The organism is Mesorhizobium sp. M0276, from assembly GCF_040321755.1.
In the GTDB taxonomy this organism is placed as follows: Bacteria; Pseudomonadota; Alphaproteobacteria; order Rhizobiales; family Rhizobiaceae; genus Mesorhizobium.
This window is the reverse complement of record NZ_JAMYSC010000023.1, coordinates 1-110293: the sequence shown is the minus strand read 5'-3', so window position 1 is coordinate 110293 and position 110293 is coordinate 1. Positions and strand designations below refer to the sequence as shown.

Below are 110293 nucleotides of genomic sequence, written 5' to 3'. Positions count from 1 at the left end.
GGGCGGTCCCCGCTGCTTCGCAGCATTCGTTGGCCTTTCATCGTGCCGCTGGCACGATGAATTCGCCGAACCGGCTACTCACCCGTCTTCACCAGCACCGCGCTCTCGAACGCCAGCACCATGTCGCCAGTCGGCTCAAAAGCCTCGCATCGCAGGGCCAGCAGCCGCCAGCCGGGGCGTGAGGCGATCGGGCGGTGCGACAGCGCCGTGCGCGTGAAGGTGATGGTTTGCCCGGCATAGACCGGCTTCAGCCATTTCAGGTTCTTGAAACCGGGCGAGGGGCCGAATTCCGGCACCGGACCGGGGCCGCTCCACGCAGCGATCTCGGCATCCATGCGGTTTTCGAGATTGAGTTTCATCCAGGTTGCCGCCGTGTGCCAGCCGGATGCGCAGAGCCCGCCGAGCACGCTCTTCTTCGCTGCGTCCTCGTCGACATGGAAGATTTGCGGGTCGTATTTGCGTGCGAACGCCTTGATCGCCTCGGGCTCGAATGTGTGCGAGCCGAGCGTCACGGTGGTGCCGATGCGGAAGAAATCGTCCAGTGTCATGCTTGGCTCCCCGCGGCATCGCGCGTGAGGAACATGGCGGAATTCTCAAGCTCGAAGACGCTTTCGCCACGCTGGTTGAACAGCTCGCTGCGCATTGTCACGAAGCCGAGTTGCGGCTTCGATTTCGACAGGCGCTTGGCAACAACCACTAGGGTGCCGGTGAGCTGGTCGCCGGCCAGGACCGGCTTCTTCCATTTGACATGGTCGACACCGGGTGCACCCTGGCAGGTGGAGTCCAGCAGGAACGCATCGCACAGCATGCGCATGAACATGGCGCAGGTGTGCCAGCCCGAAGCGGCCAGCCCGCGCAGAATGCTGGCCTTGCCGGCTTCCTCGTCGAGATGCATCGGCTGCGGGTCGAATTCTCCGGCGAATTCGACGATCTCGGCGGCGCTCACCAGCTTCGAGCCAAGATCGAGCGACGCGCCCTCGACGAAATCCTCAAAGGCCCAGGTTTTTGGTTTTGCAGTCATGGTCTGAAATCCGGCTGACGAAGGGTTTCCGGATGCAGGCCGCAGCACATTTGGTCAAGAGATTTCTATAGCGCCAAGTCGTGGCTGCATGGCCTTTGGCGGGCGGATCAGAGCCAACCGCGGCGCCGGAAATACCAGAACGGCAGGATCGCCGACAACACCATCATGGCAATCGCGAAGGGATAGCCCAGTTCCCATTTGAGCTCGGGGATGACGTCGAAGTTCATGCCGTAGATCGAGGCGACCAGCGTCGGCGGCAGGAAGATGACGGCGGCAACCGAGAAGATCTTGATGATGGCGTTCTGCTCGATCGAGATCATGCCAAGCGTCGCGTCGAGCAGGAAGGAAATCTTCTGCGACAGGAAGGTGGCGTGGTCGGCGAGCGACAGCACGTCGCGGGACAGCGTCTTGATGCGCGCCTTGGTGTCCTTGCTCATCTTGGTGCGGGTCGAGGCATGGGCGAAAAAGCCGGCCAGGCGCTGCAGCGAGATCAGGCTGTCGCGGATCGAGGAGGCGATGTCCTCCTTGCGGCCGATCGCTTTCAAAAGCTCCTGGAAGTCGCGGTTGCGCTTGGAGACCTTGGTCGACCGCGCCTCGAAGATGTCGCGCGAGATTACTTCGATGTCGCGGCCGGCGCGTTCCAGAATATCGGCGAGACGGTCGACGATCGCCTCCAGCAGCCCGATCAGGATGGTGTCGCCGCTGGTGCAGCCGGTCGCCACCTTCTCGGCGCGCTGCGGAAAGGTCTTGAAGGCCTTCGGTTCGTGGTAGCGCACGGTGATCAGCCTGGTGCCGGCCAGCACGAAGGTGACAGGCGACATCAGGGGATCGTCGATTTCGGTCTGGGCGGGCAGGGTGGCGGTCATGAAGTAGGCGCCATCCTCGACATAGAGGCGGCTCGAAATCTCGATCTCCTCCATCTCCTCGCGCGTCGGAATGGCGACGCCGAGCCACGCCTCGATCGCCGCTTCCTCTTCCTTGGTCGGGTTAAGCAGATCGGCCCAGACGACATTGTCGCTGTTTGCCAAGAGTTCATCGACGGCGCGCAGGCGGTCATTGTCCACGACGAAGGCCTTGATCATCGCCGGGTCTCCCTTGCTGGATTAAAGGGTGCGTTCGGATTGACGCGTCGTGTCGGATTGCACGGTTCTCGGCGCCAGCGCCGACCTCGCGCCTGCCGCTTAGACCTGTGGCATGACAAAATCAAGACAAGCGGCTGCCCGGCGGATGGGCGTCGGCCGCTCGGAAGAACTCGTCGAGAAAAAAGCTCGCCGGGATGTTTTGGATACCCGGCCGCTTGAGGCGTCAGGTGTTGAACTTGAACAGCAGGATGTCGCCGTCCTGGACCACGTATTCCTTGCCTTCGTCACGCGCCTTGCCGGCTTCCTTGGCCGCCACTTCGCCGCCAAGCGTGATGAAATCATTGTAGGCGATGGTCTGGGCGCGGATGAAGCCGCGCTCGAAATCGGTGTGGATGACACCGGCCGCCTGAGGGGCCTTGTCGCCCTTGTGGATGGTCCAGGCGCGCGTCTCCTTCGGCCCGACGGTGAAATAGGTGATCAGATGCAACAGATCGTAGCCGGCGCGGATGACCTTGTTCAGGCCGGGTTCGTCGAGGCCCAGCGAGGACAGAAATTCCATCTCTTCCTCGTCGGAGAGTTGGGCGACTTCGGCCTCGATTGCGGCCGAGATGACGACGGTGCCGGCGCCTTGCGCGGCGGCCATCTTCTCGACGGCCTTGGTGTGTTCGTTGCCGGTGGCGGCGTCGGCCTCCGCGACGTTGCAGACATATAGTACGGGATGCGAGGTCAGAAGGTTCAGCCCCTGCAGGATGCGCAGGTCTTCCGCCGAGATGCCCTTAAGCAGGATGCGGGTCGGCTTGCCGGCTTGCAGCAGTTCGAGCGCTGCCTCCATCATCGGCAGCACGGTGGTCGCTTCCTTGTCTTTGCTGCCGGCGCGCTTGCGGAATTGCACGATGCGGCGCTCGAGGCTGTCGAGGTCGGCGAGCATCAGCTCGGTTTCGACCGTCTCGGCGTCGGCAACAGGGTCGATGCGGCCTTCGACATGGGTGATGTCGTCATCCTCGAAGCAGCGCAGCACATGCACGATGGCGTCGACCTCGCGGATGTTGGCGAGGAACTGGTTGCCCAGCCCTTCGCCCTTCGAGGCGCCGCGCACCAGGCCGGCAATGTCGACGAAGGAGATGCGGGTCGGGATGATCTCTTTCGACTTGCCGATCGCCGCGATCTTCTGCAGGCGCGGATCGGGCACCGCTACCTCGCCGGTGTTCGGTTCGATGGTGCAGAACGGATAGTTGGCGGCCTGCGCCGCCGCCGTCCTGGTCAACGCGTTGAAAAGCGTCGACTTGCCGACGTTGGGCAAGCCAACGATGCCGCATTTGAAACCCATTTTTTGTCCGGTCCTATAGGGAAATAGAAATTTGATCAGGGCTATGGGCGATAGGGGTGATCAACGTCAAGCCCTGTGGCGCCGATCCCGCTCAGTCCTTGCCGCCGAACAGCTTCTTCAGCATGGCGGCCATCGGGCCGGTCTCAGGCGGTTTGGCGGGGGCCTGCTGCGGGCGTGCCTGGCGGATGTGGCTTTGGTGTTTGGGGCCCTGCTGCTTCTGCGCCGGCTTTTCTGGTTCCGTGCCGGCCTTGCCCTGGACGGCGAGGCTGACCTTGTTCATGAAGCCGGAGTCGTCGCCCTTGGCGATCATGGCGGCGTTCTCGGCGATTGCGTCGAGCAGCGGTTCGAGCCATTCGCGGTCGACCTTGTCGAAATCGCCGAGCACATGGTGCTGGACCATTTCCTTGACGCCGGGGTGACCGACGCCGATGCGCACGCGGCGGTAGGCGTTGCCGACATGGCCATCGATCGAGCGGATGCCGTTATGGCCGCCGGCGCCGCCGCCGGTCTTGATGCGCAGTTTGCCTTCGGCAAGGTCGATCTCGTCATAGAATACGGTGAGTGCGGACAGCTCGAGCTTGTAGAAGCGCAGCGCTTCGCCGATCGACTGGCCGGACAAGTTCATGAAGGTCTGCGGCTTGATCAGGACGATCTTTTCGCCGCCGAGCGTGCCTTCTGAAATCAGGCCCTGGAATTTCTTCGACCAGGGCGAAAAGGAATGGCGGCGGGCGATTGCGTCCGCCGCCATGAAACCGACATTGTGGCGGTTGTTGGCATATTTCGCGCCCGGATTGCCGAGGCCTGCAAAGACAAGCATCGTCTGCTCCGAGCGGGAAAGAGTTACTTCTCTTCGGCGGCGGGAGCCGCTTCGGGTGCAGCCACTTCAGTCGTCTCTTCCGCCTCCGGCTTCATCGCCGACGAACCGGCAATGGTCGCGATGGTGAAGTCGCGGTCGGAGATCACGGGCTTCACACCAGCCGGCAGCTTGACCGACGAGATGTGGATCGAGTCGCCAATGTTGGCGCCGGTGAGATCGATGGTGATGAATTCCGGGATCGCATTGGCCGGGCAGTGGAACTCGACTTCGTGACGCACGATGTTGAGCACGCCGCCGCGCTTGATGCCGGGCGACCTGTCCTCATTGATGAAATGGACAGGCACGTCGACATTGACCTGGGTGTCCTTGCCGATGCGCAGGAAGTCGACATGGACAGGGAAATCCTTGACCGGGTCGAGCTGGAAGTCCTTCGGCAGGACCTGGATCTTCTTGCCGTCGACATCGATCGTGGCGATCGTGGTCAAAAACCCGCCGCCATGGATCTTGTAGTAGATGTCCTTGTAGGTGAGTGCGATCGCCAGGGGAGGCTGCTTGTCACCATAGATTACTGCAGGCACTTTACCGTTGCGGCGAACTGCACGGGCGGACCCCTTACCGACCTGTTCGCGTGCTTCGGCCTTGAGCTCGTAAGTGTCGTGGCTCATGGCATTTCCTTTCGGTTTGTTCTGGAGCGCTTACGGTTGGCAACCTGCCTGGCCGTAAACGTCGAAAGCCGACATACCCATGCATGATCTGGTCCGAAAACCGGAATCCACTTTTCGGGATCGTGCGGGAAGGCGGCCTTCCGCCGCGTTGCCTCCAAGGGTGTCTACGCGGGTGGCGGCTCTATAGCGGAAGGCGGCCGGAGGTGCAAGCCAAAGGCACGTCAGCCAAAGGCACGTCCGCCGGCGCGCAGTTCGGGGCGGTGATTATCCCCGCTTTTCGATGACGGCATAGAGCACGTTGCGGTTCTCGCCAAAGAACACCTGCGCGTTGACGGCGTTGCGGTCGACGCTGGCATTGACGATGTTCCACATGTCGACCTCCGATCGCAGCAGCAACACCCAGTCCATGAAGGTCTCCCGGTAGCCGGCGTCAGGATTGTCCTCGGCGTAGTTCGCGAAGAGAAATGTCCCGTTCGGCTTCAACATCTGCAGGCAGGTCTTCGTGAGTTTTACGGCGACGTTGTGCTGGAGGTAGTCGTAAAGGCCGGAGGCGTAGATGAAGTCGAACTTGCCCAGCCTGTGGCCCCTCGTGAGCACGGTCCGCACCGACCCGTCGACGGCCTCGATCGCGGTGCCCTGGAAGTCACGTGCGATCAACCCAACGCTCTGTGGATCCTGGTCGAGCGCAACCCAACGCTTGAGACGTCCTTCCGCCAGGGCGACCGAGCGATTGGCCTCCCGCAAATGCCCGGCCGCGATCGCCAGGATCTCGGTTTCCGGTCCGTTCTTGGCCGCGATCTCATCGACATAGCGGGTCAATAGGTCACGTCGTTCCCGTGCAGCGACGCAAGACGGGACGTCCTGGGTATGGGTATAGAGCGCCTTGCCGATCTCCGAGGCGTTTGCCACGCTCTCGGCCACGTGCGGATCACAATAGATGTAGTCGAGCAACTCCGCATCACCAGCATAACCTCTGGGCTTGCTGAAAGACCACCGCGTAAGCGGATCCTCGAGAAAATACTCCAGGACCGGATGGTTCTGCACCACCGGTATCAATGCTTGCCAAACGTCGGGATGAACTTTGGCACGTGTCGCGTTGAGGTGCGACATCAGACTACGAATGACCTCGGCGGGGTCCTTTCCTTGTTCGATTTGCTGATGGGTCGCATGGAGAATGAGTGCAAGCTCTGCACGAGCGGTTTCGAAGACTTCGCCGTGATCCTCGGGTCTTCCCCGAGGCAGACTTCCGGCGAGCATCTCGGCAGTAATCAGGCTTTTTCCATCAAGAACGGTTTGCACACCAACGCTCCATAGTTAACAGTCAGTTAACTTATTGCGTAGAATGCTCCATTTGCCAATGATGGGCCGGGCGCATTTTAGCGTTATGATTAATTTCCCGCTAACCATCTTTAATCATTGCACTTCTTCCGGGCCGGATTCGGGTTTCGAGTTAACGGAAACTTGTCCTGCGCGATTGCATTTGTACGCGTGGCGTCGCAATCGCTGTCGCGTCCAGGGAGTCGGCCTGCGTGAGGGCAGAAACTAGAAATGAGTTCGGAGCCGAAAATCCCCTTCAAACGGGGTTTGCTGTGATGAACGATCACGCGTCATCCGCATTGGCCGATACTGTTCATGCGGAGCCGTACGAACCGCGCTATGAACTGGGGACTGACGAGCTCCGCGCCCTCTACCGTACGGAAGCTCATGCGACGCGAAGAGGGGAAGCCCGGCCAGGGCTTTGGATGGCCGTTGTCATCTATCTCTTGTTTTCTGCAACGGATCTGCTGCTGATCCCCGATGTGGCTGCATACACGATCACTGCGCGCTTCGCGGTCGGATTGACTGCGCTTTTGATCCTGGAAGCGCAGCTTCGCCGGGAGGTAGCAACGGAATGGCTTGACGTCACTTGCGCCGGAGCCATCATCTTTGGCTATGTCGGTTGGCTGTGCCCTGCAGTTTTTGGTGCGGACAAAGAAAGCGTCTCTTACTATATGGTCTTCGGCACCATCTTCATGATGAGCGCCAATCTTTTCTTCACGTTCAATTTCAAACTTTCGATAGTAACTTCCACAATAATATTGTGTATACTGTACGTGGTAAATTATTTCGTGCCTTCGACGCTAATATACAAGATGGTATTCGGAACTTTCTATATCTCTTGCTTCACGTTTACCTCATATGTCAACTGGAAACTGAATGAAGAGCGCTACAACGTCTTCCTGAACGCCCTGGAAGCGAAGATCCAGCACAACGAGGCGACCGAACGCGGTAAGGCCCTGCTGAGACTGTCGCGGACCGATCCGCTTACAGGCCTGGAGAACCGGCGGGCGATCGACGAGAAGCTAAGGGACTACTGGAACGACTGGCAAAAGGTTGGCACCAGTTTTGGGGCGATCCTCATCGACGTGGACTTCTTCAAGAAGTTCAATGATTGTTACGGCCATCAGGAAGGCGACCGCTGCCTGATCCATGTCGCCAATGCTCTTAGCGAAATGATCAGGCAGTACAATGGCTCCATCGGCCGCTACGGCGGTGAAGAGTTCATTATCCTGGCTCGCGTGGAGAACAAAGAGCAGATCCTGGAGATCGCGGAAGCCATTTGCAGCACGGTGGAGAACCTGGCGCTCATCCATGAGCTGCGGCGAGACGGCGTCTCGATCGTGACCGTGAGCGTTGGCGCTGCGTTCACCAGAACGCAGACTGGCGCCAAGCTGGAGAAGATCATCCACGAGGCTGATCGCGCACTCTATCTGGCAAAAGCCGGTGGCCGAAACTGTGCTCGCCTGTTCGACCCCTCCGATCCCCAGAGCAGCGACGAGAGCGAGAACATTGCGGCTTTGCTGAAGATCGCTATCGGCCAGAACCTCGTGTCACTCGTTTACCAGCCTATCCAGGATGTCAAAACGGACCGAGTTGAAGCCGTAGAGGCTCTGATGCGCCTCAAAATGCTGGACGGCACGTCGGTTCCGCCGAGCCTGTTCATTCCCGTCGCGGAACGAACCGGCGCAATCCTGGAACTCGGGCGCTGGGCAATAAGAACGGTGTGCGCCGAGCTCCTGGCGGACGATTACGTCCGCGTCGTTAGTGTCAACGTCTCTCCGATCCAGCTCAAGACACCTGGCTTTGCAACGTCGGTAGCGACCATTCTGGGCGAGACCGGCGTCTCCGGAAGCAGGCTGGCCTTCGAGATCACCGAAGGGCTGGAGATGGAGATGCATTCGGACATTCTTCGGTGCATCAGCGACCTGAAGCTGCTGGGGATCAAGATATGGCTTGACGACTTCGGGACGGGCTTCGCGGGCCTTTCGTGGCTCCGCCTGATCGATTTCGATACGGTAAAGATCGATCGCTCGTTCCTGCACGATTGCAGCGCCCCGAACGGCAAGGCAATGCTCCAGGACATTATCACCCTGGTGCGGAATCGCGGCCACAAAATCCTGGTCGAAGGGGTGGAAACCGACGAACAGATGGCCCTCATGCGCGAATTCGGCATAGACAAGGTCCAAGGCTTTCATGTCGGCCGTCCCGCTCCCGCCGTCAGTTACCAGCCAAAGCGGACCATCCGCAAACGCCCATTCACCGTGCTTAAATCGGCATGATTGCGCCTGCTCTCCGAGGTTAGGCTTAGCTGCCTTTGGCCGCCATGGCTCACGGGCCTCGCCGATTGCTATCGACCAACGGCAGAGCCAGGCGGGCACGCAAGGGGTGTGGCTTAGTGGTCGCCACTCAACGCGGCGCGCAGTGCCCTGATCTGTCGATTCAGAGCATCAAGCTGTGCCAGAGTCATGCCTGAGCGCTCGATCAAGGTCTCGTTGAGGCAGTTGCACTGGACAAGCAGTGCGCGACCGGCGGCGGTCAGATCGACCTGCACCTGGCGCTCGTCGGTCTGGCTGCGCTGGCGGGTCACCAGTCCAGCCTGCTCCATCCGCTTCACCAGTGGCGTGACGGTGCTCGATTCCAGAGCGAGCCGACGGGCGACCGTGCCAACGGACATACCATCGGTCTCTCCAAGCGCGTTCAGAACCAGATATTGCGGATAAGTGATGCCCATCTTGTCCAGCATCGGCTTGTAGGTGCGATTGATCGCCATGCTGGTGGCATAGAGCGTGAAGCAAAGTTGATTGTCCAACGGGAGAGGCACGGCGCATTTCCTTCTGCCGGTATGGCAGTTGGTTCAATACCACGAAAAACGATATCGCGATATATATTTTTATGGACAAGGTTTTCGAACCGCGATAGAGATAGTTATCGCGATATCGTTTATCGCGAAGTCAACACAACGGAGATTGAGATGACCTCGCAACCCAAGCCCAGCTCCGGCAGCGGCACGATCACCACCAAGGACGGAACGCAAATTTACTACAAGGACTGGGGGACCGGGCAGCCGATCGTCTTCCATCATGGCTGGCCATTGAGCAGCGATGACTGGGACGCCCAGATGCTGTTCTTCCTGTCACAAGGCTACAGGGTCGTTGCCCATGATCGGCGCGGGCACGGCCGCTCGACCCAGACGGACATTGGCAACGAGATGGATACGTACGCCGCCGATGTCGCGGATCTCGCCGCCCGTCTGGATCTCAAGGACGCCATCCATGTCGGCCATTCGACCGGTGGCGGTGAGGTGGCGCGCTATGTCGCTCAATACGGCTCGGGCGGCCGTGTCGCCAAGGCGGTGCTGATCGGCGCGGTGCCGCCGATCATGCTCAAGACCGCGGCCAATCCCGGCGGCCTGCCGATCGAGGTCTTCGACGGCTTCCGCTCCGCCCAGGCGGCCAACCGCGCCCAGTTCTTCCGCGATGTCCCGGCAGGTCCGTTCTACGGCTTCAACCGTCCGGGCGCGGAAATCTCGCAGGGGATCATCGACAATTGGTGGCGCCAGGGCATGATGGGCGGTACCAAGGCGCATTATGATTGCATCAAGGCCTTCTCGGAGACCGACTTCACCGAAGACCTGAAGAAGATCGACGTGCCGGTTCTGGTCATGCACGGTGACGACGACCAGATCGTCCCAATAGCCGATTCGGCGCTGTTGACGATCAAGCTGCTCAAGAAAGGCGAGCTCAAGGTCTACAAGGGCTTCCCACACGGCATGGCCACGACCCATGCCGACGTCATCAACGCCGACCTGCTGGCCTTCTTCAAGGCCTAGCTAGGATATTTTCCAGCAGGCACCCGCCATTGGGCGGGTGCCTATATCGCCCGGCCTTACCGGCTTGCAGCGACCGCCTGAGCCTTCCTAGCTTCCTTCATATTCGGAAGGAACACGGTCAGCAGCCCAAGCAGCGGCAGGTACGAGCAGACCTGGAAGACATAATCGATGCCCTTCATGTCGGCGACCACGCCGAGCACGGCAGCCGCGATGCCGCCCATGCCAAAGGCGAAGCCGAAGAAGATGCCGGCGATCATGCCGACACGTCCCGGCACCAGTTCCTGGGCGAAAACGACGATGTTGGAGAAGGCCGATGACAGGATCAGGCCGATCAGCACCGTCAGCACCATCGTCCATTCCAGGTTGGCGTAGGGCAGGGCGAGCGTGAAGGGCAGCACGCCGACGATGGAGAACCAGATCATGGCCTTTTGTCCATAGCGGTCGCCGAACGGGCCGCCAAGCAGGATGCCTAGCGCCGAGGCGCCGAGGAACAGGAACAGCATGACCTGCGACATCTGCACCGAAACGCCGAACTTATGGATTGAATAGAAGGTGTAGTAGCTGGCGAGGCTGGCGATGTAGGCGTTCTTGGTCAGCACCAGCAGCGTCAGCACCGCCAGTGCCCACATCACCTTGCGGCGCGGGAAGGGCGAGGCGAAGCTTGCCGTCTTGCGATTGCCCTGTGCGGCGCGCAGCCGGCTGTACCAGCCGCCGACCCGCCACAAAACGATGATCCCGATCAGCGAGCCGACAGCGAACCAGGAGATGCTGGTCTGGCCGAACGGCACGACGATGAAGGCAGCCAGCAGCGGGCCCATGGATTGACCGAAATTGCCGCCTACCTGGAATAGCGACTGCGCCAGACCGAAGCGGCCTCCGGAGGCGAAGCGGGCGATGCGCGAGGATTCCGGATGGAAGATCGCCGAGCCGATGCCGATCAGCGAGGCGCCGACCAGGAGCAGCGAATAGTGCCCGGCATAGGCGAGCACGACCAGGCCGATCAGCGAAGATGCCATGCCGTAGGGCAGCGAATAGGGCATCGGCCGCTTGTCGGTGATCATGCCGATCACCGGCTGCAGCAGCGATGCGGTCACCTGGAAGGTGAAGGTCAGAAGGCCGATTTGCCAGAAATCGAGGCCGTAATTCTCTTTCAGCAAGGGATAGATGGCCGATAGCAGCGATTGCATGATGTCGTTGATGCAATGGCAGAAGCTCACCGCCAGGATGACGGTGAAGGCCGTCGCCTGGGCTGAAGCGTGACTGGCGGTCGGTGAGGCGACGCTGGCGGCTGTCGTATCGGTCAAGGTAGGCTCCGTGATCTTTTTGGCGGCACGCCCGCAGGGCAAACTGGCGGACGCTGCTGAAGGCCGCCTAAGGAACGGTTGCCTTATAAGCTGCTTGCAGGGTGACTTCTTTCGTGGTTTGGTCCAATAGTTTCGCAAGTGGGCCAATACAAGATGCCGCACGGCAAAGAAGTCTTCCACGCCGGCAGTGCCGATCTCGAGCAGTTGCACGAGCGCCGATGGCAGTGGCTGGAGCAAGTGGCCGGGCCGGCGGTGGCGCTGCCGACCGAATATCCTGACGGCTATCGTGTGCCGCTGCACCGCCACAGTCGCAGTCAGTTGCTTCATGCGCTGGTAGGCGTCGTGCTGGTGACCACGCGCTACGGTCGCTGGATGGTGCCGCCCGACCATGCGATGTGGATTCCAGCCGGCACCGAGCATTCCGTCGAGATGCTGGGCGATGTGTCGATGCGTTCGGTCTATGTCATGCCGCAGGCGATCCCCGGGCTGCCGGAAGGCTTGCGCGTCGTCGGCGTCACTGACCTGATGCATAGCCTGATCGTGGAATCGGAAAAGCTGCCGCAAGGCGGCGAGCTGGAAGGGCGCGGCGGGCTGATCATGAATCTGCTGCTGCACGAAATCCCGACCCTGCCGGAACGGCCGCTCGGTCTGCCGTTCCCGTCCGATCCCAGGCTCTCGGCACTCTGTCGGCGCTTCGTCGCCGCACCTTCGCCGCACGCGACGATCGACGAGTGGGCCGATGCCGCCGGCATGAGCCGCCGCTCCTTCACCCGCGCCTTCCAGCGCCAGACCGGCCTGTCGCTGTCGACATGGCGCCAGCAAGCCTGCCTGTTCGCGGCGCTGCCGCGGCTGGCCGACGGCGAGCCGATCACCAGGGTGGCGCTCGATCTCGGCTATGACAGCGTGCCGGCCTTCATCACCATGTTCAAGCGCATGCTGGGCGCCTCGCCGCGCGGCTACATGCGCGGCGCACGCGAAAGCTCGAAGTCGCTCGTCGCCTGATCGGTCCGGTCCGGCTGGAGGGCCCCGCGCCGTAAGGTCAGATATCGGTCTTAGTCGAACAGGCTGGACACCGATTCCTCGGTCGCCGTGCGCGAAATGGCTTCGCCCATCAGGTCGGCGATCGAGATGACGCGGATGTTGGGAGCATCGAGCACGCCTTGGGTCGGCTGGATGGAATCGGTGATCACCAGTTCCTGCAGTTTCGAGCTGCTGATACGGGCAACCGCGCCGCCCGACAGCACGCCGTGGGTGATATAGGCGGTGACGCTGGTGGCGCCGTTGGCCAGCAGCGCATCGGCGGCGTTGCACAGCGTGCCGCCGGAATCGACGATGTCGTCGATCAGCAGGCAATCCTTGCCGGCAACCGCGCCGATGATGTTCATCACTTCCGATTCACCGGGTCGCTCGCGGCGCTTGTCGACGATGGCGAGTTGCGCGTCGAAGCGCTTGGCAAGCGCGCGCGCCCGCACCACGCCGCCGATGTCGGGCGACACCACCACGACGTTGCCGAGCTGCTTGTATTTGGCCTTCACGTCGCGGGCCATCACCGGCACCGAGAACAGATTGTCGGTCGGGATGTCGAAGAAGCCCTGGATCTGGCCGGCGTGCAGGTCGAGCGTCAGAACTCGGTCGACGCCGGCGCGGGTGATCATATTGGCGACCAGCTTGGCCGAGATCGGCGTGCGGCCGGAGGCGCGGCGATCCTGCCTGGCGTAGCCGAAATAGGGGATGACCGCCGTGATGCGCTTGGCCGATGAGCGCATGAAGGCATCGATCATGATGAGCAGTTCCATCAGGTGATCGTTGGTCGGGAACGAGGTTGACTGCAGGATGAAGACATCCTCGCCGCGCACATTTTCCTGGATTTCGACGAAGATTTCCTGGTCGGCGAAGCGCCTGACGGTGGCCTTGCCCAGCGGGACGTTGAGGTACCGGGCGACCGCTTCGGCCAGCACCCTGTTGGAATTGCCCGCGAAGAGTTTCATGCACCGTTCCTGGTGGAGGATGGAAAGCCCTGACGGACTCGCCTGCGCCCTTTAACCGGGCTTTTAGCGGCCCGCGCCGGTATTGCAAGCACCGAGATCGGGAATCCGCCGGATAATCCTAGGAAAGCCTTGCACCATCGCCGGTAGAAATCATTTCAGCCCGCCTTGCCGCCAAGCCAGGCCGCGAACTGGTCGATGGTCTGGTCGGCGATCGCCTGCATGGTGGCTGGCGAGACCCCCTTCCAGCTGTCACCGGCCCCGCTGGCGCCGCCACTAACCGAAGGCGCCTTCTGCTGGCCGTTGATGCGGTGCAGGCGGTTGCCTGCCGGGTCATAGACGTCCCAGACATAGATGACGGTGGTATCGGTGCCTTCAGACATCGTCGAGAAATAGCCTTTGAGCACATGCGTCGCGGTCTGGTCGGCGCTGCCGGCGAGCGTGATGCCGCGCTGCCGGGCGCGCGTCTGCAGTTCCGCCGTCAGTGGTGTCGCGGCCTCGACCGACGCGCCGACAATCGGCGCGATCTGCAGCCGGGTCCTCGCCAGGGCGGCGGCGCTTTGGGCTGATGTGACCGGTGTGGTGGTTGCAGGAGCGCCCGCCGCGGTGGTGGCAGGGCCGCCCGGGGCCGGAACTGCGGCTGCAGTGTTGCCTGATGTGGCGGGCAGTGTCTGGGTCGACGTTGCCGGCGGGGTGATGGCAGAGGGTTCGAGCACGTCCTTTGCGTTGGTGCAGGCGCCAAGAGCCAATGCCACAAGCAATGACACGGTCGTCACATGCGATCGTCTCATTTGCCTTCTAACTCCTTGGCGAAGAACGCCTCCCATTATGGATTCACTGTACGATCAAGTCGAGATCATGGCGGGACAGCGGCTTCGGCTGGGATTCGGTGGTCAGGTAGGTGCGGCCAAGCGTCATTGCCGTCTCGGTGTCGGAATCCATGATGATCATGTGGGCGAACAGCGTCATGTTGGGCGCGATCGGCTCGGGATTGCCTTGGTAAAACATCGGCATGTCCATCCAGGAGGGCGTGAAGCGGGCTCCGACCGAATAGCCGCAGGCGTTCAACCGGTGCTTGGTCAGGCCGTGCGCCTCCATGGTGCGGGCGTGGGCGTCGAACACGTCACCGAAGCTGTTGCCCGGCGTCATCGCCTTCTCGACGGCCAGAAGGGCGGCGCGGGCGGCGTCGAACAGCTCCTGATGGCGCTTGGAGACCTTGCCGGTCAGCACCGTGCGCATCATCGGCGCATGGTAGTGGTTGAAGACGCCAGCCCATTCAAGCGTCAGTTGGTCGTTCTTTGTGAGCTTGCGGCGGCCGGCCTTGTAGCGGCACAACAGGGCGTCGACACCGGAGCCGATGATGAACTCGTTGGCTGGATAGTCGCCGCCGCCGGCGAAGATCGCACCTTGCATGGCAGCCAGGATCAAGGCTTCGTCGCCACCCTGCTTGATCAGCGGCAAGGCCGCGTCGAGCGCGTCGTCCGAGAGATTGGCGGCCTTCTCGGCCTTCGCGATTTCGGCTGGGCTCTTGAACAGGCGCAGCCGGCCGACGATGCCGGATGCATCGGCGATCTGGCCGAAGGTCTGCAACTGTTCGTCGAGCCGGCGGCCGTTGAAGGCGGTCAGGCCGTGAGTGTCGTATTCGACGCCAATGCGAGCGCCGAGCAGGTCGAGTTCGTTGAGCAGATTGCGCAGGTCGACCGCCGGATTGGCGCCATCGCGGTCGGTCCACAGAACGATGTTGTCGATGATCGAGGTCTGGCGCGCCTGACGCAGATCGGCCGAGCGGGTCAGAAGCACCATCGAACCGTCGGCCTTCACCACCAGGCACTGGAAGAAGCAGAAGCCGAACGTATCATAGCCGGTCAGCCAGTACATGCTCTCCTGCGCGAACAGGAGGATGGCGTCGAGCTTCTTCTCGGCCATCTCGATCATCAGCCGGTCGCGCCGCGCGTCGAATTCGGATCGTTCAAAATGCAGCGCCATTATTCCCTCTCCAAAACGATTGCCGAAATCTGCCGGCCGTAATCGGGCTCCTTGCGGTGCGTGGCGCGCCGGTAGGAGTAGAACAGATCTTCCTCGGCATAGGTGCAGCGTCCGAGGCCGTCGGCTGTCACACCGGCCTTGGCCAGCCGGTCGACCGTGTAGCGGTTGAGGTCGAACATCGCATGGCCGACGTTGGCGGAAGGCGCGAAATAGCCGATGTTTTCGCCGTCGGCCTCAACGAAGCGGGCAACGAATTCCGGTCCGACTTCATAATTTCGCGGGCCAATCGAAGGGCCGAGCACGGCGACGATGTTTTGGCGATGGGCACCGAGACTTTCCATGGCGAGGACGGTGTTTTCAAGCACGCCTGTGAAAGCGCCTTTCCAGCCGGCGTGTGCGGCGCCGATGATGCGCGCCTGCGGATCGGCGAAGAGCACTGGACCGCAATCGGCGGTCGAGGCGCCGATGGCGACGCCCGGCCGGTCGGTGACGATGGCGTCTGCCTTGGGGCGCTCGCCGGCAAAGGGTTCCCGGGCGACGATGACATCGGGTGAGTGGATCTGCCAGGCGGTCAACAGATGGCGCGCCGGCACGCCCATCCACGCAGCGACCCGGGCGCGGTTCTCGGCCACCAGGGCCTGATCGTCGTTCGATCCGGTGCCGATGTTGAGGCCATGATAGATACCGCTGGAGACACCGCCAATGCGGGTAAAATAGCCGTGGCGGATGCCTTGTGCCTGCGCCTTGTCCAGCAGCGGCGACCGAACGGGATCCGGTTTGGTCTGATTCAGCATGCGGGCGTTGTTGTCCGTGTGGGCGGTTTCGTCAAGAAGAAGGTGCTTCGTCGAGAAGGAGGCGGGGCTGGGCGGTGTGACCGTCTCTTTTCGCCGGACGGGAGATTGGGAGGGGCGGCGGTGAAAAGTCAATCCGCCGCGAAGGTCGTTGTTGCAGAGAGTGGGACGGCCACGCCGCGCGGCAGCACCGCAAGCACCTTGAACAGTGCGCCCATGTTTTGCGGAGCGGCGAGGCGCTCGACGGCCTCAGTAATGTTGTCGCGTGTCGCCTGGCCGGCATCGGCGCCGAGGCGGCCGGCGCGTTCGAGAATCCCCATGCCGAGCAGGAAATCGCCCTGCGTCGACAGATGGGCGTCGAGGCCGTGCCCGCGAACGGCTGCGGCAAGGGCGGCGAAATCGACATGGGTAGTGAGGTCGGCCTCGCCGGGATTTGCCAGCACATCTTCGCGATTGTGGCCGCGCAATGCCTGCAGCGTGTCGCCGACGCCCGGCTGGAGATGGCCATAGTCGAGGAACAGGCCGGCACCGCCATGCCTTGATATGCGCTCTGCGATGGCCGCCATCAGTGCCGTGCGGGCAGGCGCCACTTCGACGATAGCGCCTTGCGGTGCACCGTCGGCATCGGCGGGCAGCAGCGTCGGGTCGACCGAGCCGGCACCGGCGAAGAAGCGCAGTTCGTTGGTGTCATCCAGACCAATCATGCGCTCGCGCCAGCCGGCGCCGGCGCGGACGAACTGGCGGACGGGCACGGCGTCGAACAGTTCGTTGCCGACGATGAACAGCGGCTGCCGCGGCAGCGTCTCGATGGTTTCGTGCCAACGAACCGCGAAAGGTGTGACGCCAAGCGTCCGTTGCTGGACTTCTGTCAGGCGTGGGCTGGTCTCGATCATGGCGAAGGTGGCGCCGTTGGCGAGTTCTGGATCTAGCCGCGACAGCGTTCGCAGCATGTCCTTCATCAGCGTACCGCGGCCGGGGCCGATCTCGGCGATGGTGGCCGGCAGCGGCCGGCCGCTCGCCAGCCAGGCCTGGTACACCCACACAGCGACCAGTTCGCCGAACATCTGGCTGATCTCGGGCGCGGTGATGAAGTCGCCGGCCGCACCGAAGGGCTCGCGCGTCATGTAATAACCGTCCTGCGGGTCGAAGAGGCAAAGCGCCATGTATTCGTTGATGGGAAGCGGCCCCAATGCCTCGATCAGGTCGACGATGCGGGTCTTCAGCCGGGTCATATCGGCTGCGGCTGTGCCACCGGCTTGGCGGTCAGCATCGCCCAGATGCCGGCCAGCACCATCGGCGTCGACAGGATCATGCCCATGGTCAGCCAGTTGGTGCCGAGGAGATAGCCGAGCTGCTGGTCGGGCTCGCGGAAGAACTCGACGAAGATGCGCGACAGGCCGTAGCCGCAGATGAAGGCGCCGCCGACGAAGCGCGGCGTCTTCAGCTTGAGGCGCCAATGGGTGAGGATGCGCAGCACGAGGAACAGCACCACACCCTCGAGCAGCGCCTCGTAGAGCTGGCTGGGGTGACGGGCAAACGGCCCGCCATTGGGGAATTCGAACGCCCAGGGCACGTCCGTCGGCCGGCCCCACAGCTCGGAATTGATGAAGTTGGCTACGCGCACCAGGCCAAGGCCAACCGGCACGCCGGCGGCCACGACATCGAACAATGACCATGTGCGGATGCCGCGCTTGATCGAAAACAGCGTCATGGCGAGGATAACGCCAAGCAGGCCGCCATGGAACGACATGCCGCCTTGCCAGACCGCGAAGATATCGAGCGGGTGCGCAATGTAGCGCGGCAGATCATAGAACAGCACATAGCCCGTGCGGCCGCCCAGCACGACGCCGATGGCCGCCCAGACGATGAAATCGTCGAGGTCCACCGGCTTCATCGGCAGGACGCCGTTCGGCCACAGCTTGGCACTGGCGGCAAGCCGCTTGGCATACCACCAGGCAAACAGGATGCCGACGATGTAACCGACGCCGTACCAATGCACCGCCAGCGGCCCGATCTGGATGAGGATCGGGTTGATGTTGGGGAAGGGCAGGGAGGCCAGCGGCAGCAGGAAATATTCGTTCAACGGGGAACTCTCGGTTGCAAAACGCGTTTGTGCGCGGACCATGCGGCAGGCTTTTGGCACGGTCAAGGCAAGGTGGGCGCTCTCGACTTGATGCCGCAACGCGGCGCAACATGCTTGCATTCGACGCGCAGCGCCACTACGTCAATTTGTGCAAGCGCGAGGATTTGCCATGTCTACCGGACCGAACCGCATTCTCGATGAATTCGCCAAGCTGATGACCGATGCCGCCGGCGCCGCCCAGGGCGTGCGCCGTGAGGTGGAGACCGCCTTCAAGGGCCAGGCCGAGCGCATTCTCAACACAATGGACGTGGTGCAGCGCGAAGAGTTCGAAGCCGCGCGCGAGATGGCTGCCAAGGCCCGGGAAGAAAACACCCGGCTTTCCGCCCGCATCGAGGCGCTCGAGACCAAGCTTGCCGAACTGGCCGGTGACGCCTCACCGGCGGCGGCGGCCAAGCCCCGCGCAAAAAAATAATCGTTAAACTTTTCCACATAGCCCGATCCTGAAAAGCGCTTTGCCGTGAATCGCTTAACGGCATTGCATGAATCTTTGTGACAGCGGCTTTCCACATGCGAATGACGCAGTGCGAAAAATTGGGCTGTTCACGCGACTCCCGATCAATAGACTGAATTTGTTGCATGATTCGGAGCAGGGTCATGTGGCCGGGCGGTGGGGTCCGGTCCGGGGTCTTTGTGTCGAGAAGTGGTCTTTGCGCGAAGAAAGTCCTGGCCGTCCGAGTTCTAGACAAGATTGTTCGTTGTGTGTGCCCTCCCGCTGAGCGTGTGGCGGCGCTCGTACAGAACGACAGGAAGCATTCCATGGAACTTCTCGAACTCGAATTCTCCCGCGAAATCCATCCGGTGGATGTTATCGAGCAGGTGGCCCACAACAACGACTGGTCCTTTGAGCGGGCCGGCGACGACGAAATTTCGATTTCGGTTGCCGGAAGCTGGACCGACTATCACGTTTCCTTCTCATGGATGGAGGATTTCGAGGCGCTGCACCTGGCCTGCGCCTTCGACATCAAGGTGCCGGAGACCCGCGCGCTGGAAGTGATGCGGCTCTTGTCGCTCATCAACGAACAGATGCTGTTTGGCCATTTCGACCTCTGGGAGCAGGAGGGCGCGATCATGTTCCGCCAGTCGCTGCTGTTGGCCGGCGGGGTCGAGCCGTCGAGCCAGCAGGTCGAGGTCTTGCTGTCGTCCGCGCTGGAAGCCTGCGAGTGCTATTTCCAGGCGTTCCAGTTCGTCGTCTGGTCGGGAACCTCGGCCAAGGACGCGCTGGCTGGCGTGCTGTTCGAGACCTACGGCAACGCCTGAACCAGCAGAAACGGAAGATGAGTTCGAGCAGCGCGCTTAAGCCCGAGATCAGTTTTGCCGATTTCGATCGTGTCGACATCCGCGCCGGCACCATCGTCGAGGTCGAACCGTTCCCCGAGGCGCGCAAGCCGGCATTCAAGCTGAAGATCGATTTCGGCCCCGGCATTGGCGTCAAGAAGTCGTCGGCGCAGATCACCAAATACTATACGCCGGAGACATTGGTCGGCCGGCAGGTGTTCGCGGTGGTCAATTTCCCGCCGCGCCAGATCGGGCCGTTCATGTCGGAAGTGCTGACGCTCGGCTTTCCCGACGAGGAGGGCGCGGTGGTGCTCGGCGCCATCGAGCGCAAGGTGCCGGATGGCGGCAGATTGTTTTAGACTAGACCGTTGCGTTCCTTCGCGCCGGTTCCGAGCATTCATTGCGGTTGCGCCTCCGTCAGGCCGCCAGCTTCCGCGACGTGCCGAGCGCCTCTTCGACCGTATTGAGAAACATTTCGGCGCAGGCTTTCCAGCTGTAGCGCATGGCGCGTTCGCGTGCTTGCGCGCGGTCTACATTGAGGGCGGCAAGTGCTGCCTCGCGCAGGTCGTTCGACACCGCGCCGCCAAAACCGTCGCCGACGATATCGATCGGCCCGGTCACCGGATAGGCGGCGACCGGAGTGCCGCTGGCCAGTGCCTCGATGATGACGTTGCCGAACGTGTCGGTGCGGCTGGGGAAGACGAAGACGTCGGCCGAGGCATAGATCTCCGCCAGTTCGTCATTGGGGCGGTGGCCCAGGAAATGCGCTTGTGGGAATTTCGCCTTCAGCCTGGCAAGCTCCGGACCCTCGCCGACGACCACCTTGCTGCCGGGCAGATCGAGTTCGAGGAATGCACCCAGGTTCTTTTCGATGGCGACGCGGCCGACGCAGAGGAAGACCGGCCCGGGGAAGCCGAGGTCCTTCTTCTTGTCCGGCCGGAAATGGTCGGTGTCGACGCCGCGCGTCCACGGCCGCAGCTTGCTGAAGCCGCGCGCCGAGAGGTCGTCGGCGAGCGACTGGGTGGCGACGAGCGTGCCCTGCCCGGAATTGTGGAAATCGCGCAGCCAACGATAGGTCCAGCTCTCCGGCACCGGCAGGCGGGCGCTGAGATATTCGGGAAAGCGCGTGTGATAGCTGGTGGTGAACGGCCGGCCGGCATTGCGGCAATAGCGCCGCGCCATGATGCCCAGCGGACCCTCGGTGACGATGTGGATGTGGTCGGCCTTGCCGGCGTCGATCAGGCGCGCGACATGGCCGGGGGTGGTCAGTGCCAGCCTTATGTCGGGGTAGGTCGGCAAGGGCAGCGTGCGAAAGATGTTGGGCGTCAGGAAATCCACCGCGACATCGAAGGATTTCAGCGTCTCGGTGAGCCGTTCCAGCGTGTGGACGACGCCATTGACCTGCGGGCGCCAGGCGTCGGTGACCATCAATATGCGCATGGCGGCCCTTTGCAGGAAAGGTCGACGGTTGCTTTGAGACGATGCTTGAACGGCGACCAGCCGGCTGCCCTCGCTTCGCTCCAGCGCACCCGGGCGGGCACGGGGTCGAAGTGAGGCGGCAGGGCCGAATCGACTGAGGTCGCGCGCTTCATGGGCGTCCTTGACCACGGTTTCATGACGGGCGGATGAAGCCCGTGTTCCGCCGACTATGCAGGAACCTTGATGACGGCGCGCAGGCCGCCGAGCGGGCTGTCGTCCAGGGTGATATCGCCGCCATGGCTGCGAGCGATGTCGCGGGCAATCGACAGGCCGAGCCCGGTGCCGCTGGCGTCGAGGTTGCGCGCCTCGTCGAGCCGCACGAAGGGCTTGAACACCTCTTCGCGCCTGTCGGCCGGAATGCCTGGGCCGTCATCGTCGATGGTGACCAGCAGCGAGCCGCGGCCATGGGTGGCGTTGACCTCCACCGTCTTGGCATAGCGGAAGGCGTTGCCGATGACATTGGACATCAGTCGGGCGAAGGCGTTCGGCCGCACATGCACATCGGGGTCGCCGGCAAGCGTCGTCGACAGCTTGCGCTTGCGCAGCCTGGCTTCCTCGCCGAGCTTCTCGAAATAGGCTTCGAGATCGAACCGCCCGGCGTCTTCCGAAGCTTCGCCACGGGCAAAGGCGAGATAGCCTTCCAGCATCGACTGCATGTCGTCGATGTCCTGGTCGAGCGCCGCCTTGGTCTCGGCCTTGCCGCCGGCCAGCGCAAGCTGCAGCTTGAAACGGGTGAGGATGGTTCGCAGATCATGGCTGACGCCGGTCAGCATGGCGGTGCGTTGCTCGATCTGGCGTTCGATGCGCTCGCGCATCTGCATGAAGGCAAAGCCGGCGCGGCGAACCTCCTCGGCGCCGCGCGGCCGGAAGTCGCGCGGCATCGGCCGGCCCTTGCCGAAGCTTTCGGCAGCTTCGGCAAGCATCAGGATCGGCCGGATCTGGTTGCGCAGGAAGGGGATGGCGATCATCAGGAGCACGAGCGAGGTGCCGACCATCCAGATCAGGAAGATGTGGGTGTTCGAGGCGTAGGCCTGGCTGCGGCGCACGAAGACGCGCAGCACCTTGTTCTCGAGCTGGACGCGCACCTCGACGATGTTGGAATTGCCGACCGTGTCGATCCAGAATGGACGGTTGATCTGGCGGGTGATTTCGGACGAGAGAACATCGTCGAGGATAGAGAAGAAAGGTTTGGGTCCAGGCGGCGGCAAGGGGTCGGGCGGCAGCAGGTCGACCTTCAACTGCATGCGATCCTGGGCGATGCGGATGATGTTGGTGTAGTCGGCGTCGTGCGGATAGGTCTCGATCAGGTCGATGATGGCGGCGATGTCGCGTACGGTGGCCTGCGACAGGCGCTGCGTCACGGTTGCCCAATGGCGCTCCATGAAGACGAAGGCAACGACCGATTGCAGCAGGATCATCGGCGCGATGACGATAATCAGCGAGCGGGCGTAAAGCCGCTTTGGCATATAGAGCGACACGAGGCGCCAGAAGCGGTTCCAGGCGCGCGGCACGGCCTTCAGCGTCCGCGTGGCGCGTGCGCTCAAGCCGCCATTGCCCGGCTGTTCCAGTTCCGTGGTTGCCATTCGCTCTTTTCGCTCACCCGCGGCCGTTCAGCCGGCCGCAGGCGGCATTCTATTCCACGCTGAGCCGATACCCAATACCGCGCACGGTCTGCAGCCAGACCGGATTGGATGGATCGCGCTCGATCTTGCGACGCAGCCGGTTGATCTGGACGTCGATGGTGCGCTCGCCGACTTCCGAATCGTCGCCGACAAGCTCGTGGCGGGGTATGGTCTCACCTGCCCGCGCGGCAAAGATCGCCAGGATCTCCTGCTCGCGATCGGTCAGCTTCAGCGCCTCGCCGCCACGCTTCAATTCGCGCCTGGCGATCTGGAAGGTGTAGGGGCCGAAGACCAGCTGCTCGACCTTCGGCGTGCTCGTCGGGCCGCCGCGGCGCAGGATATTGTTGATGCGCAGGATCAGCTCGCGCGGATCGAAAGGTTTTGGCAGATAGTCGTCGGCGCCGGCCTCCAACCCGCTGATGCGGCTATCGGTCTCCGACAGCGCCGTCAGCATCAGGATCGGTACGTTCTTTTCGGCGCGCAGCGACTTGGTCAGGTCGACGCCCGTCTCGCCGGGCATCATGACGTCTAGCACCAGAAGGTCGAAGTCGAGGCCGGCAAGTTTGCGCCTGGCTTCGCCGGCATTGCCGGCGACAGTAACGCGAAAGCCGTTTTCGGTCAGATACTGCTTGAGAAGATTTCGGATGCGGGTGTCGTCGTCGACCACAAGCAAATGCGGTGCGTCGTCGTCCGGTGCGGCCGCGTGATCTACCCGTTCAGTGCTCTCCATGGTTTTTCCCTGACATTTTTGCGGACCCCAGGTCGATCTGCGCCCTCAGTTCCGGATCGACCATCGCTTCGAGGAACCGTTCCACCAAGGTCCGTTCGGTTATTCCGGAATCTTCCAATGCAGCATGGATGCGGCGCGACTGTGGCCGCGCCAGCGCCAACGCCAACGCACGGCCCCTGGCCGTCGGATAAAGCTCGCGCTGGCGGCGGTCGCGTGGACCTTGCAACTGCACGACATGGTCGGTGTCGATCAATTGCTTGAGCACGCGAGCCAGGCTCTGCTTGGTGATCTTCAGCACGTCGAGCAATTCGGCGACCGTCAGGCCCGGCCTGCGGTTGACGAAATGCAGCACCCGGTGGTGGGCACGGCCGAAGCCGTAGTCGGCCAGGATCTGATCCGGATCGGAGGTGAAGTCACGATAGGCAAAGAAGAGCAATTCGATGATGGCGAAGTCGATGCCGTCCTCGTCTGACATCGCGGTCCTGATCGGTTTCCCGGCTGCGTGGCTACGATCCGTCATCATTTCTCCGTGGGAAAGAGAGATTATGTCAGTACTATTGACGTAATTTCCCTGCAATGATAATTTTTGACAAGCTTTTGGGCGAATTGCGAACGAAAAGGCAAGCCAAGCCGGCTTTTCCGGAACTTCCTTAGTTTGCCAGAGCGCAATTATCCGCCTACGCTCCTGAAAAAGCCGCCTTCCATAGGCGACAAGAACACACAACGACACAACGCTATGCGGGCTGCCGCCCGCGGGAGGTTACCATGGCATCCGTTCCCTTCGATCAATTGGAAGGCTTCATCTGGATGAACGGCGAATTCGTCCAATGGGGTGACGCCAAGATCCATGTGCTGACCCATGGTCTGCATTACGCCAGCGCCGTCTTCGAGGGCGAGCGCGCCTATGGCGGCGAGATATTCAAGCTCAACGAACACACCGAGCGCCTACATGAATCGGCGCGCATGCTCGGCTTCAAGATTCCCTATTCGGTGGCCGAGCTCAACGACGCCTCCACCACGCTTTTGAAGAAGCAGGGTTTCCAGGACGCCTATGTCCGGCCGATCGCCTGGCGCGGCAGCGAACAGATGGGCGTTTCGGCGCAGAACAACCGCATCAACTGCGCAATCGCCATCTGGCAGTGGCCGAGCTATTTCGATCCGGCGCAGAAGCTGAAAGGCATCCGCCTCGACGTGGCGGAATGGCGCCGGCCCGACCCGCGCACCGCACCGTCCAAATCGAAGGCCGCCGGCCTCTACATGATCTGCACCATGTCCAAGCACGCCGCCGAGGCCAAGGGCTATGCCGACGCCATGATGCTCGACTGGCGCGGCCAGGTCGCTGAAGCGACCGGCGCCAACATCTTCTTCGTCGAGGACGGCAAGATCCACACGCCCATGCCCGACTGCTTCCTTGACGGCATCACCCGCCGCACGGTCATTGGGTTGGCCAAGGATCGCGGTCTGGAGGTGATCGAGCGTGCAATCCTGCCGGAAGAGTTGGAAGGCTTCCAGCAGTGCTTCCTGACCGGCACCGCAGCGGAAGTAACGCCGGTGTCGGAGATCGGACCTTACCGATTCGAGGTTGGTGAAATCGCCAAGAACCTTATGGATGACTATTCTGCCGCCGTTCAACCCAAGCACGCGATCGCTGCAGAATAACGATAGTCACAGCTTTTTTAGCAAGCAGGGGCAGTTTTAGCGCCGCCCCTTCTATTTAAGCATTCTTGCATTTGACTTTCGTCCAATTCGGCGTCTCATGATGCTGTCGGCCCGGGAGGCTGGCAGTTATGGAGGGACTAATCATATGGACATGAACACGCTTCTTCCGATCATTGTGCAGGTGATTACAGGCATCATCGGTGGTCAGGCGGTCGGTGCGGCGCTCAAGACGGCGGCGATGGGTCAGCTTCCCAAAATCCTGGGTGGAGCCATTGGCGGCGTCGGCGGCGCGGCGATCCTCGGCAGCCTGCTTGGCGGCGGCGCGGTTGATACGGCGGCTGCGGCAGCAGCAACGAGCGGTCTCGGCAGCGCGCTGAACCTGCAGAATATCATCGGCGGCGCCGGCGGCGGCGCGATCCTGACCGGCATTCTCGGCGCGGTCATGGGCGCGATGAAGAAGTAAGCAGCGGCCATTCGGTCTTTCAAATGGGCGGCTTCGGTCGCCCATTTCCGTTTTGGAGCTACTGACTGTTCGTCTTTCGAGGGGTGGACGCCCTTCGCCAGCGTCTCTAAATCACGGCTGGCATAGCGAAAGGACGATCATGGGTCAGCTCAATGCCGGCATCGTGCCGGTCACACCGTTCCAGCAGAATTGCACCATCCTGTTCGACATGGACGGCAAGCACGGTGTCGTCGTCGATCCAGGCGGTGACATCGACAAGGTGCTGGCGGCGCTGAAGGACAATGCGATATCAGCCGGTGCGATCTGGATAACGCACGGCCATATCGACCATGCCGGCGGCGCCATGGAGTTGAAGGAAGCGCTCGGCGTCGAGATCGTCGGACCGCATGAGGCCGACAAGCCGCTGCTCGACAATCTGGAAAACCAGGGCAGGCGCTACGGCATTGCCGGTGCGCGCAACTGCGTGCCCGACCGGTTCCTGACCGAAGGCGAGACCGTCTCGTTCGGCGGCCATGTGTTCGAGGTGTTGCACTGCCCCGGCCACGCGCCCGGCCATGTCGTGTACTACAACCGCGCGGCCAAATTCGCTCATGTCGGCGACGTGCTGTTTCGCGGTTCTGTCGGCCGCACCGACCTGCCGGGCGGCGACCATGCGGCGCTCATCGCCTCGATCAAGGACAAGCTGCTGCCTCTCGGCGACGACATCGGCTTCATCTGCGGCCATGGTCCTGGCGGCCGGTTTGGCGAGGAGCGGCGCAGCAATCCCTTTCTGGTTTAAGGTGGAGCGATATTCAGCGCCGGCCTGCGATGCCGGACAGCTGCAAGCGTGATCCTGAAAAACAAAAAGCGCCGACCTCGCGGCCGGCGCTTTTTGTTTGGGGCAGGGAAGCCCTATAGTTTAGTTTGCCGTGCAGAAATGCTGTTCGCCGTCACTGCCGGTGAACGTGCCGGTGCGGGCGTTGAACGTGCGGTAGCGGTCCGAGCAATACTCGTACCAACCGCGGGTCCACGGCTCGGCGTAGCCTTCATTGTAAACGACCCTCGGCTCCGCATAGTAGCGGCGGACCGGGGCCGGGCGCACCACTACGTCACGATCGTAGTAACTGTCGTCGTAGTAGCGGTCAGCGTAGGGCGGGGGCTGGTCGTTGGCCAACGCGCCACCGATCAGGGCGCCCGCCGCGAGGCCGAGGACGCCGGCGGCAATGGCATCGCCGTTGCCGTGATGGCCATGATGGTGGCGCCAGTCACCTGCATTAGCCGCGGGCAAGGTCACGAGCGTGGTGGCGACCACGGCTGCGGACAGGGCGGCGATCTTGAAAACTCGGTTCATCTTGGTCTCCTTCGTACCGGCCCGTGCAGTTTCGGGGGATGCGGTCCGGCTTTACCAAAGACTAATATGCGACCGTGGCTGAACAGGGGCTGAACGGATTTCGATGTGTTGATTCAAAAAAAGCGTCAATGATCACACGCTCTCAACGGGGCGAAACTGCTTGCCGTCGACGGTCTGAGGCGGCTCAGCCGACCGACAGGTTGACGGCCTTCGGACCCTTGCCACGCTTGTCCGGCTCGGTGTCGAATGTCACTTTCTGCCCATCCTCGAGACCGGGAAGACCTGACGCCTGCACGGCTGAAATATGGACGAAAACATCCTTCGCGCCATCGTCGGGCGTGATGAAGCCGAAGCCTTTGGCATGGTTGAAGAATTTCACGGTGCCGGTCTGCGGCATGGGAAGCTCCTTTGTCCCATAAATTCCAGTCTCGGGCCGGCAAATGCCCGAATGGAAATTTGTCCTTTATTTTAGCGTCATCGGCAAGAGAAAGTTTTGCGGGCAGCCAAAGGGCGTCGCGGCGCGCCTCAGGTCCTTGCTTTCATGCATATCGGTCCCCCGAACCAGCCATTTTTGGGCGACAAGCATTGGTCTGCACCTTCGGCACGAAAAAGGCGCGACGAAGATCGCCGCGCCTTTCAAAAATCCAGATCCCTCTCCAAGCCAGGTTCAGGCGTTGGAGCCTCCGTCGCGCGTCCGAGAGACGCCCGAATGGCTCAGGCAGCGCGGAGGTTGACGGCCTTGGGTCCCTTGCCCATGCGGTCCGGCTCGACGTCGAAGGTGACCTTCTGGCCGTCGACGAGCGTGCGCAGGCCTGAGGCCTCGATCGCGGAAATATGGACGAACACATCCTTGGCGCCGCCGTCGGGCGTGATGAAACCGAAGCCTTTGGTCGCGTTGAAGAATTTAACGGTGCCGGTCTGGGCCATTGGGGAAACTCCTTCACCCGTTCAGTCTTTGGTGGTCCTGCCCGCCGCCTGGCGCAAAGGGCAGTTCCCGGTGGTTGCTTCGGCAGTCATGCATTGGCGCATGGTCAAACCCCCCGCCGAAAACGGGGCTGTCAGAGATTCACAGTATCGGGGAAAGGTCGTCCAAAACGTTCCGCTCTCCGGGTCGCAAATGCCCGAACACGGAATTTATCGCACGGAAACGTGATGGTTGCAAGATAGCGCCGCGGGCCGCCGCATTGGCGCATCCCGACGCATGGATCGACTGACCTGAACATCGATCGGCTCGGCATAGGCTGGCTTACCGGTTGGGTCATCGGCCAGAGCCGGGGCACGAATAGGCCAGACGTCGAGGTGGCTGGGCAAGCCGACGCCGGCCATGGTCGAGACGCCGTTTCCGTCTGAGGGGACTGCAAACAGGGGTTGCATTTGGCAAGGTAATGGCGAGGATCGGCAACCGGGGACGCGATCGTGGGAGATCAACATGCCATTTCTGGCGGCAATCTTTTCGCGACAGGGTTTTGCCATCCTGTTGCTGTCGACAATTCTTGCCGCTTGCACCGTCGTCGTCGATGACGGACCGGGGGCGCGTCCGCCACGTCCCGAACCGCAATATTGCAGCCGGCAGTACGAGCCAGTCTGCGCCCGCCGCGGCGGCGACCGCCAGACCTTCGCCAACGCCTGCCTTGCCGACCGCGCCGGCTATCGCATCGTGCGCGACGGTCCGTGTCGCGACGGAGGCGGCGGCGGCGAAGAACAGACGTTCTGCACCCGCGAATATGCGCCGGTGTGCGCTCGCCGGCACGGCGAGATGCGTACCTTCCCCAACGCTTGCGAGGCTCGGGCTGCGGACTACCGCGTCGTTGACGACGGGCCGTGCTGAGAAGCCAAGGCGTGTCTTGCCTTCTCACCTTTTTGTTGGAGAAAGTGGCCGAGCGAAGCTCGGTCCTATGAGTTGGGCCGGCCTCAACCGTCTCGGTGCCGCGCGCCAATTCACCGCTTGGGCGGGGCGGGAGCCTCGCCGGCCCTTCGGGCCCCCCAAGGGGAGAATGAAAAACCGAGGCGTTCGGTCAAATTCCCGTCGGATAGGCTCCATCAGCCGGGCCGGCGTAAAGCTCGCTGCCATTGTCGTCGGAAATGCGCAGGCGATCGGGGATTTGCGGCATGGCCAGTGTGTGGAACAGCGCGGTGGCGCCCTGCAGGGCGGCACGCAGGTTCGGAGCTTCTAGTGACACCTTGTCGAGTGTGGCTTCGTCCGCGTTGCGCGACCGGTAGAACTCGATGAAGAAGTTCAAGGAAGCCTCCGTGGCAGAGCGTTGCGCGGGCCTGTTCAGTCAATTCGCCGCCTCGCACAGGGACGACGGTGAAGGCGCTTGAGGCGCCCTCCAGTTGTGTCAGCCCTTCGACTTTGGCTTCAGGCTGCTCTCGGCCTGCTTGACCGACGAGCCGAACGGGGAGGCGGGCTTGGCCACGACCTTGTCCTTCTTCGGCTTGCGCGTTTCGCGGTTGCTTCGCTGTTGACCCTTGGACATATCGTGCTCCTGTTGCGTGCTGACTTGGCTTTGCTGGGGTCTCAGACAACCGGGTCGTTGGCAACGACCGGGTTGTCGGCCGGTTCGAGATTGTCTTCGGTGGTGACCCGCTCATGGGTCTCCTGCTCGCTGCGGATGCGGTATTGCGGCGAGCCGTCCTTGACCGGCAGCCTGCTCTTGATCTGGAACAGTTCGGCGGTCTTCTGGACGAGGCCGATACGGCTCTTCATGCGCACTGTCTGACCGATCGCAAACTGGTGCGCGGGCGTGTCGGTGCGCGGGCGCGCATTCTGCTGGAAACGGATCATGCTGCATTCTCCCTGTCGCGCTTCAGCGCTGTTTCGAGTTCGAGGTAATCGATGGCGACAAGCTGGCGGGTGGGCGGGTTTTTCACTGCCCTTGCCGGCAGATGGATGAAAGTGGCGACGCGGCGCCAGGCAAGCCGCGACATGCCCTCGAACAGCTCTTCGTCGTGATCGATGTCGTAGTCGCCGGCCGGCAGTATCCCTTCCAGCCCGCCGAGCACAAAGGGCGTCGCGAAATGCGCGATGGAGTGGGTGGTGCGGTCCGGCATTGTCTTACCTATGCAAAGCAGCGGTCCTGAAAGCAAAAAAGCGGGGACGAACCCCGCTTTCCTATTTCCGGCAGTCGCTGGAAATAAGCCGCTTTCGAGAGCTGCCAGTACATCCGTGGTCAGCGTTCATCGAATTCGGCCGGATCAGATCGATTGCAAATTGGCGGGCGACTCGCGGCCCTTGGTGTCGCGCTCCAACTCGAACCGCAGCTTCTGGCCTTCGGCGAGGCCGGGGAAGCCGGCGCGCTCCAGCGCGCTGACATGGACGAAAACGTCCTTCCCGCCTTCGGTCGGCTGAATGAAGCCAAAGCCCTTCTGGCCATTGTAGAACTTTACGGTTCCGGTGTTCATATGGATCTTTCGAAAGAATGAGACATGGCCGCGGAGCAAAACGGACCGCGCGCCCGATATCGATGATTGGAATAAGAATGGCGGGTCGAGAACCTCCGACGCCGCGAGATGCCAATTCTGGCCCAAAACGATATCGCTAACATAGGCCGATAGGGCCCGTTATTCAAGAAGATTTATGAAAAACACCGACGATGGCAAAAAAATAGATCGCTGTAACTATTTGAAAAAGTCTGATATGGGTCGGCGACTTTCAAAAATTGCTTAAATTCACGCTGGGCCGATTGTCCAGGAACTTGCATTTTATTTATTTCTGGAAGGATGAAAACCATGATTTCCGTCAGAACCCCTAGAGGCATGACCGTAGCGATCAACCCGATCATCAAGCCAGCCGTCATGCACACCATCGCCGCTGACCCGGCCGGCAAGCCGATGATCGTCAAGTCGGCACGACTGACCATCAGGAGCGACGAGGCTGCAAGGCGAAGGATCGCCGACACCGATGGAACAGTTCGGCGTGCCAGGCAGGTCGCCGAGACCAACCGGCTAATTTGATCCCTTCCACGCCGTTGCAACGAGCGAGACACCAAGCGAAGCCTTGAACCTGCCGCGCCGATGGCCTAGATCGCCACAGGCGTACAAAACACGGCAGGTTTCCCATCAACAGAGATCAGAGACGAGCGGCGGGCGCGGCAGCCAGATCTGGCGCTGGAGGACAACCGCCATTGGGGCTCGACCAGCGTGTCCAGCAGGCGCTGCAGCTGCATCAGGCCGGGCGTCGGCAAGAGGCCGAAGCGATCTACCGGCAGGTGCTGGCGCAGAAGGCCAATCACGCCGCCGCGGCGCATTTCCTGGGGCTGCTGCTGCACCAGACCGGGCGCAGCGCCGAAGGGCTGGACCTGATCGAACAGTCGGTGCGCTTGCAGCCCGGCAATCCGGATTTTCAAAACAATCTAGGCACGGTGCTGCGCGACCTCGGCCGGGTCGCCGCTGCCGTCGACTGCTTCCGCAAGGCGGTGGCGCTGCGGCCCGATCAACTGGCGGCGCGCGACAATCTCGGTTCATCACTGAAGCAGCTCGGCCAGTTCGAGGGCGCCGAAGAGATCTATCGCGGCACGGTCGGGCGCAACCCCTTCCATGTCCGCGCGCGCATCGGTCTTGCCGAAACGCTGCAGGAAGCGGGACGCCTGGACGAGGCGCTTGCCGTCTTCCGCGAAGCGCTGGCGATCCGGCCCAAGGATGGCGACCTGCTGCATGGGCTCGGCGTCGGGCTGATGGAAAAGGGCAAGCTCGATGAAGCAGCCGAGCTGTTCCGGCAGGCGCTGGCGGTCGACCCCGGCATGGCGAGAGCCTGGCTGATGTTGACGCAGGTCAAGCGCCAGAAAGAACGTGATAGCGAATTGACCTGTATGGAAGCTCAGCATGCCAAGGCGCCGCAGGACAGCCTGGCGCGCATGCAGTTGTCCTTCGGTCTCGGCAAGGCCAATGACGATCTGAAGGATTATGGCCGAGCCTTCGACTATTTCGCCGAAGGCAATGCGATCCGCCGCAAGGGCATCGACTACGATGCGGCCAAGACGCGAGCCGAATTCGAGGCGATGAAGGCAACCTTCACCGCCGGCTTCTTCGAGAAGCACAAGCCGAGCACGATCGAGGACGACACGCCGATCTTCGTCGTCGGCATGCCGCGCTCGGGCACGACGCTGGTCGAGCAGATCATCGCCAGCCATCCCCATGTCCACGGTGCCGGCGAGCTCAGCATCCTGAAGACGGCGGTCGGCAAGCAGTTTCCCCTGACCATGAAGGGCGGCTTCCCGGCAGGGATTGCCGACATGCCCGACAAGGCTTTCGCCGAGGCCGGCGAGGCCTATCTCGACATGCTGCACGCCCGCTATCCCGGCTTCAAGCATGTCACCGACAAGATGCCGGGCAATTTCCTGCTGATCGGGTTCCTGCATCTGATGCTGCCGAAGGCCAAAATCGTCCATTGCGCGCGCGATGCGGCGGCCACCTGCCTGTCGATCTACAAGGTGCATTTCCGCAGCGACAGTCACCGCTATGGCTACGATCTCGGCGAACTGGCCGATTTCCACAATCTGTACACCGACATCATGGCGCATTGGCACACGGTGCTGCCAGGCGTCGTGCATGATGTGCGCTACGAGGATTTCGTCGCCGACCAGGAAGGCCAGACGCGGGCGCTGATCGCCCATCTCGGCCTGCCTTGGGACGATGCGGCGCTATCCTTCCACAAGACCGACCGGCCGGTGCGCACGGCTTCCGCCGCACAGGTGCGCCAGCCGATGTACCAGGGCTCGGTCGATCTGTGGAAACGCTATGGCGACAGGCTGAAGCCGCTGCTGGATAAACTGGATTAGCGGCCTGGCTACAGTTTATCCGAAGCCCCACGGGCGGAGCAGCCGCGAAGCGGCGTCGCAGAGACCCGAGGATCCATTCCGTGACCTCGATCGAAGGATGCAAACGGGGCAGAATTGTTCACCGTTTTCAACGTTTTAACGTCACCGCATGGATCCTATGGTCTGCGCCGCGTCGCCTCGCTCCTTGCTCCGCCATAGGATAACGAAGCGATGGGCACTCGGGCCAGTCTCCAACACCTACGATCAGTCAGACAGGCGCCAGCTACTTACTTAAAGCTCCATGAACGTTTCGAAGCCGCCGAAGATCATACGATTGCCGTCGAACGGCATGGTCGACCAGTCCGGCTTCATGCGCGGATCGGCCATCACCTTGGCCATGATTTCGTCGCGGCTCCTACGCGATCCATAGACGACCCAGGAGAAGACGACGATCTCGTCGTCCTTCGCCTGCACGGCACGCGGGAAGGACGTGACCTCGCCGTAGGGCACGTCGTCGCCGACGCATTCGACATAGGCGAGCGCGCCATGCTCCTTCCAGACAACGCCGGCGGTGTTGGCCAGCTTCTTGTAGTCGTCGAGTCTTGCCTTTGGCACGGCAAGCACGAAGCCATCGACATAGGACATTGTTGGTCTCCTGTTGCTGGAATCGGGCGCCAGGCCGGCAGCCCGGCGCAGATGAGCGCATCACCCCGTGGGTAGGGCGTTGCTGCTCGCTAAATCTTACTTGACCGGTGCGTTCATCGCCCAGGCCACGCCGAACGGGTCCCTAACCTGACCCCAACGGTCGCCCCAGAACATGACCTGCAGCGGCACCACTTCCTCGCAGCCTGCATCGATCGCGCGTTGCCACCAGGTTTCAATGGTGTCGTCCTGGAGGTGCAGCTGCAGCGTGTAGCCCTGCGCATCCTTGTGCGGATGGCCGTGTTCAGGATAGGCATCGCCCAGCATCAACGTCGAACCGTTGACGTATAGATGGATGTGCATCGTGCGGCCTTTTTCGTCCGGCGGATAAGCAAACACCTGCTCGGCTCCAAAGGCCTTCTTATAGAATTCAGCGGCCTTGAAGGCGCCGTCAAGTTGCAGATAAGGGGTCAATCCGCCGAGCACTTTAGCGGCGGGCTGAACGGGGGTCTGATCAGTCATGTCTTGCTCCTTTTGCGTTTGGCCTTGCGAGCCATAGGACGGATGAGGCGGCGGCAATGCTACATGGCCGCCAAATTTTTTGGCGGACCGGCCCTGGATAGGCCAGGCTTTCGAAATGCGCCTGTCGATGCAGGCGACACCGCTTTCGGGCGATAGGTATGACTGGTCAGCGGTCGCTTCGGTCAGGATTCTCTGCGGATATGAGGGGCATTTTGCGCATCGATCCCGATTTCCGGCCAGCCAATGTCCTTGCGCAATTCGATCGGCAGTGAAAGAAGAGCGCGCTCGCTGCGATAGCGGGCGCGAGCTTTCATGTAACGGGTGGTGATGCGGCCTATGGATGACAGGGTGAACATGATGCTTTGTCCTCGGTTGAAGCCGGCATCATCGTGTCGGCATTCCAAGGACGTGGCGCGTGGTGGTCATCCGACAGACGGTCGATTTTTTTAGCTGCCTCCGTAGTCGGCTCAAGGCAGGTGTTACCAACGCGGTTTACTTCAGGCAGCCGTTTCCAAACGTTCGATCGTTTCTAGATCGGCCTTCTTGGCCTCTCCCTCGATAGCCAGGTCGTAGCTCGCCTGCATGTTCATCCAGAACTGCGGCGTGGTTCCGAAGAATTTCGCAAGGCGTAGCGCTGTGTCGGGCGTCACCGGTGTTGTCTCGCTGGCGAGGCGCTCGATGCGTGTGCGCGGCACATGCAGCTTCTTGGCCAGCGTGTAAGGTTTCAGGCCAAGCGGCATGAGATATTCCTCGCGGAGGATTTCTCCCGGATGAATAGGTGGGTTGATGTTCAGCATTTGAAAACCTCAATGGTAGTCGGTTATTTCGACATCCTCGGCTTGTCCATCCACCCAGCGAAAGCAAATGCGAAACTGATCGTTGATGCGGATCGAATGCTGACCGGCACGGTTGCCTTTCAGCGGCTCAAGCCGGTTGCCGGGAGGCGTCTTCAGGTCCGATAGTTCGGCGGCATTGTCGATCATGAACAGCTTTCGCTGGGCTGACCGGACAAGGTCCGACGGGAACCCCTTCGGAGCCTTGCCGTTCGAAACGGCCTCGCTGATCTTGTCCTTGAACGAGCGTATCATCTGCCGTATCCGAGCAGCGTACCTTCACATGATACGCTTCGTAAGTCAAGAAAACGTCTCATATCGTGATACGAAATTTTGAACTGATGTCGATCGGCCGAAATTTCACAGGCATGGATACCGTCACGCCGCCAAAATCGTTACCCTTCCGCCTCAGCCACCGAGCGGAAGAAATCCTCCGGGTCCTCGACTTCTATCAGCCGCCGCTTCTCGATCAGCCAGAAGCGGTTGCCGATGGCGCGGATGAAGGAGCGATCGTGCGAGGCGAGCAGGCAGCTTGCCTGATGCGCCAGCAGCTCCGCTTCCAGCGCTTCCTGGCCGTCGATGTCGAGATGGTTGGTTGGCTCGTCAAGCAGATAGAAGTTGGGGTTGGCGAGCCTGAGCGCCAGCATCATCAGCCGCGCCTTCTGGCCGCCGGACAGCACGCCGATCTTTTTCTCCTGCATCTCGATGACCACGCCGGCGCCGGCCAGCAACGAGCGGGCGCGCTGCTCGCCGACATCGTAGCGGCGCGAGACCAGCCCCAGCGGCGTGTCGTCGCCGCTGATGCCGGACAGCGCCTGATCGCTGTAGCCGAGCACCGTCGACGGCGTCACCTTCACATTCCGCGCCGTGTCCGGTTCGACAATGGCGTTGCGGATCAGGGTGACGAAGCGCGACTTGCCGACGCCATTGCGGCCGAGCAGGACGATGCGGTCGCCCTGGCAGATGTGGCGCTTGCCAGTCCTGAACAGCAGCGTGCCGTCGGGTGTTTCGACAGCTGCGTCGTCGAGCGTGATCAGCACCTTGGCGTGCGTGCCGCGATTGGCCAGTTTTATGGCACCGGCCGACTTTTCGCGGTGCGCCGGAGCTGCCGCCTCTTCCAGTCTTTCCGCGCGCTGGTTGAGCTGCTTGGTCTTGACCGTCAGCAGGTCGCTACCCGAATTGATGCCGATGTTGTTGAGCTTGGCCGCCTGCCGGCGCAATTGCTGCGCCACCTTCATGTCGCGCTGGAACTTGCGCTCTGTCGAGGCGTCGACGTCGTCGAGCGCCTGCCTGGCGCGGGAATAGGGCAAGGCAAACACCGACGACCGTTCAGGGCGCAGGAACAGCGTCCGGTTGGTGGTGGCGTCGAGAAAGGCCCGGTCGTGGCTGGCGATAACGACGGGCACCTCGCGCGGCAGCGTGTTCAGCCAGGTCTCGAGCTGGCTGATGCGGGCAAGGTCGAGATGGTTGGTCGGCTCGTCGAGCAGCAGCACATCCGGATCGGTGACCCAGACGCGAGCGATCAGTGCCACCCGCTGCCAGCCGCCGCTCAGCGCCTGCATCGGCCGTTCGCGCATCGGCTCCGGCACATCGAGCGAATCCAAAACCACATCGACGCGCCACGTCTCGCTGTCGGCCTGCTCCGGCGGCAGGGCGTCGGCCACCACCTGATGGAAGGTATGGCTGAGAAGGGCTGGAGCGACGGACTGCTCGACATGGCCGACGCGCAGGCCGCGCGTGCGGGTGATGTCGCCCGAGGTCGGCTCCATCGCGCCGGTCAGACATTTCAGCAAGGTCGACTTGCCGCGGCCGTTGGCTGCGACGATGGCGAGCCGGTCGCCGCCGCCAATGGTGAGGTCGAGCTTGGAGAACAGCGGCGCACTCATGGTGACGCCGAGCGATTTGAGGCTGATCAGGGCCATTTTGATTTCTCTGGTCTTGGCCGCCTCTTTGTCGGAGCATGATCTTTTCCGAAAACCGGTTCCCACTTTTCGGGATCATGCTCTAGCGGCTCAATGCACTTTGACGGTGCGCCCACCGGCCATCAGGCTCGGCGTTGCGGCACCACGAAGGGCAGACCAAAAAATCGAAGCGGGAAAAACCCGGACCGTCCCTGGTCAGCCCTGCAAGCAAGCTCGCAGGGCAGAAATCGGGCCACGCTGACGATGGTGACGAGAAAAATCGAACACGCAGCCCTCCTTTCCAGACGTTCGAGTGTGCGGACTGACTACACCAAAGGCGGGGCGGAAGGCAAGGCTACCGCTTTCACCCGGCGCGGGAACGGATCGAGCACCAGTATGCAGCCGCCGATGATCGCGACAGCGCCGAAGCCCTGGATTACGGTCAGCGATTCCCCAAGCATGCTGGTGCCGACCAACACCGCGATCACGGTCACGGCGAATTCGACGCTGATCGTCCTGGTCGCGCCGATACTGGCAACCAGCCGAAAATAGACGATGTAGGTCAACGCGCTCATCATGCAGGCGAGGACGGCGAGATAGAGGAAGTCGATGGCGCGCGGCATCGCCGGCACCGGTACAGCGAGAAGCAGTGGCAGCGTCATCAGCCCGCCCAACAGGAAGGCGGCACTGGTGAGTTCCCACGAGCCGGCCGAGCGCAGATGTCGGTTTGCATAATTGCTACCGAAAGCGGCCGAGAAGGAACTGAACAGCGAGGCGGCGCAGCCGAAGGCGAAGGATGCCGTGATCGGCACCGCGGGAAAGCCGACAAGGACGATGATGCCGAAGGCGCCGAGCAGCAGGCCGGCCAGCCCGCGAACGGTGATGCGCTCAAGCCCCCATAGCTGGCCGAGGATCATCGAGAACAGTGGGATCGCGGCAACAAGGATGGCCGCCACCGCCGTGCCGATGCGCGGGGTGGCATAGGATAGGCCGATAAGCTGCGCGGCAACCGTCGTCGCGCCGACAACGGCGAAGCGCCGCCAGCCGGCGCTGAAATCGAGCCGGCGCCGGGTCGCGGCGGCAAGCAGCAGGAGCGTGATGCCGGCGATCAGCGAGCGCAAGGTGACCGCGCCGACCCAGCCGAAGGCGTGCACCACCTTGAGCAGAACAAGGAACGACAAGCCCCAGGTGATGGCCAGGAAGATATAGGCGGCGATGTCCTTGGGTTTCATTCTGCGGGCGGCCGTGGGAGTTTCTTGCGTTGGGAGCGGAGAAGCTGCCGTGGCCCGTATCGCTTCGACTGGCAACTGACAAGGCTGGGGGCGTGGTCCAGCCAGTCGACAGTGTGACTCCAGGCCCTACCGTCCCGGTCTGCCTGTCTTCCCCGGCCGGCGCTTTTCCCGGCGGGCGTCGCCAGGATCTTCATACGAGCCGATGCCGGCGCGCTCACGCTTGACCGGCTTGTCACCCTCGATCGGCGTCTCGGTTCGCCGCACGGTCATCTCATCGAGTGAGTTCTTCTTGAACAGCGGTTTGACCGGCTCGCCGGGAATGCCGAAATCGCTGCCATGTGCCTCTTCGGCCGACTGTTTCTTGAATAGCGAGCGCGATACCGCACCGGCCGGGGTCGGCATGTCCGTGCCTGGACCCATGTCGTCAATCGAAGGTTTGGCGAATAGCGGCTTCTTCGCCGGCACGGCGCCATCGGCGCCCATCTCGCCAAGCGCCGGCTTGCGGAAGAGGTTGGGGCGGGCAGCCTTGGCCGCCTCTTCGGCGGCACGCACTTCGTCGAGCCTGCGAAAACGCTCCTGTTCCTCGGCCGTGCGATGCTTGGCTACGCCCTTGTTGTGCTTGCCCTTTTCGCGGCCAGAGACCGGGCTTTCCATGTCGGCGTATTTGGCCAGCGGGTCATCGGAGATGGACAGTTCCATCTCACGCAAGCGCTTGATCTCGTCGCGGATGCGGGCCGCCTTCTCGAAATCGAGATTGGCGGCGGCGTCGCGCATCTGTTTCTCCATCGCGTCGAGATGGGCCTTGAGGTTGTTGCCCATCATGGCGCCGGCGCTGTCGGTGAACTGCGAGATGTCGGCGCGGACGTGATCCTTCTCATAGACCGAGTCCAAAATGTCGGAGATGCGCGACTTGACCGATTCCGGAGTGATGCCGTTGGCGGCGTTCCACTCCATCTGCTTCTCGCGGCGGCGGTTGGTCTCGGCCATCGCCCGTTCCATCGAGCCGGTGACCTGGTCGGCATAGAGAATGACCTTGCCGTCGACGTTGCGGGCGGCGCGGCCGATGGTCTGAATGAGCGAGGTCTCAGAACGCAGGAAACCTTCCTTGTCGGCATCTAGGATGGCGACGAAGCCGCATTCGGGAATGTCGAGGCCCTCGCGCAAAAGATTGATGCCGACCAGCACGTCGAAGGCGCCAAGGCGCAAATCGCGCAGGATCTCGATGCGCTCCAGCGTGTCGATGTCGGAGTGCATATAGCGGACGCGGATGCCTTGTTCGTGCAGATACTCGGTCAGGTCCTCGGCCATGCGTTTGGTCAGCACCGTCACCAGCGTGCGATAGCCGGCCTTGGTGGTGTCACGGATTTCGCCGACGACATCGTCGACCTGGCTCTTGGCCGGGCGCACCTCGACCGGCGGGTCGATCAGTCCGGTCGGGCGGATGACCTGCTCGGCGAAGACGCCGCCGGCCTGTTCCATCTCCCAAGCGCCCGGGGTGGCCGAAACGGCGACGGAGAGCGGGCGCATGGCATCCCATTCCTCGAAGCGCAAGGGCCGGTTGTCCATGCAGGACGGCAGGCGGAAACCGTATTCGGCCAGCGTCGCCTTACGGCGGAAGTCACCGCGATACATGCCGCCGATCTGCGGCACAGTGACGTGGCTTTCGTCGATGAAGACCAGCGCATTGTCGGGAATGTACTCGAACAGCGTCGGCGGCGGATCGCCCGGCTGGCGGCCGGTGAGATAGCGCGAATAGTTCTCGATGCCGGCGCAGGAGCCGGTGGCCTCCAGCATTTCCAGGTCGAAGCGGCAGCGCTGTTCCAGCCGCTGCGCCTCCAGCAGGCGGCCGGCGCGCTCCAGTTCCACCAGCCTGTGCTTGAGCTCTTCCTTGATCGACTTAATCGCCTGGTTCAGCGTCGGGCGTGGCGTCACATAGTGCGAATTGGCGTAGATTTTGACGCTCTTCAGCTCGCCGGTCTTCTGGCCGGTCAGCGGGTCGAACTCGGTGATCTGCTCGATCTCGTCGCCGAACATCGAAATGCGCCATGCACGATCTTCCAAGTGGGCCGGGAAGATCTCGATCGTGTCGCCGCGCACGCGGAACGAGCCGCGAACGAAATTGACATCCTGCCGCTTGTACTGCTGGGCAACGAGATCGGCGAGCAGAGCGCGCTGGTCGAGCCGGTCGCCGATCTGCATCTGGAAGGTCATCGCGGTGTAGGTTTCGACCGAGCCGATACCGTAGATGCAGGACACCGAGGCGACGATGATGACGTCGTCGCGCTCGAGCAGCGAACGCGTCGCCGAGTGACGCATGCGGTCGATCTGCTCGTTGATCGAGGATTCCTTCTCGATGAAAGTGTCGGTGCGCGGGACGTAGGCTTCCGGCTGGTAATAGTCGTAATAGGAGACGAAATACTCGACGGCGTTTTCGGGGAAGAATTTCTTGAACTCGGAATAAAGCTGGGCCGCCAGCGTCTTGTTCGGCGCCAGGATCAGGGCGGGGCGCTGCGTCTCCTCGATCACCTTGGCCATCGTGAAGGTTTTTCCGGAGCCGGTGACGCCGAGCAGCACCTGGGTGCGGTCGTTGTTGGCGACGCCTTCGACCAGATCCTTGATTGCCGTCGGCTGGTCGCCGGCCGGCTCGAAATCCGACACCATCTTGATGGCGATGCCGCCTTCGGACTTTTCCGGGCGTGCAGGGCGGTGCGGCGTCCACAGCACGCCGTCCTTGTGCAGCGGATTGCCGGACTCGATCAGCGCCGACAGCGCGGCGACGGTGGCGGTGACGCTGCCCGAGGCCATCGACTCGGCGTCTTCCAACGAAATGTCGAGACCGGCGACCGGATTGAGGCCGGCTGCCGTGCGCTCCCTGGCTGATGCCGCGCCACCCATCGAGGTGCCGCGCGCGCTGCGCCCCGGCGAACTAGAGCGCTCGGGTATCTTCTTCGACTTGGCGCTTTCCTTCCCCCTCGAGGGGAGGGTGGCGGCGGAGCCGCCGGGTGGGGTCGGTTCGACCGGCCTCGACGTCCCGGCGGTGTCTTCTGTGACGACCCCCTCTGTCGCCTTCGGCGATATCTCCCCCTCGAGGGGGGAAATCTCGCGACGTCCTTCCTTTTCGGCTTCCTGCTCGATCTGCTCGGCCCAATCCGCGATCGAACCGGTCAGCGGCGTGCCTGAGAACTCCGGCTGCGGCATCTCGGCGAAGCCGCCTCTGTGCAGCGGCTCCGAGGCGTCGAGGAAATCGGTCAGCGGACTGCGCCGCTTCGGCGAAGCGCGGTCGTCATTCGCCGTCGGCGGCGTTTTCTTATCGGGAGATTTGGCCATGTCCCGAATATGGGATTTCCTGGCCAAAATGGAAAGAGTGGGATGAGATGAGGCGCTTCGCCAGATGCGGCTCCTGACAGAAGGCTGTCAGGAGGAGTTCGCGTTCGCGCGTCTGTCCGGAAGGATCAGGCGCCGCGCGCGTTATCCGCCGCAACGCGGGTCGGCGATCCGTTCAGGCGCGGCACCACGACGAGGCGGTTGATCTTGCCCTTCTTGTAGGCGGCGAGGAAGCGCGCATAGTCCTTGAAGGCGACGCAACCGCTCGACTGGCCGTAGCGGCCCCGAAGCAGGTAGGTATGGGCCAGAAAGCCGTCGCGATTGTATTTGTTGCGGCCATCGGCCGGTGTCAGGCGCAAGGCCTCCACACCATGAAAGCGCGTCTCGCGCAGCGACAGATTGTAGGTATTGGGCGGTGTCGGTCCGCGGTTCTTCTGGTCGGCATAGCGCGGCTGGTCGGTCATGGCGCCGATGCCCGAATGCGCCTCGAGCCTCGAACCGTCAGGCATATAGACGGTCCCGGCGCTGATGTCGTAGACGGCGACGCCATTGCCGGCTCCGCTCCTGGACCCCGGCGAGTTGAACAGGTTCCTGAAAGCCTTGCCGAGGCCACCCGAAGGCGTGTCCGGCTTAGCATAGGCCAGCACGCCGCTGCCATCGGCCGGCCGTCCTTGCCGGTCCGGTTTGGCCGGTCGGGCAGTCTGGGCTTGCTGGACGGTCTCGCGAGCCGGCTTCGGTTGCTGATCAGGCTTCGTCTGCTGAATAGGTTTGGACTGCTGTACAATCTTGGGCTGCGGGGTGTCCTTGGGCTGCGGGGCGTCGAACTGCGGGCGACGGGTCGGCAACGGCACGTCGTCGGTGAGCGCGTCCGGCAGCGAGGCGGCGTCGCCTGGTTGGTCCTGCTGGGTTTCGACAGGCGAAACCGCGACGTCGGCCGGGGATTCCTCGATCGGCAGCGGCGAGGCGAACGCCTCGTCGTCGACTGGCAGCGACTGCACGAGGGCCAGCGCCAACTGCGAATTGTCTGGCGTCTGCGTGTCCGACTGGGCAAAGCCCATCGGTTGCGGCGCGGTCTGCACGACGTCCGAGCCGTTATCCAGCCGCGCGAAGCGTTCGGCCGCCGGAGCGGGCATGTCTTCCGAGAGGCTGGCCATAACCTTGACGGATGGCACCAGCGACGCTTCGGCAATTTGCGGCGCGACGGTGGAAATAACAGGGTGCACCGGCGCGTTGGCCACGACCACGGGCTTTCCAGCGCCGGCAAAGGCAGCGGCGAGCTTCATCGGCGAAAGCGATGCTTCGATGCGCTCGAAACGATCCTGCGACTTCGACTTTGCGGCAGTGGGAACAGGCTTTGCCTGCGCCACGAGGCGCGCGGATTTCTCCGCCCGCGGGCTCAACCGGGCAAGCTTGAAGCAGCTGGCACCGCACTGCACGGCATGGTCGTGAAGGGCTTGCGTGCCGCCATTGGCATTGGCAAGCACGAAGGGTGCTCTCAGAAAATGCTGCTTGAACGGATCGGCCAGGGCGAGCGATCCCGGCATCGACAGTGTCTGCTGGAGGCCGCCCGATGTCGCCGACAGCGAGGCGCCGACGGAACTGAGGCCAGCCATGGTGCCGATCAACCACAGGCCAACGGCAGCACTGGCGCCGGGCACCGCGACCCAGCGGACGATCCGTTCAGGGGTGAAGGAAGAGGCACGCGGCGCGTCACAGGCGTTCTCGCCGTCCCAACGCTCGTCCCCGACAATTTTTTTACTCAACAACGCCATGCAACCAATCTTGCTCCAAGCGGCTCCCACGTCCGCGGCTGTGATAGCCGCGACGACCATTCTGTGAGTGATCCCAGGTGGTCCCCGACGCGTTTGCCGCGTCTGTCATTGGTTGCCGATTGCTTCAAAATATGGACAAAGTTGGTTAATCAATCCCTCTCAAAACCAACGACGAAATGTGGATTTAGGCCAAATAAGGCTTCGTCCACGGCCAGGAAAGTGGTGTTGTCGCCCTTCCGACGCAGTTTTGCTGCCTGCTTTTGATCGCCGAGTCAAGCAAAACAGCCGTTTCTAAATTTTTTCGCGGCGCCGTCAGCGATAAATGGAACGAAGCGGCTGCCGGTGAAAATTGCCCAAATAGGCGCCTGTCTCAGGTAAAACTGTTGTGCCTGCCTGTCACAATTTCTTCGCCTGGACGGCCGCCTTGAGTGGCACCTCAATTGAACCACAGCGCAAAGGTCAGAAAACCACCGCCGCCGAATTGGCGCTGGATCTGGTCGAAATCGTCGCTGGTCAGGATCCTGCCGCTTTCGAGATAGGGCGCGATGGCCGGGCCGGTGATCGACAGGACCAGGTCGAAGTTTTTGGGCTCGTCGAAGAAGCGCTTCATGTTGATGCCCTTATCGGCAATGCGGAAATGCGGCAGCAGCACGCGGCCTTCCAGGAGGTCCTCGGCCATGGTCAAGGTGGCGAGCCAGGCTTGGACCTGCTCCTCGCCGACGTCGAGGCCTGTGAGCGGGTTCTCGCCTTTCTGCTGCGGACCCGGCAGCCATTCACAGTCATTGTCGGTCTCGGCGCGGATCCCCTTCCAGTCCTCGCGGGACAGCCGGATCATTTCCAGCAGATGCCGGCGCGCCGCTTGCCGGCGCTCCGGCTCGATCACCGGCCAGTTGACGAGATGCACCAGCGAGATGAAATCAGCGATGCGCCACTCCGAGGAGAAGATGCTGCTGCCCATATCACCGGGCGGCGGTACGAGAATGTCCTGCAACGGCAGCTTGGCGCGCGGGAACAGCATGTGGAATGAGCCGTCGAAAGTGTTCCTGAAATCATGCGCCAGCCAGAAATCGGCCTGCGCCATCAGGAACTCCGCATAACCCTGCAGCCAGAAACCGTCGGCGCGGTCGAAGCGGAATGTGAGCGTGGGGGCGGCGGCGTCCGACGAGATGCCGCCGCGTGACAATGAGGCGATGATCGCCGCCATACTTTCATCAGGCGCGATGGTGCCGTCCTCGTTGAGGTCGATGCCGGTGTGGGTGAGGTCGATTACCATGCCAATATCGGCGGCGGCCGGCACCGCCGCAAACGTGGCGGCGGATTTCTCCAACCGGTCGCGGAAGGCGACCAGGATGGCACGGAATTGCTCATAGGTCAGCGGCTCGGGGTTGGGATTGTCCGGCACCGGCAGCCGCATCAGCGGCAGCATGAAGGATTGCGGGCTCTCGAAGCCATGGCGATGGAGGCCGCTGGCCAGGATTTCCAGCGCGGTGAAGAACTCGCCGGCGCCGGCGGCATAGGCTGATGCCGGGTCTTTTGGCGCGGCGGCCTCCAGCGTCGACAGCGCGCTGTCGCGCCCGGCCACCGTTTTCGCCTCGAACAGAGCGGATGCCGCTTCGGGCATTGCCTCCGATGCGGAAGACAGCGGCACAATCAGCATGAAAGCGGATGTCAGCAGGCTTGCCAGTCGTGTCATCTTTCCCCCCATATTTTGTCGCGCAGAGCAAATATACACCATTTGGAGCGTCGCGCTTCAACCCGTCCCGAGGACGGTCTACACAAGGCAAACAAATGGGCGCTGCGTGTCGAATTATCCGTTTTCCTACAAGCTGTCCTGGCTACCGCGCTTTCTGAAGCCGTCGCTGGCCGGCGACGCGCAAGATTTTGCGCCGATGGCGGGAACGCTGATGGATCCGCCGCCAAAGCAGGCGGTGCGGCTGGTCTTCGTCGGCGACATCTCGGCGGTGGCCAACCGCGGCGCGCCGGATTGCGCCCCGGAGGTCAAGGCGCTGCTCGGCGCGGCCGATCTGGTGATCGGCAATTGCGAAAGCCCTGTTGTGGACAAGCCAAGCGCGGTGCTGGGAACGAAGCTTGGCACCCATCATGCGATGAGCGAACTCTTCCTGGCCGAGGCGCTCGCGGCGGTCGGCATTGCGCGCGAAAAGCTCGTGCTGTCGCTGGCCAACAATCATGTGTTCGACCAGGGCGTCGCCGGTTTCGACGAGACGGTCGCGGCGCTGCAACGGCTCGGTATCCGGACGGTAGGCCTGGCCGCCAATGGTCCGGCGGTGCCTGTCCGAGTCGGGCCGCTGGATATCGGCTTTGCCGCTTTCACGCTGTGGCGCAACGCCGATGAAAATCTGTTCGCCGGGCGCGTATCGATGGACAGTGACGAGGTCCGCCGGCGGCGTGACGGTGTCGATCTTCTTTGCGCCGTGCCGCATTGGGACTGGGAGTTCAGGCATTTTCCGCGCACTGAAACACGAGCGTTGGCCAGGCGACTGGCCGGGCAAGGCGTCGGGCTGATCGCCGGCCACCACGCCCATGTCGTGCAGCCCGTGGAAAGGATCGGCGAGACGATCGTCGCCTATGGGCTCGGCGATTTCCTAGGCACTGCTTTCGCGCGCCAGCCATGGCCGGGACGTGTTGGCGCGATCCTCGTCGTCGATGCCAGCGCCGACGCCGGCTCCAAGGGCGCCATTGCGTCTTACCGGCTGCATCCCTTTGTGCGCTTGCCTGCTGGCGACCATGAGCGGCTGGTGTTGGTGGGAGGGGTGGAGGGGCGAATGCGCGGAAAGGTGGAGGCTCGGCTGCGGGCGATCTTTCCTTCTCCCCGAAGAGAAGAAGGTGTCACCGCTTAGCCGTCTGGCGGCCCCTGCAAAACCGATTATCATGCGACAGCAGAGGCAGGTTGCGGGGGCGGCGGTGGAAACAGCGGATTTCATGCCGAACGAGGCGGTGATTGCCGGCATCCGGAAGGATATCGGGGCCTATGAGGCAGGGAGGGCCTCGGCGGTCCGCCAGGTGCGCTGGCGGGTGCCCGTGTTCGTCGGGCTGGTGCTGGTGTTCGTGATGCTGGTCGCGTGGCTGTTCAACAAGGTCGCCGACCCCAACGAGCAATGGTTCTCGACGCCGCATGTGTTTCTCTATGGCATCGGCCTGGTGGCCTCGAGTGTGCTCTACTTCCAGGCCATGAAACCGGCGACGCGGCTGCAGCAATCTTTCCGCGAGACGCTGCTGCCAATCATCTTCGGCTTCATCGCGGATATCCGTTACCAGCATGGAGGCAGGCCGAACTCTTTCGACCGGCTGCCGCGCGAGGCGGTCGGTGCCTTCAACAAGCAGTCGTTCGACGATGTCGTTTCGGGCCGTTACGAAGAGTTTCCGTTCGAGCTTTACGAAGCAGAACTGCGAGTAGGGTCGGGCAAGGATTCATCGACAGTCTTCAAGGGTGTCATTGTCGCTTTCGAAGCGATCGAGCCGTTCCCGGGGGTATTGGTGGCGACGCGCCGGACCAATGCCGTCGTCGGCTTCTTCCGCGGCATGTTCGCCGGCAAGATGCAGGATTTGTCGTCCGGTGTGCCCGAACTCGACGCCGCCTACGAATTCCGCACCGACAACGCCGAGGCGGCGCGGCCGCTGGTGACAGGCCGGCTGGCCCAGGCCCTGAAATGGCTTGGCGAAACCTGGCCGGACGACCCGGCCCGCGTCGCGCTCAACGGCAGCGATGGCTTCCTGCTGTTGCCGCAGACAAAGAACTTCTTCGAACTGCCGGATATTTCGGTGCCGCTCGACTACACCACGCATGTGGCGCCGATGATATCAGACATGGGCGCGATGCTGGCGACGGCGGCGCTGGTGCGAAAAATCGGCGCGAAGGACGAGATCAGTTAATCGGGCCTCGCTGTCAGCAGTCGAAGCCATATTTGTCGCGCATATAGTCTGCCTCTTCTTTCGACATTTTCTTGAACATCACGCAGACGGTGAAGCTGCCGACCTGATGCCCGTCGCTTGTGTATCCCCAGTCGGAAATTTCGTCCCTGGAGAATTCTATGTTCTGGCCGAGGACGACGTTGTGCACTTCCTCAGGCTGGTTCGCCAATATGCCGGCAAATCCGGTCTCGGTGCGGCGGAACGGTATGACCCAGAAATGTTCGGTGACATTCCCGTCCCGCACCTTGACCTTGAGCTTGAACCTGTCTGTTCCGGAGGGAGGAGCCTCGGACAGTGCCAGGAATTCATCCAGGCTGGCGAGTGCCTGGGCGGTCGCCGCCGCCATGTCGGGATCACCCGGGGTAAAGATAATCGTCTTGTCGTCGCCTGGGTCCGCGCCTTGTGCACCGGCCGATCCCGTAGCAAGCGCCAGCATCAGGGACATCATGGTCCGGATTGCAAGCTTCATGGAAGGCCCCTCACCGTAGTCGCGGCCACCATGGTGCATTCATTCCGGATTTGCAACCCAGGCGCGAGTTTCATCGGTTTTTGGCGTAATTGGGCCGACCATAATTCATATCGATTTTCTGGCGGAACGCTCTTCCGACCGACCGCTATGGTTTTTGCCAGGAGGCCGCGCTATCCCTTGGCCAATGGGGGATATCCATGGCTGGGCAACAAAAAGGGTTTCGGCTGTCGCGGCGATTGCTACTCGGTGCGGCTGTCGTTGGCGGCGCGGTGCTGTGGGGCGGCAACACCGTGGCACGGCTGGCGCGCGGGCCTTTGGGACCGAAGAACGCAGGCCGCATCGCCGATATCGACGGCATCGCGCTGCCGCTGAAGTCGCTGGAGAATGCGCCGGCCTTTGACGCATCGCTGCCCTGGTCGGCAAAGGGCGGCGACATCAACGATGCCAGCGGCCTGTCGCAGACGCCGGTCTATGGCGTGGTGGAAGTCAGCGAGGAAGAGCACATCGCCAAGGCGCTGGCCTTCGCGCGCGCCAATGGCTTGAAGGTCTCGCTGGCGGCCATCCGCCATTCGATGGGCGGGCATGCCTTCGACGACAATGCGCTGGTACTCGACCTCAGAAAATTCAACAAGGTGACCGTCGACGCCGCGGCGAAGACCATGACGCTGCAGCCGGGCGCGCGCTGGCACGACATCCAGAACCTCTTGCATCCGCGCTTCGCGGTGAAGGCGATGCAGTCCACCGACATCTTCTCGGTCGGCGGCTCGCTGTCGGTCAACGCGCACGGCATGGACCATCAAGCGGGTTCGGTGGCGAGTTCGATCCGCTCGATGCGGGTGATGCTGGCCGACGGCTCGGTGACCACCTGCTCGCTGAGCGAGAACACCGACCTGTTCCGCCACGTCGTCGGCGGCTACGGCCTGTTCGGCGTGGTACTGGAAGCCACGCTCGATATCGTCGACAATGCCGTCTACCGTACCTCGCGTGAAATCATCAAATCGGACGATTTCCCAAGATTTTTTGCCGAGGTGCTGGAGCCGAACAGGGCGATCGGCCTGTTTTACGGCCATCTGTCGACGGCGCCGGGCAATTTCCTCGAGGACATGATCGTCTACCGCTATGACAAGGTGGCCGAGCAGCCGCCGGCGGATCAGCCCGCGATCGGCGAGCCGGGTTCGGTCGGGCTGAAGCGCGTGATCATCAACATGGCGAAATGGGGCAGCCTGTTTCAGGAACTGAAGTGGTTCACCGAAAAGACGCTGGAGCCGAAATTCGAAAGCTGCACGGTGGCGCGCACCTCGGCCATGGCCGAAGGCGAGGCCTGCCTCGTCACCCGCAACAACCCGATGCACGATTCAGTACCGTATCTGTTCAACGATCTTTTGGATGAGACCGACATTCTGCACGAATATTTTATTCCACGCGCCGCGTATAATCCATTCATCACGGAAGCCCGCGAGATCCTGCGCAACCAGTCGCTGCCGGTGCTCAACGCCTCGGTGCGCGTCGTCCACAAGGAGGATGTGGCGCTGACCTATGCGCCGGAGCCGGCCTATTCGCTGGTGCTCTACATCAACCAGCCGACCGATGCCGACGGCAATGCGCAGATGCGGGCGCTGACCCGGGCGCTGATCGATGTGACGATCAAATATGGCGGCCGGTTCTTCCTGCCCTACCAGCTGCATTATACGGCCAAGGAGTTGCTGGCTTCCTATCCTGAACTGCCGGCCTTCCTGGCGACAAAGCGGCAATATGACCCGACGGAACTGTTTTCCTCGACCTTCTACCGTGCCATCAAGGCGCTGAGCGGGGTGGCATAAAAAGCAGGAGAACAACCCATGCGGATGGTATCGGCGGCGGCACTCACCCTCATTGCGCTGTGCGCTGGACCGGTCCAGGCCGAGGATATCAAGGCTTTCAAGCTGACCATCGACGGCGTGACCGTCGATATCGATCCCGGCGAGAGCACAAGCATGACGCTGCCCGGCGGCAGAAAGAGCAAGGTGACGCTCGAGCGCAACGACTTCGCCACCTTTTCCGGCAGCGATTTCTCCTTTGTCCATCCGAGCGACATTTCGGTGACCAAGTCCGACCTCGGCGAGAATATCACGCAGTATCTGATGGCCTCGGCGCTGGGTACCATCGTCATCGTCCAGGAATACGGCAAGATGAATCCGGTGTCGCTCAACCAGCTGATGCTGCAGGAGATGACCAAGGAATCGGTGCAGGCCGGTGCTGAGTTGACGCAGCAGCCGACGACGCGCAAGCTCGCCGACGGCAAGGAATTGACCGGCATTCGCGCTCAGGTGAAGACACGCACTGACACGGCCGATTTCGAGATCGTCGGCTTCGGCGTTGCCGAACATGGGCTGTTGTTCATCACCCGCATTGCCGAAGAGGACGTGGCGACCGAAAAGCCGCTGATCGACAAGTTCTGGCAGAGCCTGAAAGTTAAATTGCAGGGGGGCTAGGATCGCCTCTCAGTTTGGATCTCGGCTGGGGTCCACACTTTTGCGTAACGGCGCCCGAAGGTATTCTGACGATCCTGAATTGGAGGTCTTACAGCATGGCGAAGCTCATTTTCAGAATGAACCAGTCCCTCGACGGCTACGTCGACCACATGAAAATGCCGTCAGGGCCCACGATCTTTCGGCACTGGATAGAGCAAGTGCGCAACCTGAGCGGCAGTGTGTACGGTCGCGGCATGTACGAGGTGATGCGCTATTGGGACGAAGACAGTCCAGAGTGGGGCGCGGAGGCGCGTGAATTCGCGGCGGCGTGGCGGAGCCAACCGAAATGGGTTGTGTCGCGCACGCTGAAGTCGGTCGGCCCCAACGCCACCCTTGTCGCGGACGACGTCGAGGCGGTGATACGTGGGCTTAAGGCCCAACTCGCTGGGGAGATTTCAGTTTCTGGACCAAACCTGGCACGAAGCCTGACCGACCTTGGTCTTATCGATGCGTACCAACTCTACCTCCATCCGTTCGTGCTTGGTCATGGTAAGCCATTCTTCGCCGGCCCGCGGCCGCCGCTTCGCTTTGTGGCCAGCGACCTGATTGGCGATGACGTGATCAGGTTGACCTATGTGCCTGCCTAATCACGGACACCCGGTGCGACGATAGGATGCCGCATGTTGCGGTCGTCAAACCGAGACGCTTGCGGGATTACAGGCCCTTCGGCACCAGTCCGGCCAGCCAGTTCACAGAGCGTTTCGCGGCGTCGGCGGTTGCTGAGGCGGCGCGGCCGAGATCGGTCTTGACCACGGCGTAGCCGTTCTTCGTGCGATAGAGCACGCCGGTTCCGCCATCGACCACTTGTTCATAGGCGACGGGCCGGGCGGCGTCCGCTTCCATGGCCGTCGTCGGCGAACCAACCGTGACGCTCGGCCGGTGGCTCAATTCGGGCGGCAACGGGCTTTCGGTCCTGACAACCCGGCTGGCGGGCTTCAATTCCGGGCGCGACGCGGTCGCGGCCAGCTGCGAGGAGGACGACGAGCCCTTGGTGCGGCAGATGCCGGAGACGAGCGGATAGTTGAAATTCCGCTCGTGCAGCATCTGGCTTTTCATCGCCGCTTCGCACTCGGCGACGGTCGACCACTTGGCCGGCGTCTCGCCGATATATTCGCAAAGCTGTCGCAGTCGCAGCCGACGATGGTCATGGCGACAAGGGCGGTCTTGATCACGGTCTCGTCCCTTCGAGATGGCTCCCTGGCAGCTCATTCAGGTGCATGCAACATTCCATCGCGCGCGAACAAGGCGGGATTTGGCCGCGATTGTGGAATGAGCGTGGCGGGGCGCTCGCGATAGCCGATCTTTGCGGAACGTGGCCGGATCGTCTCAGTAGTCATAGACATGTTCGAGCCTGGCTCCCGACTTGATCAGCGCCGGCAGCACGAGATGCAGCTTGCGTACGGCGACAACCATGCCGGTGCGGCGCGTTGCCGGATCGGCCGGCAGAGGATAGCTGAACAGGATGCGCATGCTTTCGGGGATGGCAATCGAGTCAGTGGAGAGCATGGTGACCATGATCTCGTCGTTACCGCCGATCTCGACGAAGGAGACGCCCTTGTCGATCAGGCGTGGGATCATGTCGGTGAACACCTGATAGCGCTTGGTGACGAAGATGGCGCCGTCGGCACCCATGTCGCGTTCGAGCAAGGTGTCCGACTCGTCGCGAGTGGCTTCTCCGACCGGCCCCTTGGCCCAGACATGGATATCGAGGAAGGCCGGGTTCGTCGTGGCGGCGAGTGCCTTTTTGATCAGGTCGGCATAGGCCTGCTTGATGGTGTCGGCGAGGCCGAATGCCAGCTTGCGTTCGCTGGTGCGGATGGAACTGTCGCCCGGCGCCGGCTGCACGGCAAACAGGCCGGCGCGCTTTTCGGCATAGGGGAACTGGTACCACGGCACCTGATCGAGGAAGGCGGCATAGTCGGCCGCCATCTTGGCCTGATAGATGTCGGCGGCGGTTCGCTTGCCTGATATCGCCTCGGTGATGCGGCCGACCGTGTTCTCATAGGCCCACTGAAGGATATGCTCGATCGAGTGGCTGGTGCCGATGATGACCAGCATCTGGTGGTTGGCGTAGTTGAATTTGTAGGGAGAGCCGGCGCGGATCACCATGGCGTAGTCCTGCCAGAAGCGGCCGACATAGGACCAGTAGGGGAAGCCGCTCGGCTGGTCCTTGTCGACGAAGCCGGCATATTCGCGCGCGGCGTAGACGATCGCCCATTCCGGGTAGGTGAGGAAGGTCGATTCCTCCGGCCGCTGGTAGCCGGGAATCTCGGCGCGGACCTTGTCGGCCAGCGCCTTGGGCGGAGCGCCGTCGGCAATGCCGGGCAGCGGCGTCTTGTCGAGCGACGACGTCGTCAGGAAGCCATAGCTCAGCCCGGCGATCGGGATGAGGATAACGATGACGATCAGCCAGAGGATCGTCTTGATGATGCGCTTCAGCCAGCGAAACAGGAACATGGCCGATCAGGCCGTGGCGAAGTGGTCGTGTATGCGCTTTGCCAGCCAAAAGCCGACATAGACGGCGAAGCCGCCAATAACGACGTGCGGCAGGTTGGCGAAGAAGCGGGCCGGAAATTCGATGTCGTTGAGGGAGCGGAAGCCGTTGATGAAGATGCCGGCATCGAGGCAGCCGGAACCGGTGATCAGCCCGAGCACGCCGTCGAACAGGTAGACCGAACCGAACAGCTTGAAATAGAACACCGCCTGGCGGTGCGAGATGAAGGCGGCGGCCAACGCCCAGACGCCGGAGAAGGCGTGCAGCAGATCGTCATACCATTGCAGCGAGAACAGGCCGAACAGATTGCCGTTGGCATCGTTGAATGCCGGTATGTAGCCGATGGCGACGACGCCGAAGAACAGGAAGGCATAGGCAACGGCAAGCTTCTGGATCAACGTCATGAAGTATCCCCCTCCGAGTGACGCCGAACGTTAGCCGATTTTACCGCCGGTTGCAGCCCCAACCGAAAACACCGTAAAAATATGGGGACAAAAAACAGTCGGCGCCGGGATTTCTCCCAGCGCCTCCCTGTCAGATCAGGACACGGTCGCGGCAGCAACTTCCGTAAAGTCGTCGCGCCTTGCCGGCCTTGATTTTGACGGTCCTGCCAGTCCGCCACCCGAAAGTAGCGTCCGTTCGGGACCACGCCGGTCGCCACCCTTGCGAGCTTTGCCCTGCGCACCATCGAAGGTTTTTGCCGTCCTTCATGGCAGCATCGGTCCGCCGTCGGCGTTAGCACGCTTTCCGCGGCCCCGTAGGTCTCGGCTCCGACCCTCGAAACAGGCAAGCCTGCTCTCGCTTCGGTCCGTACGGGCCTCAGGAAATCTGCCTTTCACTTCGCCTTTCGGCTGGGCGATCGGTAGCCGCCTGAGATGGGTTTAACTTAACGTGGGTAAGGGCTTTGCGAAATGGCCAAGGGCCTGTGGATAGCGGGATTATCGGGGACCAACCAAGCAGAATGCGATTTTCCGATCCGTCATAGGGTGGGCGGCATCGGTAGACATTCGGCCTTGCCCTGCAGACCGGTGCGGGCTTCAATGCCGGCAAAGGATTCGAGGTGCCGAGCGCTTCGATGTCTTTGCGGGAGGGTGCTTTTGAAAGTCGGGGTGGTTCTCAATCCGATTGCCGGCGGCGGCCGGCTGAAACGGCATTGGCCCGATGTCGCGGCATCCTTGAAAAGTCATTTCGGCGAATTCGAATTGCGCGAAACGCAGGCCGAAGGCGATGCAGAAAGGCTGGCGCTCGATCTTGCGGCTGAAGGTTTCAATCTGGTGATCGCTGCCGGTGGTGACGGCACCGCCAGCGAAGTGGCCGACGGGCTGCTGCAGGCGATCCAGGAGGGCGGCAGGACGACCGAACTCGGTCTGTTGCCGTGCGGCGCCGGCATCGATTTTGCGCGCGGCCTCGGCCTGCCGAAAGAGGTGGACGCGGTGCTGAAGCGGATCGCTGAAGCCAAGGCGCGCAAGGTCGATGCCGGCCGCATCTGCTACATCGACGATCATGGCGCGCTGGCCAGCCGCCACTTCATCAACATCGCCAGCCTGGGGCTGTCCGGCGCCACCGACCGTGCCGTCAATGCCGACAAGCGCAAGGGCAGGATGTCGGCCAAGGCGCTGTTCCTGTGGCGCACCGTGGTCGAATTCATCCGCTACCGCTTCCAGGACGTCAGGATCACCGTCGATGACGGCGCCCCGGTCGAGGCGCGCATGGCGCTGGTTGCGGTTGCCAATGGCAAATTCTTCGGCGGCGGCATGATGATCGCCCCAGATGCCGATTTGACCGACGGTCAGTTCGACATCGTTATCTTGCGCGCCGCCGGCAAGCTGAAGCTGATCTGGGACATCCGCCTGCTCTATGGCGGCCGGCACCGCAATCATCCAGCGATCACCATCCTGCGCGGCAGGAAAGTCGTGGTCGAGCCGCTCGGCGATGTGGAGAAGAACGGCGCGCTGGTCGATATAGACGGCGAGTCGCCCGGACGCATACCCGCGACCTTCGAGATCCTGCCCGGCGCGCTGACGCTCAGATACTGAATCAAGTCGTTAACGGGTTGATTCAGATGGATTCGCCCGCCCATCCAACATCTTGAAATCGCTTGGTTTTCTGCATGGCGTCAGATCGCTAGTTTGGCCGGAAAGCCAGGGGCACGCAGGTCGGTGCCGACGGCATCTTCCAGCAACTTGACGATCTGGGTCGACCAGGCGCTGCCGCCATAGGCAGCCTTGCCCTGTTCGAAAATCGTATTGACGCGCGTCGCGAGGTCGAGTGGCACGCCTGACTGTTCGCCCATAGCGAGAGCGAAGCCAAGGTCCTTCAGCGCCAGATCCATGGTGAAGCCGATGTCGTAGGAGCCGTTGAGAATGAGCTGGCTTTCGGTCTCGTGGACGAAGCTGTTGCCGGAGGAGGCCACGATGGCGTGGTAGGATTGGGCGAGGTCGAGACCGCCTTGTTTGGCCAGCATCAGCGCTTCGCCGGCGGCGACAAGGTGGATGAAGGCGAGCATGTTGGTGATGACCTTGATCGCCGCCGCCGACCCGATTGGTCCCATCAGGAAGGACTTCGCGCACATCGCTTCGATCACCGGGCGATGACGCTCGTAGAGCGCCGCATCGCCGCCGACCAACGCGGTGATCTTTCCGACCGCCGCCAGGTGCACGCCGCCGGTGACCGGGCATTCCAGCGTCTCGACGCCCTTGGCCGAAGCGAGGGCAGCGAGGCGAAGAATCTCGTCGCGGCCGTTGGTGGACATTTCGATCCAGGTGCCACCCTGCGGCAGGCCCTCGAGCAATCCACCGGGGCCGGCCAGCACCGCTTCGCTGACCTTCGGCGACGGCAGGCACGTGATCGCGTTGCCGGCCCGTGCGGCGGCGTCGGCGGGGCTGTTCGCAGCGGAGGCGCCGAGTGCAACGAGGCGCTCGACAGCGGCGGGATCACGGTCGAAGACGGTCACGGAAAAGCCGTTGCGGATCAGGCTGGCGGCAAGATTGCCGCCGAGATGGCCAAGGCCGATGAAGGCGTAGCTTTCGCTCATGGCATCAGCGGCGTCTGCATCATCTGTAGATGCAGTTCCTTGCCCGTGTAGGGATGCGCGTCGCAGACCGCCTCGTCGAGTTCGACGCCGAGGCCGGGCTCCTTCGACGGGATGACGTTGCCGTCCTGCCACTCGATCTTTTTCTTCAGCAGCGTGGCATGAAACCCGTCCCACTGCTTCAAGGATTCGAGGATGAGGAAATTGGGCAGCGTCACCGCCAACTGGATGTTGGCGGCACCGACGATCGGTCCGCAATAGCAATGCGGCGCGATCTGGATGTGGTAGGCCTCCGCCATGGCGGCGATCTTCTTGGTTTCGAGGATGCCGCCCGAGCGGCCGAGGTCCGGCTGCAGGATGGTCGCCGCGCGGTTCTCGATGACGCGGGCGAACTCGAATTTGGTCGTCAGCCGTTCGCCGGTGGCGATCGGGATCGAGGTCGCGCGAGCCACTTGGGCCATGACCTCTGGCATATCAGGCGGCACCGGCTCTTCGAACCAAAGCGGATCATAAGGCTCGATGGCGCGCGCCATGCGTAGTGCGCCGGAGGCGGTGAACTGGCCGTGCGTGCCAAACAGGATGTCGGCGCGCGTGCCGACAGCCTCGCGGATCGCCTTGACCATACGGGTGGACAAGTCGATGTCGACAAGCCGCGGCTGGTGGCCATCAAAGGCAGTGTAGGGGCCAGCTGGATCGAGCTTGACGGCATTGAAACCCTGCTCGACATATTCGAGCGCACAGGCCGCGGCGAGATCGGGGTCGTTATAGACGTTCTTGCCGTGCGCGTCCTCGGAATGAACGCTGCCGGTGTGCGGGTAGAGATAGGTGTAGGAGCGCAGCGTCTCGTGCACCTGGCCACCGAGCAGTTTGTAGACCGGCTTGTCGGCCTCCTTGCCGACAATGTCCCAGCAGGCCATCTCAAGCGCCGAGAAGCAACCCATGCCGGAAACATCAGGGCGCTGGGTGAAACCCGAGGAATAGGCGCGGCGGAAGAAGCTCTCGATGTCGTGCGGATCGCGGCCGACGAGATACCGCTCGGCCATGTCCTCGACCATCCTCGCCGTGACATGGGCCGAGAAGGTGGCGTTGTAGGCCTCGCCATAGCCGACCACGCCGCCGTCTGTGGTGAGCTTGACGAAGATAAAATACTTGCCGCCGATGCCGGGCGGCGGGTTGCCGACAACCCAGGTCTTGACGTCGGTGATCTTCATCTTTGGTCCTCCAGAACCAGCTCGGCGCCCTTCCAACCGGTCATGATCGAGGCGGCGTTGGTGTTGCCGGTGATGTTGTCGGGAAAGATCGAGGCATCGATGACGCGCAAGCCTTCGACGTCGTGCACCTTGAGACGCGGATCGACGACGGCGCGCGCGGGATCCGGCCCCATGCGGCAGGTCGACACCGGGTGATAGACGGTCCCCGAGCGTTTTCGGAAATCCTGGATCAGATCGGCGTCGGAGGTGATCGACGGACCGGGCAGGACCTCTTCCTCGATGATCTCGGCCATGGCGGGCATCGAGGCGATCTTGCGCACGAATTTCACCGCTGCCAGCATCTCCTCGACATCGGCATTGGTGGAGTAGGCATTGGCGACAATTTTGGGGTAGTCGCGCGGGTTGCTGGAGCGGATCATGATCTCGCCACGGCTGGACGGGCGGCAATTGGACAGGCCGATGGAAAAGCCCGGCCATGGATCCGGCGTCAGGATCGGGCGCTCGCCGCTCTTGGGAATGACGGTTGAGAAGGCCTGGAAATAGAGCTGCATGTTGGGCCGGCTGGCCGCCGGGTCGGTGCGGAAGAAGCCGCCGGCATTGTTCATCGACAGCGACAGCGGGCCCGAACGCGTCAGGATGTATTGCATGCCGACCAGCAGCTTGCCCCACCACGGACGCAGGATCTGATTGAGCGTCGGCAGCCGGCCCTTGAAGGTGTAATTGATGCCGACATGGTCCTGCAGGTGCGCACCGACATTTTCGTTGGCGTGAACGAGGGGAATACCCAGTTCCCCAAGCAGAGCGGACGGGCCGACGCCGGACAGCTGCAGCAATTGCGGCGAGTTGACCGAACCGCCCGACAATATGACCTCGCGGCCGGCGCTCGCCGTCTTCGTCTCGCCGTTCTGCAGATATTCGACGCCAACGGCGCGCTTGCCCTCGAACAGGACCCTGGTCGCCAGCGCGTTCATCTCGACGCGGACATTGGCGCGCCTCGTTGCCGGACGCAGGAAGGCGCGCGCCGCCGACATCCGGCGGCCGTTGCGGGTCGAGATCTGGTAGACGCCGACGCCTTCCTGGACGGCACCGTTGAAATCCGGGTTGAGCGCCAGGCCGGCCTGCTGGCCGGCAGCGAGATAGCGCCTGGTCAGCGGGTGGACGGCGTCGGCACAGTCGGTGATGTGCAGCGGGCCGCCGACGCCGCGCCATTGGTCTGCGCCGGCCTGGTTGTCCTCGAGCGCCTTGAAGGCGGGCAGCAGGTCGTCATAACCCCAGCCGGGATTGCCGGCGTCGCGCCAGGCGTCGAAATCCTCGCGCGCGCCCCTGATCCAGACCATGGCGTTGATCGAGCTCGAGCCGCCGAGCAGCTTGCCGCGCGGCCAGTGGTCGGCATTGCCGGCAAGGCCCGGGTCCGGCTCGGCCTTATAGTTCCAGTTCACATCAGGATCGAAGAAGGTCTTGCCGTAACCGAGCGGCATCTGCACGTAGAAGCGGCGGTCGGTGCCGCCGGCCTCCAGCACCAGCACCGAAAAGCGCCCGGAGGCCGAGAGTTTGTCGGCCAGGACCGAGCCGGCCGAGCCGGAGCCGACGATGATGAAATCATAGGTCTGCATGATGGGTCTGCACGATTGGTTTGGGCGGCGCCGGAAATCTGGCGCAGCCTAGACGCCATGGGTTCACCGCGTCGCCGTGCCTTCCGGCATCAGTTGTGAAAAAAGCGACCGTCGAAATGGTCGGGTTCGAGGGGATTCCGGACAATCGTGCTTGATATGCACCGGCTCGACGGCCTATGCGATGGCATTACTTTGGCGCATGATTTTTTCCGAAAAGTCTGCAACTTTTCGGAATCATGCCCTAGCCAATCTGCGGAAGGCAGGAAATCATATGCGGACCCTTCCTGACGCGTTCATTCCCGAGCTGCCGGGCCACTACAGCGGCAAGGTCCGCGAAAACTACGATTTGGCGGATGGCAGGCGCATCATCATCGCAACCGATCGCCTCAGCGCCTTCGACACCATCCTGACTTCGATCCCATACAAGGGAGAGATCCTCACCCAGACGGCTCGGTACTGGTTCGAGGAAACCGCCGATATCTGCCCGAACCATGTCCTGGAATATCCCGACCCGAACGTCGTCGTCGGCACAAGGCTCGACATCCTGCCGGTCGAGATCGTCGTGCGTGGTTATCTGGCGGGAACCACCAGCACCTCGATCCTGACGCGCTATCGTCGCGGCGAACGGGAGATGTACGGGATGCGCCTGCCGGACGGGCTGCGCGACAATGAAAAGCTGGCGGAGCCGATCATCACGCCGACCAGCAAGGCTTTGCATGGTGGTCACGACGAGCCTCTGTCCAAAGCCGAGATCCTTGAACAGGGCCTGCTCACGAAGGCGCAGTGGGATATCGTATCGAGCTATGCCTTACAGCTGTTCGCTCGCGGCCAGCAGCGCGCTGCCGAACGAGGCCTCATCCTCGCCGACACGAAATACGAATTCGGCACCGATAGGAACGGCACCATCATTCTTGCCGACGAAATCCATACGCCCGACAGCAGCCGGTACTGGATCGCGGCGAGTTACGAACAGGCGCTCGCCAGCGGCAGCCGGCCGGAGAGCTTCGACAAGGATTTCATCCGCTCTTGGGTGTCGGCTAGGTGCGATCCTTACAGCGACCCTATCCCTGAGATACCCGACGAGATCGTCGAACAGGCCTCCAAGGTCTATGCGCAGGCTTATGAGTCGATCACGGGCAAGGAGTTCACTCCCGACCTTTCCGGGGATACCGTTCTTGATCGCATTCGCTCGAACCTTGAGCGTTACTTTTAGCGGCCAAGTGGGCCTTCGCTGAGGGTGTGTCGGGCTGTGATCGCGTTGACGCGCCATCGCCGTGACGATACGGGATCGAGGGCAATCGATCTCAGGGATTTCTCGCATGGTGCACTACGCGGATGGACGGCCGATCGGAGACCTGACGCTGCGCACACTGGCCATGCCTTCGGATGCCAATGCCGCCGGCGACATCTTCGGCGGCTGGGTCATGGCGCAGATGGACCTGGCCTGCGGCATCCGTGCCGCCGAGCGCGCCAAGGGCCGCGTGGTGACGGCGGCGGTCAAGGAAATGTCTTTCGCCAAGGCGATGAAGATCGGCGACACGCTGTGCATCTACACCCATGTCGAACGCGTCGGCCGCACCTCGATGACGCTCAAGGTCGAAGCCTGGGCGCAACGCTACCTTTCCGACCTGATGGAAAAAGTTACCCATGCCGATTTCGTCATGGTGGCGCTGGACGGCGAGGGCAAGCCGAAAGCGGTTCCTGCCGAAGGCTGATAGGAGCCGGTTCTCCAACGCTCAGGCAAGGGTTTCAGGCACGCATACCGTCGAATTTTTCACGTGCGGCCCGCACGCGCGCGGTGTTCCTGCGCGCCCATTCACCAAGCGCGCTGACCGGGATCAGCAACTCGTGACCGAGCTCGGTCAGTTCGTAGTCGACACGCGGCGGGATGGTCGGGTACACGGTGCGGGTGACGAAGCCGTCGCGCTCCAGCCCACGCAACGTCGTAGTCAGCATCTTCTGTGAAATGCCGCCGACGGCTGCGCGCAATTCGTTGAAGCGCAGCGGTCCGTCGCCCAGCTTGCCAACCACCAGAACGGTCCATTTGTCGCCGACGCGCTGCAGGATTTCGGAAATGGCGCGACAATCCTCGGTGCGGTGCGGGTGCCTCAGTAACAAAAAGGTGCCTCCTTGCGTCGGGAGTTGACAGTATCTCATATAGCGCCGGTATCTAAATGATACCAGCTTTTACTGAATGGAGAGCCCCCATGTCAAAACCCAAAATCGCCATCGTCATCGGTTCGACACGCGCCGCGCGTTTCGCCGACGTGCCGACCGAATGGATCGCCAAGATCGCCAAGTCGCATGCCGACATCAACGTCGAGATCGTCGACCTGCGCGACTTCCCGCTGCCCTTCTTCGACGAGGTCGCATCCTCCGCCTGGGTGCCGTCGACCAACGAAGTGGCACAGCGCTGGCAAAAGAAGGTCGCCGAATTCGACGGCTTCATCTTCACTGCCGCCGAATACAATCATGGTCCGACGGCCGTGCTGAAGAACGCTATCGATTACGCGGCCAACGAATGGAACAAGAAGCCGGCCGGGTTTGTCGGCTATGGCAGTGTCGGCGGTTCCCGCGCCGTCGAGCAACTCCGCCTTCATGCGGTCGAATTGCAGATGGCGCCGGTCAAGTCGGCCGTCCATATCGCCTGGGGCGATTTCCTTGCCGTCCGCCAGGGCGAGAAGAAGCTGGAAGATCTCGAGCATCTGAACCAAGCCGCCACCGCGCTGGTCAACGATGTTGCGTGGTGGGCCAAGGTGCTCAAGGCAGCGCGTCAGGCCGATGCCGTTGCCGAGGAAGTCAGGGCGGCCTGACCGCCGGTTCGAATTATCCTCCCAAGGATACGGGGCGGCGCTTGCGCCGCCCTTTTCAATTGTCAGAGGCGTGCGCCTCCCGCGCCTGTCTTGACCCGATGATGCGGTCGGCGAGCGATCCGCCTCGTTGAGTTCGTCCGCATGGTGCCGACCCCATTGGCAGAGCGTCAGCAGGACCTGAAGGCGATGATCGGCCGCAACCAGTCGCTGAAAGGCTTCGCACTGCTGCCGTTGCTGTCTCCGACGTGCTGAGAACCAGCCTGTCCGAGCTGTTCCAACTGGCGGTCAGCGGCCGGCTTCGGGCAGCGATCGGCGCTTCCGGCTCTACCGGGCCGGCGAAGCGCACCGGCTGCTTGAGGAGCGCCGCTAGACGGGGAAAGTGGTGCTGGTGCCTTGGCGCCGCGGCGGACATGACGTCAATCGGGATTGGACCTCCATATGGGCGGTCCTGCCATCTGGTGCCGCCCTTTGCTCTGAGATATCCGGCTGCAATCCGTCACATGAGTTGAAGCCGTGAAGACATCCAGCCTGACCGGCGCCGTTTCCCCGATGATCCCGGTGCTCGTATGCGCGCTCGGGATCTTCCTGCTGTCGGGGATGGACGCGGCGATGAAGACGCTGGTCATTGCGGTGGGCGTCTACAACACGGTGCTGTGGCGCAGCATGCTGGCGACCGTGGTCGCGGGTGCTGCCTGGTCGACAGGGCCGCGCTCAAAGCCAACCTTTCCGGTGCTGAGGCTGCATGCGCTGCGTGCCGCAATTGTCGGCATCGTTCTGATATCGTTCTTCTGGGGTCTTGCCAGGCTGCCGCTGGCGGAGGCGATCGGGCTCAGCTTCGTGGCGCCCTTGTTCGCCCTCTTCCTCGCCGCGCTGCTGCTGGGCGAACGAATCCGGCGCCAGGCAATCTGGGCATCGTTGGCCGGCATCGCCGGCGTCGCGATCATCATGGCCGGCCAGTTCGGGCAGGCAAGCACTACGCTGGATGCCGTGCTTGGCACGGCGGCGGTCCTCGTATCAACGGTGTTCTACGGCTACAATCTGATCCTCGCCCGGCAACAGGCGCAGTTGGCCAAGCCTATCGAGATCATGTTGTTCCAGAACCTTTGCGTTGCAATCATCGTCGGCCTCGCGGCACCTTGGCTCGCCGTCGCCCTGCCGACTAATCTTTGGCTGCCGCTGGCCGGGGTGACGGGGCTGTCACTTGCAGGGCAATTCCTGATGAGCTGGGCCTACGCCCGCGCCGAAGCGCAATATCTGATCCCGACCGAATACTCGGCCTTTATCTGGGCGGTCGCGCTTGGCTGGTTCTTCTTCGGCGAGGAGGCGACCTGGACCACGCTGACCGGAGCATGCCTGATCGTCGCCGGCTGCCTGATCGCCGCGCGGGCAAATCCCCGGCTTGCCGAACCGATCGAAGCGGCGGTTTGAGGACGCAAGTCCGTCCGCTCGGGGCTCCGCCTGCGCGTCATTCCGGAAGACCGGCCTTGCGGAAACCATCAATGAAATGCTCCTGAATGGCGGCGTCGCGAAACGGTTCCGTCATCACCCAGTGGCGGGTCGTGAAATGCGGGTTGCTGATGAGGAACATTTCGACCTCCGCGCGCGCCTCGTCGAATCGGCCGAGTTGCGCAAGGCTTGCCGCCAGGAAGCGGCGTGAGCTTGTGCGATAGGTCTCGTCCCTGCGCAGTGTCTCGATGGCGGCTTCGTATTCGCGCGCCGCGTATTGCGCAGCGCCGAGCGTCAGATAGTACCAGCTTGCCGGAAACGGGTTCAGCCGGAACGCCTTGCGAATGTGCTCTAGGCCCTCCTGGACCCGCCCGGCGAGGACCGCGATGTCGGATAGTGTCGCCCAGGCGTCGGCCTCGTTCGGGTCTAGCTCGAATGCTTTGGCGAATTCCGCATCTGCCTCGGCGAAGCGGCGTTCATAGGCGAGCAGGTTGGCAAGGACCCAGCGGCAGCCGGCATCGTTGGGATCGATCGCCACGGCCTTGCGCGCCAACTCCAAAGCAACACTACGGTTGGGCTCGATGGGTTCGCCCCAATGCACCCATCCCATCCAGTGGTTCATGGCAAGCCAGCGATAGGCCTCGGCGTAGTCCGGATCGAGGGATACCGCACGCATGAGCATGAGGTGCGCTTCCCGCGCCGTCTGCGGCGAATCATCGATCAGCTTGCGCGCCCGCACGCAGAGGTCGTAGGCCTCGAGATTTTGGGGCCGGTTGCGCGGCAGCGGTGCGCGCAGCCGGCCAAGCAAAGCCTCGACGATCTTGGCCGTGACCTCGTCCTGAACCGCAAAGATATCCTCCAGGCTCCGATCGAAGCGTTCCGCCCATAGATGTTCGCCGCTCACCGCATCGACCAACTGGGCGTTGATGCGCACGCGATCCGCGGCGCGTCTTGCGCTGCCTTCCAGCAGATAGCGCACGCCAAGATCCCCGGCGATCTCGCGCACGTCCATCGCCTTTCCCTTGTAGGCAAAGGTCGAGTTGCGCGCGATGACGAACAGGCCGGAGATCCTTGAAAGGTCGGTGATCAGGTCCTCGGTCAACCCATCCGCGAAGGAATCCTGCTCGGGATCGTTGCTGAAATTGACGAAGGGCAGCACGGCTATCGACGGTTTGTCGGGCAGCGGCAGAGGTCTTCGCTTCGCGCCGCCGAGCTGTTCGACGGCGCCCGTGAAGCGGTAGCCGACGCGCGGAACGGTGGATATCCATTCGCCGCCATCGGCTGCCGGACCAAGCAGCTTGCGCAGTTGTGCGATCTGGACGGTGAGATTGCCTTCCTCGACGGCTGTCCCCGGCCACGCCGCGTCCATCAACTCGGCTTTGCCCAGGACTTGGCCGGGCCGTCCAACGAGTGCCGCAAGCAGGCTTAGCCCGCGGTAGCCAATGGCAACGGGAACATCGTTCCGAAGCAGCGTACCCGCACCCGGATCAAGCACGAACGGACCAAAGGCAAATCGCGATCCCTGCATAGGGCGCATCTATAGCCGGTTTGGAAGTTTTGAGAACTATTTGGGAGGGCTTAATTACGGCTCTGTCCGTATCGCGCAGAATTCAACCTCATTTCGATCGAGAACCCCTGGGCCCTCAAATCACATGGAGGTTGCGATGACCAATATCCGTGCCTCGGCCCCGCATCGCACAGCGCAGCTGGGGACGTCCGTGGGGCCGGCGTCGCGCCGGCTCCTGACGACCTTGCGAAGTATTATCACGACCCTGCGCGAGCGGAGCTGGCGCGAGCGGATACGCTTTCGCTGGCAACTCAGGCAAATGTCGAACGACAATCCCTATCTTATCGACGATATCGGTCTGACGAAACGGGAGGTCGAGGAAGAGATCGCCAAGCCCTTCTGGCGACCATAAAGCGAATGCCGCACATCGCGTTGACGCTCAGCGCACCGCCTCGCGCTGAGCGCCGGGCAGCCGGGTGGCGATCAGCTTGTCGATGCGGCGGCCGTCGAGGTCGACCACCTCGAAGCGCCAGCCCTGCGCATCGACGCATTCGCCAGTCGCCGGCAGATGGTGCATGTGTGCCAGCACATAGCCGGCCACGGTCTCGTAGTCGCGATTTTCCGGCAGGTCGATGCCGAGAATGTCGGCCATCTCGTCGGCTTGCATGTAGCCGGCGAGCAGCCATGAGCCGTCCTCGCGCTTGACGGCATTTTCCTCGTCGCCGGCATCGGTGTCCGCCCGGAACACGCCGGTGATGGCTTCGAGGATGTCGGCCGGAGTGACGATGCCTTCGAAATGGCCGTATTCATCATGCACCAGCGCCATCGGCACGTCGGATTCCTTGAGCTTCTGCAGCACATCCAGTGCGTCGGCCTGGTCATAGACGATGGGTGCGGCTTGCACATGCCTGCGCGGATCGAGCACGAGGCCGGCAAGCAGCGCCGCCAGCACGTCTCGCGTCTGGACGACGCCGACCATGACATCGACGCCGCCGTCGCCGGCGGGCAGGCGCGAATGCTGGGTCTCCATCAAAAGCTTGCGGATGGCCGCCTCGTCGGATTGCAAATTGATCCAGTCGACCTCGGTGCGCGGCGTCATCACCGCGCGCACGGCGCGGTCGCCAAGCCGCATGACGCCGGCGATCATGCGCCGCTCGTCGGATTCAATGGTGCCGTGATGCTCGGCCTCGGCAACCAGCATCTTGATCTCCTCGTCGGTGACCTTCTCCTCGCTTTCGCCGCGCTGGCCGAGCAGCCACAAGATGGCGCGGCCGGAAAAATCGAGCAGGAAAACCAGCGGTGCCGAGACAGTGGCGAGGATGGTCATGGCGGGCGCCGCTCTTGCGGCCACCCGTTCAGGGTCACGCAACGCGATCTGCTTGGGAACCAGCTCGCCTACGATCAGAGAGAAATAGGTGATGATGGCGACGACGATGCCGACGCCGAGCGGATCGGCAACGGCCTCACGTATGCCGGTCGTGGCCAGGAACTGCGCCAGCCGCTCGCCAAGCGTGGCGCCGGAAAAGGCGCCGGAGAGGACGCCGACCAGGGTGATGCCGATCTGCACCGAGGATAGGAACTTGCCGGGATTCGAGCCAAGCTCGAGAGCGCGGCCGGCGCCATTGATGCCGCGGTCGATCATCGCTTTCAGCCGAGCAGGCCGCGACGAGACGATGGCAAGTTCTGACATCGACAAAAGGCCGTTTACGCAGATGAGGACGAACACGGTAGCGATTTCGACGTATAGCATGACCGGTCAATAGCATTGCGGCGCGGTGTTCGAAAATAGTCCGGCGTGGTTTTTGCGGAATGACCGGTATTTCGGTCAGGCGTCGGCCCCTCGCACCCAGCCAAAACGCAGGCAGTCATGATGGACATAGACCAAGGTCGTCCGTTCGAACCAGAAGCCCGGGCGGGTTTTCAGGACCTGATCGATGTGATGGAGCAGCGCCTCGGCTTCCGAGATATGCACCGTGGGCTCGATGTATGTGCCTTCCTGTTCGAATGAGGCGAACAACAGCGACGCTCTTTAGGCGCCGGATCGAACCAGGCCGCGCGATCTACTGTTTGAGTATGCCGACGATCGCCTCGCCATCCGTGAAATAGGGATCGCCGCCGCCATTGCGTCCGGTGGTTGTCGCGCCGATGCCAGATATGTCACTGGTCGAGACCAGTGTGCCGGCGGTGGCCAGGTCGCGCATCAGGAAATCGCGCTCGGCATCGATGTCGGAGCCGATATGGTGGGTGACGGCGCCGGTATCGCGGCTGAGGCCAACGCCGCGATCGAAGCTGGCCGATCCCAGCCACAGCGGCCGGCCATCATCGCCTGCAGCATCGGTCTGCCAGAAGCGGACATGATGCCGGCGATCGGCGCTGCCGCCAACCGGCTTTTCGAAGGCGAGATCCTGGGCGCGGCCGTCGAACAGCAGCCGGCTGACCGGCGCATCGGGGTAGGGGTGGTCGAACAAAACGCTCTCGCCGATCTCGATTGCAGTCTTCAGGGTCACGGCGTCAGCGGTGTCCCAACCGGCGACGGCGAAGGCATGGGCCACCTCCTTCCGCGTGCCGACAAGGCCGACATTGATCGGGTCGCCAGGAATACCTTGCGGAGTGTGCGTCACCATCTCGAAACGCTGGGTGCGAAAGCCGCGATCGCGGAACGTCCAGAACTCGGGCACCGCGAAATAGGCGAGCGCCAGGTAGCCGGCCAGCAAGGCCACCATCCAGATCGTGATGCGTCGCCGAAGACTTCGTTGGCTCATGAAGGAGGCTCAAACGTCCGGCATCACATTAGGCGGTGCGTGGCACTCCCGCAAAGGATACCCGGCATCGATCTACCGGCAGGCGCGATAACCGTTCTTGCGGTTCTTGATGTCGAAATGAAAATGGTTGCGGTGGTCGTAATTGTAGCCGGGGCCGAGCACGGTGGTGAAGTACTGGCAGCCGTCGGCGCGCACATTGTTCAGGAAGCCGCGGGTGCGGAAGGCAAACAGGCCGGGCTTGCGCACGTCGATGTCGTCGCCGTTGTTGAGCTCGATGCTCATGACGTCGAGCGCGTTGCCCTTGCCATGTTCCGACAACACGCCTTCACCCGCGATGTTGCGGCAGGAATAGCTGGAGCCCTGGTGGATGGTCTTGACGCCCGAGAAATAGCGCCAGCGGGCGGAGGGGACGAGCTCATTCTTTGTCCAGCCGGCAAAGGTGGCGGCCATGTCGCAGGTCAGCGTCGCGGCTGGCTTCATCTGGATGTTGCCGATGGCCGAGACCTTTACGGGATAGTCGATGCCGCACTGGCCTTCATGGATCGGCGCCAGGTCGGTGAAGGCAACGTCGAGGCGCTTCAATTGCTGGCGGCAGTCGGTTTCACTGGCCGGCATCTGCTCGACCGGCGACATCGGCTCGTCCATGCGCGGATAAGCGGCCTGCGTCATATAGGGATTGGAGGGAACGAGCTTCTGCAGGCCGGTGTATTGCGGCACGGTTGAAGTCTGGGAGCCGACGTCGACAGCCGGTTCAAGCGATAGCACGCTGCCGGTATTGCAGGCGGAAACCGCCACGAGGGCAAGGCCGGCGGCCAGCCTGCCGGCTGCCGCGCACATGCGTCTCGACTGCCGTACGGCGGCAAATATCCCGGCCATCAGCGGAATCCCTGTCCCAGATGTCCGGCATTTTAACGATCAAGGGTAAAGGAAAACTCAGCGCTCGCGTTCATGCCTGCGGCCGAATTGGGGCACGCGGTCCGGCCAACCATGCTCACTGACAGAACGTTCCGCCATGCTGTCTAGGCTCGAGATCGAGATGGAAATGCAAGGAATGATCGGCATCGCTGCCCGGTCCAAGCACGGTCTTGAACGGTCCGCAGGCCGCCTTACGCACGGTGTCGAGAAATTTGGCGTCCTTCTCGGGTGGCGCAGGACCGACTTCGATCTTCTTGCCATCCGACAGCGTGAAGCTGGCGATATCGAGCGCGTTGCCGAAGGCATGCTCGGACAATTTTTGTGTGCCGTTGCGTGGCCGGCAGACAAAGGCCGATGCCTGGTCGATCGATTTCAGGTCGGCACCGAATTCGGCTTTCGCGGCCGGCTGGATCACATCGGCGGCAAAACGGGCAGCCGCCTCGGCCATCTTGCAGTTCAGTTCGGGGTTGGGGCCGATGTCGACGGACTTTCCAAGCGTCTTCAGCACGATCGGATACGGAATCGAGCAGCCGATTTCGGGGTTGCTTTCCGCCTTGCGCTCCTCGAATTCGACGCCAAGTGTCTTCAGCCGATCGCGGCAGGCGATTTCCTCGGCGGGCATCTTGGCGTCGGGCAGATCGGCCGAGCGCGGGTCGGGCAGCATCTTGTTGTCGCCTGCATCGGCCGGCTTTTGCGGTGGCTGCGGGGCGACGGTTGGGGGCTCAACATCGGGCGCTTTTTCGGTGTCAGGTTTCTGTGTCGGCGTCGGCGCAACGGCTGGCAGCTCCGGCTCGCCTTCCGTATCGGTTGACGGCTCTGTGGCCGACGGCTCTGGGCGTGCCTGCTTTTTCTGATGGGATTGTTCTTCATCGAACCGGTCGGATGCTCCGGTGGTTTTCGGCCCTTCCGTCTTTTGCTTTTCCGGCGCCTCAGTGTCCGCCGGGCGTGGTTCGGGCACCGGAATGGGACTTGGCACTGGAGTACCTGGCCCGGGCAGCACCGGAACATCGGCAGGCGAGGGCCGCGGAGCCTGAGTCTCCTGTTGTGTCTGGGTCGGTGTGTGGTGCCGGTGGCGTCGCGGTTTCAGGCGCAGTCCGCCCTGCGGCTTCAAGGGCTGATCGACCCGCTCTGTCAGCGGCTGCTCCACCCGCGGCGTCAGCGGCTTGGGAGGTCGATGGCGATGCCGGGCGTCGGCCGGCACCACCGGCAAGGCCGTGACGGCCATGATCAACGCAATTTTGCATGTTCGGGAAAAGACAGGCGACCCCATCACCATCAACGGCGCCGACGCAAGGAGGTTGCTTGCGCCGCATCACGAACGGTAACCGCCTCGTTACGCGCCGATCGCTTCCAGCCCTTCCTCCAGCCAGTCGGCGAGAAGCGGCATACCAAGCAGGTATTTTGCGGTGCGCTTGTTGGCGCGCTCTCGCGCCGTGGCAAGCGCGTCCGCCCATTCCGTGGCGTCGTAGTCGCCGCGACCGACCCAGGCCAGCGCAATCAGTTCGGCGGCTTCATCGACATTGAGGTCGTTGATCAGCTCGCGCAGCTCTTCCTCGGTGAGATCTTCGGAGCTTTCCTCGGCAAGGCCGTCATGATGATGGCTGGCATGGGACTCGCCATCGAGTTCGACCTCGTGTTCGGCGCCATCGGCATAGTCTTCATTGACGGCGGCACTCAGCGCCTTGGCCTTGAGAATGAACAGGCGCACGGTGTCGGGGCCGATCGAAAGCTCCCAGTCCTTTTCAAGCCGCCGCTGCACGAGCAGTCTCCCAGTGCCGAAATCCTGGCCGATGATAGCGGATTTGCGGCATCCGTCACCTGATGTTCTGCGGCACGCATTTTTCCGGGATGAAATGCGAACCGTCCGGCGTTAGTGTTGCATTCTCACCCCTCCAGGAGGCTTCGATGCATAAAAGAATGCTGATCCAGGCTGCGACTGCCCTTGTCGCGCTGCAGTTCCTTGCCGTTCCGGTGTTTGCCGCCGGCAGCGGTGGCGACACTAATACGACCACCCAATGCAAGAAGGGCATGGTCTGGGACAAGCAGAAGAAGAAGTGCGTCGCGCCCCAGGAAGGCATGCTGGACGACGACAGCATCTACTATGCCGGGCACGACCTGGCGATGGCCGGGCGTTATGATGAGGCGATTGCCGTGCTCAGCCTCGCGGCCAACAAGCAGGATCCGCGCATCCTCAACTATCTCGGCTATTCGCACCGCCACTCCGGCCGCGTCACCGTCGGCCTCGGCTATTACGAGGAAGCGCTGCGCATCGATCCCAACTATACGCTGGTGCGCGAATATCTCGGCGAAGCGCATCTGCAGATCGGCGATCTGGCCGGCGCCCAGCAGCAGCTGATGGAAATCGAGAAGCGGACCGGCAAAGGTTCGCGCGAATACGGCATGCTGGCCGAGCAGATCGACCATTTCATGAGGAGTTGAGACGGCCTCAAGGGCTCTTCGAAGCGACCGCGAGCAATCGCGGTCGTTTTTTGTGGCCCTCACTCCGGCTGGCCGCCCCCCGACTGATGAAAGCGGGGATGATTTTTGCAAAACCAATTTTTGGGCGTGAAAAACGCGCGAATATTGCTATATTCAAGGAAATTGCGGTGACACGGTTCCGTTGGCTCGAGGCTGCCGGACCGTTTTCTTTTTGTACTCATCGACGAGGCTTCCCCCGAAACGCGGGGGTGGCAGCAGGAAAGGCAGGCATTATGAACAAGGTCCCGATGACAGGCGAGGGTTTCGCGTCATTGAAGGAAGAACTGCGCTGGCGCCAGCAGGAAGAGCGGCCGCGCATCATCGAGGCGATCTCCGAAGCGCGCTCGCATGGCGACCTGTCCGAGAATGCCGAATATCATGCCGCCAAAGAGGCGCAGAGCCTCAATGAGGGCCGTGTCAACGAGCTTGAAGATTATATCGCGCGCGCCGAGGTGATCGACGTGAGCAAGCTCAGCGGCGACAAGATCAAGTTCGGCGCCACCGTGGTGCTGGTCGACGAGGATACCGAGGAAAAGAAGACCTATCGGATCGTCGGCGACCAGGAAGCGGATGTGAAGTCCGGGCGTATCTCGATCTCGTCGCCGATCGCCCGCGCGCTGATCGGCAAGGAAGTCGGCGACGCTATCGAGGTCAACGCGCCTGGCGGTGCCAGGGGCTATGAGATCGTCCAGGTGCAGTTCATCTAGGACCTTTGATAATTCTACTCTGGCGGCCGACTAGCGCGGTTTTCTGCGCTTCCGGTGCTCACGTACTTTAAGTACGCTCCGCTCCGGTTCTCGAAGAACCACGCTATTCGACTCGCCAGAGCGAATTCTGAAAGGTCCTATGCCGGCGCTTGTGATTTAAGTGCCGTTAGCCTCTCTGCCTCCGCCACCACCTCCGCCGGAATCACACTCTCCCCAGGCGCTGCCAAAAGTGTCGATGCATAGGGCCCGCGCGGGCCGGTGAGACCTGGCTCGGTTGCCAGGAACACCGCAACCGTCGGCAGGCCGAAAGCGCTGGCGAGGTGGGTCAGCCCGGTGTCGGCGCCGATCACCAGCGTCGAGCGGCCGATGATGGCGGCGATCTCGGCCAGCGGCGATTTCGGCATCACGACCGTTGACGGCACGGCTTTGGCGATCGCTTCGGCCACGGCCTTCTCGCGCTCGTTCGACCAGGTGGTGACCGGCGCCATTCCCCGCTCAACCAGCAGGCGGGCGGTTTCGATCCAGTCCTGGACGGGCCATTTCTTGTCTTCGCGGCTGGTGCCGTGCAGCAGGAAGGCGGTTTTCCCGGCGATGCCGGCCAGAGTGCCGGCCGGCGGCACAATTCCGGAATCCAGCGTCGAAAGCTCGGGCTGATAGCCGAGCGCCAGCCCGAACAGTTGCCGCGTCCGTTCGATGGCGTGCAGGTTGCGCGACACGGGATAGGCGACGTCGTAGAACAGAGTTGCCGACGGTTCGCGCGCGCTCGAGCGGTCGAAGCCGGCAATCGGAGCGCCGGCTTGTCTTGCAACCAGGGCCGATTTCAGCAGGCCCTGTGCGTCGATGACCAGATCGTAGCGGCACTCGCGCAAGGTTCGGCGCAAGGCGGCGGCCTCGCGCCAGGTGCCACCGTCGAACGGCGCCTTTCGCCAGCGCCGGATCGCCACCGTGTGAATTCTGTCGATCGCCGGGTGCAGCGCCACGATGCCGGCGAACGCCTCTTCGACGCACCAATCGAAGCTTATGTCCGGCCGGTTAACTCTGGTATCCTCGACAGCCGGAAAAGTATGGATGACATCGCCCATCGAGGATGTCTTGACGATCAGCACCTTCATGCCGCGGCCGGGATTTCCAGCAGGCGGTCCGCCGCCGCGGCGACCTGGCCGACTTCAAGCGTCTTCAGGCAGTTGAGGTGGCCGAGCGGGCAGATTTTCTGATGGCAGGGCGAGCATGACAGGCCAAGCCAGACCAGTTCCCGGTGCTCGGCCAGCGGCGGCGTGTTCCCAGGCGAGGTCGAGCCATAGACGGCCACGATCGGCGTGCCGACGGCAGCGGCGACATGCATCAGCCCGCTGTCGTTGGACACCGCGAGCCTCGCGGCAGCGATCAGGTCGATGGCGTCCTCCAGGCGCGTCTGGCCGGCGAGATCGACGACGCCAGGGGCGAGTGCGGCGATCTCCGCCGTCACGTCGCGGTCGTTTTTCGAACCGAACAGCGCGACCTTCAGGCCCTTGCCGATGAAGCCGCGGGCAAGCCCGGCATAGCTTTCACTCGGCCAGCGCTTGGCCGGGCCGAATTCGGCACCAGGCATCAGTGCCGCGAATTTTTGCGGCGCCAGCCCGAAGCGGTCGAGCAGGTCAACCTGGTTTTTCGTGTCCACGCTTAGTCGAGGCGCCCGGAAACTAGCGCCTTGGGCGAGGCCGAAATAGGCCTGCGCGGTACGTCGTTTGACGCTGTCGGGCAGCGGTACGATGTCGGTCAACAGGCCATAGCGCATTTCGCGCAGATGACCGACACGGCGCGGAATGCGGGCAAAGAACGGGATCAGTGCCGATTTCCAGCTTCCCGGCAGGACAAAGGCCACGTCATAGCGGCCCTGCAGCAGGCGGCCGAAGCGGCGACGATGCGTCAATTCGAGCGCACCGGGTTTGAGCGGAAAGTCGATCTGCTGGCGGATTTCGGGCATGCGCTTGACCAGCGGCGCGGCCCATGCCGGCGCCAGCACATCGATGGCGGCGTTGGGATGCAGCTCCTTCAGCGCCGAAAACAGGCACTGCGCCATCACCATGTCGCCCACCCAGCGTGGACCGATCACGAGGATCGTTGGGCTCTCAGCCATTCGACATAGTCTCTGACGCCGGTTTCCACTGTCCGGAATTGGCCATTGTAACCGGCCGCGCGCAAACGTGACATATCAGCTTGCGTGAAGCTCTGGTAGCTGCCCTTGAGATGGTCGGGGAATTCGATGAACTCGATCTCGCCCTTGCCCAGCGTGTCGATCACCGTTTCGGCGATGGCGCGGAAGGGCTGGGCGCGGCCGGTGCCGCAATTGAAGATGCCGCTCAGATCCCGCTTCCACAGCCACAGATTGACGTCGGCGACATCGCCGACATGGATGAAATCGCGGCTTTGTTCGCCAGGCCCGAAGCCGTCATAGGCGCCGAACAGTTTCGGGTTTTCGCCCCGTTCGACCTGGTTGACCAGGTGGAAAGCGACCGACGCCATGGCGCCCTTGTGCGCTTCGCGCGGCCCATAGACGTTGAAATAGCGCAGGCCCGCGACCTGCGAATGGTCGGTATCGAACACCATTCGCCTGACATAGTCGTCGAACAGCTTCTTGGAATAGGCGTAGACGTTGAGTGGCCGCTCGAGCGCCGGGTCCTCGCGAAACTCCGCGCCGCCGCCGTAGACGGAAGCCGAGGAGGCGTAGAGGAAGGGCACGCGCAGTGCCTGGCTTGCGTGCAACAGCCGCTTGGAAAAGGCATAATTCACCTCCATCATGAACTTGCCGTTCCACTCGGTGGTGGTCGAGCAGGCGCCTTGATGGAAGACGGCCTCGATGCGGCCGAGTGAACCTGCCTCCATGCGGGGCAGGAAATCATCCTTGTCTAGATAGTCGGCGATCTGCAAGTCGGCGAGATTGGCGATCTTGTGGCCGTCGGTGAGGTCGTCGACGATAAGGATGTCGTCATGGCCTTCCGCATTCAGAGCTGCGACGATGTTGGAGCCGATCATGCCGGCGCCGCCCGTGACGATGATCATGTTGCTGGCCCTATACGCGTTTCACTTGCCGATTCCGGCCCTTATAGGGGAGGCAGGGTGGGCTGTCGATAAAGCAGGCGTGGTCGCCAGATCTGTCATTTCTTAGGCTTGTCCGTTTTGTCTATTTTGTCTATTATGTGCAAAACGGAGTGGCCTATGAAACGCTATCCATCGACCGATCTGAAACAGAATCTTGGAGACGTGCTCGCGGCTGCCAGCCAGCAGCCTGTCTCCATCACTCGTCACAACAAGCCGAGATACGTCCTGATGAGCATAGAGACCTACGAAGCTCGCTTCGTCAACGATAGCCGCCGCGTCTACGCGGCCGAAGACGCGCCACCCGAACATGTCAAGATGCTTGAAGAATACATGGCGGAGTTGGATCGTGATTAGACCCATCGCCGCCGACGTCTGGAGATATCCATATCTGTGTGGTATCGCCAACACGGAGACGGCGAGACCGAAGGCCGCAAGACACGGCCTGTCGCCTTCGTGGCCATCATTCCATAAGAAAATCATGTCCGCTTTTATCGCGGCTGTCCGTACGGGCCGGTCCGAAGCCATCCCGCGCGCCGACTGAACCGACAGGAGAGAGGCATGATCGTAAGGGACCAATAATGCCGTCGACCGAACTGCTCATCGCGTTTTTCGTCACCACCGCGATCTTCGCCTACATCCCCGGCCCCGCCATGCTCTATGCCGCGGCGCAGACGATGGCGCGTGGCCGCTGGTCCGGCCTTACTGCAGCCCTTGGCATCCATCTGGGCGGTTATGTGCATGTTTTCGCCGCTGCCGCCGGTCTGTCGGTGCTGTTTCACGCCGTGCCGACGCTCTACATGGCGGTCAAGCTGGTCGGCGCGCTCTATCTGATCTGGCTCGGCGTCTCGCTGTTTCGCAAGCGTGTGGAGGGCGATACGGCGCTGCCCGCTATCGAGCGCAAATCGGCACGACGTGCCTTTTTCGAGAGCATCACCGTCGAGGTGCTCAATCCCAAGACGGCGATCTTCTTCATGGCATTCCTGCCGCAGTTCATCGATGCCTCGGCGGCGTTTCCGGTCTGGCTGCAATTCATCGTGCTGGGCACGACAGTCAATTTGATGTTCTCGTCGGCCGATGTCGTCTGCGTGTTCCTGGCCGGTGCCGTGATCGGTCGCTTGCGACGTTCGAGCCGCGCACAGCGGCTGATGCAGCGGGCCGGCGGCGCGGTGCTGGTAGGGCTGGGCGTCCATGTCGCCCTGCAGAAGAGCTGACCGCCTGGGCCGTCGCGATCATGCCCTGCCGTTGCGCTGCATGGAATTGCGGTATATCGGCTTCGCCGTGACCGACCGACCTCGCAATCCGAGCACTATGACCTATCTGAGATCGACTTTTCCCGCGCGCCGCAGATGACATGATCAAGCACAATCCGCCTTCTCCCGAGCCCCTGCACCGCGCCATTGCGCGGTTCGGCCAGGCCACCGTGCTGGTGGTCGGCGACTTCATCCTCGACCGTTTCGTCAACGGCGTCATTGAGCGGATCTCGCCGGAAGCGCCGATCCCAGTGCTGCACGGGCGCGGCGAGACCTCGACGATGGGCGGTGCCGGCAATGTCGTGGCCAACATCGCTTCGCTCGGTGCTACCGCTGTTCCCGTCTCGGTAATCGGCACCGATGTGGCAGGCGACAGCCTGCTGCGGATGCTTGGCGAGCTTGGCGCCGACACGACCGGCCTGGCGCAGGAGCGCGGCCGCATGACATCGTCGAAGAGCCGCTTCAGCGCGCTCAACCAGCAGGTGTTGCGCTTCGACGAGGAGGAGGTCAAGCCGCTGGATGCGTCGGAGCGCGCCGGCCTGATACGTCATTTCCGCGCCGCACTGACGCGCGCCGACATCGTCATCCTGTCCGATTACGGCAAGGGCATCCTGCTCGACGGCGTCGCTGCCGACCTGATCGCCATCTGCCGCGAGGCGGGAAAGCCGGCGCTGGTCGACCCGAAGGGTCGCGACTATGCGCGCTATGCCGGGGCGACCGCCATCACCCCGAACCGTAAGGAACTTGGCGAAGCTGTCGGCCACGCGGTGTTTGCCGATGACGAGATTGTCGGCGCGGCACGTCAGCTGATTTCGGCGCACGGCTTCGACTTCGTCGTCGCGACGCGCAGCGAAAAGGGCATGAGCGTCGTCGGTCCGACCGAGGCGCGCCACATCGCGACCCAGGCGCGGGAAGTGTTCGACGTCTCGGGTGCCGGCGACACGGTGATCGCCAGCTTCGCGCTGGCGTTGGCCGCAGGCGCCGATACCGTCATGGCTGCTTCGATCGCCAATGCCGCCGGCGGCGTCGTGGTCGGAAAACGCGGCACCGCGCGACTGACGGTCGAGGAACTCACCGGCGCGCTGTTCCGCTCGCACGGACCGACCGCCCACAAGGACGCCATCCTCGATGCCACATCGGCCGCACGCATGGTGGCGGCGTGGAAGGATGAGGGCTTGAGCGTCGGCTTCACCAATGGCTGCTTCGACATCCTGCATGCCGGCCATGTCAGCCTCTTGCACGCCGCGCGCAGCCAGTGCGACCGGCTGGTGCTCGGTCTCAACAGCGATGCCTCGGTGCGGCGCCTGAAAGGCGCCGGGCGCCCGGTCAATGATCAGCACGACCGCGCCTGCGTGCTCGCCGCCTTGGCTTCGGTCGATGCGGTCGTGGTGTTCGAAGAGGATACGCCTTTAGCGCTGATCGAGGCTCTGCTGCCCGACATACTGGTCAAGGGCGCCGATTACACGGTCGACACCGTCGTCGGCGCCGATGTGGTGCAGAAGGCCGGCGGACGGGTCGTGCTGGTCGATCTCGTCGCAGGCAAGAGCACCACCGGCACCATTGGCAAATTGCGTGCCGGCGGCATCACCAACTGAGGTTTTCATGGCTGATCTGAACGATTACCTGGTCCGTTCCGCGGCTGCGATCTCCGCTATGGTCGAGCGCGACCTGACCGGCGAGATGGAGCGTGCGGCGAGCGCCGTGGTGACGGCGCTTTCCTCTGGAAAAGCTTTGCTGATTGCCGGCAATGGCGGCTCGGCGAGCGACGCCATCCACATCGCCGGTGAACTGGTCGGCCGCTTTCTCAAAGAGCGCAAGGCCTACAATGTCATCGCGCTGCCGGCCAATGCCGCCGTGCTGACCGCCTGGGGCAATGACTATGGCTTCGACACCGTGTTTGCGCGCCAGGTCGAGGCGCATGGCGCGGCCGGCGGTGTGCTTCTGGCAATCTCGACCAGTGGCAACTCGCCGAGCATCCTCGCCGCAGCCGAACAGGCGCGGATGATGGATATGACGGTGATCAGCCTGACCGGCGACACCGGCGGCAAGCTGAAGTCGCTGACGGACATCCTGCTCAACGTGCCGTCGACCTCGACGCCGATCATCCAGCAGGGGCATCTGTGCCTCTATCACCATCTGTGCGAGGTCGTCGAAGCGCGTCTCAGCGATGGCTGAAACGCACGACACGCCGCCTGGATCCTATCCGCTGGCGGAGCCTGGCCTATGGGTCGAGCGGGTCGGATCGAGGGTCTTCTCCGCAGGCACGCCGGCGCTTTTCCTCGACCGCGACGGCACCATCAATCTCGACACCGGCTATCCTGACGATCCGGCCGAAATCGTACTGCGCGAGGATATCGCCGCAGTGATCGCTGCGGCCAACCGGGCCGGCATTCCCGTCGTCATCGTCACCAACCAGTCGGGCATCGCGCGAGGCTATTACGGTTGGGCCGATTTCGCCGCCGTCAATGGCCGCGTGCTCGAACTGCTGGGTGCCGAAAATGCATTCGTGGATATGGTCCTCGCCTGCGCCTATCACGAGGCGGGTTCCGGCCGGCTCGCGATGTCAGATCATCCTATGCGCAAGCCCAATCCGGGCATGCTGCTGGAAGCGGCCAAGCATTTCGGGCTCGATCTGCAACGTTCGCTGATCGGGGGCGACAAGCCGGCCGACATGGAAGCGGGACTGCGCGCCGGGCTGTCGCAGGGCTGGCTGGTCGACGGGCAAGCGGCTGTTCAACCGGATTTCACCGTCAGGTCCTGGCGCGATCATGGGGATTTCGACGGACTGCTCGCCGCGATTGCGGCACTCGGCGCCGTTTCGGGCGAGCCGTGACGGCTCACACCGGATCGTTGTCTCGCGACTCTTCGTAGAGCTTGGCCTCGGTGGCGAACGAATACACCATCACCATCATCGAATAGACGAAGCCGTGCCGGCCGCACAGGAAGTAGCGCTTGGCCAGATAGAACTTCAGGAAGTTGCCGAACGGCGACAGCACAAGTTTCACGAGGCCAGGCTTCTTGCCTTTTTCGATCAGCGTGGCAACCTTGAGGCCGGAATAGGTGTTGGCCCTTGCCAGGTCCTCCGCGACGGTCATTTCGCGGCGATGCAGCAGTACGCCATTTTCAATCGTGCCGGTTTCGCCCGGCACCTCGAACGATTCATGGACCCGCAAGTTGAGGTCCATGGTGGCCTTGTCGCGGCGGAAAAGACGCAGCAGCCTGTTGTGCAGTACCCAGCGGTGCGCGTAGCCATAGCCCTTCAGCTTGTCTCGGCGTCTTATGTACCATCCGTCGAAGGCGTCATTGCGAGGCTGCGTCACGTCGATGATCGACTGCCTGAGCAGGTCGTCGATGGCCTCATCGGCTTCAATCGAAATGCACCATGGCTGCGTGGCCTGATCTAGCGCGAATTGCCGCTGGCGTGGAAAGCCCGGCCAATCATTGTGAAACAGCCTTATAGGGTAGCCCTTGGCGATGAACTCCTGAACAACATCCAGGGTGCTGTCCGTCGAGCCTGAATCGACGACGATGATCTCGGCGCAGAAGTCGACGCTTTCCAGGCACTGGCCAATCATGTCGGCTTCGTTCATGCAGATGATGAGCGCCGAAACGGGGCTAGCAAATCGAGTCATGATCTCACCCCGCGGCACCCTGTTCTCGGAATTTGCGCTGCTTGCGCCATCTCTTTTTTAGCAATCCCGGACGGAAACCGTTACACATTTTTCCCGGAATTGCTCCAGGAAACCCACCAGAGCGGGCACGGCAAAACGATCCGGCTTTCTACACGAGAGGATATCGAACGCCAAAGCGGCCCTGGTGTGGCGAAGCCGAGAATTCGCATCGCCGTTCGACTGTCTCAAGGCTGTGCGAACGAGACCAGCCCTTCGTCCTTGACCCGGCGGATGGTGAGCGCGGTGCGCACCGTGTCGACATTGGGGGCAGAGGTCAGCTCCTCGATGACGAAGGTCTGGAAGGCGCCGAGGTCGCTCGCCACGCAATGCAGCAGGAAATCGGATTCGCCCGACACCATCCAGGCGTCGCGCACGATCGGCCAGCCTCGGGTGCGCTCGGCAAAGATGCGCAGCTCGGCGTCGGCCTGGTGATGAAGGCCGATCAGGCAAAAGGCGACGACATCGAGACCGAGCGCCGGCGCGTTGAGCAAAGCGCGGTAGCCACGGATGATGCCGGCTTCCTCCAGCCGCTTCACGCGGCGCAGGCATGGCGGTGCCGAAATACCGACGCGGCTCGATAGTTCGACATTGGTCATGCGGCCGTCGCCCTGCAGCTCGCGCAGGATCTTCCAGTCGATGGCGTCGAGATCGGCCTTGAGCGGCATGAGGGCTCTCGAGAAGTCAGTGGCAAGACGCAAGGATCTTGCGTGATTTCGTAATTAAACGACTTCGCTGTCCATTCCATCCCTTGCCCGGAATATTTCGCAGGTTCAGACGGGGCAAGGGTGCGACAAAGCTTTCCGGGGACGAACGCCAACTTGCCTTGCTGGCGTCGTGGGCAACACTTACATTACGCGCGGTAGCGACGAGTTTTCCATGCCGCAATCGCCGGCAACCCTCCGCAGAGGCTTTGAATGACCACCAAGCACGCGCCTGTTCTCATTATCGGTTCCGGCCCGGCCGGCTATACCGCGGCCGTCTACGCCGCCCGCGCCATGCTGAAGCCGATGCTGGTCGCCGGCCTGCAGCAGGGTGGCCAGCTGATGATCACCACCGATGTCGAGAACTATCCCGGCTTCGCCGACCCGATCCAGGGGCCGTGGCTGATGGAGCAGATGCTGAAGCAGGCCGAGCATGTCGGCACCGACATCATCAACGACATCATCACCGAGGTCGATCTCAACGTGCGGCCGTTCCGTGCCAAGGGCGATTCCGGAACCACCTACACCGCCGACGCGCTGATCATCGCCACCGGCGCGCAGGCCAAATGGCTGGGCATCCCGACCGAACAGACCTTCATGGGTTTTGGCGTCTCGGCCTGCGCCACCTGCGATGGTTTCTTCTATCGCGGCAAAGATGTCGCGGTGATCGGCGGCGGCAATTCGGCGGTGGAAGAGGCGCTCTATCTGTCCAACCTCGCCAAGAGCGTGACGGTCGTCCACAGGCGCAGCGATTTTCGCGCCGAACGCATCCTGCGTGAGCGGCTCTTGAAGAAGGACAATGTCCGCGTCATCTGGGACACGATCGTCGACGAGATCACCGGCCGTCCCGGCAAGACACCGTTGCCGCCCTCGGTCGAAGGGCTGAAGCTCAAGCATGCGGTGACCGGCGAGGTGTCGCACCTCAAGGTCGATGGCGTATTCGTGGCCATCGGCCACGCACCGGCAGTAGAACTGTTCGCCGGGAAGCTGAAGCAGAAGCCGAACGGCTATCTGTGGACGGCGCCGGATTCGACCCGCACCGACGTGCCCGGCGTGTTCGCGGCCGGCGATGTGACCGACGATATCTACCGCCAGGCGGTGACGGCGGCGGGACTCGGCTGCATGGCCGCACTCGAGGCGGAGAAATATCTGGCCGGCATTGAGGTGCACCGCGAAGCGGCCGAGTAGAGAGTTCAGATAACGGCTTAGAAATGCCGTGTAAAAGCCTGATTTTTCATTCAGACGCCAAAACAGAACGAGGGGAATCATGGCGTTGGACTGGGACAAGCTACGCGTGTTTCACGCTGCGGCGGAGGCGGGGTCGTTTACCCATGCGGCCGAGACATTGCATCTGTCGCAATCGGCGATCTCGCGGCAGGTCAGCGCGCTCGAGCATGATGTCGGCGTGCCGCTGTTCAACCGCCACGCCCGCGGGCTGGTGCTGACCGAGCAGGGCGAGATGCTGTTCCGCACGGCGCATGACGTGCTGATGAAGCTGGAAACCATCAAGTCACGGCTGACCGAGACCAAGGACCGCCCTTCCGGCGTGCTCAGGGTGACGACGACGGTCGGTCTCGGCGCCGGCTGGCTGACTGAACGGGTGCAGGAGTTCATCGAGCTCTATCCCGAAATCAGCCTGCAGCTGATCCTCGCCAACGAGGAACTCGACCTCACCATGCGCCAGGCCGATTGCGCCATCAGGCTGCGCCAGCCGCAGCAACCGGACCTGATCCAGCGCCGGCTGTTCACCGTGCACTTCCACCTCTACGCGGCGCCTTCCTATGTCGCCAAGTACGGCAAGCCGGCTTCGGTCGCCGAGCTGAAGGCTCATCGCATCGTCACCTTCGGCGTGCCGGTGCCTTCGCATCTGTCGGAGCTGAACTGGCTGGAAACGGTCGGCGATTTCGAAGGCGGACAAAGGGTGCCGACGCTGCAGATCAACGACATATTGTCGATCAAGCGCGCGGTGCAAGGCGGTGCCGGCATTGCGATGCTGCCCGACTACGTGATCAGCAAGGACTCCGACCTGGTGCAGTTGCTGCCGGAAACCGAAGTGCCATCCTTCGACACCTATTTCGCCTATCCGGACGCGATGAAGAACCAGGCCAAGCTGCACGTCTTTCGCGATTTCATCATTGCCAAGGCGCGCAGCTGGTCCTTCTGAGGGGCATATCGATATTCAGGTGATGAGGGCCTGCGAACGAGGGCTTCCTGCGCTTCCGGTACTCACGGATCCAATGTCCGCTCCGTTCCGGTTCTCGGAATCTCACGCTCTCGGCTCGGCCTGACCTGAATCTCAACATACCCCATGTGGCTCTGCTTGACCTAATCTAGCCCCGCCAAGGCGTCAGGCGAGTCAGCCAGCCAGGCACATTGCGACGGTAGGTCTCGTATTCGGCGCCGTAGCGGCGGGCCAATGTCGGCTCCTCGTAGAGCCGCACGAAGGAGCCCATGGCGATCGCGCCGATGACGGCATAGGCGACCAGCGTCCAGCTCGAGAACAGCAGCGCCTGGCCGAGGATGATCGAAAGCACGGCGACATACATCGGGTTGCGGACATGGCGGTAGATGCCGCCGATCACCAGTCTCTCGGTCGGCGCGACCGGAGCGGGCGTGCCCAGCCCTTCGAGCGCAAAGCGGCCGAAGGCATGCAGCAACGCAGCGACCGCAGCGACGATCAAGAGCCCGCCAGCAGGGACAAAGCCCGGCAGGTTCGACCACGGCAAGCCCCAGCGGTCGGTCAACAGCCAAGGCACCAGCCCGGCAATCACGCCCGGGGCTGCAATGAAGAAGGCCGCACTGCCGGCGATCGCCGAAAACGTCCGCATGGCAGCTTTCCTCCCGATTGCCTTAGAAATGAACGCCTGCTGCCCGCTTCCACGTCACTGCGCAGTTTTGGCATCTCGAGCCGAGAACCAGCGACGATTGGCGAATCTGTAGTGGAAATTGCCCAGTGCAGCGCTCCATTTTGACGATTTTTCTGGTCCTATTGGCTCTTGGAATGGGGTAGACCACAGCCTGCGTCTTTTTGCATGCGAGTGTTGCAAAATAGATGCTTGTTTCTTGGGCATGATGAGCACATATATAGATCATCTCCTGGGCGCGTTCTCCTCCCATTAGCGCCCTTGAGTGTTCCCCTCTGGAGGTTAGCCTTAACAGGCACTTCCAATCAAACTCAGCCGGATCTTCATTGATCCGGCTTTTTTGTTGCCTGTGCCCTGCTGGGTCGGCCAAAAAATCCATCACAATTGCCGCGTAACAGTGACATGTAACCTCTGGTAACATATCGCGGACGTCCGCGGCCTGCTACGCCGACCATAGGACGCGGTGTGGTTCGGACGGGAGATGGGGGCATCACTCGTTCGGCCCGGGCTCAGGCGGCTACCGCGTCCGAACCGTTTCATCCGCCGAAGTTCGGCGATACACAATGCGGCGGACCTGCCGTTTTACCTCCCAAGGAAACGGTCCGCAAACAAAACGACGCCCGGTCCCCGCTGGGCGTCGTTTCTTTTTTGCCCCTCGAACCGAGGCGTTTGACGATGCTGCAGGTCAGGCAGCCTTGCCGTTGGTGTTCATTGCCTCGTCAGCTAGGCGACCCGTGAGTTCGGCCATGTGGTCGAAGACGGCACGGTAGCTGGCGACGCCCGAGGTGGCAGAGCGCAGTTCGATGATCAGGTCGCCGATCTCGGCCTGCGGCATGGTGGCCTCGACGACATCCCAACCCGGCCAGCCGGGCCTCGCATCGTAACCAAGGATCTGGCCGCGCCGCTGCGGGATGAGCGCAATGATCTTCGAGGTGGCATCGGACGGCGTGACGATCTCAACCTTCATCACCGGTTCCAGCAGCACCGGCGAGCAGGCGGCCATGCCTTCCTTCATTGCCAGCCTGGCCGCCATCTGGAAGGCCATGTCGGAGGAATCCACCGCGTGGTACGAGCCGTCCGACAGGTTGACGGCGACATCGACGACGGGAAAGCCGAGCGGCCCGGACTTCAGATAGTCACGCACACCGGTTTCGACCGACTGGATGTAGGTCTTCGGCACGACGCCGCCGGTAATGGTGTCGGTGAACTGGAAGCCGGAGCCGCGCGGCAGCGGCTTGATCTCGATCACCACGTCGCCGAACTGGCCATGACCGCCGGACTGTTTCTTGTGACGGCCGCGCTGCTGCGCCGGCTTGCGGATCGTCTCGCGATAGGGCACCGCAGGCGCATGGCCTTCGACCGGTATCTGGTTCTTGCCTTCCAGCCGCTCGCGCACCACGCGCAGATGCATCTCGCCATGGCCGGATAGCACGGTCTCGGCCGAGTCCTGGTTGTGGCGCAGGCTAAGCGAGGGATCTTCCTCGGCCAGCCGCTGGATGGCGGCCGACATCTTCACTTCGTCCTTGCGTTCCTTGGGGCGCAGCGCGAAGGCGAAGACCGGCTGCGGCGGCTCGAGCTCGATGAGCGGCTTGATGCCGCCCTTGACCGAGCTCAGCGTCTGGCCGGTCTTGACCTCGTCCAGTTTGCCGAGCGCCACCGTGTCGCCGGCCTTGGCGATGGTGAGCTTGGATTGATCCTTGCCAAGCATCCGGTAGATGCCGGAGACCTTGGCCGTATCGCCGCCGGGCAGCCAGAGTTCGGAGCCATCGACGACCTGGCCGGAGAGGATGCGCGACACCGACAGTTTGCCGCCATGCGGCGTGTGGATGGTCTTGATCACCTGGACCAGGGTGGCCGCGCCATCCGGTGCGCCGAGCCGCTTGCGTGTCGCGTCGATGTCGGGTGCGTCGTGGCGGATCGCCTTCAGGAGGCGCAGCACGCCGTTGCCTTTCTCGGCGGTGCCGATCAGCACCGGCGTCACCGCGCCATCGCGCAGATCGGCGGCAAGATCATCAAAGATGGCGTCCTTGGGCGGCTCGATCTCTTCGAGCAGCTGTTCCATCAACTGGTCATCGTGGTCGGCCAGCGTCTCCAGCATGGAGAAGCGTGCCTCGAGCTCGCGCGCCTTTTCGTCGCCCGGAATTTGAGCCACTTCGCTCTCGGCATATTCGCGATAGATGTAGGCACGCTCCAGCGCCAGGTCGATCGAACCGATGACGACGCCGTCCTTGCGCAACGGAATCTGGCGCAGCAGCAACGGCACCGAGCTTGCCGGCTGCAGCATCTTCAGCGTGTCGCGCACACCGGTGATTGCCTTGTCGACCTTGTTGAGAAACAGGATGCGCGGCACGCCGAGATCGTCGAGCTTGCGCATGATCAGCTGCAGGGCGGGGATCTTCTTTTCGTCGGCCTCGGCAACGACCACGGCAAGGTCGCAGGCTGCCAGCACCGGCTCGGCCTCGAAGGAGAATTCGATGGAGCCGGGACAATCGACGAAGGTGATCTGCTCGCCCATGAATTCGGTGGTGGCGATCGTCGCCTCGACGCTCATGGCATGAGCCCGTGCCTCGGGCGAATAATCTGAAACGGTATTGCCTGATGAAACGGGATTTTGTCGGGGAATTGAGCCGGTACGGGCCAAAATGGCTTCGAGAAGTGTCGTCTTACCGCTTGCGAAGGGACCGACTATGGCAATGCATTTCGGTCCCGTGCGTCGTCCTCCGGCGCGAGTACCCATGACTGACCTCCACTCAGGCGTTTCCCGTAGGACCGACTGGCATGCATGGTTCAGGCGTGGTCAATCGGTCCTGAGCGGCGGCCGGCCTGTTCGACCGTCGCGGGCGGTTCTTTTCGTTTCGCTACCTGCCCAAAGCCATCGTCCCACTTGTTTGCCGGCAGGGCAAGAAAAATAGAAATCCGGCACTCGGCCGCGGACACGCGCTGCTCGGACGCTGGGCGTCTGGCGGTCGAACGCTGTTGCACGTTGTTCCAGATCGGCCGAAACTGGGATAGGCGACCCGTCGCCCTCCGTTTCAAGGAACCATCGACCATGAAGATCATTGCCTGCGGTAGCGTGCCGACCATCATAGCGCCAGACAAGTATTTCACCGGCCGGGTGTTGCAGACGCCGATCATCGAGAAAGAGCCGCCGGCGCGGCTGCGGGCCACGCTGGTCAGCTTCGAGCCGGGCGCGCGCACGCACTGGCACACGCATCCGCTTGGTCAGACACTCTATGTTACCGTGGGCGCCGGTCTCGCGCAGACATGGGGCGAACCGGTCCAGGAGATCAGGGCGGGCGACGTCATCTCGTTCGCCCCCGGTGAAAAGCATTGGCATGGCGCGTCGTCGACATCGGAGATGACGCATATCGCCATGCAGGAAGCCCTTGACGGCGTCCATGCCGATTGGCTGGAGGCGGTGACCTCGGAGCAATATGGCGGCTGAGAGCCGAGCCCGGCGGGCTCCAACGCCGCGACGCTGACGGCGGCGATTGCAGCGTTCCCCACCATCGCTGCTGGTCGCCGTCCGAGGCGCGCTCGGCCAAAGAGGCGAAGCAGGGCTGACGGCCCGATCAGAAACCCGGCGGTGAAGCCGGGTTTACTGTTTAAGTGCCGGCCTAGTCAGGTCAGTGATGCCGTGAAACGCTGGATGCGCGTGCAGGCTTCTTCCAGCAGTGTCTCCGAGGTGGCGTAGGAGATGCGGAAGTTGGGGCCAAGTCCGAAAGCCGAGCCGAACACTACGGCGACACCCTCGGCCTCGAGCAGTTCCGAGCAGAAGGTCTCGTCGGTGTCGATCAGCTTGCCGGCTTTTGTCTTCTTGCCGATCAGCTGGGCGCAGGACGGATAGACATAGAAGGCACCCTCCGGAGACGGACAGGTGATGCCGCGCGCCTGGTTGAGCATCGAGACGACGAGATCGCGCCTGCCTTGAAATATCGCCTTGTTCCTGGCGATGAAGTCCTGGGGGCCGTTGAGCGCCTCGACGGAGGCCCATTGCGCGATGGTGCAGGCACCTGATGTCTGCTGGCCCTGGATCATATCCATCGCCTTGATCAACTGGACGGGACCGGCCGCATAGCCGATGCGCCAGCCGGTCATGGCATAGGCTTTCGACACGCCATTCATGGTCAGCGTGCGGTCGTAGAGTTTCGGCTCGACCTCGGCGATGGTCTTGAAGACAAAATCGCCATAGGTCAGGTGCTCGTACATGTCGTCGGTCAGCGTCCAGACATGCGGGTGCTTCAACAGCACGTCGGCGAGCGCGCGCAGTTCAGCCTCGGTGTAGGCGGCGCCCGACGGGTTCGACGGCGAGTTCATCAGCAGCCACTTTGTGCGCGGCGTGATCGCCTTTTCCAGCACAGAAGCGGTCAGCTTGAAGCCGTTGTCGATCGAGGTGTCGGCAAACACCGAGGTGCCGCCGCAGATCGCCACCATCTCGGGATAGCTGACCCAGTAGGGACGCGGAATGATGACCTCGTCGCCCGGATTCAGGGTCGCCATGAAGGCGTTGAACAGGATCTGCTTGCCGCCGGTGCCGACGATGGTCTGCTCGGGCTTGTAGTCGAGATTGTTCTCGCGGTTGAATTTCTTCGAGATCGCCTCGCGCAGCGGCACGATGCCCGAAACCGGCGGATACTTGGTCTCGCCCCGGCGGATCGCCTCGATCGCCGCATTCTTGATGTTGTCAGGCGTATCGAAATCCGGCTCGCCGGCGCCGAGGCCGATAATGTCACGGCCGGCATTTTTCAGCTCGCGCGCTTTCTGCGTCACCGCGATGGTGGCCGAAGGCTTTACGCGGGAAAGGGTGTCGGCAAGAAAAGCCATGACCTTGAACGTCTCCATGGAAGATCGGTGCGACCAGGAGCGGCCGCGGCGCTTCTCATGTCGCATGATTTCGCGCAGTGCAAGCATTGTCGGCTGATCCAGCCGTCAATGACCCGTGATCGGGACCGGTGATCGGCAACAATAAATTCATTAACGAGCGGTAGAGGCTTGAGTGACAGGATCGCAGACCAATTCCGCCGGTTCGCGGAGGCGAGGAACAGTGTCGCGCAGCATCGGGCTTGCCCACATCATCCGTCAGGACGACGGCACCTCCACCGGTGTCTGGGGCATCTACACGCTGCAGAGCGCCTTCCAGCCGATCTTCGCCTTCAACGAAGGCAAACTGTCGGTGGTCGCGTTCGAAGGGCTGATCCGGCCGTTCCGCGACGGCGAGCCGCAATCGCCGATGAATTTCTTCTCGACCTGCCCGGCCGCCGACCGTTTGCATATCGAGGCGCTGACGAGGACGCTGCATCTTCTGAACGCCGGCGCCTGCCTGCCACAAGAGGCGTCGATTTTCATCAATTTCGACCCGTCGGTGTTCACCGAACGCCCCGTTGCCGACGCCGCCTTGCGCGAAATGCGGCTGGTGCTGCATGAGGCCGGCATCGATCCACGCCGGGTCGTCTGCGAAGTGACCGAGCAGCGCTCTGCGTCGCAGGAAACCCTGCACAGTTTCGTCGCGGCACTGAAAGCCAACGGCTTTCGCATTGCCGTCGACGATTATGGCGCCGACGATTCCGACATCAACCGCGTCAGGGAGTTGAAGCCCGATATCGTCAAGTTCGATGCCTATTGGATAACGCAGCTGATGGAATCCGGCGCCGGCTTCGCGCTCTTGACCACCATGGTGAGAAGCTTCGAGGCGCAAGGCATCCGGACGGTGTTCGAAGGTATCGAGGAGAGCTGGCAATTGGAGCTTGCCGAGAAATCGGGAGCATCGATGGTGCAGGGTTTCGTGCTGGCGCGGCCCGAACTGGCGCCGACCAGCTTTCGCGTCTTCGACAAGAACAGGCAGGCCCCCGCCGCCGCTGCCGCCGACACGGCTGCCCCTGCCGTGGCAACCCCCTCGGCGCGGCCCGTGAAGGCCTTCGGGCGCCGGGTGGCGCCATGAGGCTTGAGCGGCGGCGCAATGTCGGCGATGCGATCCAGGTCGATGAAGTCGGTATCGCATACGGCATCCATGGCGAGTTCCGGCTGCGCAGCGCCTATCAGCCGATTTTCGCGCCGCGCGGCCGGTTCCTTCATGCTGTCGCGGTCGAAGCCCTGATCGAGCCGCACCGTGCCGGCCGCCCCGGTGCGCCACGGGTTTTCTTCGACAGCATTGCCGCCTCGGACCGGCTGTTTGTCGAGACCATGTGCCGCGCGCTGCACCTCATGAATTTTCGCAACATCGGCGTCGAGGGACTCGACCTGTTCTTCAACTACAATCCGCTGATCAACGACCATCCCGGGCGGGCGCTGGCCGAGATCCGGCTGATGAGCAGACACCTCGGCGATTTCGGCCTGGCGCCGGGCATGCTGGTCTGCGAAATCACCGAGCAGGCGGCCGATGACGCACTTCTCGCCCGGCTGGTGCGCGAAATGCGGCATGATGGCATCCGCATCGCCATCGACGATTTCGGCACCGGGCACTCGACCGAGGAGCGGGTGAGCCTGCTCAAGCCCGATATCGTCAAGATCGACGGCACCTGGTTCGCGGAGTTCTGCCGCCACGCCGCCGCCGAACGGTTCTTCCGCCCGCTGGTTTCCAGCCTGCATGATCGCGGCGCCAAGGTGCTGGTCGAAGGTATCGAGCAGCCCACCCATCTGCGCGTCGCGCTCGAAGGCGGCGTTGACCTGCTGCAGGGTTTTCTCCTCGCCCGTCCCGCGCTCGCCGGCACCATATTTGATGAAAAGCCGCTGCACATCGACACGCTACTTGGCAATGTCGGCAATGTCGTCCCGTTGTTTGGCTAATAGGTCGCCGGTATCAGCGGCGCTGATCGTCGTACCAAAACAAATCATTGGTTGAGGGCGCCGCCGCTGCGATAATCGCGGCAGCAGAGACGGCGCTCCGGGGAACAGCCATGATACTTTACGGCATGATCGACAGCGGCAATTGCTACAAGCCGCGCCTGCTGATGGCCAAGCTTGGCCTTGCCTTCACCAATGTCGAGGTGAGTTCGCACACCGGCGATACGCGCAAAGCCGATTTTGTCGCCAAGAATCCGAATGCCATGGTGCCGTTGCTCGAGCTCGATGATGGCCGGCGGCTGGCCGAGTCCAACGCCATCCTGCTCTATCTCGCCGAAGGCACGCGATTCCTGCCGGTGGGCAGATACGAGCGGGGGCTCGCCTATCAATGGCTGTTCTTCGAACAGTATAGCCACGAGCCTTACATCGCCGTGCGCAAGGCGCTGCTGACTTTCCCTGAAAGAGCCGCGGATGCGACGCCGGAGCGGCTGGCGGTGACCCTGGAGCGCGGCAACAAGGCGCTCGGCGTGATGAACAAGCATCTGGAAGACAATGCCTTCTTCGCCGGCGGCGCGCTCAGCGTCGCCGACATCGCGCTCTATGCCTATACCCATACGGCGGAGCAGGGCGGCTTCCAGCTCGACGCCTATCCGGCGGTCGCCGCCTGGCTTGCCCGAGTGGAGGCGGATCCGGGGCATGTGCCGATCGAGTGGCTGGGGTAGTCTTTGTCCTTACGCCATCGCCATTGCTCCGATTGGGCGCAGAGATAGGCGCGACGCCTGATCGGGCTTGCGGCCTTGGCCAGGAGTATTGGTTACTTCAGGAGATGATCGTAATCAGCATGGGTGCCGATCCAGAACCAGATCACGTCATCATTGATGCGGATGGCAACAGCTCGGTAATTGTCGTCAACTCGCGCCGACCAATATCGTCCAACTTGTTTGAAACGCAGTGGCCTCCGGAACGATGGGGAGGCGACGTGATTCACAGAGGGCGCGTCCGGCCAGCGCGATGATCCGCCAGTGCCTGTTCGGCAAGCTTGTCCAATCGGCCCGCCTTCGCGTCGGCTTCGATCTGCCGATCCCACATGTCCGCCCGAAGCGCCTCGAACCAGGCGGCAAACGCCTTCAGTTCCTCAGCGCTCAGTTCGGCGACGGATTTTTCGATTTGCTCAAGCTTGGTCATGGCTGAATAGTACCACAAATTGGGTCAAAAGTGTCACCAGAGGTGGGACTATAGCTCCTGGCCGTCGGCGTTAAACCCCAGACAGCAAAAAGGCGGGAAAAATCCCGCCTTCCATGGTAGCCTGATCGGGAGCGTCCGGTCCGGGCTGGCAGCTATCCGCTGATCCAGCTTGTCGGGTCTTTCCGCTCCGGCGCGCTTCTCGCGCGACTGTCAGTACATCCGTGACTTGCCGCGCGCCCCGGGCTCTCGCCCGGCGCGCGCTATCGCAAAATCAGGCTGCCTTGCTCAGAGATCCAGCGGACGACTTGCCAGTGCGGCGGTCCTGCTCGATCTCGAAGTTGATCTTCTGGCCTTCGACCAAGGTCGACAGTCCAGCACGCTCGACAGCGGAGATATGGACGAAAACGTCCGCGCCGCCTGCGTCAGGCTGAATGAAGCCGAAGCCCTTGGTGGCGTTGAACCACTTGACCGTTCCAGTTGCCATTTTTAATAGTCCTTCAACATTTGCTTTAGTTTGACCAGACCGAAGTCCAGCCGGTGTGCATCGAGATTTTGGAGATAGACGTCAGCAAACGCGAAGATCGCGAGGCCCGGATCGATCGGCCGAAATATCAATGGAAGGCATATAGGCTGGTTTCGCATAAAATACAAGACTGCGTGAGAAAGCCGTGATCGAGGGGCTGCCCAACGGCTGCCCCAATCTGCTGAAAACGTTGCGGCAGGTCACGCTGTCCTTGAGCGGCGACCAGGGGAGAAGACCATGAAAACCATTCTGCTTGCCGCCTGCCTGACGCTGGTGGCGGCCGAGGCGCAGGCGATCTCGCGCTACGATCCGACGCATATGAGCTGCGGCAAGGTTCAGACGACGATAGCCCGGCAAGGCGCCGTCATCCTGCGCTACCAGTCGACGCGGGTGCCGGGATTGCCGCTCTACGACCGCTATGTGCAGAGCCAGCAATTCTGCACCATGGGCGAGGTGAGGACGCGCGCCTACGTGCCGAGCGCCGACACCAAGTCCTGTCCCGTCTATAACTGCAAGCGTCCGGACAATGACCGGCATTTCCGCAGGCGGTTCTTCCACAACAACTAGAACCTGTCCGCGTCAGAACCCGAAGGAAACCTGTGCCGGTGGCGGCGGGCCGACGCGCACGCCTTCCATGGCCAGCATCTTCTCCTTGGTGACCGAACCGCCCGGTGCCGAGAAGCCGCCGATCTTGCCGCCGGCCGCTAGGATGCGGTGGCAAGGAATGACCAGCGGCACCGGATTGGCGCCGAGGGCGGCCCCGGTTTCGCGGGCGAGTCCGGCATGGCCGGCCGTCTTGGCCAGCTCTCCATAGGTGGTGGTTTCGCCGAAGGAGAGTTTTCGCGCCGCTTCGTAGATGGCGAGGCGGAAATCGTCGACGCCGTCGAGATCGACCGGCACGCCGGAGAAATCGACGTCCTCGCCCGCCGCGTAGGCCTTGATCGAGGCGATCAACTCGACCACCCATGGCGGCTGGGCCGTGGAGGCGGAAACACCGCCATGGCGCAGCAAGCGCCGCTCCACCGCTTCGCGGCTGCGTTCGGGCAGACAGAGCCGGATCAGGCCCTTTTCACTCCAGGCAATGCCCATGAAACCGATCACTGTTTCTAACACCGCGTGGCCGGCCGTGATCGAAGACGTCGCGTCCATGATGCGTTCCTTTCCGCAAAGTGGAGAAAACCGGGATTCGACCCAGTACATATCCAGAACAATATGGCATCGGGAGCCAAGTCTTGCCACCCGAAAACCAGCTGATGGCCCCGATTGCCGGTCATGAATCGCTGGTGTAAGGGATTTTCTTAACACCCCGACAAATCGGACCCGAGCTCGGCTTGCCAGCAAAATTCAACCTTATAGCGATCGGCGTGATCCTGGCCGCCGCCGGCATCAGCGGTTGCACGTCGACCTCGCAGATGAAGTCCGCGCCGGCTCTTACCGAAACCGCGACCGTCGCCGGCACTGATGCCGGCTTCACCGTGCCGCTGCCGGAGACGGTTTCTGTGCTGCCGGAATCCTCCGGTATTGCGCCCGTTCAGACGGCCGAGCTGCCGCTCGATCCCGCAGCGCAATCGGCGGCAGTGACCGCCGCCTTTGCCGGTTCGACGCCGGCGGCACCAGCCGTGCCTGCCGTGATGACCGCCAATGCCTGGCAGGCGCCTGCGCCGGCCAGTGCGGGCGAGCCGATCCGGGCTGCCGAGACCTATACGACCGCGGGGCTGGTGATGCCGGCGACCGCCAAGGGCGACCGGATGCCCGGCGTCCAGCAGGTCGCCTATATCGTGCCGCAGAACCCGGCCGCCCTGGTGCAGGGTCCGTTCGGGCCGACCGAAGAACATGCGACGGGCGTGCGTGGCGATGTCGAAAGGCTGATCGAGAAATATGCCGCCCTCTATCAGGTGCCGGTGGACCTGGTGCGCCACGTCGTCAACCGCGAGAGCACCTTCAACCCGAAAGCCTACAACAATGGCCATTGGGGGTTGATGCAGATCAAGCACGCGACGGCGCGCGGCATGGGCTATGACGGACCGGCCAAGGGCCTGTTCGACGCCGAGACCAATCTGAAATACGCGGTCAAATATCTGCGCGGCGCCTGGTTGGTGGCCGGCGGCAACGCCAAGAAGGCCGACTGGCTCTATCAGACCGGCTATTATTTCGACGCCAAGCGCAAGGGCCTGCTCGAGGCGACCGGCCTTGGTGTCGACCGTCAGCGACGCCGCCTGCAGCCCGACGCCTGAGCGCGATGCCTGAACCGCGTGCGCCGGCTTTGAACGACATCCGGCTGCGCAAGATCCTCGACGAGACGCTGGTTCCGCCGCACGCCTGAAACCGTTCCAGCCGCGTGATTTGGGAACTCAAAGCGTCGCTCCGCATTCATTGCAGGGTGGGGTCTGACAAGCTGCCGGTTCGTGGGAGGATTTTCCGTCGCCGGCGGCGGAGGGACATCCACCACCATGAAGCTTTTTCACGCATTTCTGGCGCTCGGCATGGCCGCCATGCTGGTCGGTACGCCCGCGCAGGCCGTCGAGCTGTCGATCGTGTCGGGCGATACGGGCGACGGCATCAAGGTGCTGCGCGAGATCCTCGACCGTTACGAGAAGGACAGCGGCAACAAAGTCGGCATCGTCGTCATGCCGACGTCCGGGACCGACCAGTTCGGCCAATACCGGCTTTGGCTCGCCGCGGGAAACAGCGACATCGACGTCTATCAGACGGACGTGATCTGGGCGCCGCAGCTCGCCAGCCAGCTGGTCGATCTGACCGCCGCGACCAAGGATGTCGTCGGCGCCCATTTCCCGTCGATCATCCAGTCGCAGACGGTCAACGGCAAGCTCGTCGCGCTGCCGATCTTCACCGATGCGCCGGCGCTCTACTACCGCAAGGATCTGCTCGACAAATACGGCGCCAAGGTGCCGACGACCTGGAAGGAGCTGGCAGACACCGCCAAGCTGGTCATGGACAGGGAGCGTGCGGCGGGCAATCGGGATATCTGGGGCTTCGTCTTCCAGGGCAACGCCTATGAGGGCCTGACCTGCAACGCGCTCGAATGGGTGATGTCGAGTGGCGGCGGCCAGATCATCGAGCCGGACGGCTCCATCTCCATCAACAACCCAAATGCGGCGGCGGTGCTCGATATGGCCAGGGGCTGGGTCGGGACCATCGCGCCGCCCGGCGTGCTTGCCTACCAGGAAGAGGAATCGCGCGGCGTGTGGCAGACCGGCAACGCGGTGTTCATGCGCAACTGGCCCTATGCCTACGCGCTCGGCAACGGCGGGGGCTCGCCGATCAAGGGCAAATTCGACGTGGCGCCGCTGCCGGCCGGCACGGGCGAAGGCGCCCGGCCGATCGCGACGCTGGGCGGTTGGAACCTCGCCGTCTCCAAATATTCGAAGCATCGGGATGCCGCGATCGAGCTGGTCAAGTTCATCGCCTCGCCCGCGATGCAGAAATACCGCACGCTGAAGACGTCCAACCTGCCGACCATCCAGGCGCTGTATGACGATGCCGACATCGCCCGGCAACAGCCGATCGTTCCGCGCTGGAAGCAGATCTTTCTCAACGCGGTGCCGCGCCCCTCGGCCGCGACCAGGATCAAATACAACGAGGCGTCGAGCCAGTTCTGGAACGCCGTTCACAACACGCTCTCGGGCGACGGCACTGCCACCGACAATCTGGCCGACCTCGAAGCAATGCTGACCAAGCTGAAGGGCCGAGGCTGGTGACGCGACGATGCTGGGGCATCCGCCTGGCGGAGCCGCAACGAGCGGGTGCGAGATGATAAGAATGGAACCTGAAACAGCCAGGGCTGCGCACTCGTCGTTGACGGCTCAGCGCGTTCGCTCGGCCTGGCTTTTCCTGACGCCAATGCTTCTGGTGCTCGCCGCGGCGGCCGGCTGGCCGCTCGCCCGCACGGTTTACTTCAGCTTCACCGACGCCTCGCTGGCCGACCTCGACGCACGCCAATGGGTCGGCTTCGCCAATTATTTCTCGGTGTTCAGCATGCCGAGCGGGCGGGTCCTCTACGATGGTCTGCTGGTTGATCCGGTCTGGTGGCGTGCCGTCTGGAATACGGCGCGCTTCGCGGTGATCTCGGTTACCTGCGAGACGATCCTCGGCATGATCGTTGCCCTGGTTCTCAATGCCAAATTCCCTGGTCGCGGCATCGTCAGGGCGGCGATCCTGATCCCCTGGGCCATTCCGACGATCGTCTCGGCGAAGATGTGGCAGTGGATGCTCAACGACCAGTTCGGCATCATCAACGTCGTGTTGCTCAACCTCGGCCTGACCAGCGCCAAGATCGCCTGGACGGCCAACGCCGACACGGCGATGGTGGCGATCCTCATCGTCGATATCTGGAAAACGACACCATTCATGGCGCTGCTCATCCTGGCCGCGCTGCAGATGCTGCCGAGGGAGATCATCGAGGTCGCCAGACTCGACGGCGCCAACCCGTGGCAGATCTTCTGGTGGGTGACGTTGCCGCTCATCCGTCCGGCGGTGATGGTGGCCGTGATCTTCCGCGCGCTCGACGCGCTGCGCATCTTCGACCTGATCTATGTGCTGACGCCCAACAATGTGCACACCAAGTCGATGTCGGTGTTCGCCCGCGAGAACCTGTTCGAGTTCGACAAGTTCGCCTATGGCTCCGCCGCCTCGACCTTGCTCTTCCTCATCCTCGCCTTGCTCACCATCGCCTATATCCGGATCGGCCGGATAAGCCTGGACGGAGGCCGCTGACATGTGGATCCTGAAGCGCACGGCCTTTTATCTGCTGGTCGGCGCAATCGTCTTCGTCGCGGTGTTCCCGTTCTACTACGCCATCGTCACCAGCCTGAAATCGGGCACCGACCTGTTCCGGGCCGATCTGTGGCCGACGACGGTCAGTCTTGCCAACTACCGGAATGTGCTGACCGAGGGCAGCTTCGTGCGCAATCTCATAAATTCGCTGTTCGTCTCGGGCGCGGTCGTCGCGCTGTCGCTGTTGCTCGGCGTCACATCAGCCTATGCGCTGGCACGCATCCGGTTTCGCGGCCGCTCGGCCCTGCTGTTCACCATCCTGTCGGTCTCGATGTTCCCGCAGGTGGCGCTGCTGGCCGGGCTGTTCGAATTGGTCCGCATGTTCGGCCTCTACAATTCGCTGTTCGCGCTGATCTTCTCCTACATGATCTTCACCTTGCCCTTCACCGTCTGGGTGCTCACAACCTTCGTCCGCGACCTGCCGGTCGAGGTCGAGGAGGCGGCGATCCTCGACGGCGCGACGCCGTGGATCATCATCACGCAAGTGTTCCTGCCACTGATGTGGCCGGCGCTGGCGACCACCGGGCTGCTGGCCTTCATCGGTGCGTGGAACGAGTTCCTCTTTGCCCTGACATTCACCTCCAACAACGCGCAGCGGACCGTGCCGGTGGCGATCGCGCTGCTCTCCGGCAACTCGCAGTTCGAGATCCCATGGGGCAACATCATGGCAGCGTCGGTGATCGTCACGGCGCCGCTGGTGGTGCTGGTCCTGATCTTCCAGCGCAAGATCGTCTCCGGTCTCACCGCCGGTGGCGTCAAGGGGTGAGGCGGCAGTCAACCTGCGGCGCGTCTTGCCGAGCTGCCGCGAGAACCGGGCAAGTAAAGGAACTGTCCACCAACGCGGCAGGCCGCATCTTGCCTGCACTCGGCCGGTTGCTAAGCTTCGCCGGCGTGGGGCGTTGCTGAACCGGAGGAAACATGATGCGGTTTCTGCTCTCCAGCCTTGCCACCCTGATACTCGCCGTTCCGCTCTATGCCGGCACCGCGCGGGCCGCCGACGACTGCGCCAACGCGCAGGACCAGGCGACCATGAACGAATGCGCCGGCAAGGCATTCGACGCCGCCGACAAGAAGCTCAACGACGCCTACCGGCAGATCGAGGGCAGGCTGAAGGACAATGCGGCGTCGAAGAAGCTGCTGGTCAATGCGCAGCGCGCCTGGATCGCTTTCCGCGACGCCGAATGCAATTTCCAGGGTGGCCCGCCTGCCGATGCGGGCAGCATGTATCCGATGGTCGTGGCTTCCTGCCGGGCGTCCCTCACCAACAGCAGGCTGAAGGACCTGCAAGGCTACCTCAATTGCAAGGATGCCGACACCGACTGCCCTGTGCCCCAAGCGCGGTAGCGTCCGTCCAATCTTTTCGGGAAGGCTTCGTCGCCGCGCTCCTGCGCAAATGTCGGATCCGACGGCCGCGAGACGTCCTTGGGTCGCAGAGCAACCGTGCCGGGACGCCGGCGCGACGATCCAAGGAGACTGTCATGATCACCTTTCCCAACGAATCCGCCAGATACCGCACCGCGCGTGAAAAACTGCTGCGCAAGGAAATCGAGCTGCGCCGCGCCATGGAGGCCGTGGCCGAGGCACGGCGGGCGCTGCCGCCGGGCGGACTGGTCCGCCAGGACTATGAGTTCGACGAGCTGGACACCGAAGGCAGGCCCGCGAAAATAAAACTGTCGGAGCTGTTCGCGCCGGGCAAGAACAGCCTGATTCTATACAACATGATGTTTCCGCGCCATCCGCAGGAAAAGCGCGACGTGGCCGCCAGCGGCGGCACGGCGAAGCTTGCGCGACAGGACCAGCCATGCCCGTCCTGTACGGCGCTGCTCGACCAGTTCGACGGCGCGGTCGGCCATCTCGAGGCCGCCGGCTTCAATTTCGTCGTGGTGGGCAAGACCGCGCTCGAAAACCTGGTCACGCTCGGCCGCGACAGGGACTGGCGCAACATGCGGCTGGTATCTTCGGCCAACAACAGCTTCAAGCGCGACTACAATGCCGAGGATGCCGACGGCGCGCAGATCCCGCTGCTGTCGGTATTCCATCGTGACGCGGATGGCATCCGCCATTTCTGGTCTTCCGAGCTCGGCTTCGCGGCACCGGAGCCCGACCAGGACCCGCGCGCCATCGGCACCTGCGAGATCCTGTGGAACCTGATGGATTTCACGCCGGAAGGCCGGCCGAACTGGCACGAACAGCTGCAATATGGCGAGGCTTGCTGCCATTGAAGTGCCGTCGTTTGGCGAGAAAAGATGTCCGCGCAACCTCGTCGCTTTAACCGCGTTGGATTGTCCGAGGGATAGTTCAAACCCGGAGACATGCCATGAAGCCCCTTCTTGTCCTTACCGCCGCGGCATTGCTGGGCGGCGCGCCCGCCTTTGCCCAATCGACGACGGTCGCGCCGCTTGTCGCCACGACCAAGGTCGACACTTCGACCTTCATCAAAATGGTGCCAAGCGCCAATGAGTTCGAGATCCAGTCCAGCAAGCTCGCCGAGCAACAGGCGACCGACGCCGATGTCAAGGCATTCGCCAAGCAGATGATCGCCGATCACACCAAGGCCGGCGAGGATTTCAAGACGGCTCTCAGCCTGGGCCAGACAACCTCGGCCACGGCGCCTTCCGGTCCGGCATTGCAGCCCAAGGAGCAGAAGATGCTCGATGAGCTGAAGGGCGCAACCGGCGGTCAGTTCCAGGCGAAATACATCGAGATGCAGACCAACGCCCACAAGGAAGCCGTCGCGCTGTTCAGCGCCTATGCAAAGTCGGGCGACGAGCCGGCGATGAAGGAATTCGCCAAGAAGACGCTGCCGACGCTGAAGATGCACGAAAGGCACGTAAAGGAACTGGCGGTCGCGCACCAGGGTTGAAGGCGGTTCAAGTCCGCGCTCTACGGGGGCGCCGTAGAGTGCTGCGGTGAACGCCAGCCCGTTTGGCAAAACCAAGCATCACAAGTGGGCGCCTAGCCGTGCCGGTCTTTCGCCCGATGTGATTTGACCTTGCCGTGCCGCGTCCTACTCTCGATTGCCTGCTGAACGAACCGAGGAGACGAGTGATGCAGTCACCTTTCAACGCAATTCGCGGCGTCGCGCTGACGGTGGCCGTGATCCTCGCCGCCGGCACCGCGGCCTATGCCCATCATGGCTGGTCGTGGACGCAGGACGGCTTTTTCGAACTCAGGGGCAAGATCACGGCCATCTATATCGGCAATCCGCATGCCACGCTGGATGTCGACGCCGAGGGACAGGCCTGGCGGGTGGAGTTGGCGCCGGCATCCCGAACGATCGCCGCCGGCTTCACGGAGGATGTTGCCAAGGTCGGCGACGAGGTAACCGCGATCGGCAACCGCTCGCTCGAGGCGACCGAAAAGCGCATGAAGGCGGTGCGCATCATCGTCAATGGCGAGACATACGATGTCCATCCAGAGCGTGTGCCACCGGCCTAGATGGCGGAGTTCCTCGCCGGTATCGAGCAACTTGCCTTCGCGCGTTGGCTGAAGGCCTCCTTCGTTGCCTACCCCGTGGTCAATGCGCTCCACATCATGTCGATCGGCGCGCTGCTGACCAGCGTCGTTCTGATGGACCTCAGGATCTGCGGCGCCTTCCGCTCGCTGCCGTATGCGGCATTCGTCGCGCTGCTGCGCCGGATCGCATTGGCGGCGTTCGCGGGTGCGCTTGTCACAGGCTCGCTGCTGTTTTCGGTGAGGGCGAGCACCTATGCGGCGATGCCGATCTTCCTCGCCAAGATGACACTCATCCTTGTTGCCGGCGTCAACCTGCTCGCCTTCCTGCGCCTTTGCCGCGCGACAGGCAGCGACGAACCGGCAGGCGGGACCGCCCTGGCCGTGCTTTCGATTCTGCTGTGGACTTCAGTGCTTTTCGCCGGACGGTTCATCGGTTTTCTCTAGCGCCGCATCTTCCTTCTCCCACAGGGGGAGAAGGGAAGGGAAGAACGGCGCTGGCGTTCCGCCCGTGCCAGGATAAGCTCCTGCAAACAAGGGAGGATTGCCATGAAGAAGGAAATCATCGAAGTGCCGGTGCTGTCGGCGGCCGTGCGGGCGCTTGGCTTGCCGCTGTCGCTGGTGACCAGGGCCGCCGGGCTGGTCTTCGTGTCCGGCATGCCGCCGCTCGATATTGCGACCGGCAGGCTGGTCAAGGGCGACATCGAAACCCAGACCGAGGCGTCGCTGAAGGCGCTGAAGCATTGCCTGGAAGCGGCGGGTACTTCGCTCGACAACGTGGTGATGGTGCGCATCTACGCCGTCAATTCCGGCTTCTACAACGCCATCAACCGGGTCTATGCCAGGCATTTTCCCGAAAACCCGCCGTCGCGGACCTTCGTGCCGGTGGCGTCGTGGCCGATGGAGTTCGATATCGAGATCGAGTGCGTGGCGACGGGTTGAGGCCTGGACCATGCGTCGGCGCTGGCGTTCCGCCAGTGCCGGGACAAGCTCCCTGAAATCAGAGGTTCACGCAAAAGACCCCCTCATCCGACCGCTGCGCGGCCACCTTCTCCCCGCTGGGGAGAAGAGGAAGGCGCCGACGTTGCAAGTCTCCTCTCCCCTCGGGGAGAGGTCAGCCGAGCGAAGCGGAGGCTGGGTGAGGGGGCCTTTGCGCCAACCTGTCCAACAAAGGGGAGGAGAACCACCATGAAGAAAGAAATCATCGAAGTGCCGGTCATGTCGGACAAGGTGCGGGCGCTCGGCCTTCCCTGCTCGACAGCGGTCAAGGCCAACGGCTTCGTGTTCATCTCGGCGACACCGCCGGTGGACATGGTGACCGGCGAGATGGTGCGCGGAGATATCGAAACGCAGACCGAGGCGTCGCTCAAGGCGCTGAAACACTGCCTGGAAGCGGCCGGCACTTCGCTGGACAACGTGGTGATGGTGCGCATCTACGCCGTCAATTCGGGCTTCTACAACGCCATCAACCGGGTCTATGCGAAGTATTTTTCGACGAACCCGCCGGCGCGGAGTTTTGTGCCGGTGGCTTCTTGGCCGATGGAGTTTGATATCGAGATCGAGTGCGTGGCAGTGGCGTGAGTGTCGGTAGTGTTGAAAACTCAATGCGTGATATCCCCAGGAATAGCGGAAATGACCTTTCCGACGTTCGTATCAGCCGCTGGGAACGTCGGCTTCGAATCTAAACCTGATGCGCATCAAAATACTTCACACACTTCTCCGAAATTTGTTTTGTGTTAGAACTCGAGGAGCGATGGCAACAATCAACTTGTAGGTATTAATGTTCATCACCAAAATCAGGCTCAAGAACGGCTACAAGCGTTTTCACGATCTCACCATTGATCTAGGCCCGACCCCTGCCCGCATCGTTGCTTTGGTGGGTCCGAACGGTTGCGGAAAGAGCAGCGTGTTGGATGGCCTTCTGCACCACGCAAACGCGCATCAGCAACTTGGACAGCGTAGTGGTCGGGATCCTAGCTACCACTCGATGACCGGAGCGGATTCAAGTTGGCAGGACATAGAGGTTCAATTCGAAGATGGAAACTTCGCTAAAATCCACCAGGCAAGGCAAGCAACCGGGAGCTCAAACACGATCTTTTCGTTCCGCAGTCCATACCGCTACAACAGTCAACTGAAAATCGCAGAGACGAGAGCTGTCCCGGAAATCAAGCTGAACTCGTATGGCGCAGGCGATGCGTCGAGCCTAGATGCCAAAATGGAAGAAAATTACCGGCGTCTTTATGCCGTGTATAATCGTTATCGCGATGACAACGATGTTAAACCGAGTGAAGCTAAAGCCAAAATCATCGGTGATCTAAATGCCTCCATCGAGAGGTGCCTTGATTTGCATATTGACAACATAGGGAATGTGGAGGGGAATAAAGGGACAATTTATTTCAAAAAGAAAGATCATCCAAAGGAGTTTGATTTCAATGTTCTTTCTTCGGGGGAAAAAGAGGTTGTTGATATACTTCTCGATCTTTACTTAAGAAAAGATGATTATCAGGATACGGTATTTCTCATAGATGAACCGGAATTACACATAAATACATCGATACAAGGAAACCTACTTGTAGAAATTGACAGGCTTGTCGGCCCTAACTGTCAGATTTGGCTCACAACGCACAGCATCGGCTTCCTTAAGGCCTTGCAGACAAAGATGCAGGACAAGTGTCAGATCATTCAATTCCGTCCCGAATATAGTCTGGCGTCAGAGCCTCGCACCTTGACGCCAGTCAAGATCGGTCCGGGTACATGGCGCGACCTATTCGCCATCGCGTTGGATGATTTGGCCCATCTCGTGAGCCCGTCGATCATCATTTACTGCGAGGGGAGAGCGGAGCCTGGCGCGGGTGGGCGGGAAAAGGGAATGGATGCGCAGGCCTTCAACAGCATCTTCGCGCAATCCCATCCTGAAGCGCTGTTTACCTCAAGTGGAGGAAATACCGAGCCTGATCAACGCAGCGCGATTGCGCTAGCCGTGCTCGGGAAGGTGTTTCCTACGGTTGCCATCTGGGTACTTAAAGATCGCGACATGGCATCAGGAAAGGCTACGACCGAGAACGATCGACAGGTGTATCTGAGTACAAATCAAAAAAATCACAGAGTTCTTAAGCGATGGGAGATTGAGAATTATCTATACGACAAAGATGTATTGAAAGCGTATTGCCTCGGAGAGGGGCTGGCTTTTGAAGAGGCGGCCTACGATGCCTTCGTAACCGACATTAACGACCAGAATCTCAAGGACGACACGCAGCGAATCAAGAATTTTTGCGGCATTAAAGCCAGTATCAATGCCGACGTTTTCAAGATCGCTCTGTCAAAGTATCTAGTCGCTGAGATGCCAGTATTCCAAGAGCTTAAAGATTGCATCTTTGATCGACTGTAGCCACTTAAGAAGCGCATTCACAGATTGCTGGTTTTCCCTTACGAGTTTTCCATGAGAGATGAGCCAGCTGAAGGGCCGCTTTCCACCGTTTTCCGCCGTTGTCATTGAATACGAAGCATTAGATTTCAACAATGGCCAGACGAGCGTCGTGGACGCAGCATTCTTGATGCTGGGGTCTCAATGTCGGCGCCGTCCCTCATCTGCCTGCCGGCACGTTCTCCCCCTTGAACGGGGAGAAGGGAGCTAATCGCTTAAGCAAAATACTCCTGCAGCGGCCTCACCTCCAGGCTCCCCGCCTTCAGCGCCGCAATCGCTTCCGCCACAGCCGCGGCACCCGATAGCGTCGTGTAATACGGCACCTTCTGCATCAGCGTGGCGCGGCGCAGCGATTTCGAGTCCGATACCGCCTTCTGGCCATCTGTGGTGTTGAAGACGATCTGCACCTGGCGGTTGCGGATGGCGTCTTCGATGTGGGGGCGGCCTTCCAGGACCTTGTTTATTTTCTCGGCGACGACGCCGTTTTCCGCGAGAAAGCGCTGCGTGCCTGAGGTCGCCAGCACCTTGAAGCCGAGGCCGGCGAGGCGCTTGACCGCCGGCAATATGCCCTTCTTGTCCTCGTCGCGCACCGAGACGAACAGCGTGCCGGAGCGCGGCAGGTCGACGCCGGCGCCGAGCTGGCTCTTGGCGAAGGCGAGCGCAAAATCGCGGTCGAGGCCCATGACCTCGCCGGTCGAGCGCATTTCCGGGCCGAGCAATATGTCGACGCCGGGGAAGCGGGCGAAGGGGAACACCGCTTCCTTGACCGCGATGTGACCGGGGTTCCTGGGGTCGGGCATGGCGCCGTAATGGGCGAAGGCGTCTTCCAGTTTCTCGCCGGCCATGATGCGGGCAGCAATTTTCGCGATCGGTCGGCCGATGGTCTTGGCGACGAAGGGCACGGTGCGCGACGCGCGCGGGTTGACCTCCAGCACATAGACCGTGCCGTCCTTGATCGCGTACTGCACGTTCATCAGGCCGCCGACATTGAGCGCGCGGGCAAGGGCTGCCGTCTGGCGCTCCAGCTCGTCGACCAGTTCCGAAGGCAGCGAGTGCACCGGCAGCGAGCAGGCACTGTCGCCCGAATGGATGCCGGCTTCCTCGATATGCTCCAATATGCCGGAGACGAAGGTGTCCTTGCCGTCGCAGAGGCAATCGACATCGACCTCGATGGCGCCACTGAGATAGGTATCGAACAGCAGCGGGTTCTTGCCCAAGAGCGTGTTGATCTGGCCGGTCTTGTCGTTGGGGTATTTCTGCTTGATGTCCTCCGGCACCAGGCCGGGCACGGTGTCGAGCAAATAGGTTTGCAGCATGCCCTCGCTGTGGATGATCTGCATGGCACGGCCGCCGAGCACATAGGAGGGGCGCACCACCAGCGGGAAACCGAGCTCGCCGGCGACGAGGCGGGCCTGCTCGACCGAATAGGCAATGCCGTTCTTTGGCTGGCTGAGGCCGAGCTTGTGCAGCAGCTTCTGGAAGCGGTCGCGGTCCTCGGCCAGATCGATCATGTCGGGCGAGGTGCCGAGGATCGGGATGCCGGCTTTTTCGAGCGCATCGGCCAGCTTCAGCGGCGTCTGGCCGCCGAACTGGACGATGACGCCGACCAGTTCGCCCGACGCCTGTTCGGCGCGCAGGATCTCCAGCACGTCCTCCGCCGTCAGCGGCTCGAAATAGAGCCGGTCCGAGGTGTCGTAGTCGGTCGAGACCGTCTCCGGGTTGCAGTTGATCATGATCGCCTCATAGCCGGCATCGCGCAGCGCAAAGGCGGCATGGCAGCAGCAATAGTCGAACTCGATGCCCTGGCCGATGCGGTTGGGGCCGCCACCGAGGATGACGACTTTCTTGCGCGACGAGACCTGCGCCTCGTTGGCGAGCGCGCCGGCAAACGGCACTTCATAGGTCGAGTACATGTAAGCGGTGGGCGAGGCGAACTCGGCCGCGCAAGTGTCGATGCGCTTGTAGACCGGATGAACGTCGAGCTTTTCACGCGCCTTCTCGATCACTTCGATGTCGGTTCGGGTCAGCGACGCCAGGCGGGCGTCCGAAAAACCCATCGCTTTCAGCATACGCAGGTTGACGGCATCCTCGGGGATGCCGTGCTCGCGGATGCGGGCCTCCATGGCCAGGATGCCGGCGATCTGCTCGAGGAACCACGGGTCGATCTTGCACATGGCGTGCACGTCTTCCAGCGAGGTGCCCATGCGGATCGCCTGCGCCACCATGCGCAGCCGGTCGGGCGTCGGCGTGCCGAGTGCTGCGCGGATGGCATTGCGGTCGTCGGCATGGTTGGCGGTCGCAGCACCGTAACCGAGGCCGGGGATCTCGATCTCGTCGAGGCCGGTGAGGCCGGTTTCGAGGCCGCGTAGCGCCTTCTGCAGCGATTCCTGGAAGGTGCGGCCGATGGCCATGACCTCGCCGACCGACTTCATCGCGGTGGTGAGCACCGGCTCGGCGCCGGGGAACTTTTCAAACGCAAAGCGCGGGATTTTCGTCACGACATAGTCGATGCTGGGTTCGAACGAGGCTGGCGTCGCGCCGCCGGTGATGTCGTTCTCCAGCTCGTCCAGCGTGTAGCCGACGGCGAGCTTGGCCGCGATCTTGGCAATCGGGAAACCGGTCGCCTTCGAAGCCAAGGCGGAGCTGCGCGAGACGCGCGGGTTCATCTCGATGACGACGAGCCTTCCGTCCGCAGGATTGACGGCGAACTGCACGTTGGAGCCGCCGGTCTCGACGCCGATCTCGCGCAGCACCGCGATCGAGGCGTTGCGCATCATCTGGTACTCTTTGTCGGTCAAGGTCAGGGCAGGGGCGACGGTGATCGAATCGCCGGTGTGCACGCCCATCGGGTCGATGTTCTCGATCGAGCAGACGATGATGCAATTGTCCGCCTTGTCGCGGACAACCTCCATCTCATACTCCTTCCAGCCGAGCACGCTTTCCTCGATCAGCACTTCGGTGGTCGGCGAGGCGTCGAGGCCGGACTGGACGATCTCGTAGAATTCGGCGCGGTTGTAGGCGATGCCGCCGCCGGTGCCGCCCATGGTGAAGGATGGGCGGATGATTGCGGGCAGGCCGACATGGTCGAGCGCCTGGGCTGCAATCGCCATGCCATGACTGATGTAGCGCTGCTTGCGGTCGCCTTCGCCGAGGTTCCAGCGGGTTTCCAGCGCATCGAGCGCGGCGTCGAGATCGGCCGGCTTCTCGGCTTTCAGCGCGGCGCGCTCGGCCTCGTGCGTCTTGCGGTCGGTGTTCTTGACGTCGGTGGCGTTGGCCAGCATCGACTTCGGCGTCTCCAAGCCGATCTTCTTCATCGCCTCGCGAAACAGCGCGCGGTCCTCGGCCTTGTCGATGGCCGTGGCGTCGGCGCCGATCATCTCGACATTGTAGCGCTCCAGCACGCCCATGCGGCGCAGCGACAGAGCGGTGTTGAGCGCGGTCTGGCCGCCCATGGTCGGCAGCAGCGCGTCGGGCCGCTCCTTGGCGATGATCTTGGCCACCACTTCAGGCGTGATTGGCTCGATATAGGTGGCGTCGGCCAATTCCGGGTCGGTCATGATGGTGGCCGGGTTGGAATTGACCAGGATGACGCGGAAGCCCTCTTCCTTGAGCGCCTTGCAGGCCTGGGTGCCTGAATAGTCGAACTCGCAGGCCTGGCCGATGACGATGGGGCCGGCCCCGATGATCAGGATCGACTTGATGTCGGTGCGTCTTGGCATGTCACAGGTCCGTTCGGCGGGCGGCTTGCACAAAAAACCGGGACGGGGAGACCCGGCCGGTTGTGCTCGCGATTCTGGTATCAGGCTAGGAGGGCCTTATAGGGAAGAGTTTTGACTGATGTAACCCCGAAAATGCGAGAGAGCAGGGAGTAGGGATTGGGCGGTAGGCAGTACGGGACGTTCAAGCGCCTAATGCCTATTCCCTACTGCCCAATCCCTGATCCCTAATCCCCCAGCGCCAACTGATCCGTGATCTCGAAGCGTTCCGACACCCCGACGCGGATCATGTTGAGGCTGCCTTCTCGGGTGAAGCGGAAGTCGCCGGGCGCGTCGGAGCTGGCCGGCTTGCCGGCGACGAAGGAGATGATGCGCGTGCCGCCATCGGGCCAAGTGACGGTGATGTCGGCCTTGTCGGCGGTGCGCACGGCGCTGACCTTGCAGCGCTGCATCGGCTGGCCGACATAGCGGGCGCAGGGGATCTCGTCGGCGGCAGCAGCGGTCGGCTGTGACGCCGCGGCGTCCTGGACATCTCCTGCAGGCGAGGTTTCGGCCGCCGCCAGTGCCAGGCCATAGGCATCCTGCATGGCGGCGCGGCCGATTTCGGTGGCGGTTTTCGGCATGCTTTCAGTCGCCGGACCGGTGCCGCCAAGCCGCGCCGCCAGGTCGGGCGGCGGCTGGGCCGCAGCCTCAGCGGCGGCTCCGGCGTCCGGCTTGCCCGCCGCGTCGCCAGTGGAGGCAACCACCGGCGCATCCGCCGATTTTGTTTCGCCTTCGACATAGGGGGCCGGATTGAGGGGGACGAGGTAGCGCGCCGGCGCCCAGCCGCTGGCCTTCGCATCGTCGGTTTCAACCTTGCACCACTGATGGCCGTCAATGTCGTTGCAACCGAGATTTTTCACACGTGCGCCACTGGCCAGGCGTGTCTCGGTCTTGCCGACCGGCGATGGCTTGGTGCGGAGATTGAGCAGATCGTCCGGCGCCAGGCCTGTGACGATGGACATGACGAGATCCGGCGCTTCTTCGGCCATGGTGGGGCCGAGGACAGGCCATGCCGCCATCAGCAGCGGAGCGGCAATCAGCGCATGCAGGGTTGTTCGGAGCGTAACTGTGCGCCTCATCGTTTGGCCGTGCGCTGATATCATACCGCGACCGGTCGAGCCCGCCGCGTACCCGGCCGGTTTTATAAGGGACGAGGCGCCGCCATGTAAGCCCGAAAATTCGATCGCGTTCTGGCCGTGCCGTCAGAGGTCCAGCCCGACCAGTTCAGCCTGGCGGCATGAACGCAAGTGCGTTCAGCCAGACATGAGCTTCGCTCAGCCTGATGGCATGAACGCAAGTGCGTTCAGCCAGGCATGAGCTTCGCTCAGTCTGGCATGAACCCCGTCCTGAGCGCGTGGGCCCATTCCGGCCGGTCTGCCTGTTCGGCTTGGCACGCCGCTGCCTCATGGTCGTAGCTGACCGCGATGTTTTCGAAACGGTCGGGCTGGCCCGCGTCACCCAATGTCACGATGCCGTAGCGGGCGTGCGGCGAGCCTTGCTCGGAGACATGCGTAGGCGGTGTCGCATCATCATAGGCGGGGCAGCCGATGCTTCCGGGATTGAAGATGACCGGACCATCGGGGATGCGGATCAGCTCGGCCCGGTGGCTGTGGCCGCACAGTGCGATGCGGCAGCCGGGATCGAGCGGCTTCAGCCGGCGCCGGATCGCCGCCAGCGGAGCGCGCACCAGCTGGCCATTGACGATCGTATCGACGAGATATTTCTCGTCGTGGTCCGGGCGGGCGTGGAAGGCGATCACGCCGGGCGCGATCTCCAGCGTCAGCGGCTGTTCGAAGAGGACTTCGCGCTGCGCCTGTGTCAGCCGCTGCTGCGCATAGACATCGGAGGCCCACATGGTCTCATCGGCCGGGTCGGCGGCGACGCGACGATCGTGGTTGCCGCGCACCGTCGGCAGGTTGAGCGCCTCCAGCCGCGCAAACGTCTCGCGCGGCCATAGCGGGCCGGAAACGCTGTCGCCGAGATTGACGGTCAGGTCCGCGCCGCCGCGCTGGCGCAGATCCTCAAGCACGGCGTCCAACGCCAGCACATTGCCATGGATATCGGCGAGGACGGCAATGCGCATTTTTGGCGGCTCCGTGGGTTGACGAGCGAGAAGGCAGGCCTTGCAGAGCAATCAAGCTTTGCAGGCTTACGCCGGCACGTCGATGTCGTGGGCACCAACCACCGGCAGCGCCGGATCGTCGCCGGCCGCGGCGATGACGCTGTCGAGCAGGCCGGGGAAGCGGGCGTCGAGATCGGCGCGGCGCAGCGTGATCATGCGGTTGGTGCCAACCACTTCGGCGCGGGTGACGCCGGCCTCGCGCAGTTTGGCCAGGTGGTAGCTCAGATTGGTCTTCGAGCCGAGATCGAGGAACCGGCTGCAGTTCAGCGGTACGCCTTCCTTGCTGGCGAGATAGCGCACAATGGCGAGCCGGGTCGGGTCGCCGAGCACGCCGAGCACGATGGGCAGGCTGATCTGGTCCGTATTGGGGTGTGGCAAGGTCATGGCTGGAAACTAAGCGCAGTTTCGGCCGATTTCAACGCATCCATCCCGCCGTAGCCGTCCACACTGTTCTGCGTGATCCATGCTGACACAGGGCTGTCAGGAGGGGTCAGCTAATTTTCCCTCGCTTCATTGACATCATGCCCTTTCCTGTCCAATTGTTCAATAACTGTTGAACTAAGGACATCGCCCCATGGACAAGCGCCTCTTCTGGCTTGCACTAGGATCGTTCACCATCTCGACCGAAGGCTTCGTCATCTCCAGCCTTCTGCCCGACATCGCGGCGGATGCCGGCATCTCCATCCCGCTGGCCGGCACGCTGATCACTGCCTTCGCGCTCGCCTATGCGGTCGGCACGCCGATCCTGGCGACGCTGACCGGCGAATGGGACCGGCGCCGCGTGATCCTGTGGACACTGGTGTTCTTCGTGCTCGGCAATATCGCCGCCGCCTTGAGTTCCTCCTTCGAACTGCTGTTGATCGCGCGCATCGTCATGGCCCTGTCGTCGGGCCTGTTCGCAGCAACTGCGCAGGGCACGGCGGTGGCGCTGGTCGATGACCATCACCGGGCCCGTGCCATCGCCGTCGTCGTCGGCGGCACCACGGTGGCCGTCGCCGTCGGCGCGCCGCTCGGCGCGCTCGTTGCCACCATTGCCGGCTGGCGCGGCACCTTCTTTGCCATCGCCGGCCTTGGCGCGCTTGCGGGCGCGATTCTGTGGTATCGGCTGCCGCAGGGTATCGTTGGCACCAGGCTGCCCTTGAAGCGCAGGCTGGCTGCCGCGCTGCGTCCCGGCGTGATGCCGATCCTGTTGACGACAGTGCTGGCGCTGATCGGCGCCTTCACCGTCTTTGCCTTTGTCGCGCCGCTCGCCATCGAGGGCGGCGGGCTCAGCCAGATCGCGCTGCCCGGCATGCTGCTCGCCTTCGGCGTCGGCGCCGTCATCGGCAACATTGGCGGCGGCCAGGCAGCCGACCGGTTCGGCGCGACCCGCACCGTCGGTTGGTCGTTGGCGCTGAGTGCCGGCATGCTGGTCCTGCTGTCGGTCATCCCGACCTTCCTGCCGCACCATATTGCCGGGCCGGCGCTGATGGCGATGATGGTGCCGTGGGGCATAGTCGGCTGGGCGTTCCCACCGGCGCAGGCGAGCCGCATCATCAAGCTGGCGCCCGATGCCGCCCCGATCGTGCTGTCGCTTAACGCCTCGGCGCTCTACCTGGGCGTCGCGTTGGGTGCCGCGGTCGGCGGCGTCGTGCTGCGCTACGGCGCGCCGGCCGATCTCGGCCTTGTCGCCGCAGCTTTCCCGATCGTCGGGCTCGGCATCCTGCTGGCTGGCCGCTGGGCGGCCAGGACGGTTGCAATGCCGGCTGAGTAGTACGGCCGGCTCAGCTGGCCGGCGGCAGGTCGAAATCGAGCGCGGCGATCTCATCCAGCGCCGCGCTGGCCGCGCGCTACGCGGCTTGAGCTGGCAAGGCTGGTTCGCTTTGCGAACCAGGACCCCCACCCCGCTGCTCCGCAGCGACCCTCCCCACAAGGGCAGGGGAATCGCACATGAGTACAAAGGGACTCTTGTGTGGTGTGCGGAAATCGATTCTGAAAGGACCTCTGGATGATCG

Annotated in this window: 115 protein-coding genes and 2 pseudogenes; 50 read left to right on the top strand and 67 right to left on the bottom strand. The window is 62.5% G+C overall.

The features are described from left to right. Positions 1–74: 74 nt before the first annotated feature. The 7 genes from NKJ01_RS19445 to NKJ01_RS19415 all read right to left on the bottom strand — a co-directional run bounded on the left by NKJ01_RS19445 (position 75) and on the right by NKJ01_RS19415 (position 6211). Positions 75–548, bottom strand: coding sequence for a MaoC family dehydratase (locus NKJ01_RS19445; protein ID WP_352730187.1), 474 nt, complete (start codon positions 546–548; stop codon positions 75–77). Beyond that, positions 545–1021 carry a MaoC family dehydratase gene (locus tag NKJ01_RS19440; RefSeq protein ID WP_352730185.1) on the bottom strand — a complete coding sequence of 159 codons (477 nt, stop codon included), beginning with the start codon at positions 1019–1021 and terminating at the stop codon, positions 545–547. The genes NKJ01_RS19445 and NKJ01_RS19440 overlap by 4 nt, the downstream gene beginning before the upstream one ends. A gap of 107 nt (positions 1022–1128) precedes the next feature. Next, positions 1129–2103, bottom strand: a complete 975-nt coding sequence (corA, locus tag NKJ01_RS19435; protein ID WP_023760726.1) for a magnesium/cobalt transporter CorA — start codon at positions 2101–2103, stop codon at positions 1129–1131. 223 nt (positions 2104–2326) lie between these two features. Continuing rightward, positions 2327–3430, bottom strand: a complete 1104-nt coding sequence (gene ychF, locus NKJ01_RS19430) for a redox-regulated ATPase YchF (protein ID WP_352730183.1) — start codon at positions 3428–3430, stop codon at positions 2327–2329. Positions 3431–3521: 91 nt separating this feature from the next. Next, positions 3522–4247 carry an aminoacyl-tRNA hydrolase gene (pth, locus tag NKJ01_RS19425; protein ID WP_352730181.1) on the bottom strand — a complete coding sequence of 242 codons (726 nt, stop codon included), beginning with the start codon at positions 4245–4247 and terminating at the stop codon, positions 3522–3524. 23 nt (positions 4248–4270) lie between these two features. Beyond that, positions 4271–4912, bottom strand: a complete 642-nt coding sequence (locus NKJ01_RS19420) for a 50S ribosomal protein L25/general stress protein Ctc (RefSeq protein ID WP_023760729.1) — start codon at positions 4910–4912, stop codon at positions 4271–4273. 264 nt (positions 4913–5176) lie between these two features. Continuing rightward, positions 5177–6211 (bottom strand): class I SAM-dependent methyltransferase, encoded by a 1035-nt coding sequence (locus tag NKJ01_RS19415; RefSeq protein WP_023760730.1) that lies wholly within the window; start codon positions 6209–6211, stop codon positions 5177–5179. A 293-nt stretch (positions 6212–6504) separates the two neighbouring features. On the opposite strand from NKJ01_RS19415, the gene NKJ01_RS19410 reads away from it, so the two are divergent. After that, positions 6505–8511, top strand: a complete 2007-nt coding sequence (locus NKJ01_RS19410) for a putative bifunctional diguanylate cyclase/phosphodiesterase (RefSeq protein ID WP_352730179.1) — start codon at positions 6505–6507, stop codon at positions 8509–8511. A gap of 113 nt (positions 8512–8624) precedes the next feature. Here NKJ01_RS19410 and NKJ01_RS19405 read toward each other — a convergent pair whose 3' ends face one another. Next, on the bottom strand, positions 8625–9053 hold the full coding sequence (locus NKJ01_RS19405; RefSeq protein ID WP_352730177.1) for a MarR family winged helix-turn-helix transcriptional regulator: 429 nt from the start codon (positions 9051–9053) through the stop codon (positions 8625–8627). Positions 9054–9203: 150 nt separating this feature from the next. Between NKJ01_RS19405 and NKJ01_RS19400 the strand changes: the two genes are divergently transcribed. Continuing rightward, positions 9204–10061: an alpha/beta fold hydrolase gene (locus NKJ01_RS19400; protein WP_352730175.1), complete on the top strand. Its 858-nt coding sequence runs from the start codon at positions 9204–9206 to the stop codon at positions 10059–10061. Positions 10062–10117: 56 nt separating this feature from the next. Here NKJ01_RS19400 and NKJ01_RS19395 read toward each other — a convergent pair whose 3' ends face one another. Beyond that, on the bottom strand, positions 10118–11365 hold the full coding sequence (locus NKJ01_RS19395; protein WP_352730173.1) for an MFS transporter: 1248 nt from the start codon (positions 11363–11365) through the stop codon (positions 10118–10120). 153 nt (positions 11366–11518) lie between these two features. Between NKJ01_RS19395 and NKJ01_RS19390 the strand changes: the two are divergent. After that, positions 11519–12402: pseudogene (locus tag NKJ01_RS19390) on the top strand (AraC family transcriptional regulator). Between the two features lie 15 nt (positions 12403–12417). Here the strand turns inward: NKJ01_RS19390 and NKJ01_RS19385 are convergent. From NKJ01_RS19385 to lgt, 6 genes are all read right to left on the bottom strand, one after another. Next, positions 12418–13353 (bottom strand): ribose-phosphate pyrophosphokinase, encoded by a 936-nt coding sequence (locus tag NKJ01_RS19385; RefSeq protein WP_352730171.1) that lies wholly within the window; start codon positions 13351–13353, stop codon positions 12418–12420. Positions 13354–13508: 155 nt separating this feature from the next. Next, positions 13509–14141: a hypothetical protein gene (locus NKJ01_RS19380; protein ID WP_352730170.1), complete on the bottom strand. Its 633-nt coding sequence runs from the start codon at positions 14139–14141 to the stop codon at positions 13509–13511. A 43-nt stretch (positions 14142–14184) separates the two neighbouring features. Beyond that, positions 14185–15336, bottom strand: a complete 1152-nt coding sequence (locus tag NKJ01_RS19375) for a M24 family metallopeptidase (RefSeq protein ID WP_023761207.1) — start codon at positions 15334–15336, stop codon at positions 14185–14187. Then, on the bottom strand, positions 15336–16130 hold the full coding sequence (gene pgeF, locus NKJ01_RS19370; RefSeq protein ID WP_352730168.1) for a peptidoglycan editing factor PgeF: 795 nt from the start codon (positions 16128–16130) through the stop codon (positions 15336–15338). Before pgeF ends, NKJ01_RS19375 begins: the two co-directional genes overlap by 1 nt. A 128-nt stretch (positions 16131–16258) precedes the next feature. Beyond that, entirely contained in the window at positions 16259–17359 is a 1101-nt protein-coding gene (locus tag NKJ01_RS19365; protein ID WP_352730166.1) for a class I SAM-dependent methyltransferase, read from the bottom strand. Beyond that, the gene (lgt, locus tag NKJ01_RS19360; RefSeq protein ID WP_352603456.1) at positions 17356–18210 is read right to left on the bottom strand and encodes a prolipoprotein diacylglyceryl transferase; all 855 of its coding nucleotides are present in this window, start codon (positions 18208–18210) and stop codon (positions 17356–17358) included. Before lgt ends, NKJ01_RS19365 begins: the two co-directional genes overlap by 4 nt. A 169-nt stretch (positions 18211–18379) precedes the next feature. On the opposite strand from lgt, the gene NKJ01_RS19355 reads away from it, so the two are divergent. The 3 genes from NKJ01_RS19355 (at position 18380) to NKJ01_RS19345 (ending at position 19904) form a co-directional block, all read left to right on the top strand. Then, on the top strand, positions 18380–18682 hold the full coding sequence (locus NKJ01_RS19355; protein WP_352730164.1) for an accessory factor UbiK family protein: 303 nt from the start codon (positions 18380–18382) through the stop codon (positions 18680–18682). 344 nt (positions 18683–19026) lie between these two features. Continuing rightward, positions 19027–19527, top strand: coding sequence for a type III secretion system chaperone family protein (locus NKJ01_RS19350; protein ID WP_013893499.1), 501 nt, complete (start codon positions 19027–19029; stop codon positions 19525–19527). Positions 19528–19544: 17 nt separating this feature from the next. Beyond that, positions 19545–19904, top strand: coding sequence for a tRNA-binding protein (locus tag NKJ01_RS19345; RefSeq protein WP_023761213.1), 360 nt, complete (start codon positions 19545–19547; stop codon positions 19902–19904). A 58-nt stretch (positions 19905–19962) separates the two neighbouring features. Here NKJ01_RS19345 and NKJ01_RS19340 read toward each other — a convergent pair whose 3' ends face one another. The 4 genes from NKJ01_RS19340 to NKJ01_RS19325 form a co-directional block, all read right to left on the bottom strand. Further along, a complete protein-coding gene (locus NKJ01_RS19340; RefSeq protein WP_352730162.1) occupies positions 19963–20985 on the bottom strand; it encodes a glycosyltransferase family 4 protein in 1023 nt (340 codons plus the stop codon). A 206-nt stretch (positions 20986–21191) separates the two neighbouring features. Further along, a complete protein-coding gene (locus NKJ01_RS19335) occupies positions 21192–22607 on the bottom strand; it encodes an ATP-binding protein (protein ID WP_352730161.1) in 1416 nt (471 codons plus the stop codon). A 49-nt stretch (positions 22608–22656) separates the two neighbouring features. Beyond that, positions 22657–23376 carry a response regulator gene (locus tag NKJ01_RS19330; RefSeq protein ID WP_023761217.1) on the bottom strand — a complete coding sequence of 240 codons (720 nt, stop codon included), beginning with the start codon at positions 23374–23376 and terminating at the stop codon, positions 22657–22659. Next, positions 23363–23896, bottom strand: coding sequence for a MarR family winged helix-turn-helix transcriptional regulator (locus tag NKJ01_RS19325; RefSeq protein ID WP_031260729.1), 534 nt, complete (start codon positions 23894–23896; stop codon positions 23363–23365). Before NKJ01_RS19325 ends, NKJ01_RS19330 begins: the two co-directional genes overlap by 14 nt. Before the next feature lie 245 nt (positions 23897–24141). Here NKJ01_RS19325 and NKJ01_RS19320 point away from each other — a divergent pair, with 245 nt between their 5' ends. From NKJ01_RS19320 to NKJ01_RS19310, 3 genes are all read left to right on the top strand, one after another. After that, the gene (locus NKJ01_RS19320) at positions 24142–25035 is read left to right on the top strand and encodes a branched-chain amino acid aminotransferase (protein WP_023761219.1); all 894 of its coding nucleotides are present in this window, start codon (positions 24142–24144) and stop codon (positions 25033–25035) included. 145 nt (positions 25036–25180) lie between these two features. Further along, complete coding sequence (locus tag NKJ01_RS19315; RefSeq protein ID WP_023761220.1) at positions 25181–25498, top strand: hypothetical protein; 318 nt, start codon at positions 25181–25183, stop codon at positions 25496–25498. A 139-nt stretch (positions 25499–25637) separates the two neighbouring features. Continuing rightward, positions 25638–26276, top strand: coding sequence for an MBL fold metallo-hydrolase (locus NKJ01_RS19310; protein WP_352730160.1), 639 nt, complete (start codon positions 25638–25640; stop codon positions 26274–26276). Between the two features lie 120 nt (positions 26277–26396). Here NKJ01_RS19310 and NKJ01_RS19305 read toward each other — a convergent pair whose 3' ends face one another. The 3 genes from NKJ01_RS19305 to NKJ01_RS19295 all read right to left on the bottom strand — a co-directional run bounded on the left by NKJ01_RS19305 (position 26397) and on the right by NKJ01_RS19295 (position 27755). After that, positions 26397–26828 carry a BA14K family protein gene (locus NKJ01_RS19305; protein ID WP_023761222.1) on the bottom strand — a complete coding sequence of 144 codons (432 nt, stop codon included), beginning with the start codon at positions 26826–26828 and terminating at the stop codon, positions 26397–26399. Positions 26829–27012: 184 nt separating this feature from the next. Next, complete coding sequence (locus NKJ01_RS19300; protein ID WP_008877668.1) at positions 27013–27225, bottom strand: cold-shock protein; 213 nt, start codon at positions 27223–27225, stop codon at positions 27013–27015. Between the two features lie 317 nt (positions 27226–27542). After that, positions 27543–27755, bottom strand: a complete 213-nt coding sequence (locus NKJ01_RS19295) for a cold-shock protein (RefSeq protein ID WP_006202520.1) — start codon at positions 27753–27755, stop codon at positions 27543–27545. Positions 27756–28257: 502 nt separating this feature from the next. On the opposite strand from NKJ01_RS19295, the gene NKJ01_RS19290 reads away from it, so the two are divergent. Beyond that, the gene (locus NKJ01_RS19290) at positions 28258–28656 is read left to right on the top strand and encodes a Kazal-type serine protease inhibitor family protein (RefSeq protein WP_352603440.1); all 399 of its coding nucleotides are present in this window, start codon (positions 28258–28260) and stop codon (positions 28654–28656) included. A gap of 187 nt (positions 28657–28843) precedes the next feature. On the opposite strand, the gene NKJ01_RS19285 is transcribed toward NKJ01_RS19290, so the two are convergent. The 5 genes from NKJ01_RS19285 to NKJ01_RS19265 form a co-directional block, all read right to left on the bottom strand. After that, the gene (locus NKJ01_RS19285; protein ID WP_352603438.1) at positions 28844–29068 is read right to left on the bottom strand and encodes a hypothetical protein; all 225 of its coding nucleotides are present in this window, start codon (positions 29066–29068) and stop codon (positions 28844–28846) included. A gap of 99 nt (positions 29069–29167) precedes the next feature. Then, positions 29168–29305 (bottom strand): hypothetical protein, encoded by a 138-nt coding sequence (locus NKJ01_RS19280; protein WP_164482279.1) that lies wholly within the window; start codon positions 29303–29305, stop codon positions 29168–29170. 41 nt (positions 29306–29346) lie between these two features. Further along, the gene (locus tag NKJ01_RS19275; RefSeq protein ID WP_352603436.1) at positions 29347–29613 is read right to left on the bottom strand and encodes a hypothetical protein; all 267 of its coding nucleotides are present in this window, start codon (positions 29611–29613) and stop codon (positions 29347–29349) included. After that, positions 29610–29879, bottom strand: a complete 270-nt coding sequence (locus tag NKJ01_RS19270; protein WP_352603434.1) for a hypothetical protein — start codon at positions 29877–29879, stop codon at positions 29610–29612. Before NKJ01_RS19270 ends, NKJ01_RS19275 begins: the two co-directional genes overlap by 4 nt. Positions 29880–30023: 144 nt before the next feature. Continuing rightward, positions 30024–30230: a cold-shock protein gene (locus NKJ01_RS19265; protein WP_352730158.1), complete on the bottom strand. Its 207-nt coding sequence runs from the start codon at positions 30228–30230 to the stop codon at positions 30024–30026. 327 nt (positions 30231–30557) lie between these two features. Here NKJ01_RS19265 and NKJ01_RS19260 point away from each other — a divergent pair, with 327 nt between their 5' ends. Both NKJ01_RS19260 and NKJ01_RS19255 read left to right on the top strand, forming a co-directional pair. Further along, complete coding sequence (locus NKJ01_RS19260) at positions 30558–30782, top strand: hypothetical protein (protein WP_352487115.1); 225 nt, start codon at positions 30558–30560, stop codon at positions 30780–30782. A 170-nt stretch (positions 30783–30952) separates the two neighbouring features. Then, the gene (locus NKJ01_RS19255) at positions 30953–32605 is read left to right on the top strand and encodes a tetratricopeptide repeat-containing sulfotransferase family protein (protein ID WP_352730156.1); all 1653 of its coding nucleotides are present in this window, start codon (positions 30953–30955) and stop codon (positions 32603–32605) included. Between the two features lie 270 nt (positions 32606–32875). Here NKJ01_RS19255 and NKJ01_RS19250 read toward each other — a convergent pair whose 3' ends face one another. The 10 genes from NKJ01_RS19250 to NKJ01_RS19205 form a co-directional block, all read right to left on the bottom strand. After that, on the bottom strand, positions 32876–33229 hold the full coding sequence (locus NKJ01_RS19250) for a DUF1428 domain-containing protein (protein WP_023761232.1): 354 nt from the start codon (positions 33227–33229) through the stop codon (positions 32876–32878). A 96-nt stretch (positions 33230–33325) separates the two neighbouring features. After that, the gene (locus tag NKJ01_RS19245) at positions 33326–33748 is read right to left on the bottom strand and encodes a VOC family protein (protein WP_031260733.1); all 423 of its coding nucleotides are present in this window, start codon (positions 33746–33748) and stop codon (positions 33326–33328) included. 182 nt (positions 33749–33930) lie between these two features. Beyond that, positions 33931–34104: a hypothetical protein gene (locus tag NKJ01_RS19240; RefSeq protein ID WP_352603424.1), complete on the bottom strand. Its 174-nt coding sequence runs from the start codon at positions 34102–34104 to the stop codon at positions 33931–33933. Between the two features lie 141 nt (positions 34105–34245). Further along, positions 34246–34545 carry a HigA family addiction module antitoxin gene (locus NKJ01_RS19235; RefSeq protein ID WP_023761235.1) on the bottom strand — a complete coding sequence of 100 codons (300 nt, stop codon included), beginning with the start codon at positions 34543–34545 and terminating at the stop codon, positions 34246–34248. 9 nt (positions 34546–34554) lie between these two features. Next, on the bottom strand, positions 34555–34836 hold the full coding sequence (locus NKJ01_RS19230) for a type II toxin-antitoxin system RelE/ParE family toxin (RefSeq protein ID WP_352730153.1): 282 nt from the start codon (positions 34834–34836) through the stop codon (positions 34555–34557). A gap of 140 nt (positions 34837–34976) precedes the next feature. Then, positions 34977–36503 (bottom strand): ABC-F family ATP-binding cassette domain-containing protein, encoded by a 1527-nt coding sequence (locus NKJ01_RS19225; protein WP_352730151.1) that lies wholly within the window; start codon positions 36501–36503, stop codon positions 34977–34979. Between the two features lie 305 nt (positions 36504–36808). Then, positions 36809–37714, bottom strand: coding sequence for a DMT family transporter (locus tag NKJ01_RS19220; RefSeq protein WP_352603418.1), 906 nt, complete (start codon positions 37712–37714; stop codon positions 36809–36811). Between the two features lie 126 nt (positions 37715–37840). Further along, positions 37841–41041, bottom strand: coding sequence for an excinuclease ABC subunit UvrB (gene uvrB, locus NKJ01_RS19215; protein WP_352730149.1), 3201 nt, complete (start codon positions 41039–41041; stop codon positions 37841–37843). A 125-nt stretch (positions 41042–41166) separates the two neighbouring features. Then, positions 41167–42810: a DUF2778 domain-containing protein gene (locus NKJ01_RS19210; protein ID WP_352730147.1), complete on the bottom strand. Its 1644-nt coding sequence runs from the start codon at positions 42808–42810 to the stop codon at positions 41167–41169. A gap of 436 nt (positions 42811–43246) precedes the next feature. After that, a complete protein-coding gene (locus NKJ01_RS19205; RefSeq protein ID WP_352730145.1) occupies positions 43247–44503 on the bottom strand; it encodes a hypothetical protein in 1257 nt (418 codons plus the stop codon). A 106-nt stretch (positions 44504–44609) separates the two neighbouring features. Between NKJ01_RS19205 and NKJ01_RS19200 the strand changes: the two genes are divergently transcribed. Together NKJ01_RS19200 and NKJ01_RS19195 are read left to right on the top strand one after the other, a co-directional pair. Beyond that, entirely contained in the window at positions 44610–45668 is a 1059-nt protein-coding gene (locus NKJ01_RS19200) for a CapA family protein (protein WP_352730143.1), read from the top strand. A 64-nt stretch (positions 45669–45732) separates the two neighbouring features. After that, positions 45733–46701, top strand: a complete 969-nt coding sequence (locus tag NKJ01_RS19195) for a hypothetical protein (RefSeq protein WP_352730141.1) — start codon at positions 45733–45735, stop codon at positions 46699–46701. Between the two features lie 13 nt (positions 46702–46714). Here the strand turns inward: NKJ01_RS19195 and NKJ01_RS19190 are convergent, their stop codons facing one another. After that, positions 46715–47209: a YegJ family protein gene (locus tag NKJ01_RS19190; protein ID WP_352730139.1), complete on the bottom strand. Its 495-nt coding sequence runs from the start codon at positions 47207–47209 to the stop codon at positions 46715–46717. A gap of 197 nt (positions 47210–47406) precedes the next feature. On the opposite strand from NKJ01_RS19190, the gene NKJ01_RS19185 reads away from it, so the two are divergent. From NKJ01_RS19185 to NKJ01_RS19175, 3 genes are all read left to right on the top strand, one after another. After that, positions 47407–49029: an FAD-binding oxidoreductase gene (locus NKJ01_RS19185; protein ID WP_352730137.1), complete on the top strand. Its 1623-nt coding sequence runs from the start codon at positions 47407–47409 to the stop codon at positions 49027–49029. A gap of 18 nt (positions 49030–49047) precedes the next feature. Beyond that, entirely contained in the window at positions 49048–49680 is a 633-nt protein-coding gene (locus NKJ01_RS19180; RefSeq protein WP_352730135.1) for a hypothetical protein, read from the top strand. Between the two features lie 95 nt (positions 49681–49775). Continuing rightward, positions 49776–50306 (top strand): dihydrofolate reductase family protein, encoded by a 531-nt coding sequence (locus tag NKJ01_RS19175; protein ID WP_352603400.1) that lies wholly within the window; start codon positions 49776–49778, stop codon positions 50304–50306. Between the two features lie 67 nt (positions 50307–50373). On the opposite strand, the pseudogene NKJ01_RS19170 reads toward NKJ01_RS19175, so the two are convergent. From NKJ01_RS19170 to NKJ01_RS19160, 3 genes and pseudogenes are all read right to left on the bottom strand, one after another. After that, positions 50374–50891 (bottom strand): annotated as a pseudogene (locus tag NKJ01_RS19170) (hypothetical protein). Positions 50892–51045: 154 nt separating this feature from the next. Further along, positions 51046–52176: a hypothetical protein gene (locus NKJ01_RS19165; RefSeq protein ID WP_352730133.1), complete on the bottom strand. Its 1131-nt coding sequence runs from the start codon at positions 52174–52176 to the stop codon at positions 51046–51048. Positions 52177–52182: 6 nt separating this feature from the next. Further along, positions 52183–52617, bottom strand: coding sequence for a DUF4383 domain-containing protein (locus NKJ01_RS19160; RefSeq protein ID WP_352730131.1), 435 nt, complete (start codon positions 52615–52617; stop codon positions 52183–52185). Between the two features lie 693 nt (positions 52618–53310). On the opposite strand from NKJ01_RS19160, the gene NKJ01_RS19155 reads away from it, so the two are divergent. Further along, positions 53311–54249: a diacylglycerol/lipid kinase family protein gene (locus NKJ01_RS19155; RefSeq protein WP_352603395.1), complete on the top strand. Its 939-nt coding sequence runs from the start codon at positions 53311–53313 to the stop codon at positions 54247–54249. An 80-nt stretch (positions 54250–54329) separates the two neighbouring features. Here NKJ01_RS19155 and NKJ01_RS19150 read toward each other — a convergent pair whose 3' ends face one another. Genes NKJ01_RS19150 through NKJ01_RS19140 form a run of 3 tightly spaced genes read right to left on the bottom strand, consistent with a single transcriptional unit; the run spans position 54330 to position 58068 of the window. Beyond that, positions 54330–55247 carry an NAD(P)-dependent oxidoreductase gene (locus NKJ01_RS19150; protein ID WP_352730129.1) on the bottom strand — a complete coding sequence of 306 codons (918 nt, stop codon included), beginning with the start codon at positions 55245–55247 and terminating at the stop codon, positions 54330–54332. After that, a complete protein-coding gene (locus NKJ01_RS19145; RefSeq protein ID WP_352730127.1) occupies positions 55244–56455 on the bottom strand; it encodes a mandelate racemase/muconate lactonizing enzyme family protein in 1212 nt (403 codons plus the stop codon). The genes NKJ01_RS19150 and NKJ01_RS19145 overlap by 4 nt, the downstream gene beginning before the upstream one ends. After that, entirely contained in the window at positions 56452–58068 is a 1617-nt protein-coding gene (locus NKJ01_RS19140; protein ID WP_352730126.1) for a GMC family oxidoreductase, read from the bottom strand. Before NKJ01_RS19140 ends, NKJ01_RS19145 begins: the two co-directional genes overlap by 4 nt. A gap of 271 nt (positions 58069–58339) precedes the next feature. On the opposite strand from NKJ01_RS19140, the gene NKJ01_RS19135 reads away from it, so the two are divergent. Together NKJ01_RS19135 and NKJ01_RS19130 are read left to right on the top strand one after the other, a co-directional pair. Next, a complete protein-coding gene (locus NKJ01_RS19135) occupies positions 58340–59281 on the top strand; it encodes a phosphoribosylaminoimidazolesuccinocarboxamide synthase (protein ID WP_352730124.1) in 942 nt (313 codons plus the stop codon). A 106-nt stretch (positions 59282–59387) separates the two neighbouring features. Then, positions 59388–59783 carry an acyl-CoA thioesterase gene (locus tag NKJ01_RS19130; RefSeq protein ID WP_023761257.1) on the top strand — a complete coding sequence of 132 codons (396 nt, stop codon included), beginning with the start codon at positions 59388–59390 and terminating at the stop codon, positions 59781–59783. 34 nt (positions 59784–59817) lie between these two features. Here the strand turns inward: NKJ01_RS19130 and NKJ01_RS19125 are convergent, their stop codons facing one another. Then, positions 59818–60186 carry a winged helix-turn-helix transcriptional regulator gene (locus tag NKJ01_RS19125; RefSeq protein ID WP_352730122.1) on the bottom strand — a complete coding sequence of 123 codons (369 nt, stop codon included), beginning with the start codon at positions 60184–60186 and terminating at the stop codon, positions 59818–59820. A gap of 89 nt (positions 60187–60275) precedes the next feature. Here NKJ01_RS19125 and NKJ01_RS19120 point away from each other — a divergent pair, with 89 nt between their 5' ends. After that, a complete protein-coding gene (locus NKJ01_RS19120; RefSeq protein WP_352730120.1) occupies positions 60276–60881 on the top strand; it encodes an NADPH-dependent FMN reductase in 606 nt (201 codons plus the stop codon). Between the two features lie 549 nt (positions 60882–61430). Continuing rightward, complete coding sequence (locus NKJ01_RS19115) at positions 61431–62309, top strand: DMT family transporter (protein ID WP_352730195.1); 879 nt, start codon at positions 61431–61433, stop codon at positions 62307–62309. Between the two features lie 37 nt (positions 62310–62346). Here the strand turns inward: NKJ01_RS19115 and NKJ01_RS19110 are convergent, their stop codons facing one another. After that, entirely contained in the window at positions 62347–63864 is a 1518-nt protein-coding gene (locus tag NKJ01_RS19110; RefSeq protein ID WP_352730118.1) for a winged helix-turn-helix domain-containing tetratricopeptide repeat protein, read from the bottom strand. A gap of 127 nt (positions 63865–63991) precedes the next feature. Here NKJ01_RS19110 and NKJ01_RS19105 point away from each other — a divergent pair, with 127 nt between their 5' ends. Continuing rightward, the gene (locus tag NKJ01_RS19105; protein WP_352730116.1) at positions 63992–64246 is read left to right on the top strand and encodes a DUF1127 domain-containing protein; all 255 of its coding nucleotides are present in this window, start codon (positions 63992–63994) and stop codon (positions 64244–64246) included. Positions 64247–64273: 27 nt separating this feature from the next. On the opposite strand, the gene NKJ01_RS19100 is transcribed toward NKJ01_RS19105, so the two are convergent. The 6 genes from NKJ01_RS19100 to NKJ01_RS19075 all read right to left on the bottom strand — a co-directional run bounded on the left by NKJ01_RS19100 (position 64274) and on the right by NKJ01_RS19075 (position 69270). Further along, entirely contained in the window at positions 64274–65584 is a 1311-nt protein-coding gene (locus NKJ01_RS19100; RefSeq protein ID WP_352730114.1) for a hemolysin family protein, read from the bottom strand. Positions 65585–65659: 75 nt separating this feature from the next. Next, positions 65660–65851: a hypothetical protein gene (locus NKJ01_RS19095; protein WP_023761266.1), complete on the bottom strand. Its 192-nt coding sequence runs from the start codon at positions 65849–65851 to the stop codon at positions 65660–65662. A gap of 43 nt (positions 65852–65894) precedes the next feature. Then, positions 65895–66596, bottom strand: a complete 702-nt coding sequence (locus NKJ01_RS19090; protein ID WP_352730112.1) for an LssY C-terminal domain-containing protein — start codon at positions 66594–66596, stop codon at positions 65895–65897. 72 nt (positions 66597–66668) lie between these two features. Continuing rightward, positions 66669–67472, bottom strand: a complete 804-nt coding sequence (locus tag NKJ01_RS19085; RefSeq protein WP_352487120.1) for an extensin-like domain-containing protein — start codon at positions 67470–67472, stop codon at positions 66669–66671. A 115-nt stretch (positions 67473–67587) separates the two neighbouring features. After that, positions 67588–68658 (bottom strand): extensin-like domain-containing protein, encoded by a 1071-nt coding sequence (locus tag NKJ01_RS19080; RefSeq protein ID WP_352730193.1) that lies wholly within the window; start codon positions 68656–68658, stop codon positions 67588–67590. Positions 68659–68844: 186 nt separating this feature from the next. After that, positions 68845–69270, bottom strand: coding sequence for a DUF3775 domain-containing protein (locus tag NKJ01_RS19075; protein ID WP_023761271.1), 426 nt, complete (start codon positions 69268–69270; stop codon positions 68845–68847). Positions 69271–69416: 146 nt separating this feature from the next. Between NKJ01_RS19075 and NKJ01_RS19070 the strand changes: the two genes are divergently transcribed. Together NKJ01_RS19070 and greA are read left to right on the top strand one after the other, a co-directional pair. Next, positions 69417–69950, top strand: a complete 534-nt coding sequence (locus tag NKJ01_RS19070) for a tetratricopeptide repeat protein (protein WP_352730109.1) — start codon at positions 69417–69419, stop codon at positions 69948–69950. Between the two features lie 272 nt (positions 69951–70222). Further along, a complete protein-coding gene (greA, locus tag NKJ01_RS19065; protein WP_013530066.1) occupies positions 70223–70696 on the top strand; it encodes a transcription elongation factor GreA in 474 nt (157 codons plus the stop codon). Between the two features lie 137 nt (positions 70697–70833). On the opposite strand, the gene waaC is transcribed toward greA, so the two are convergent. Genes waaC through rfaD form a run of 3 tightly spaced genes read right to left on the bottom strand, consistent with a single transcriptional unit; the run spans position 70834 to position 73735 of the window. Continuing rightward, entirely contained in the window at positions 70834–71808 is a 975-nt protein-coding gene (gene waaC, locus NKJ01_RS19060; protein WP_352730107.1) for a lipopolysaccharide heptosyltransferase I, read from the bottom strand. After that, positions 71805–72812, bottom strand: a complete 1008-nt coding sequence (gene waaF, locus NKJ01_RS19055) for a lipopolysaccharide heptosyltransferase II (protein WP_352730105.1) — start codon at positions 72810–72812, stop codon at positions 71805–71807. The genes waaC and waaF overlap by 4 nt, the downstream gene beginning before the upstream one ends. Then, complete coding sequence (gene rfaD, locus NKJ01_RS19050) at positions 72785–73735, bottom strand: ADP-glyceromanno-heptose 6-epimerase (RefSeq protein WP_352730103.1); 951 nt, start codon at positions 73733–73735, stop codon at positions 72785–72787. Before rfaD ends, waaF begins: the two co-directional genes overlap by 28 nt. A gap of 156 nt (positions 73736–73891) precedes the next feature. On the opposite strand from rfaD, the gene NKJ01_RS19045 reads away from it, so the two are divergent. From NKJ01_RS19045 to NKJ01_RS19025, 5 genes are all read left to right on the top strand, one after another. Continuing rightward, positions 73892–74128: a type II toxin-antitoxin system Phd/YefM family antitoxin gene (locus NKJ01_RS19045; RefSeq protein ID WP_352730101.1), complete on the top strand. Its 237-nt coding sequence runs from the start codon at positions 73892–73894 to the stop codon at positions 74126–74128. 224 nt (positions 74129–74352) lie between these two features. Then, complete coding sequence (locus tag NKJ01_RS19040; RefSeq protein WP_023761278.1) at positions 74353–74985, top strand: LysE family translocator; 633 nt, start codon at positions 74353–74355, stop codon at positions 74983–74985. 140 nt (positions 74986–75125) lie between these two features. Beyond that, entirely contained in the window at positions 75126–76619 is a 1494-nt protein-coding gene (gene rfaE1 / locus NKJ01_RS19035; protein ID WP_352730099.1) for a D-glycero-beta-D-manno-heptose-7-phosphate kinase, read from the top strand. Positions 76620–76626: 7 nt separating this feature from the next. Then, positions 76627–77199 carry a D-sedoheptulose-7-phosphate isomerase gene (locus NKJ01_RS19030; RefSeq protein ID WP_023761280.1) on the top strand — a complete coding sequence of 191 codons (573 nt, stop codon included), beginning with the start codon at positions 76627–76629 and terminating at the stop codon, positions 77197–77199. After that, on the top strand, positions 77192–77857 hold the full coding sequence (locus tag NKJ01_RS19025; RefSeq protein ID WP_352730097.1) for an HAD family hydrolase: 666 nt from the start codon (positions 77192–77194) through the stop codon (positions 77855–77857). Before NKJ01_RS19030 ends, NKJ01_RS19025 begins: the two co-directional genes overlap by 8 nt. 4 nt (positions 77858–77861) lie before the next feature. Here the strand turns inward: NKJ01_RS19025 and NKJ01_RS19020 are convergent, their stop codons facing one another. Together NKJ01_RS19020 and NKJ01_RS19015 are read right to left on the bottom strand one after the other, a co-directional pair. Next, positions 77862–78656, bottom strand: a complete 795-nt coding sequence (locus tag NKJ01_RS19020) for a glycosyltransferase family 2 protein (RefSeq protein WP_352730095.1) — start codon at positions 78654–78656, stop codon at positions 77862–77864. A gap of 224 nt (positions 78657–78880) precedes the next feature. Beyond that, a complete protein-coding gene (locus NKJ01_RS19015; protein ID WP_023761283.1) occupies positions 78881–79360 on the bottom strand; it encodes an Lrp/AsnC family transcriptional regulator in 480 nt (159 codons plus the stop codon). Positions 79361–79609: 249 nt separating this feature from the next. Here NKJ01_RS19015 and trxB point away from each other — a divergent pair, with 249 nt between their 5' ends. Both trxB and NKJ01_RS19005 read left to right on the top strand, forming a co-directional pair. Beyond that, entirely contained in the window at positions 79610–80584 is a 975-nt protein-coding gene (gene trxB / locus NKJ01_RS19010; RefSeq protein ID WP_023761284.1) for a thioredoxin-disulfide reductase, read from the top strand. A gap of 79 nt (positions 80585–80663) precedes the next feature. Continuing rightward, on the top strand, positions 80664–81560 hold the full coding sequence (locus tag NKJ01_RS19005) for a LysR family transcriptional regulator (RefSeq protein WP_023761285.1): 897 nt from the start codon (positions 80664–80666) through the stop codon (positions 81558–81560). A gap of 166 nt (positions 81561–81726) precedes the next feature. Here NKJ01_RS19005 and NKJ01_RS19000 read toward each other — a convergent pair whose 3' ends face one another. After that, positions 81727–82224, bottom strand: a complete 498-nt coding sequence (locus NKJ01_RS19000) for a methyltransferase family protein (protein ID WP_352730092.1) — start codon at positions 82222–82224, stop codon at positions 81727–81729. A 721-nt stretch (positions 82225–82945) separates the two neighbouring features. Then, positions 82946–84997 (bottom strand): elongation factor G, encoded by a 2052-nt coding sequence (locus NKJ01_RS18995; RefSeq protein WP_031260751.1) that lies wholly within the window; start codon positions 84995–84997, stop codon positions 82946–82948. Positions 84998–85309: 312 nt separating this feature from the next. Here NKJ01_RS18995 and NKJ01_RS18990 point away from each other — a divergent pair, with 312 nt between their 5' ends. After that, on the top strand, positions 85310–85705 hold the full coding sequence (locus NKJ01_RS18990) for a (R)-mandelonitrile lyase (RefSeq protein ID WP_352730090.1): 396 nt from the start codon (positions 85310–85312) through the stop codon (positions 85703–85705). 176 nt (positions 85706–85881) lie between these two features. On the opposite strand, the gene NKJ01_RS18985 is transcribed toward NKJ01_RS18990, so the two are convergent. After that, the gene (locus NKJ01_RS18985; RefSeq protein WP_352730191.1) at positions 85882–87084 is read right to left on the bottom strand and encodes a pyridoxal phosphate-dependent aminotransferase; all 1203 of its coding nucleotides are present in this window, start codon (positions 87082–87084) and stop codon (positions 85882–85884) included. A gap of 220 nt (positions 87085–87304) precedes the next feature. Here NKJ01_RS18985 and NKJ01_RS18980 point away from each other — a divergent pair, with 220 nt between their 5' ends. The 3 genes from NKJ01_RS18980 (at position 87305) to NKJ01_RS18970 (ending at position 89762) form a co-directional block, all read left to right on the top strand. Beyond that, the gene (locus NKJ01_RS18980; protein ID WP_352730088.1) at positions 87305–88198 is read left to right on the top strand and encodes an EAL domain-containing protein; all 894 of its coding nucleotides are present in this window, start codon (positions 87305–87307) and stop codon (positions 88196–88198) included. After that, positions 88195–89043, top strand: coding sequence for an EAL domain-containing protein (locus NKJ01_RS18975; RefSeq protein ID WP_352730086.1), 849 nt, complete (start codon positions 88195–88197; stop codon positions 89041–89043). The genes NKJ01_RS18980 and NKJ01_RS18975 overlap by 4 nt, the downstream gene beginning before the upstream one ends. 110 nt (positions 89044–89153) lie before the next feature. Then, the gene (locus NKJ01_RS18970; protein WP_352730084.1) at positions 89154–89762 is read left to right on the top strand and encodes a glutathione S-transferase family protein; all 609 of its coding nucleotides are present in this window, start codon (positions 89154–89156) and stop codon (positions 89760–89762) included. Between the two features lie 262 nt (positions 89763–90024). On the opposite strand, the gene NKJ01_RS18965 is transcribed toward NKJ01_RS18970, so the two are convergent. Further along, a complete protein-coding gene (locus tag NKJ01_RS18965) occupies positions 90025–90225 on the bottom strand; it encodes a hypothetical protein (RefSeq protein WP_023809724.1) in 201 nt (66 codons plus the stop codon). 271 nt (positions 90226–90496) lie between these two features. Continuing rightward, complete coding sequence (locus NKJ01_RS18960) at positions 90497–90709, bottom strand: cold-shock protein (RefSeq protein ID WP_010910991.1); 213 nt, start codon at positions 90707–90709, stop codon at positions 90497–90499. 276 nt (positions 90710–90985) lie between these two features. Between NKJ01_RS18960 and NKJ01_RS18955 the strand changes: the two genes are divergently transcribed. Then, a complete protein-coding gene (locus tag NKJ01_RS18955) occupies positions 90986–91315 on the top strand; it encodes a hypothetical protein (protein ID WP_352608493.1) in 330 nt (109 codons plus the stop codon). A gap of 12 nt (positions 91316–91327) precedes the next feature. Here the strand turns inward: NKJ01_RS18955 and NKJ01_RS18950 are convergent, their stop codons facing one another. After that, positions 91328–91897, bottom strand: a complete 570-nt coding sequence (locus NKJ01_RS18950; protein ID WP_352730082.1) for a methylated-DNA--[protein]-cysteine S-methyltransferase — start codon at positions 91895–91897, stop codon at positions 91328–91330. 182 nt (positions 91898–92079) lie between these two features. On the opposite strand from NKJ01_RS18950, the gene NKJ01_RS18945 reads away from it, so the two are divergent. The 12 genes from NKJ01_RS18945 (at position 92080) to NKJ01_RS18885 (ending at position 102383) form a co-directional block, all read left to right on the top strand. Further along, on the top strand, positions 92080–92982 hold the full coding sequence (locus tag NKJ01_RS18945; protein ID WP_352730080.1) for a transglycosylase SLT domain-containing protein: 903 nt from the start codon (positions 92080–92082) through the stop codon (positions 92980–92982). Between the two features lie 216 nt (positions 92983–93198). Beyond that, positions 93199–94467, top strand: a complete 1269-nt coding sequence (locus NKJ01_RS18935; RefSeq protein ID WP_352730078.1) for an ABC transporter substrate-binding protein — start codon at positions 93199–93201, stop codon at positions 94465–94467. Positions 94468–94519: 52 nt separating this feature from the next. Continuing rightward, positions 94520–95482 (top strand): carbohydrate ABC transporter permease, encoded by a 963-nt coding sequence (locus NKJ01_RS18930; RefSeq protein ID WP_352730076.1) that lies wholly within the window; start codon positions 94520–94522, stop codon positions 95480–95482. Position 95483: 1 nt separating this feature from the next. Beyond that, positions 95484–96308 (top strand): carbohydrate ABC transporter permease, encoded by an 825-nt coding sequence (locus tag NKJ01_RS18925; protein WP_352730074.1) that lies wholly within the window; start codon positions 95484–95486, stop codon positions 96306–96308. Between the two features lie 152 nt (positions 96309–96460). After that, a complete protein-coding gene (locus NKJ01_RS18920) occupies positions 96461–96886 on the top strand; it encodes a lysozyme inhibitor LprI family protein (RefSeq protein WP_352730072.1) in 426 nt (141 codons plus the stop codon). 134 nt (positions 96887–97020) lie between these two features. Further along, positions 97021–97764 (top strand): DUF899 family protein, encoded by a 744-nt coding sequence (locus NKJ01_RS18915; protein WP_352730070.1) that lies wholly within the window; start codon positions 97021–97023, stop codon positions 97762–97764. Positions 97765–97859: 95 nt separating this feature from the next. After that, positions 97860–98405: a DUF4142 domain-containing protein gene (locus NKJ01_RS18910; RefSeq protein ID WP_352730068.1), complete on the top strand. Its 546-nt coding sequence runs from the start codon at positions 97860–97862 to the stop codon at positions 98403–98405. 185 nt (positions 98406–98590) lie between these two features. Further along, positions 98591–98980 carry a DUF6152 family protein gene (locus NKJ01_RS18905; protein WP_352730066.1) on the top strand — a complete coding sequence of 130 codons (390 nt, stop codon included), beginning with the start codon at positions 98591–98593 and terminating at the stop codon, positions 98978–98980. Next, positions 98981–99442 carry a DUF6644 family protein gene (locus tag NKJ01_RS18900; protein ID WP_352730064.1) on the top strand — a complete coding sequence of 154 codons (462 nt, stop codon included), beginning with the start codon at positions 98981–98983 and terminating at the stop codon, positions 99440–99442. A gap of 102 nt (positions 99443–99544) precedes the next feature. Next, complete coding sequence (locus NKJ01_RS18895) at positions 99545–99937, top strand: RidA family protein (protein ID WP_352730063.1); 393 nt, start codon at positions 99545–99547, stop codon at positions 99935–99937. A 246-nt stretch (positions 99938–100183) separates the two neighbouring features. Continuing rightward, a complete protein-coding gene (locus tag NKJ01_RS18890) occupies positions 100184–100576 on the top strand; it encodes a RidA family protein (RefSeq protein WP_352730061.1) in 393 nt (130 codons plus the stop codon). A 199-nt stretch (positions 100577–100775) separates the two neighbouring features. Next, positions 100776–102383 carry an AAA family ATPase gene (locus NKJ01_RS18885; protein ID WP_352730059.1) on the top strand — a complete coding sequence of 536 codons (1608 nt, stop codon included), beginning with the start codon at positions 100776–100778 and terminating at the stop codon, positions 102381–102383. 251 nt (positions 102384–102634) lie between these two features. Here NKJ01_RS18885 and carB read toward each other — a convergent pair whose 3' ends face one another. The 4 genes from carB to NKJ01_RS18865 all read right to left on the bottom strand — a co-directional run bounded on the left by carB (position 102635) and on the right by NKJ01_RS18865 (position 108683). Then, positions 102635–106138: a carbamoyl-phosphate synthase large subunit gene (carB, locus tag NKJ01_RS18880; protein ID WP_352730057.1), complete on the bottom strand. Its 3504-nt coding sequence runs from the start codon at positions 106136–106138 to the stop codon at positions 102635–102637. Positions 106139–106362: 224 nt separating this feature from the next. Beyond that, entirely contained in the window at positions 106363–107256 is an 894-nt protein-coding gene (locus NKJ01_RS18875; RefSeq protein WP_352730055.1) for an SH3 domain-containing protein, read from the bottom strand. A 245-nt stretch (positions 107257–107501) separates the two neighbouring features. Then, positions 107502–108260 (bottom strand): metallophosphoesterase family protein, encoded by a 759-nt coding sequence (locus NKJ01_RS18870; RefSeq protein ID WP_352730053.1) that lies wholly within the window; start codon positions 108258–108260, stop codon positions 107502–107504. Between the two features lie 66 nt (positions 108261–108326). After that, positions 108327–108683 carry an ArsR/SmtB family transcription factor gene (locus NKJ01_RS18865; RefSeq protein ID WP_352608474.1) on the bottom strand — a complete coding sequence of 119 codons (357 nt, stop codon included), beginning with the start codon at positions 108681–108683 and terminating at the stop codon, positions 108327–108329. Positions 108684–108873: 190 nt separating this feature from the next. On the opposite strand from NKJ01_RS18865, the gene NKJ01_RS18860 reads away from it, so the two are divergent. Continuing rightward, positions 108874–110052 (top strand): MFS transporter, encoded by a 1179-nt coding sequence (locus NKJ01_RS18860; protein ID WP_352730051.1) that lies wholly within the window; start codon positions 108874–108876, stop codon positions 110050–110052. Positions 110053–110293 lie beyond the last annotated feature (241 nt).

Bases quoted from the DNA above. Each gene is read 5' to 3' on its own strand.
- NKJ01_RS19445 (WP_352730187.1), bottom strand. From the start codon at position 548: ATGACACTGGACGATTTCTTCCGCATCGGCACCACCGTGACGCTCGGC.
- NKJ01_RS19440 (WP_352730185.1), bottom strand. From the start codon at position 1,021: ATGACTGCAAAACCAAAAACCTGGGCCTTTGAGGATTTCGTCGAGGGC.
- corA (WP_023760726.1), bottom strand. From the start codon at position 2,103: ATGATCAAGGCCTTCGTCGTGGACAATGACCGCCTGCGCGCCGTCGAT.
- ychF (WP_352730183.1), bottom strand. From the start codon at position 3,430: ATGGGTTTCAAATGCGGCATCGTTGGCTTGCCCAACGTCGGCAAGTCG.
- pth (WP_352730181.1), bottom strand. From the start codon at position 4,247: ATGCTTGTCTTTGCAGGCCTCGGCAATCCGGGCGCGAAATATGCCAAC.
- NKJ01_RS19420 (WP_023760729.1), bottom strand. From the start codon at position 4,912: ATGAGCCACGACACTTACGAGCTCAAGGCCGAAGCACGCGAACAGGTC.
- NKJ01_RS19410 (WP_352730179.1), top strand. From the start codon at position 6,505: ATGAACGATCACGCGTCATCCGCATTGGCCGATACTGTTCATGCGGAG.
- NKJ01_RS19400 (WP_352730175.1), top strand. From the start codon at position 9,204: ATGACCTCGCAACCCAAGCCCAGCTCCGGCAGCGGCACGATCACCACC.
- NKJ01_RS19385 (WP_352730171.1), bottom strand. From the start codon at position 13,353: ATGAAACTCTTCGCGGGCAATTCCAACAGGGTGCTGGCCGAAGCGGTC.
- NKJ01_RS19380 (WP_352730170.1), bottom strand. From the start codon at position 14,141: ATGAGACGATCGCATGTGACGACCGTGTCATTGCTTGTGGCATTGGCT.
- NKJ01_RS19375 (WP_023761207.1), bottom strand. From the start codon at position 15,336: ATGGCGCTGCATTTTGAACGATCCGAATTCGACGCGCGGCGCGACCGG.
- pgeF (WP_352730168.1), bottom strand. From the start codon at position 16,130: ATGCTGAATCAGACCAAACCGGATCCCGTTCGGTCGCCGCTGCTGGAC.
- NKJ01_RS19365 (WP_352730166.1), bottom strand. From the start codon at position 17,359: ATGACCCGGCTGAAGACCCGCATCGTCGACCTGATCGAGGCATTGGGG.
- NKJ01_RS19355 (WP_352730164.1), top strand. From the start codon at position 18,380: ATGTCTACCGGACCGAACCGCATTCTCGATGAATTCGCCAAGCTGATG.
- NKJ01_RS19350 (WP_013893499.1), top strand. From the start codon at position 19,027: ATGGAACTTCTCGAACTCGAATTCTCCCGCGAAATCCATCCGGTGGAT.
- NKJ01_RS19345 (WP_023761213.1), top strand. From the start codon at position 19,545: ATGAGTTCGAGCAGCGCGCTTAAGCCCGAGATCAGTTTTGCCGATTTC.
- NKJ01_RS19340 (WP_352730162.1), bottom strand. From the start codon at position 20,985: ATGCGCATATTGATGGTCACCGACGCCTGGCGCCCGCAGGTCAATGGC.
- NKJ01_RS19335 (WP_352730161.1), bottom strand. From the start codon at position 22,607: ATGGCAACCACGGAACTGGAACAGCCGGGCAATGGCGGCTTGAGCGCA.
- NKJ01_RS19330 (WP_023761217.1), bottom strand. From the start codon at position 23,376: ATGGAGAGCACTGAACGGGTAGATCACGCGGCCGCACCGGACGACGAC.
- NKJ01_RS19325 (WP_031260729.1), bottom strand. From the start codon at position 23,896: ATGACGGATCGTAGCCACGCAGCCGGGAAACCGATCAGGACCGCGATG.
- NKJ01_RS19320 (WP_023761219.1), top strand. From the start codon at position 24,142: ATGGCATCCGTTCCCTTCGATCAATTGGAAGGCTTCATCTGGATGAAC.
- NKJ01_RS19315 (WP_023761220.1), top strand. From the start codon at position 25,181: ATGGACATGAACACGCTTCTTCCGATCATTGTGCAGGTGATTACAGGC.
- NKJ01_RS19310 (WP_352730160.1), top strand. From the start codon at position 25,638: ATGGGTCAGCTCAATGCCGGCATCGTGCCGGTCACACCGTTCCAGCAG.
- NKJ01_RS19305 (WP_023761222.1), bottom strand. From the start codon at position 26,828: ATGAACCGAGTTTTCAAGATCGCCGCCCTGTCCGCAGCCGTGGTCGCC.
- NKJ01_RS19300 (WP_008877668.1), bottom strand. From the start codon at position 27,225: ATGCCGCAGACCGGCACCGTGAAATTCTTCAACCATGCCAAAGGCTTC.
- NKJ01_RS19295 (WP_006202520.1), bottom strand. From the start codon at position 27,755: ATGGCCCAGACCGGCACCGTTAAATTCTTCAACGCGACCAAAGGCTTC.
- NKJ01_RS19290 (WP_352603440.1), top strand. From the start codon at position 28,258: ATGCCATTTCTGGCGGCAATCTTTTCGCGACAGGGTTTTGCCATCCTG.
- NKJ01_RS19280 (WP_164482279.1), bottom strand. From the start codon at position 29,305: ATGTCCAAGGGTCAACAGCGAAGCAACCGCGAAACGCGCAAGCCGAAG.
- NKJ01_RS19275 (WP_352603436.1), bottom strand. From the start codon at position 29,613: ATGATCCGTTTCCAGCAGAATGCGCGCCCGCGCACCGACACGCCCGCG.
- NKJ01_RS19270 (WP_352603434.1), bottom strand. From the start codon at position 29,879: ATGCCGGACCGCACCACCCACTCCATCGCGCATTTCGCGACGCCCTTT.
- NKJ01_RS19265 (WP_352730158.1), bottom strand. From the start codon at position 30,230: ATGAACACCGGAACCGTAAAGTTCTACAATGGCCAGAAGGGCTTTGGC.
- NKJ01_RS19260 (WP_352487115.1), top strand. From the start codon at position 30,558: ATGATTTCCGTCAGAACCCCTAGAGGCATGACCGTAGCGATCAACCCG.
- NKJ01_RS19250 (WP_023761232.1), bottom strand. From the start codon at position 33,229: ATGTCCTATGTCGATGGCTTCGTGCTTGCCGTGCCAAAGGCAAGACTC.
- NKJ01_RS19245 (WP_031260733.1), bottom strand. From the start codon at position 33,748: ATGACTGATCAGACCCCCGTTCAGCCCGCCGCTAAAGTGCTCGGCGGA.
- NKJ01_RS19240 (WP_352603424.1), bottom strand. From the start codon at position 34,104: ATGTTCACCCTGTCATCCATAGGCCGCATCACCACCCGTTACATGAAA.
- NKJ01_RS19235 (WP_023761235.1), bottom strand. From the start codon at position 34,545: ATGCTGAACATCAACCCACCTATTCATCCGGGAGAAATCCTCCGCGAG.
- NKJ01_RS19230 (WP_352730153.1), bottom strand. From the start codon at position 34,836: ATGATACGCTCGTTCAAGGACAAGATCAGCGAGGCCGTTTCGAACGGC.
- NKJ01_RS19225 (WP_352730151.1), bottom strand. From the start codon at position 36,503: ATGGCCCTGATCAGCCTCAAATCGCTCGGCGTCACCATGAGTGCGCCG.
- NKJ01_RS19220 (WP_352603418.1), bottom strand. From the start codon at position 37,714: ATGAAACCCAAGGACATCGCCGCCTATATCTTCCTGGCCATCACCTGG.
- uvrB (WP_352730149.1), bottom strand. From the start codon at position 41,041: ATGGCCAAATCTCCCGATAAGAAAACGCCGCCGACGGCGAATGACGAC.
- NKJ01_RS19210 (WP_352730147.1), bottom strand. From the start codon at position 42,810: ATGGCGTTGTTGAGTAAAAAAATTGTCGGGGACGAGCGTTGGGACGGC.
- NKJ01_RS19205 (WP_352730145.1), bottom strand. From the start codon at position 44,503: ATGACACGACTGGCAAGCCTGCTGACATCCGCTTTCATGCTGATTGTG.
- NKJ01_RS19190 (WP_352730139.1), bottom strand. From the start codon at position 47,209: ATGAAGCTTGCAATCCGGACCATGATGTCCCTGATGCTGGCGCTTGCT.
- NKJ01_RS19185 (WP_352730137.1), top strand. From the start codon at position 47,407: ATGGCTGGGCAACAAAAAGGGTTTCGGCTGTCGCGGCGATTGCTACTC.
- NKJ01_RS19180 (WP_352730135.1), top strand. From the start codon at position 49,048: ATGCGGATGGTATCGGCGGCGGCACTCACCCTCATTGCGCTGTGCGCT.
- NKJ01_RS19175 (WP_352603400.1), top strand. From the start codon at position 49,776: ATGGCGAAGCTCATTTTCAGAATGAACCAGTCCCTCGACGGCTACGTC.
- NKJ01_RS19165 (WP_352730133.1), bottom strand. From the start codon at position 52,176: ATGTTCCTGTTTCGCTGGCTGAAGCGCATCATCAAGACGATCCTCTGG.
- NKJ01_RS19160 (WP_352730131.1), bottom strand. From the start codon at position 52,617: ATGACGTTGATCCAGAAGCTTGCCGTTGCCTATGCCTTCCTGTTCTTC.
- NKJ01_RS19150 (WP_352730129.1), bottom strand. From the start codon at position 55,247: ATGAGCGAAAGCTACGCCTTCATCGGCCTTGGCCATCTCGGCGGCAAT.
- NKJ01_RS19145 (WP_352730127.1), bottom strand. From the start codon at position 56,455: ATGAAGATCACCGACGTCAAGACCTGGGTTGTCGGCAACCCGCCGCCC.
- NKJ01_RS19140 (WP_352730126.1), bottom strand. From the start codon at position 58,068: ATGCAGACCTATGATTTCATCATCGTCGGCTCCGGCTCGGCCGGCTCG.
- NKJ01_RS19135 (WP_352730124.1), top strand. From the start codon at position 58,340: ATGCGGACCCTTCCTGACGCGTTCATTCCCGAGCTGCCGGGCCACTAC.
- NKJ01_RS19130 (WP_023761257.1), top strand. From the start codon at position 59,388: ATGGTGCACTACGCGGATGGACGGCCGATCGGAGACCTGACGCTGCGC.
- NKJ01_RS19120 (WP_352730120.1), top strand. From the start codon at position 60,276: ATGTCAAAACCCAAAATCGCCATCGTCATCGGTTCGACACGCGCCGCG.
- NKJ01_RS19115 (WP_352730195.1), top strand. From the start codon at position 61,431: ATGATCCCGGTGCTCGTATGCGCGCTCGGGATCTTCCTGCTGTCGGGG.
- NKJ01_RS19110 (WP_352730118.1), bottom strand. From the start codon at position 63,864: ATGCGCCCTATGCAGGGATCGCGATTTGCCTTTGGTCCGTTCGTGCTT.
- NKJ01_RS19105 (WP_352730116.1), top strand. From the start codon at position 63,992: ATGACCAATATCCGTGCCTCGGCCCCGCATCGCACAGCGCAGCTGGGG.
- NKJ01_RS19100 (WP_352730114.1), bottom strand. From the start codon at position 65,584: ATGCTATACGTCGAAATCGCTACCGTGTTCGTCCTCATCTGCGTAAAC.
- NKJ01_RS19090 (WP_352730112.1), bottom strand. From the start codon at position 66,596: ATGAGCCAACGAAGTCTTCGGCGACGCATCACGATCTGGATGGTGGCC.
- NKJ01_RS19085 (WP_352487120.1), bottom strand. From the start codon at position 67,472: ATGGCCGGGATATTTGCCGCCGTACGGCAGTCGAGACGCATGTGCGCG.
- NKJ01_RS19070 (WP_352730109.1), top strand. From the start codon at position 69,417: ATGCATAAAAGAATGCTGATCCAGGCTGCGACTGCCCTTGTCGCGCTG.
- greA (WP_013530066.1), top strand. From the start codon at position 70,223: ATGAACAAGGTCCCGATGACAGGCGAGGGTTTCGCGTCATTGAAGGAA.
- waaC (WP_352730107.1), bottom strand. From the start codon at position 71,808: ATGAAGGTGCTGATCGTCAAGACATCCTCGATGGGCGATGTCATCCAT.
- waaF (WP_352730105.1), bottom strand. From the start codon at position 72,812: ATGGCTGAGAGCCCAACGATCCTCGTGATCGGTCCACGCTGGGTGGGC.
- rfaD (WP_352730103.1), bottom strand. From the start codon at position 73,735: ATGATCATCGTCACGGGCGGCGCCGGCATGATCGGCTCCAACATCGTC.
- NKJ01_RS19045 (WP_352730101.1), top strand. From the start codon at position 73,892: ATGAAACGCTATCCATCGACCGATCTGAAACAGAATCTTGGAGACGTG.
- NKJ01_RS19040 (WP_023761278.1), top strand. From the start codon at position 74,353: ATGCCGTCGACCGAACTGCTCATCGCGTTTTTCGTCACCACCGCGATC.
- rfaE1 (WP_352730099.1), top strand. From the start codon at position 75,126: ATGATCAAGCACAATCCGCCTTCTCCCGAGCCCCTGCACCGCGCCATT.
- NKJ01_RS19030 (WP_023761280.1), top strand. From the start codon at position 76,627: ATGGCTGATCTGAACGATTACCTGGTCCGTTCCGCGGCTGCGATCTCC.
- NKJ01_RS19025 (WP_352730097.1), top strand. From the start codon at position 77,192: ATGGCTGAAACGCACGACACGCCGCCTGGATCCTATCCGCTGGCGGAG.
- NKJ01_RS19020 (WP_352730095.1), bottom strand. From the start codon at position 78,656: ATGACTCGATTTGCTAGCCCCGTTTCGGCGCTCATCATCTGCATGAAC.
- NKJ01_RS19015 (WP_023761283.1), bottom strand. From the start codon at position 79,360: ATGCCGCTCAAGGCCGATCTCGACGCCATCGACTGGAAGATCCTGCGC.
- trxB (WP_023761284.1), top strand. From the start codon at position 79,610: ATGACCACCAAGCACGCGCCTGTTCTCATTATCGGTTCCGGCCCGGCC.
- NKJ01_RS19005 (WP_023761285.1), top strand. From the start codon at position 80,664: ATGGCGTTGGACTGGGACAAGCTACGCGTGTTTCACGCTGCGGCGGAG.
- NKJ01_RS19000 (WP_352730092.1), bottom strand. From the start codon at position 82,224: ATGCGGACGTTTTCGGCGATCGCCGGCAGTGCGGCCTTCTTCATTGCA.
- NKJ01_RS18995 (WP_031260751.1), bottom strand. From the start codon at position 84,997: ATGGGTACTCGCGCCGGAGGACGACGCACGGGACCGAAATGCATTGCC.
- NKJ01_RS18990 (WP_352730090.1), top strand. From the start codon at position 85,310: ATGAAGATCATTGCCTGCGGTAGCGTGCCGACCATCATAGCGCCAGAC.
- NKJ01_RS18985 (WP_352730191.1), bottom strand. From the start codon at position 87,084: ATGGCTTTTCTTGCCGACACCCTTTCCCGCGTAAAGCCTTCGGCCACC.
- NKJ01_RS18975 (WP_352730086.1), top strand. From the start codon at position 88,195: ATGAGGCTTGAGCGGCGGCGCAATGTCGGCGATGCGATCCAGGTCGAT.
- NKJ01_RS18970 (WP_352730084.1), top strand. From the start codon at position 89,154: ATGATACTTTACGGCATGATCGACAGCGGCAATTGCTACAAGCCGCGC.
- NKJ01_RS18965 (WP_023809724.1), bottom strand. From the start codon at position 90,225: ATGACCAAGCTTGAGCAAATCGAAAAATCCGTCGCCGAACTGAGCGCT.
- NKJ01_RS18960 (WP_010910991.1), bottom strand. From the start codon at position 90,709: ATGGCAACTGGAACGGTCAAGTGGTTCAACGCCACCAAGGGCTTCGGC.
- NKJ01_RS18955 (WP_352608493.1), top strand. From the start codon at position 90,986: ATGAAAACCATTCTGCTTGCCGCCTGCCTGACGCTGGTGGCGGCCGAG.
- NKJ01_RS18950 (WP_352730082.1), bottom strand. From the start codon at position 91,897: ATGGACGCGACGTCTTCGATCACGGCCGGCCACGCGGTGTTAGAAACA.
- NKJ01_RS18935 (WP_352730078.1), top strand. From the start codon at position 93,199: ATGAAGCTTTTTCACGCATTTCTGGCGCTCGGCATGGCCGCCATGCTG.
- NKJ01_RS18930 (WP_352730076.1), top strand. From the start codon at position 94,520: ATGATAAGAATGGAACCTGAAACAGCCAGGGCTGCGCACTCGTCGTTG.
- NKJ01_RS18925 (WP_352730074.1), top strand. From the start codon at position 95,484: ATGTGGATCCTGAAGCGCACGGCCTTTTATCTGCTGGTCGGCGCAATC.
- NKJ01_RS18920 (WP_352730072.1), top strand. From the start codon at position 96,461: ATGATGCGGTTTCTGCTCTCCAGCCTTGCCACCCTGATACTCGCCGTT.
- NKJ01_RS18915 (WP_352730070.1), top strand. From the start codon at position 97,021: ATGATCACCTTTCCCAACGAATCCGCCAGATACCGCACCGCGCGTGAA.
- NKJ01_RS18910 (WP_352730068.1), top strand. From the start codon at position 97,860: ATGAAGCCCCTTCTTGTCCTTACCGCCGCGGCATTGCTGGGCGGCGCG.
- NKJ01_RS18905 (WP_352730066.1), top strand. From the start codon at position 98,591: ATGCAGTCACCTTTCAACGCAATTCGCGGCGTCGCGCTGACGGTGGCC.
- NKJ01_RS18900 (WP_352730064.1), top strand. From the start codon at position 98,981: ATGGCGGAGTTCCTCGCCGGTATCGAGCAACTTGCCTTCGCGCGTTGG.
- NKJ01_RS18895 (WP_352730063.1), top strand. From the start codon at position 99,545: ATGAAGAAGGAAATCATCGAAGTGCCGGTGCTGTCGGCGGCCGTGCGG.
- NKJ01_RS18890 (WP_352730061.1), top strand. From the start codon at position 100,184: ATGAAGAAAGAAATCATCGAAGTGCCGGTCATGTCGGACAAGGTGCGG.
- NKJ01_RS18885 (WP_352730059.1), top strand. From the start codon at position 100,776: ATGTTCATCACCAAAATCAGGCTCAAGAACGGCTACAAGCGTTTTCAC.
- carB (WP_352730057.1), bottom strand. From the start codon at position 106,138: ATGCCAAGACGCACCGACATCAAGTCGATCCTGATCATCGGGGCCGGC.
- NKJ01_RS18875 (WP_352730055.1), bottom strand. From the start codon at position 107,256: ATGAGGCGCACAGTTACGCTCCGAACAACCCTGCATGCGCTGATTGCC.
- NKJ01_RS18870 (WP_352730053.1), bottom strand. From the start codon at position 108,260: ATGCGCATTGCCGTCCTCGCCGATATCCATGGCAATGTGCTGGCGTTG.
- NKJ01_RS18865 (WP_352608474.1), bottom strand. From the start codon at position 108,683: ATGACCTTGCCACACCCCAATACGGACCAGATCAGCCTGCCCATCGTG.
- NKJ01_RS18860 (WP_352730051.1), top strand. From the start codon at position 108,874: ATGGACAAGCGCCTCTTCTGGCTTGCACTAGGATCGTTCACCATCTCG.